The organism is Succiniclasticum ruminis DSM 9236 (assembly GCF_900112895.1).
Lineage (GTDB): Bacteria > Bacillota > Negativicutes > Acidaminococcales > Acidaminococcaceae > Succiniclasticum > Succiniclasticum ruminis.
Window position 1 is genome coordinate 115,344 of the sequence record NZ_FONL01000001.1, and the last position, 105,805, is coordinate 221,148.

Below are 105,805 nucleotides of genomic sequence, written 5' to 3' on the forward strand. Positions count from 1 at the left end.
CCGCCAGCGTGTCCAGCGCCTGGATCGCGTTCCGCAGGCGGCCCTCACTGAAGTTTCTGCCTTCCCTCTGCCACATGCTGATCAGGAACGGCGCTTTGCCAGATTCGGCAACGAGCTGGGCAGCAGTACGGCCCAGCCGTTCCCCTTCTTTTACCATCAGGATACTGCGAAGATGGGTCAGCAGTTTGGCAACCAGCAACGGAAGATATGTATTTTTCTTCTGTTCCTCTGCCAGCAGCTGCAGGGCCAGCACCGTATTTTTGGCCGTGATAGCATTATTCAGGGCAAATACGCCGATTTCCGGCAACGAGGAAAACAGCATATCCACGTCAGCCGCGGTCCAGTTTTTCCGGTCTCCTGCATACACGGCAATCTTTTCCACTTCCGCCGCCAGCAGCTGTAAAGGAGGATTGTCCACGGTTGCCAGGTATTCCTGGATGCGCTGCACCGCGCCCCTGTCCAGGCGTCCGCCCCGCTGTTCCGCCTGCCGCGCCAGCCATGCCGGCAGATACCGGGAATCCACCGGGGAACAGTCCACGAATACCGTTTCCTTTTGTAAGAACTTTGTAAACTTCTGCCGTCCGTCCATCTTTTCCGCCTGCAGAATCACGGTACAGAAGTCCGGAACATCCCCCAGCATTGACTGGAACTGTTCCTGCTTTGAGAGATTCGTTTCCTTTGCCTTTTCTTTTGCTTTTCCCTTCCCGCCGGATTTTGCTTTTTTCCCTTCCGCTTCCGCTTTGGGGGTCAACAGCTCTTTATCCGTAACGAGGATGACCGTCCTGCCGCTGAAAAACGGATATGTGTTGATCAGGGTGTCCAGCTTTTTCATGTCCGTTTTTTCTTCAAAAACCGTGATATCCCTGCTGTCCGGCGGCGTGTCCGTAAAGATGGCGTCCAGCAGGGTGCGGCGGACCAGATCCCGGTAATAGGGTTCTTCCCCCACGATGCAGACCACGGTGGGGATGGTGCCGTTTTCAATTTGTTTGATAAATACATCCGGGGCAAGGCCGGAGGATTTTGGTTTCATGGTATGTTTCTCCGATAATAACACAAAGAAAATTATATTTTATTATATCATGAACATTGTTGAATTAAAATTGGTTTTCATGGTAGCGGTAGCTGTACCAGTGTAAATTATTTTTGCCAAAAACTACCTTGATCGCGCCCAGTTCATCCGTCCGCAGGGGAATGATATTACAGGCAGCCAGACGTTCCAGTGTGTCCTGAGCCGGATGGCCGTAGCGGTTATGTTTTCCACAGGAGATTATAGCGAAATGTGGCTTAATATGATCAAGAAAATGCGGGGAAGAAGAGGTTTCCGACCCGTGATGGCTGACTTTCATCACATCCGCAGTACGCAATAGCCGCATGGCGTTTTCTTCTGTTTCCATATCCGCGTCACCCGTAAAAATCAGGGAATGTCCGCGGCAAAACAGTTGCAGGACTAACGAAGAAGCATTGGTTTCTGTCGCAGCGGCAGAAGATGTTCCGGAAGACGCTGAGGCAACTACTATTCTGCAGTCTCCCACATTCCACTGTTCGCCTTTTTGCAGTCTGTAGACGTTTGCCTTGTGTTCCACAACTTTCAGCAGCGCCTGCACATCCGCAGACTTTTCCGCCCCGGCTCCCAAAAATACATTCTTTACCGGCAGCCTGGCTGCCACACCGGCCGCGCCCCCGGCATGATCATGGTCGCCGTGGCTCAGGTACAGGGCATCGATTTGTTTTACGCCGAGGTAACGGAGATAAGGCAGCAGCACCATGCGGGAAATATCCGCTTCACCCTGCAGACCGCCTGTATCGATTAAAATGTTCTTTCCTGCCGGTGTCCGGACCAGCGCTGCGTCGCCCTGCCCCACATCTATAAAGTGAACCGTCAAATCCTGAGGCAAAAGATAACGCGCAGCATTTATCAGAAGGAAGCTGCAAAACAATACTCCAAGCCAGCGTTTTCTCTGCCGGGAAGACAGGCGGCTGAAAGGACCCAGATCAAAAAAGGAAGCCATGAACCCCAGATAACAGAAATACTGCACCTTGTACCACCCGGCAACATCCACTGCCGCAAAGGGCAATCCTGCCAGCAGCTTTCCCGCTGCAACCGCGCCCTGCAGCAGGCGTTCCGCAACAGAAAAGGGAAAACTTACGACAACAGCAAAGATACCGCTGCCCGGCTGAATGTCGCCAGCGAAAGGAAAAAGAAGACCGCAAAGCATGCCCCCGACAGATGTCAAAAATAAAAAGCAGAGTCCTGACAGAAATAACAGCACGGCCAGTTCCAGCGCCGGAAGCAGAAGCAGATTGCTGACTAACCCGATCAGGGAGACCCGGTGAAAATAAAACACGGAAAACGGAAAAGAAAAAACCTGGGCCGTCAGCGTCACGCCCAACACTGTCCGCAACCAGTCCGGAAGATTCTGAGGAATATATGCGGTCACTTTCGATCCTGCCAGCATCAATCCCGCAGTGGTCACGAAGGAAAGCTGAAAGCTGATGTCAAACAGCCAGAAAGGATTTGCCAGCAGCAGAACCCAGCCTGTCAGTAATAATAACCGGAGGCTGTCCGCCTTCAGTTTCCGGCTGCGGCCCCAGAGCAACACACAGGCCATGACCACGGCGCGCAGTACCGCAGGCTGCAGACCGCAGAGCAACGCATACAGCGCTAAGAACAACTGAATAAAAATGATCCCCTTTTTCCCGGCCGGACGCACCAACGCCTGTAGTATCATCGCTAGTACCGCCACATGGGTGCCGGATACAGCCAGCAGATGCGCTATGCCGTTGTCCCGGAACACATCCGCCTCTTCCGGCCCCACGCCCTGATACCCGCCCAATACCATCCCCGGCAGAATCGCGCCCGCGCTGATATGCAGCTGCACAAGAGCATTTTCCCTCACCTTCTGCGCAAGAGCTGTGAAGCGGAACCGCAGCGGGAGCGGTTCTCCCAGTTCATGTAATTGGGCAGGCGAAACCGTGAGATTACCGTGAATCCCTTTAATTTTATTAAAAAGATATCCGTCATACGTTCCCGGGTTGCGCAAAAAGACCGGTTCCTTCAAAACTCCCGTCAACCCGATTCTTCCGGACCGCAGCTTCCGCATGGTAAGGTCAGCATTTTTGGGATCCGTTTTCACAAAAATCCTCACCTTGCCATGCAGCGGATACTCTGCCGCCAACAATGCGCCGATTCCCTGCTCCGTTTTGCGTATGCTGTCCGGTTCTACAGCACCCTGCAGGATAATCTGCTTTCCAAAAAGTTTCTGCCATCTCTTTTGCGTTTCCAGTTTTGCGGTTCCTGTCATAAATCCCCCCGCCAGCACAAGAAAGCAGCAAAGTCCGCAAAACAGATACTCTTTATTGTATTTTTTGCAAAGACAGACTATTTCAAAGAGCAAAAACAATCCTGAGCAGCACCAGAACGTTTTTTGCATTTCATAAAAAGAAAAAATATCTCCCAGACAAAACAGAAGAAATGCCAGGAGCAGCCAGTATGTGAACAAATGCCATCTCCTTTCTTAACATCTATATGTCCTTTCTACGCTAATTGCTTTACAGCACCAGATAGGGTTTCATCTTTTCGAATTTTGCCGGGCCGATTCCGGGAACCTTCATCAATTCTTCTACCCGTTGAAACCCCTGCCGTTTGCGGAAAGAAATGATACGCCGGGCCGTTGCTGCTCCCACTCCGGGGAGCTGCGTAAGTTCCGTTTCGGATGCGGAGTTCAGACTGACCAGCATTTCCCCGGAAATATTCCTGTCCGGACCATGATTCTTCTGTAAATCAGTCACATTTTTTGCATCGCCCGTCAGATTTGAATCGTTCACCATAGCCTTATCTTCCATCTTCTTTTTCATTCTTGCCTTTGACAGCCGTGGCACTTTGATGTGCCCGCCGTCCTTGCACAACTGGGCCAGGTTGACCCTGTCCATGTCCGCTTCTTCCGTCACACCGCCTGCCAGCTCGATGACCTGCTGCGCCCGACTGCCCTTTGTCACTTCATAAAGACCCGGCTTTGCCACGGCCCCGCTGACACACACTGTGATCTTTATTTCCTGCATCTGTTCCACTACCGGTTGCTCCGTCAGCTTCTTCACCTGCCGGTCTGCTTCTTCATTACTATTACCGCTCCACCAGGACGCAGCACTGCACAAGGCCACACTGGCACAGAGAAGTCCAAGTTTTTGCAAAGTTCGTTTTTCCATGTTTTCACGTCCTTTCCCCAAAACAAAAAAGACGAATGGAATCTCTGCAACATACCGTTTCGGGTATGCCGATACAGAAATTCCATTCGCCTTATTCTATTCGCAACAAGAATATTCACAAACAATACGCGCCTCTTTTTCCCTTTACCCATCCTGTTCATGAAGAGAAAGCGCCGGCTCCCCGCGCCCGTTTGCGCAGGAATCCGTTAACCCTTTCCAATCATCAGCAAGATCGGTAAAGAACAAAAGTGCGCAGGCCTGCAGAACGGCTACAGGCCTGCTTATTCTCAGAAATTCAATTTTTAAAAACTCAGTTTTTTATTTTACCACAATATTTACCAGTCTGCCGGGAACCGCGATTACCTTGCGCACGGTCCCTTCACCGATCAGGGATTTGATCCGCTCATCGGCCAGGGCGACTTTTTCCAGTTCCTCTTTGGATGCTTCGGACGGGACCACCAGACGGCCACGCACTTTGCCGTTGATCTGCAGAACGATTTCCACATTGTCAACTTTCAGCGCCGATTCATCGTAAGCCGGCCAGGACTGGTCGTGTACGCTGGTGTTTTCATCGATTACGCCATGCCACAGTTCTTCCGTAACATGGGGAACAAAGGGAGCCAGCAACAGCAACAGGTCCTTCACGGTTTCGTAAACCAGGCCTGCATTGCATTCCTGCTTGCCGTCCTTATAGGCGTACATGGCATTCACCAGTTCCATGAGTGAGCTGATAGCCGTGTTGAAGTTGAAACGCTGCTCCACGTCTTCCGTAACTTTCTTAATGGAAGCATTTAATGCACGGCGCAGTTCCTTATCCGCTTCATCCAGACCTGCAGCGTCATAAGAGGTAACTTTCTGCGCCACAACATCTTTGTAATGCCAGATGATACGCCATACGCGGTTAATAAAACGGAAGCTGCCTTCCACGCCGGAATCGCTCCAGTCCAGCTCACGTTCCGGGGGAGCGGCGAACAGGATGAAGAGGCGGGCCGTGTCGGCGCCGTATTTTTCCAGAATCTCTTCCGGGGATACCACGTTGCCCAGCGATTTGCTCATCTTGGCCCCGTCTTTGATTACCATGCCCTGGGTCAGCAGGTTGGTAAAGGGTTCGTCGTAGTCCACCATGCCGGCATCCCGCAGCACTTTCAGGAAGAAACGGGAGTACAGCAGATGGAGGATAGCGTGTTCGATCCCGCCGATGTACTGGTCAACCGGGCCCCAATAGGCATTGGCTTCCTTGGCAAAGGGAGCCTTGTCATTCTTCGGGTCGGTGTAACGCAGGAAGTACCAGGAAGAACACAGGAAGGTGTCCATGGTGTCCGTCTCACGGGTAGCGTCCGCGCCGCATTTCGGGCACTTGCAATGCAGGAAGCTCTCGCTGGTAGCCAGCGGGGACTTGGCGCCTGCATCAAATTTCACGTCTTCCGGCAGCAGTACCGGCAGGTCTTCTTCCGGTACCAGCACTTCGCCGCAGTTGGGGCAGTAAATGATGGGAATGGGAGCGCCCCAGTAACGCTGACGGGAAATCAGCCAGTCGCGGAGGCGGTAGTTAACGCGGCGTTTGCCTGCGCCGATGCGTTCGATCTCATCGCTGACGGCGGACATGGCTTCCGTGTTGGTCATGCCGTCGAACTTGCCGCTGTTCACCATGATGCCGTCTTCTTCGTAGGCATCCGTCATATCTTCCAGCTTCAGTTCTTTGTCTTTGGGCTGGATAACCAGAATCTTGGGAATATTATATTTGGCAGCAAACTGCCAGTCACGGGAATCGTGGGTGGGCACGCCCATAACCGCACCGGTACCGTAATCAAACAGCACGTAGTTGGTAATCCAGATCTGTACCTTGTGCCCTGTCAGGGGATGCACGCAGTCAAAGCCCGTGTACATGCCCAGCTTTTCGCTGGTGCTGGAGGTACGCTCGATATCGCTGGTGTTGCGTACTTTATCGCAGAACTCACGCAGCTCCGCCTCACGGGGATTGCCCTGCAGCATTTTTTCCACAATCGGATGCTCCGGCGGAACGACCACAAAGGTTACGCCCTGGATGGTGTCCGGACGGGTGGTGTAAACCGGCAGCTTTTCGTTCAGTGCCGGCACGTCAAAACTGAATTCCAGGCCTTCGCTGCGGCCAATCCAGTTTTCCTGCATTACCTTAACGCGTTCCGGCCAGCCGGGAATCTTTTCCAGATCCTTCAGCAGCTCGTCCGCGTAATCGGTAATCTTGAAGAACCACTGGCTCAGCTGTTTCTTGTGTACTTCATGTTTGCAGCGCCAGCATTTTCCGTCTTCTACCTGCTCGTTGGCCAGCACCGTGTTGCAGTGGTCGCACCAGTTTACGGAAGAATTCTTCTTCACCGCCAGGCCGCGTTTGTAGAACAATTCGAAGAACCATTCCGTCCATTTGTAATAATCCGGCTTACAGGTAATGGCTTCCCGGTTCCAGTCGTAGGAAAGACCCAGCTGTTTTAACTGGCGGGTCATGTTTTCAATATTTTCCAGCGTCCATTTCTTGGGAGGGATCCCATGCTCGATGGCTGCATTTTCCGCCGGCATGCCAAAGGAGTCAAAGCCCATGGGGTGCAATACATTAAAGCCCCGCATGGTACGGAAACGGGCAACCACGTCGCCAATGGAATAGTTGCGCACGTGGCCCATATGCAGATTGCCGGAGGGATACGGGAACATCTCCAACACATAGGATTTGGGTTTGGCCGTATCAATCTCGCGTTTAAAGGTGTCGTGCTCTTCCCAGTACTGCTGCCATTTCTTTTCTATGGCATGGGGAGCATATTTTTCTTCCATCATATTTATAACCTCCCGGGTTTAAGTAACTAATTAAAAATTTTTTCATCCGTCCCATGGCTTTGTTCCATCATATCCTGATGAATATTCCTGAACATCGCTGTAACTATTAAATTATACAACTCTACACAGTATTCGTCAATTTTAATAATATTGAAAGAAAAAAATCCGTCCGGTTCACAGCGGAAATTCCGAAATCTGTCAACACTCCGGTAACGATTTCATGTATAATAGTAATCAGATAAACACCTAAACGCTGCCGTGTTGGCGAACGAATGCTATAATACTAACTGCCTGATCTAACTGCTGCGGGAAAAGGAGGGACTCTCTTATGAAACACCTTTTTGCTGTCATCGCCTGTTCATTGTTGCTTATCCTTTCCATGGCTGTGGAAGCCGGTCCCCGAGAGGACGCTGCGGCAGCGGAACTGGCAAAACTGGGATTTCCCGGCGTTTATGTCACAAAGACCAGCTACGGCAATTACAATCACCGTTTTGTAGCCTTTACCACAAAAGGCTGTATTACCGCGGATCTCCGCAATGGACGGGCGGCTCTTCTGGAAAACGCGGACGAAGTCGTGCCGAAGCTGCTTGATCAGCAAAAAAATCCCGGTGACTGCCTGAGCATCCTGCACTTTGCCGTTCCCAATGATACCCGTGATAAGGACGTAAACGCGGGCTGGTGGGAAGGGACCACCCATCATTTCCATGTGTACGCCCTGTATTCCATAGCAAAAGCAGGATATATTGTAGATGAAGGTCTTTTCACCGCTTCCGGTGCGAATGCGACCCACTATCATGACTATCTCTATGAAAAGAAAAACTGCGAACTGGTAATTAATACGCTGGACGAACTGAATTTCCTCATCCGGAACGGTGACTTTTCCCCTGCTGATGTGAAGCCCGAAGCGGATTTCACTTCCGAACAGGCGATGGAGCGGGTCCGCACCTTCTATTACAACCTGAATCATAAGTATTATGACGAAGCCTACAACATGTTTTCCGAAGCATGGAAAAGCCAGGTCGGCTTTAACGGATGGCAGTCCGGCTTCGCGACCACGGTCAGCCAGGAAGTCAGGGTGCTGAACTGCGACAGATCCGGCGGGGTCTGCCGTGTTTATTTCCAGCTGCATGCCGTGGACAATATTGACGGAAAGCTGGTCCACAGCCTGTTTGAGGGCCACTGGGATGTATTCCGTGTAAACGGACGGGCCGTGCTGGGCAATCCCCTGGTCCGGAAGATAAACTAAAAAATAATATACACAGGCATTCAAGGAAAAACGCCCACCCTGTTTACAGGATGGGCGTTCCGTTTTTAATTATAAATTGCAACAATCCCCTGCATCCTTTAACCACATCGTCATAGGTCTCATCAAAATTCCCCGTGTACCAGGGGTCCGCCACTTCCCGGTTTTCCCCGGCAAAACGTAACAGCCTTGTTATTTTTTTATCCGGGTCACCGCCAAACAGCCGCAGCATATCACGGATGTTTTCCGCATCCATGGCAACCAGGTAATCATAGGCGGCATAATCTTCTTTTGTTAACAGCGTGGCCCTGCGTTTTGCAAAAGGGATTCCCATCTGCCGCAGTTTGGCTTTCGTGCCGTAATGGGTATCATTTCCCAATTCATCCCGCCGTGCTGCTTTGGAATCAATCACAAACATTTTTTCCAGACCGGCCCTGCGCACCATATCTTTCATGACAAACTCCGCCATGGGCGAACGGCAGATGTTACCATGGCAGACAAACAAGATATTAATCATCGGGTACAGTTTCCTTTCCGCAAAAAAGTTAAAATGCTGAAAAATTTATTTCATTCTCCGCAAATCAAATTAATTTTAACAGACTTCGCAGATAATTGTATCGCAAACCCGTTAAAACATCCAGTGCTAATTCGCATAAAAAACTGTAAACACTTTTCACTTTTTTTGTAACATTTTAAAAAAAATCAAAAAAACACTACAGATTTTGGTACCCCTTGCGGAGATAGTAAGTAGAGGGGTAATTTTTTTGCAAATTGTGGTTTCGTTTTTTTCGTCTCACGGGATTATAAAAGTGAACCAGAATACTTTTAGGAGGACCATATACCAATGAACCAAACCCAGATCAAGCACCTGATGAACCTGCCCTGCACCAATCCGGGCAACGCGGAACGGCTCCACGCCCTGATTGGCGGCGATTGGAAATTTGTTCCGCAGATCAACCGGTGGATGCACTGGAACGGACAGCGCTGGCAGGAAGAAACCGGCGCGGCGCTCCGCAACGCATCGGTGAACGCCTGCCGGCAGCTGGCTTCCGCCATTCGCAGCCTGCCCCAGACATTGGACCCGACAGAACAAAAGCACCGCGCTTACGTTTTGGACTGGCTGCGAAAATCGGAATCCCTGCACAGTTTTAAAGATACCGTAAACTACTGGCAGGGCAGCAACGCAACGGACTTTGCAGCGTTTGACGCGAATCCGTTTCTGCTGAATGTTCAGAACGGCACGATGAACCTGGCCACCGGTACGTTGCAGCCGTTTGACAAAAACGATCTGCTGACAAAAATCTGCGCCGCAAGTTATGAGGAAAATGCTGTCACAAACGAATCTTTTTCTGATTTCAGCGAAGAGAAACCAGTTGCAATAGAAGAAACAAAAGATACTATTTCTCCGGAAAAAAACAGCTGTTTTGAAAACAGGACACAGGAAACAACCCAAAACGATTCCTCTCAAAACCTCTGGCTGCAGACCGTCAGCACCATCCTGCCCGATCCGGCGGTCCGCCGCTGGATGCAGAAGTTTATGGGCTACTGCCTCACCGGCAGCACGGAAGAAGAAAAGTTCGTCATTGCCTGCGGACCCGGCGGCAGCGGCAAGGGCACGTTCTTTGAAACCATTGCGGCTGCCATCAGCGATTACAAGTCCACCCTGTCCATCGACACGCTGCTGGCTAACGCCTGCGTGACAGACGGGCAGCGCCCTACCCCGGAATTCGCCAAACTGCCCGGCAAGCGGTATGTACTATCCAGCGAAAGCAATGCCAACCGCCGTCTGGACGAAGCAAAGGTAAAACTCCTCACCGGCGGCGATACGCTGACGGCCCGGCATCTTAACGCAGAGCCGTTTGAGTTCCGCCCTGCTTTCAAACTGATCCTACAGACCAACCATCTGCCTGCCATTGCCGACGCCATGGACAAAGGTATCCGCCGCCGTCTGGTGATCGTTCCTTTTACAGCGCAAATTAAAAACCGGGACACCAGGTTAAAACAGAAACTGCTGCAGCCGGAAAACCTGAACGCCTGCCTTGCCTGGTGCGTGGAAGGCGCAAAACTCTGGTTCGCAGAAGGACTGGACAACGATGTGCCGGACGAAGTGGCCAAAGCCGCTGCTTCCTATTATGAAGAAAGCGATTTGCTGCAGCAGTGGCTGGACGAACGGACGGAACCCAGCCTGGGTTTTCTGAAATTCAGCCGGGCGCTGGAAGATTTCAACAACTGGTTGTCCAAAAACGGCAGCCACGGCTGGCAGCGCAAAAGTTTTACCGAAGCCATGCATCTGCACGGGAAAATGAAAATACGCCGGGCAACCGGTTTTGGTTATGACAATTTATGTTTGCGCTGAAACAGGCTGCCGTTTTGAAATTTGCCTGCGCGTTTTATGTGTTCAATATGTTGCAGGCATCAGGGAAATGTTCAGGAGCCAAATGTACTTTTTGCATCATTCGTGTACTTTTTCAATGGGCAATGCACTTTTTCTGAAAAAAGTACATCGATGCTATTCCAGTATTCATGCGGTTTGCAGATATGCAATGTATTTAATGTACTTTTTCCCTTACTCTATTCCATATAACACATCTTTTACAGAAATGATGTATAAAAAAAGTACACTAAGTACATCCGGATTGTAAAAGCCGGCAGTGATGCTGGATTTGATACATGTACTTTTCATGTACTTCGTGTATTTAATGCTCTATTTTAATAACATCCCTGCAAAAACGAACACAAAAAATACATATTTCCGTCAAGCTTTCGCCCTTTTTTTCTATTACTATAAACACAACGAACCAGGATTGAATCAATCCGGCAAATTATTTAAAACAACGCAAACGATTTAAAGGAGGCGAAACAAGATGAAATTCAACTTTAAAAAAATAGTAACAGCCGCATGTATGGCCGCTTTTCTTGCCACTTCGTTTTTACCGGGAATCAGTGAAGCCTCCAATGGCCGCATGAGCCTCGCGCAGGCACAGCAGGAGGTGAAACGCCCGCTGTACCGTCATTACAAACCGGTTCAGAAACACGGTCACAAGCACTTTAAAAAACAGTTGCACCATCGGCATGACCTGCACAGACCTGCCATGCATACCAGAGGCCCCATTTCCCATACGTGGACTCCCGTCAGGCATGTTCCGGCCCACCATATGAAATCCCACAAACAGGCTTTTAAATCACATGGCCCGGTGCGGCACATGCCGCCAAAACATCACGATTATCGGGGCGCAAGACGATAAGAACTGCAAACACCCCTGCCTGCCGCTTCTGATGTAACGGCAGACAGGGGTGTTTTATTGTCCTTTGCGTAAAAAATCTTTGTCAAACAAAAAGCGCCCACATTATGCAGGCGCTATGAAAAATAATCAATGGTTTCTTAAATGCTTATTTATTGAACAAATGCAGCAGCGAACCTTGTTAATGTTTGTTATTTTCCCAGCTTCGCCTCAAGCGCCGCCAGCCTGGCTTCCAATGTTTCAATCTTTGCCGCCTGCTGCGCATTTTCTTCCGTAAGGCTCACGATCTTCCTGGCCATGGCCGCCTTGCTGGTGGAAACGCCTTTGTCCAGCGCGAAGCTCACGCCAACATTCAACAGGTTTTCTCCGTTGCCCATACTGCCGCCCATGCTGAACAGCACCTGGTCGTTGGGACGGTAGAACAGGCCTAACGCCATGGCGTTGGCACTCCGGTAATTACCGAAGCCTGCCGCCGCGCTGAACTTGCCGTCCGTGTCCATCGGATGCAGGGCTGCCAGAGCTGCCGCGCCGGCGCCCACTTTTTCCACCTTGCTGTCCACATTGCTAATGCGGTGGCTGAGTTCATCAATGCCAGCTCCTGCGCCGCCTGCCAGAGCCGCTATTTCCGCATCCAGCGCGCCCAGGTTTTCACCGACGCTGTTCGACGCCTTCACATAATTGCCGTCTGCCGTTGTGCCGATGGCATCTTCATTCTTCTTTACCTGAGTATCCAATGCAGTCAGGTTATCTGCCGTGCTGTCAGCCGCTTTAATATAATTGCCGTCAGCACTTACCCGGGTCTCCGTAAATACCGTACCGCCTGTTACGATGCCGGTATCACCGGAAGCAATCGTGCCATTGGTAACCACGTTTACCGCATAAGTTTTTGCATTTCCGTCAGTGCCGTCTGTTACAGTAGTATTTGTGCCGTCTACTACTTTTACGGCCTCTTTGGCCAGGTCACGGACTACGGTTTTCCCGGAATCGGTAATATTATCCAACGATTTATTTGCCTTTCCGTCAATCGCAGCAGACTGTAACTGTAACGCTTCATACACCGTGCCGCCGGTCACTACGCCTGTGTTGCCGGATTCCACTTTTCCGTCTTTCTTCAAAGTCAGTGTTCCGGAAGAATCAAAAGCAAAATCTTTGGTGTCTGCTTTTACGCTGATTTCATTATCTGCTATGGAAACACCTTTTCCGGCCGTATATACTGCCCCTTCCGCCACCTTTTTCAGCTGCGCCACGTTCACGGCATCGGTATCCTTGGAGCCTGCCGCCACACCGGTAATCTGGCGGGTAATACTCTTGGTATCATCACTGCTGTCAATATAGCCTACTGCAATATCATTCGCAGTAGATATCCAGGCACTCCCTGTATCACTGTCTGTTTTCCGGTAAGCATCCGTCGCGCCCGCTGTACGGAAAGCCACTGATCCGCTGCCCAAGGCCACCGCATCCGCTACGGTAACTTTAGCTCCCTTGCCGACGGCAGCAGAATTATCCGCTCCTGTGTCAACGACGCCGCCTAAAGCTGCCAGGGAGTTTTCCGCCATCGCCTGGGACGAATCACCAAACGCCGTGGAATAATCACCGCCGGCTACCGACTTGTGGCTCCAGGCCGTGGAAGCCACACCACTGGCTTCTGTTTTAATACCAAAGGCCGTAGAAGCTAACCCGCTGGCAGTGCCGCCTTTGACATAATTAGAGCCATCGTGGTAACCGCCCCAAGCAGTAGCGCCTGATCCGCTGGCTTCTGTCTCTCTTCCAAAGGCCGTGGCATACTCACCCTTGGCAGCCGTACCACTTCCGAAGGCCGTTGAAGCTAACCCGCCGGCTATCGAGCCATTTCCAAATGCCGTTGACCATACTCCGCCGGCTTCTGTAAAAGCACCGAACGCTGTAGAAGCACTTTCGGTGGCCTTTGTACCATTGCCCCAGGCCGTGGAATAATTATTGCTGGCCGTTGTTCCACTGCCAAACGCCGTGGCATACTCACCCTCGGCAACCGTACCGCTTCCGAAGGCCGTAGCGCCTTCGCCTTTGGCCGTTGTTCCCTCACCGAACGCCGTGGCACCTTTGCCGCTGGCCGTAATTTTACTACCTCCGCCAGATGCATAGCCAAACGCGGTAGCGCCTTCGGCTTCTGCAGAAATGCTTCCGCCTTCTTCAGCATAGCCAGACGCTGTAGCACCTCTCCCGCTCGCAGAAATGCTTCCGCCTTCATTAGTGCGACCAAAGGCTGTTGCGCCCCACTCTTCTGCTTTAATGGCACCGTCGCTGGCAGCGCCAAAAGCTGTCGCACCCATTTCCGTTGCTAATATCTGACCTTTTTCTCCGTAAGCACGTCCAAAGGCTGTAGCGCCTTCCTTATCGTTCGCCCCTCCTCCGGTTCCGGCTGATATCTTTCCGCCCATCGTAGCGCTGCCAAAGGCTGTAGCGCCTCCCCCTTCTGCCGAAATGGCTCCGCCTAACGTAGCATATCCGTAAGCCGTAGTGCCAATCTCGGCTGCTTTAATGCTGGGCGCATCATAACCACTTTTTTTTGTCCCGACATAACCGAACGCCGTGGAATAATCGCCGACGGCTTCTGTTCTCATACCAAACGCCGTGGACCCTTCACCGTTTGCTGTTGTCGAAGCTCCAAACGCCGTGGAATAATCGCCGAAGGCGTTTGCCTCACTTCCGAACGCCGTGGAAGCTAAACCGCGTGCTTCTGTCCCAATTCCGAACGCTGTGGAATCATCGCCAGTAGCCCATGCTTGGAAACCGAATGCCGTGGCATTATTACGTTCTGCTTTGGTATTTGAGCCCCAGGCAGAAACATTGATTACTGCTGTCCCAAAAACATTACCGCTTCCTGAAACTTTGGCAGTACCTTCATTGTCAGCGCCCCACGCCACAGGCAGGCTGTATGCCCCTGTCAGATACGTACTCAGCAGCAGACCGCACAACACCCGTGCTGCCAGTTGTTTTTTGTTGGTTGTCCGGAAATTTGTCATGGCTGTACCTCCTGTTATTTGAAAAAAACATGCTATATTTATGCTAATCTATTATATTGATTATGAATATAATACTTCAGTTTAATTATATTTTATCTTCGTGAATATCACAATTTTTTTAACATTTTTCAGGAATTGTATAGTTTTCTTTTGGAATTATGTTTCGTATGTGACAATTCGTTAAGCAGAGCCTTTTCCTTATAGCGCTATGATTCAAAGAAAAAATTTGCAGGAAAAGTTTTCCAAAACCCACACAAATCATTGAATCATTTATGGGCATGCGTTATAATAATAGAGTAAACTTCCCATAAGTTTACATTACCCTTATGATAATTTTAAAATCGTATTAAAATTTTAAAAATCAAGGAGGAGAAGTTTTATGAAAAAAACGTATGTTGCTGGTTCCCTGATGCTGGTTATGGCTCTCATGATGGCCGGTTGCGGCGGCGGGGACAAAAAGGCTGACGCCCCGAAGAAAGACGCTCCGAAAGCGGCAGCTGCCACCGATACCGTAATGCTGTATTCGTCCATGCAGGAAGACCAGCTGAACGCGGTTAAAAAAGCCTTTGAGAAGAAATATCCCAACATTAAGATGGATTATTACTTCGCAGGCACCGGCAAAGTTAAAACCAAAATCTTCACCGAAGCAAAAGGCGGCCAGGTTGCTGCTGACGTAATCTGGGTTGGCGACCCTGCCGACTATATCGGATTCAAAGCCGACGGGAAGATCCTCCAGAAATATGAATCTCCGGAAGCCAAGAACATCGATAAGGCCTTTATCGATCCGGAAGGTTTCTACACCGGCGCCCGTATGATGAACATGGGCATCGCCTACAACACCACCAAAGTTAAGAAGGAAGAAGCCCCCAAGACCTGGAACGATTTACTGGATCCGAAATGGAAAGGCCAGATCGTTATGACCGACCCGGGCACTGCCGGCACCACCAAATACGCGGTTGGCGCATTGATGGCCAACAAGGATTACGGCCCTGCTTTCTTTGAAAAACTGAAAGCTAACGGCACGGAACTGCAGTCAGGCACCACCGCTTCCCACAACCAGATCGCGGCCGGCGCTTACAAAGTCGGCATGTGCCTGGACTATGTTACCAACAACCTGAAAGCCAAAGGCTCCACTATCGACTTCGTATATCTGGATAAAGATATCGTTTCCATTTTCAGCCCCGTGGCTCTGGTTAAAGGCGCCAAGAATGAAAAGAACGGCAAACTGCTGATTGACTTCATCCTCTCCAAGGAAGGCCAGGAAGTTCTGGTTGCCAACAACCTGCTGTCCGTCCGCAAAGACGTAAAACAGAAGGGCGAAAGCGCCGAAACCATTGCCAAACGCGCTATGAAGGTTGACCTGCAGGCACTGGCAACCGGTTCCAAAGATATGCTGAAACAGTTTGACGGCATCTTCAAGAAAAAATAATCCGTAACGTTAATTGCAAAAGGCAGCAATTTAGTTGACGCCTTTCCGATTCTAAGGAAGCACTGATCTAACAAGTGTCTCCTGAAACCTCATGGTGAAGACAGGGGATAACCTGCCTTCACCATTTTTCTATTTCACCATCAGGAGGAAGACCTATGGCTGATGTCCGTTTTGAAAACATCACGTTCCACTACGGGGATAAATGCATCCTGAAAAATTTTTCCCTCACCGTGGAAGAAAGCCAGATTATGTGCCTGGTAGGTCCTTCCGGCTGCGGCAAGACCACCCTGGTGCGCTGCCTGTTAGGTTTTATCAAACCCGAGACAGGCGCCATCTATGTGGGTGACCGCTGTGTATTCAGCGCCAAAGACCGGATCGACGTCCCCCCCGAACGCCGCCACATCGGCGTGGTATTCCAGGATTACGCAGTCTGGCCCCATCTGACCGTTTTGGAAAATATTCTGTATCCTATGAAGAAGATGCGGATGAACCGGGACGAAATGGCCCGCCGGGCCAAACATGCCCTGGAACAGGTCCGCATGGTAGGATATGAAAATCATCTGCCCAGCCAGCTTTCCGGCGGGCAGCAGCAGCGCGTGGCCATCGCCCGTGCGCTGGTAAGCAGCGACGAAGTTATCGTCATGGACGAACCCATCACCAACCTGGACGCCAAACTCCGGGAAGAAATGCTACAGGAGATCCGGGTGATCCAGCACGATATCGGCACCACCATCCTGTACATCACCCACGACCAGGAAGCGGCGCTGCAGCTCTGCGACAGAATGGCAATCATGGATTACGAAGGCAATCTGTGCCAGCTGGGCGCCGACGAGGATATCATCCTGCGTCCCGCCAACCGTTTTGTCTTTGAGTTTATCGGCGTATCCAATTTCCTTTCCCTGGTGCAGCAGAACGGCCGCGCCTATATCGACGTAGGCGAAAAATATCCGCTGGATGACTGCCCCATGGACATTTTCGCCAGCGGGCAGAAAATGGAAATGGGCGTACGTTCCAACGATATCGCCTTCGACAATACGTCCCCCATCCGCGCGAAAGTCCGCAGTTCCGTCTTTCTGGGCAGCGAATACAACTACTTTATCCAGTTAGGCAACCGGGACCTGCGGGTACAGCAAAACGCCCTGGACGTAATCCAGCACGGCGAAGTGAAGGAAGGACAGGAAGTCGGCCTGCGTTTTCTGCAGCCCCGTTATTATCCGGCTAAAGAGCAGAAAGGAGGCAACGCATGAATATCGGCAAATCACGCAAAACGTCAGACTTAGCTGCTCTGGACGGCGCAACCTTCGGACTGGATAAGGCCATGACCCTGGTCAGCTTTGTCCTGCTGTTCGTCATCGTATTCATCCCCATCTTCATGATCGTGTACAATGCGTTCTTCTTTGAAGGACGGTTCGACATTGAAATGTTCCAGACCGTCGTGTTCAGCAAAGATAATGTGGAGGCCATGACCAACACCGTCATCATCGGCGTTGCTGTGACCGTCTTCGGCACCATCGTGGGCCTGTTCTACGCCTGGCTGCTGGGCCGCAGCGACATCCCCTGCAAAGGCCTCATGCGGGCCCTGTTCATGATCCCTTACATGTTCCCGCCTTTCTTCGGGGCCATGGCATGGGACATGCTGCTGTCCGGACGCGGCGGCTATGTGAACACCTGGCTGATGAACACCTTCGGCTTTGAAACCGCCCCGCTGAACATCAACTCCCTGTGGGGCATCATCTTCGTGGAAGTTTCCTACTACTTCCCCTTCGTGTTCATGCAGGTGGTTTCCGCCCTGGAACGCATGGACCCCACGCTGGAAGAATCCGCCCGTATCGCTGGCGCCTCGCAGGGTACGGTTATCCGTAAGATCACGATCCCGCTGGTAACCCCGGCCATTTCCGCCGGCGCCCTGCTGATCCTGATCTCCTCCCTGGCACACTTCGGTGTTCCGGCTATCTTAGGCTTCTCCAAACAGATCTACACACTGCCCACCGTAATTTACGCCTGCATCGACCGGGCGGGCGGCAGTTTTGAAGGCATCCGTCAGGGCGCGGCCCTCTCCATCCTGCTGGTATTTGTCGTAGCCATGGCGCTGATTTTACAGAAGATTGTCCTCAGCTCCGGTTCCTACGACATCATCAAGGGCAAGAGCATGCGTCCTACCCTGATCAAACTGCGCGGCGCAAAATATCCGTTGCTGTTCTTATCGGTCATCACCCTGATCGTCATCGTTCTGGTTCCTCTGGTCATGATTTTCCTGGAAGGCCTGGTCAAAGCCTATGGCCTGCCGCTTATCCCGGAAAACTTTACGCTGGAAAACTTTCAGAATCTGGCAACCAGCAAGGCGACCATGGATTCCATCCGCAATTCCCTGTTCCTGTCCATCTCCGCCGGTGTCATCTGTATGTTCCTGGGCGTTATGGTGGCGTATGTTGTTATTAAGATCAAACCCAAAGGGAAAGAAATTTTGGAAATGCTCTCCGTGCTTCCTTATTCCATTCCCGGCACCGTGCTGGCTATCGGTGTAATCCTGGCTTGGTCCGGCGCGCTATGGGGCATCAGCCTCTACAACACGATCTGGATCATCCTGGTAGCCTACATGGCCCGTTACCTGTCCTTCTCCATGAAGAGCGCCTCCGCCTCGCTGCAGCAGGTGCATCCTTCCCTGGAAGAAGCGGCAAGGGCCTGCGGCGCGTCCCATACGGAATCCCTGAAAGACGTAACGCTGCCGTTGATCCGTCCCGCCATGGTGGCAGGCTTCTTCCTGATTTTCCTGCCCTCCATGCGCGAGCTGACCACGTCCATCCTGTTGTACGGTCCTTACACCCGTACCCTGGGCGTGCAGATCTTCGCACTGCGTGACTCCGGTCAGATTCCCCAGGCATCCGCGCTGGCTGCCATCGCGATCCTCATCATTATCGTCTGCAACTTTATCGTAACCCAGATTACCAAAGACAGAAAGGGTGTGTAAAACATGGCGGAAGATCAGATTATCTTAAAACATGTAACCAAACGTTTTACCACCAAGACCCTGGGCACGGTAACGGCGGTAAACGATTTCAATCTCAACATCCACGAGGGCGAATGCTTCTCGTTCTTAGGCCCCTCCGGCTGCGGCAAGACTACGACCCTGCGTATGATCGCAGGCTTCGAAGACCTGTCGGAAGGTGAGATCCACCTCTGCGGCCAGCCGGTTTCCATCAAAGAAAAAAACCTCTACGTTCCTCCGGAAAAGCGGGGACTGGGCATGGTGTTCCAGGCTTTCGCAGTCTGGCCCCACATGAATATTTTTGATAACGTGGCTTTCCCCCTGCAGATCAAAAAGGTTCCTCACGACGAGATCCGCAAACGGGTAAAGGAAGCGCTGCATCACACCAGTCTGGACAACATGGAAGACGTGTATCCTTCCGACCTGTCCGGCGGACAGCAGCAGCGTATCGCCTTAGCCCGTGCCATCGTCACCAACCCCAAGGTCATGCTGCTGGACGAACCGCTGTCCAACCTGGATCCCAAACTGCGTGAAAGCATGCGTTTCGAAATCAAGGCCCTGCAGCGCAAGTTCGGTTTCACCGTTATCTTCGTAACCCATGACCAGAGCGAAGCCATGGCCATCTCCGACCGGATGATGGTCTGCGACATGGGCAACATCATGCAGATCGACACCCCGTCCAATCTGTACAACAAACCGGTGAACCGTTTCGTGCACAACTTCCTGGGCCAGTCCACCTTCCTGCACGTAGTGCTGAATCACGGCCAGGTCTATGCCCGGGGCGATATGCAGAACCCGCTGCCGCTGGCCATTCCGGAACATGCCGAGAGGGAAATGGTGGTAGCCACCCGGCCCAACGCCATCGACCTGAACCGGGACCACGGCTTCAAGACCCACATTTACAGCCGCGTGTTCCTGACCGATACCACCGAGTATCTGGTACCGATGGGCGACCAGCTTCTGAAGATCCAGACGCCGCACCGCATTGCCTTCGGCAAAGGCGAAGAATGTTATGTGGACTTTACTCACGTCATGTGGTATCCGGAAGAAGATGAAAGCGCCGAAGCGGAACGGGCTAAACGGCAGTTAGTGTAAAACGGAAGTTAGTATAACATCAAAATAAAAACAGGCGACGTTCAGTCGCCTGTTTTTATTTTACCCAACTATCAGTTTTTATAACCGTGGGAAGCGTCATATTCTTTGTTGGCTTCCAGTGCTGCTTCCTGGGTCGCTTTGTCTTTAGCTACCGCTTCTTTCCAGCTTTCATCAGCCGGAGCGGCAACTTTCTCAACCGCAGGGGCGGCCGCGGGTTCAGCCGGCGCGCCGTTTGTATAACCGTGGGCCTTGTCGAAATCTTTGTTTTCCTTTACCGCCTCAGCCTGGGTTGCTTTGTCCTTTTCCCATGCGGCGTTCTTGTCAGCAGCTACCTTTTCCGCCTTCTTTTCCGCAATTTCTTCTTTGATCACTGCGGCCGCTTCATTCTTGTAGCCGTGCGCTGCGTCATAGTCCTTGTTTTCCTGTAATGCCGCGGCCTGGGTCGCTTTATCCTGCTCCGGAGTCGTCGTTACCGTTTGCGCGAAAGCCGTGGAAGCAAACAGACAGGCCAGAACGCCTGCAACCATCATGGATTTTTTAACTACATGTTTCATAAAACACACCCCTTTCAGATTTTTAACCCTGAGAACACTACATGAACTCTTTATTAAATTATATCACAAGTTAGCATAAACGTAACGATTATTTTATGTAATACCAGTTATCGACACAAAATTTAGTTTTCATAACATCGCCCTCTATATCTATGCTTGTAAAAAGAAACTTCATATAATATAATAAAATTGATAAATTATAAGTTGGATATTAAAATAAAATGAACTGAAATGTAACTGCAAGGAATGTAGTTGCAGCTTTTAACAGGGCTGGTGATTAAATTAATGAAAATGAATAAGATAGCACAGTATTTAAATTTTAGAAAATGGCCGAAAGCCAAACAACATGAGTTTCTGTTTAATCTTGTCCTTGGCATCGGGTTTATGGTTGTCTTTATTTTGCTCCAAAATACAGCAGCGCGCCAGGCAGTGATTAATTCCTGGTTCGATAAGTACATTGCCTGGAGATTTGAAATAGACAGCAATAAATTTATATTACAAAATGTATTGCCCGGTTTAAAAAAGAGTGATGCAAAAAAAGTTTCAGATAATATTGTGTTTTTGCGTTTTGACAGGCAGGCATTTAAGACATTGGGACGCCCTGTTATTACACCGCGGGATAAAGTGGCTGACCTGGTTAATATTGCCTATAAGGGCGGTGCCAAAGTTATCTATCTGGATATGCTGTTTTCTGAACGTGATTACTCTCCAGCCCCGGCGAAGCCGTTGGCGGGCGATGTTACAGCAAAAGACGGATTAAGCAGGGACAGGACATTAGAGGATTTACTCAATGAGATAAAGAACGATGCCGGGTCGCAGACAAAGGTTTTACTTCCGTTTGAAACATATGAAATAGACGGAAAGCTGAAGGATATCATATTTTCATCAAAAGGGGAGTCAATCATTGATAATCATAAAATATTTGCAGTTACCCCGAAGTTTACAAGAGGCAGTGATTCCCGCGCCCGTTTCTGGATGCCCTATGAGGGATTAAAAGACCAGGATAATAAAGGAAAAATAGCCGATGTGCTCTGGTCAGTTCCAATGACTGCATTAAGCCTGTTTTACGGAGACGGACAGCAGCTTGTAAAACTGAGAGAAGATATTTTGAAAAGAGACAGGTTTAACATTGATGATGAAGAATTCATCCTCGAATTGCCGGATCGCAGCGGGGCCTTTACGTTTTACAGGGAGAACTATAAAAATAATGCTTCCGTCAGGGATTCGGAACATCTGCAATATAACAGGATACAATACACCCTTATGCAGGATCCGATTGATAAAAGGACTATAAGCAGTGATCATATCGGCAGCTGGATGAGAGACAGTTCCCATATAGATAATGAATATATTAAGTTTAAAGATAAGATTGTAATTATCGGAAGAGACGATCCGGACTGTAAAGATTTCCACAGTACTCCGGTTGGCATAATGGCGGGAATGTATGTTCATGCAAACAGTATTGCGACAGCCATGGGAGAAACGCAGCCGCATCTTACAACAACCGGCAGGCAAGTAATGGTTGATATATTACTAATTCTGCTGACCGCCTATGGGTATGCGCTTTTACCTTCATATTTAGTTAAATATTTCCTTACACTTCTGACATTGATTTTCGTTCCCTGTTCCTTTTTGTATTTTTGTCAGACAAATGAATTTGTTTATATCAGCTGGGCTTTTGCCAGCATAGGGGCATTGCGTTTATGGTTGTCTGTATTTTTTACCAAAATACAGCAGCGCGCCGGTCGGTGATTAATCAAACGCTTTACAGATGCTGTAAAAATACGTTGTTATATTAAAAAAGTTTTTGTATTTCATAAATATATTAAAAACGGAGGTGTACGAAATTATGAAGAAACTTAACTTAAGAGCACTCTTTTGCATCCTTACGGTGATTGCATGTATGACATGTTCCGTTGCTTTTGCGGAAGATGAGGTTGCCGAATTTGTAAACTATGATGATATTGCGAATGAAGTTAAGATCATACATCCTGAAGGTTTGCAGCCAAAAGGTTCAAAAAGGCTGTTGTATAATGGCGATATAATTATGGGAGATACGCAGAAATTTTCAATAACATGTAAAGAATATGCGAGGGTGGTAAATTTAGATTCTAATGCTTGTATCATTATATATGAGCCGCCTACGGGGGCATCGCAAATAAGTAATGTGGTACTGAATTCGCTGGGACCATTTTGTTCCGCTCCGAAAAATGTGGAAGGTTTTGTTTATGGCGGAACCCGTGGACCGGCATCTCCTGCCGGTGACGGCAGCCTGAAAAAAGCAGCACAAAGCCTTACGCCCCGGCCGGGCTGGAACGTTACGCTCTTAAAGAACCAGGAAGTGAATTTTGCATGGAAAAATGCAAATCATGAAACATTTGCCATTATTGACGGAAACGGAAATAAAATTTATGAAAAGAATATCAAAAATCTCAATGGCCTGAGCATTGTTCCGGCCGATATTAAACTGGAAGCAAATGTTCCGTATTCATGGGGTTATGATGGGGAATATACCGAATTTAAATTTACGGTTCTTGATTCACAGACAGAAACAGAAGTGATGGCGAAACTTGCGGAGCTTGACAAAATGAAGTTAACAGAGGAAGAACGCATTTCAAGGAAGGCTCTTCTTGTACAATTGATCAGCGACAGCTTCCCGGATAAAGTCAATTTGTACTGGCTGAGTTCACAGTGGCTTGGAGCGTTTGAGAATCTGGGAGCTAATGAGAAGCAGGCACAGTATTTGCTGCAACGGTGCAAAAGACACCTGGATCAGGAAATGAATCAAAATCAATAAATGATTTTGCGCAAAAATTGCAGGCTGGAACCACTGTGTTAGAAAGGGGCGTTTGAAATTGCGTTTTCAATACGGATTACTCGCGTTTTGTCTGGCTATTAACATATTGAATGTACCAACGTCTGCTTATGCTGAAACAAAAGATGCGACGTCAGTAATTCAGCAGGAAAATAAAAAGCCTGTATCAGAAGCAAACATTGTACAATCTGACGATATACAGCCTGACGAAATGGTTGCAATTGAGAAAGCCCTTGAAGCAAAATCAAAGTTCTATAAAGATGTCAGTCCCTTTTTTGATTTACAGCCTTTGCCCCGTTATTTACGTGACGGTAAAAAACAAATGCAAAAGTATGATGTAAATACTGACAAGGGTATTAAGGATTATGTAAATCACAGGCACGCGGAATATGAGAAGAAAGTTAAAAATCCTGTTCAGGCAAAAGCCATAAAGCTGAAGGCTGAGGACAGACTGGACAGTGCTGTTAATTTCAGCCGGACAGCGTTTTTAAAGCTTGTGACTGATTTAGAAAAAATATACAGTAATAAAAATCATTCATTAATTCTGGCTGTAGAATCGTTACCTGGTGTTTTTAATATGGGTGTGCCTGAACATACCTTTATACAAGATATTTTAGAACGTATAGAAAGAACAAAATACGGCGATGGCTTCCGGGACTATGGGTTAAGGCACGCTTCCGAGGATTTAACACAAATCATGCGCGCGGCTTTTGCGGAAAACGAGAAAAATTATTATTTAGATAGTTTTAAAGAACTGGAAATAATGACGGCGGGCGTAAAACCTGAAACGTATGAGGATGAACTCCAACAAATGTTAAAAATTATGTTTCGGGCTTTGGAACAGGAAAGTAATATAAACCTAAAAGCATTTCGGATTAAAAACCAGATAAACCTTCTGCAAAAGTTTTATCCTGACAGACGTATGGATATATTGAAACGGGAGATCATGCTGGCAGACTGTTACAGTATCCTGGGTGAGAACGCCCGGACAATCTCTGAAAGTAAAAGATTATTACCTTTAGTTCAGGACACTTTTGGAAAAACAAGTGACGAAGCACTGTCCCTGATGGATATTCTGGGAAGAGAATATGAAGTCGCGGGAAAATATCGTGACAGTGAAAGAATCTTTAAGGAAATGACAGAGATCCGGTCAGCAAAATACGGTAAGGATTCCCCACAGGCACTCTCCGGTTTTAATGCGCTTGCCCGTATATATAGTAAATTGGGAAACTATAATGAAGCGGGGGCATTATTAGGGAAAATTAATCCTGTCGCAAAACAGGTATTGCCGAAAGAAGATCCGGTCAGAAGTGACATTGGTCTTTCTCAATATATATTTACTAAATTAATATTGAAGGATGACAATGATAAATTTAATCTCAGTTCTCTGATAGTAAACGGCAATGGAACAGCAGCTGCGTTACGCAGGTTGAATACAGACCGCGCATTTGAACGATGGTTTAAAATGAATAACCTTTTAGGACTGGCCCTGAAATATGATTTGAAATCAGTTGCCGTGTGTATGGAAAAGTTCGGCGATACCCATCATGTAACGCTGCGTACGTTGTGCGATCTCTGTAACACATATTTAAAACTTAATTGTTTGGAAGATTCGCTGGAATTAGCTGCTATTGTATTGCAAAAAAGCCGTGGGCGTTACGGTGAGATGCACCCATGTACTGTGAACGCGTTACATACGCTGGCTGATGCGTACAGGGAATCGGGCAAAGCCAAAGAAGCAAAGGAACTGGACGAACAGGCCCTGACTGTTTGCGGAACCGTGTTTGGCAATAATTCACTTGAAGAACTGGATGCCCGGGCAAGGTTAGCGCAGGACTATTGCCGGGAAAAGAAATTTGATCCGGCCATAAGTATATATGAAGAAGTAGTCCGTTCTTATAAAAGCCATGGAACGGACAATGCAAAGCTATGGGACCTGATGATAAATCTGGCGGAAGCATATGAATTAAACGGTGACTATGCAAAAGCAATCAGTTTATGTGATGAGGTCAGCAGGTATAGCCCAAATCATTTTAAAATGGGGCAACTCAATCAGGACCATATAAAAGCGGTGCATATTTTGGCCAATTCATACAGGAATTCGGGCCAGACAGAATTTGCTGCAGATAAATATATAGAAATGCTGCAGGCACTTGAGAAAGTCCGTCAAATTGATATTAAGAGAGATGAAAAACTTTCGCAATGGTTTGTTACTATGGTTCCCGTTTACAGAGAACTGGCCTCTTTATATCTCGCAGATGAAAGTAAAGGAACTGAAATATTAAAACTGATGGATCTTTGCAAGGCAAGGATTTTGACAGAGCGGTATCATGAACAGATGATGCTGCACGCAGACGGAATCAGTGATGAAGAGCAAAAAGAGGTGGATGACCTTTTAAAAACAATACGGATTCATGACAGAGATATGGAAACGGCCAAACAAGATGGAGATAGTGATTTCTACTTAAGTTTAACCGTTTCAAAAATGAGGCAGCTTGATAAGTATTGGCGCTGCATAGCCAGTTTAAATGAGAAACACCCTGAAGTCATACGTTTTGGCGGTTTCAGTTTAACAAATAATTCGGATATCCTGCAAAAACTTCAGGCCATTCCCCAAGATGCCTGTTTCATTGACTTTACCGTGTTGCGGGAGGATAATCAGGATAATCTGCTTCTGGCCTGCATTGCCAGTCGTGGCGGAACTGTTAAAGCAGTTCCGATACCGGTTGATAAAAGCTTTTTTGATAACTGTCACATTTATCACGATATACTTTCTTATCCTTCTCTTGAAGGTATGCAGGGGGAAGATAAATATCTGTGGAAAAGGCAGGACGGAAGTTACAGAATTGTAACGGATAACGAATATAAAGAACCGGGCGCAAGCCGCGTCAGAACTGCGGAAGAGTTTGAAAATGCGCGGCGGGAGTTAGCTGCCAGGATAAGCAAAAGCCTGATCGCGCCGGTTAAAGACGTGATACCGGCGTCTGCATCCAGATGGATCATCTCTCCCGACGGGGCGTTGAACAACGTACCGTTTGAGACGCTTGTATACAATGGAAAAGCAATTATTGATTCGAAAGATGTCAGTTACGTCCCGTCTTTATCCGTGATGAAGATGATGAAGGACCTTGCAGCAGGACGGTCTCAAACATTAGACCGTAAAGAACTGTTTGCGATGGGCTGCCCTGATTACGGCGGCTTTGCATCTGCCAAAAAGCGCAGCAGTATGCAGGATCTGGATAAGTCTGTGCAGGCGGTTCATCAGAAAGGAAATTCCGGCATAGTACCGCCGGATATCCTGTCAGGATTGAAATGGAATGACCTTCCCGGAACCGGGAAAGAACTAAACGGAGTCTCCACGTTGTTTGCAAAAGACAGGCAAATTACTTTTAAAGGAAAAAATGCTTCCGAAAGTAATTTAAAATCCTTAGATAAAAATGGAGAACTCGGAAAATATAAGTATCTTTTGTTTGCGACGCACGGGCTGTTCGTACCGGAGTTCCCGGAATTCAGCTCTATTGTATTAAGCCAGGATGCGGCGCAGAAGAATAAAGGATTCGGGAACGACGGTTACGTTACTGTCGGCGAATGGATGGGGTACAAACTCAACAGTGATTTAGTCTATCTGTCGGCGTGTGAATCCGGGCGTGGGAAATACCAGGTTGGTGAAGGCATCGTAGGCATACCGTATGCGCTGACTTTGGCAGGCAACCAGAATACGGTGATGAGCCTGTGGAAGGTGGAAGACGATTCCACGGCGGAATTTTCAAAGGCGTTTTTTGAAAAACTGAGCCGGGGCGTACCGCAGGTGAAAGCGTTAAACGATACGAAACGGGAATTTTTGCGACACAAAAGGTTCAGCAGCCCGTCAGTGTGGTCGGCGTTCCTGTTGTATGGGATTTAGAGAATTTGGTTTTCAGTACTATAAAAGCTTTAACAAAAAATCTGCTTAAAGCCATATAAAATTTAAGAGTGTAAGATAAAAAAACCAGCGGCCTTCATAACCGCCGGTTTTTAATTCAAAAAAATGCACATGTTACCTGACAAACTTAAAAATTCAGAATTTGTATGCTTTTAATGCTCCTGCTTAATTATAATCTTGTCAATGAGTAGCAGGGATCCGTCTTTACCGCTTGCGTTGATGGCATAATACCGGGTCTTTCCTTCGGAATCGGTATAGGAAAAACCGTTATTGGGAACCGAGCCGTACAAACACAATTTTACTAACAGCGGCCGTTCCGGATTCAGTACTTCTTTTGTGTACAGGGTTTGCGCCAAAAAGACCGGTTTATCTTCGAATTTTTCAAGTTTCAGCGATAGAATTTTAAAATCCTTTAACGGACATTTCGCAAAATACACAACGCCGGTCCGCGTCTCCCCTAACTGGCTGGTGACAAATTCATCATGAGCCCCCAGCTGTTGCACATTCTTTTCCCACTGTGCTTCGATGTCCTCCTGGGCATACACGCTGCCCATTAAAAAACTTAATGAAATGATCATTGCCGTAAGCAAAATTTTAATCGTTTTCATATTATAATTACCCCCTTATTGTTTTCCTCTTCTTATTCAACATATGAGGAATGTGGCAGTTTACTTCGTATTGACGACCGGAAAAGGCCTGCTATTTTCCTGCGAACTGTTCTCGTACATTTTTGGCCAACAATGTCTCATAGTGCTGATCTTTCAACGGCACATAACTGATTATATTCGCCGGGAACTCGTTTGATTCAATAACTGCTCCGTTCCTGTCTTTTGTCAGGCACGCTTTGACGGCAAAGGATTTATCTTTGTAGTTGATGTAAATCAATTCGAAGTCATAGTGGTCGCCGGCATGGTTCTGGCAACCGTCATGAAAATGATAGCACATCCATACCTCAGCAAAGTCACCATCATAATTCTTTGAATAATATTTTGCCGTTTCCCGGTCATAATACACTTTCGCCATTTTGTCCGAGCCAATTTGTTTCCACCAGTCCGGACCGGAATCCACATTAGCAAAAGCCACTGTTGAAAACATTGTCAGAACCAACGTCAACAGGATGAATAGCTTTTTCATTTTCTCATTCCCTTTCCATACTCAAAATCCGTCATACGTAAAGATGCACACTGCTTATCCTTTCGCACCTTCCACCTCGAGCACTTCCGGCGCTCCGTCTTCGCCGACACGGCAGCGCAGCCGTTTGCCCGGAACCAGGTTGCTGTCCATCGTAGCCGTCGTATAAAAATCATCGGGATCACTCATCACATACCAGCTGCGTTTGGCCGTATCCTTCAGAGGGGAAGCAAGCCGCGTCATCGGATACACACCCACAAACCGGGGTGACGTCCCGTTCAGGTCATACACATACAGTTTGTAACACGATGCGCTGTATTTGCTGGCAGGTTCTTCGTAATCCACATACAGATATTTCCGGCCATCGGAGCAATTGACAAGGGTCGGACGGATATCGGTATTCCTTAATTCTAATTCGTTTCTGTACTCTTCGCCCCGGAATTCAATTTGTATGCCATCATTATCGCGGCCCACGGTCAGTTTTTCGCCGGGTTTACCGGACACACGGACGGCAGTGTACAAGCGGATATCCATGCAGTATCTTTCCAGGGCGCGCCAGGCAAATGCGTCTGTTCCTTTATTCCTTTTGAAGAGCTCCGGCGATTCTAAATAGAACAGCGTTGTCACAAACATTTCCTCTGCATACGTGCCGCCCAGTCGGTACGGATTGAACCAAAACGTAACGCCGTATGGTTCCAGTGTCCAGACCAGCGAATCCTCTTTTATCATCCGGTCCACGGACTCATCCGCAGCCGCCCCTCCGTTTTCCATAAAGCTTGCGTCGGGATAGTCTTCCTTCAGCCGCTTTTTTATCGCTTCGGCCAGAGTATATTTATTTACAAATACGTCGGAAAGCTGTAACTCCTTCCCTGTACGGGCGTCATAATTTCTTGCCGCGAGTTCACTGCCGGCATGCGTTCCCCCTGCATATATACCTTTGTCCTCCAAAAAACTTACCGCAGCAGAATCAGACCGGCGTACCAGAATATCGCCGGTAAACCAGTATGGCCCGTAATAAGGCGAACCATCTTTGATCCGCTGGCTCCAGTCTGCTTTGGAATCAGTAAACATCAGCTTTCGCGTTCTCCCAAAGTCATCGCTTTTCATCCTGCTGAAACCAGATAACGCCTTTGCAACTTTTTGTTCAGGAGCTTTTGCGTTTCCGTAAAAACCGATATCTGTCCAGTGGGAACGAAGCATTTCAAACGGCCCGTCCCAGTCTGAATAAAAATGCACACTTGTAACCAGCGGCAGCGAATGCAGCGACGCTTCCTGGTTTGCCACATCTTTTGCCTGGGCAAAAACAGGCCGGGACAAATCCATTTCTGCGATGCCGGTATCAAGAGTCGGTGCAAACGTAACCGCGCATGCTGCTGCCAGTACAGCAGCCAACAGTTTTTCTTTTTTCATGCGATATTCACCTCCTTGAGATTTAAAAGCATACTTTCAACGGAACCATATTTTTTCATTTTTTAACAGCTTATCCTTTAGAGCCGTCGATATTGTATATCATAATATCATCCCCATTTTTGTCAAAACGGTATACAGCGTTTAAATCTTTCGGCAACACGAAAGTGCGGAGCAACGTACCGTTCCGGAACACTTTAACAGCAAAACCGTAATTGCCGATAATGTATTGATACCGGGGCATCATGCTGCCCGTAACCGCTTCCGGAACAATTTGCAATGTATTGTCAGTAAAATCTGTATCCGTTTCGTTTATAGGCAGCGCTCCGACCAATGCACAGGCGGCAAATTCGTCAGCCCCGGGCATGCTGTCTTTTTTCAACACATATTTTCCCCGGACATCCGGTAACCGTAATCCGTTATGCCCGAAATAGTCCAGCACCAGCCCGTCTTTCTCGGAAGTGACGCCGGCATGCATCAGATTAACCTGAACATTATCCAGCAAGCCCCGGATTCCGTTTCCACCGTATATGCCATTGGTTTCAGCCCCGGCGACAAAACGGGCACCCAAGCCTATTTCAACCGGCATCACATCGCTCTTGCTACGCTTTTTACCCGAAGGATAGTCTGTGAATGCCTTACTGGCAATCCATCCGCCCATCCTGACTGCGGGAGCCTGAGATAATGCTTCCCTGTCCTTTTCGTCATCTGTCCCCTCGTAATCGCAGGCATGCAACGTAATCACCGGCCATTGGTTCGGCAGAATGGTTACGTCGATATAGGCATTGGTTATGCCGTTGGCATTTTTCCGTTCATACCGTCCGGCAACAGGTGGCCACACCTCGCCTTTCTCACTCTGATACCAGTCCGCCACAGACCGTTGCCCGGCCCTGGCTGTTTTGGGAGCGGCATTCACCGCGTCCGTAGCAGAAGAGAGGGTCAAAGCAAAACACACTGCCATCACTACAAATCTAAAACTTTTTCTCATTATCGGATCCTCACCTTCTTCCAAAAAACACCGCCGCTCACTGGACATGCCCTCCATATTTGTTAGGTAATTTGAAACCAAATTACCCCGGAAAACAAAATAACCGTTTTGCGCAACATACATCATGTTACGTTAAACGGTCATTCTGTTTTATATAAAACTGTAAAAGGCAAAATACTACCCTGCTCTGGTCAGCTCTGAAAATCGTATCCCGACCTGACATTTCCTGTCAACCCCTTATTTCACTGAATGCGTGAACTGTTTGTATCTTTTATAGCACGATTATACAATTATTACTTACATGTATCTTTTGCTAAGTTTATGATGTTTAATAAATTATGTAATAGCTGTTTATTTAATTATAATCTAAAACCGTGGGAATAGTAAATTTGTATTTGATTAAGATACATAAAGACGACGCCTGCCGTTATGATTTTCCGGCAGGCGTAATAGAAGCAATGCCCGTTCTATTGACAAGCCGGTGTATTCTCATTTTTAGATTAATTATTCAGCTTCCCGTATTTCCGGGATTCCACCATAGTTTTAACCGGGGTTTCTGGTCCAAGCCGTGACGATATTTTTCATCGACCAGCGATAACGTCCCTTGTATCCGGCGGGGATATGTGCATTACGTATGTTGATTGTGTATGAAACACGCCTGCGTGCCGGAACCCTGAGGCTGTTTACGTAGTGCTGGTTGCCGTAAGTCTTCCACAGTGTCTTGCCAGTGTCGGAAGCAATAAGGAATAAATCAAACTCACACCGGGTGACATAACCCTTTTCGTCCCCGGTATTTTCAAAATAGCCGACAAATTCCAACCTGCCCGGGTACAGATAAACACGTTCGCCATGCCATTGGATGCTGATCTTTGCTGACGCTGCCAGCGGAAAAATTACAGTACAGAGCGCAGTAATAACAAAGAGCAAACAGAATCTAGACGCTGTTTTCATAAACTCACCTCTTCCTCGTTTCGTTAGTTCTCTATAATTTAGTATGAAAGGGAATCTACATTTTGTCAATGAGCATTTTCGAACTTCTGCAGTCATGACGGTGAGTGGCTAGTTTTCAATAAAATTTAGCCAATGTCCATTATTCAGTCCTCACGTAAGTACCATCAAACTACTTTAAATCCTTATTTGTCTCTTCTTCTTCTTCTTCAAGAGCTTTCATATAGCCGGCAGTAACTATACCTGATGGCAAAGCTATAACTGCAATACCTATGATAGAAGATGCCATGGTAACAATCCTGCCGAACATTGTGGTTGGAACAATATCGCCATACCCCACCGTAGTAAGAGAAACTGTCGCCCAGTACAATGCTTCAAAGAAATCTTTAAAACCCGGTTCAATATGAAAAATAATCAGGGAAGAAATTATGATATATGTAATAGCAAAAGCCAATACTGCTTTTAAGGGTCGGATACTATTCTTGATAACCGCTCTCAATACCCTGAAGCTGTGGGAATACTCCAAGATTTTCAACGACCGGAGCACCCTGGCAAGTCTGGTCAACCGAAGCAGCATCAATGTCATGAATTCCGGATTATGATAAGTAATGCTTACCAATATGCCCGGCAATATAGACAGTAAATCAATAATGGGCATCGGTTGATATATATACTGCAAAAACGGGAGTTTTAAACCCGGATATTCATAATCAGCAACAAACCACCGCAAAATATAATCAATAATAAAAATAGTAACAGCTATGTGCTCAACATATATGACCCAGTGTGGTTCTGCTTCAGGTTTGTATGTCAAAGGTAACAGGCTAAGAATGATGACTACCATCATAAAATAGTCATATAACGTTGTTTCACTATTACCTTCTGTAGGAGACTTGATAATTTGATATAACTTTTCCCTCATAACAGTAGCCTCCAATGCATACAAGCTTTGATAATATCCTTATTTAATATTTTACCACATAATTGAGCCAAGTGGTATAGTTTGTCGGCTTATATCCAAAAAAGTACACTTTCAGGGACAAAATTTCCCCTTTGCCAATAATTAAGCAAGGGGGAAATTTTTATTACAAACAGCGCTTGAAATTTTAGAGATTGATAATGCTTTTCCCCGATATTTGCTGTAAAATTACTGTATTTTTTAATCAATACTTTTCTTAGAAAAAAATAACCACGCAAGCCTAAACCTGCGTGGTTACTGATTTTTAATTGGTGGCCCCGGAGGGATTCGAACCCCCGACCTTTTGGTTCGTAGCCAAACGCTCTATCCAGCTGAGCTACGGAGTCACAGTAAGCTGTTTTTCAACAGCAAAGCTATTATAACTAAAATGACCGGGATTGTCAACAGTTTTTAAAAGAAATTTCAGGATTTTTTTAGCGTATCCTTACCGGCGTAAAATCCTGCGTGTCGCAGGAAACCAGCTTATACCTGCAGCCGTCCCGTTCCCCTTCAAATATCGCGGCCGCGCCTTCCGCTCCGTGGATGTGCCCGAACACACAGGTCTTCACTCCGTATTCGTCAATAATCTGCTTGAAAACGGAATCTTCTTCTGCCGAATAAAACGGGGGATAATGCAGTGCCAGGATAATGTCTTCGAATCCTTCCTTTTTTGCGGCATCCAGCGAGGCTTTGATACGTAATTCTTCGTGACGCAGAATACTGTCATCCGTTTCCGGATCGTACCCTTCACAGGCGGGCGTCAGCCAGCCCCGGGAGCCGCAGATGGCAAGTTTTGCGCCTTCCGTTTCTACAGGGTAAAAATTGTTCTGCAAAAAGAAGAACGCGCCCCCTGTGGCCTGTTTCATCTTGGCAAGGCCGGTCCACCAGTAATCGTGGTTACCACGCAGCATAACCTTGTTACCGGAAAATTCCGCAATATAACGCAGGTCATCCTGCACTGCGTCCGGCAGTTTCATTGCCCAGGAAATATCCCCGCAGAGAACGACGATGTCTTCAGGCGTGACAGTATGTTTCCAGTTTTCTGTAATGCGCTGCCGGTGATCCTGCCAGTGTTCCCCGAACACAGTCATGGGTTTGGCTTCAGGTACTCCGGAAAAATGCAGGTCCCCGATGGCATAAATGTGCACGTCTTTCTCCTCCGTCAACTGATTCAGCAGCGGTCAAAAAAATCTTACTGTTGAAGCTTTTACGTTTATATCGACTTCATTGTATCACAAAACTCCGTGAAACAAAAACTCTTTGCAAAGAACCGGTATTACCTGCGCCTCTGCCTTCATCACCCCGGTACATACTTTCTTCACATTTTTGCCCGACTTTCGTTACAAATTCTGTTTGCGTTTTCCTTATAATAAAACCGGTCCGGCAGAGATGCTTGTCCGGTCCCTCTCGATAAAACATGGCCGTATGCGCACAGGCGCACGGAAAACGGCGGTAACCTGCAGCATCTTTGCATTCAGTTTTCAATCCACAGCCGCTTTTCCGCAAGTTGTATAGAGTCAGGAGGAACAACAATGGACGCACAGACCAGATTGGAAATTCAGAATTTGACGGAACAGCAGCAGCAATATGTAATACAGACGCTGCCCGCAAAAGAAAAATCCCTTTCGTCTGCTTATATTTTCTGGGTACTGTTCGGGGCGCACTATTTTTATTTACACAAGCCGTTTAAAAACATCTTTTTGTGGCTGCTGTGTTGTATTTACATCGGCGTCATCTGGTGGGTTTTTGATCTTTTCCGCATGAAAAGCCTGGTTGCAGACTGCAACCGGGAAATCGCCAAACAGGTGATCCACGATGCGATACTGCTGTACCCGAAACCCCAGAAAGTACACGGCGAAACCATCGACGCGGAATTTGAAGAAAGCAAAAAAGAAGAAAAGGCGTAAAAAGCGCAGCAGAACTACCCTGTAACTGCAAACCGGCATCAGCCTGTCGAACTGATGCCGGTTTTCTTTTGCGAATTTGATGTTACATTTCAGCGCTGTCGAATAGCAGCGTGACCGGTCCGTCGTTTACGGAATACACCTGCATGTCAGCGGCGAATTCTCCGTGTTCCACGGCAAAACCTCTGGCACGGCAGGTCTCCATGAATCTCTCATACAGGGGAACCGCCAGTTCCGGTTTGGCCGCATGGGAAAATCCGGGGCGGCGTTTCTTCAAATCGGCATAAAGGGTGAACTGGGAAATCACTAAAAGGGAACCGCCCACCTGATCCAGGCTCAGGTTCATCTTTCCGTTCTCATCTTCAAAAACCCGGCAGTTACAGATTTTTTCCGCCATTTTATCCGCTATGGATTCCGTGTCTTCCGGCCCGATCCCCAGCAGGATCAGAAAACCCTGTCCGATTTTCCCTGTTGTCTTTCCTTCAATCACTACGGATGCTTCTTTTACTCTGGTTACAACGGCACGCATAAATACACTCCTGAATAGTATGTTTAGTTTAGAAAAAAGAGCTTTTGTCCTGCTTGTCAGACAAAAGCTCTGTCCTTATTACCATGCGCTGAGAATACTGCCCTTGAAGTGGTCAAGAATAAATTTCTTGTTTTCTTCCGAACGGTACACTTTCTCAATCTGTTTGATCCGCGGATCGTTGAAATTCTTTTCCGTTGTAACGAAAATATTTACATAGGGATTATCCGCGCCTTCCACAATGATAGCATCCTTCAGGGGATTCAGGCCGGCCGGCAGCGCGTAGTTTACGTTGATGCAGGCGATGGTCACGTCCTTGATGCTTCTGGGAATGCCCGCGGCGTCCAGTTCCTGGAATTTAAAGTTGTGTTTGTTCTCGATCACATCGGTTAATGCGGTAACGGAATTTTTCTTGTCTTTTACTTTGATCAGTCCCGCATTGTCCAGCATCAGCAGCGCGCGGCCGCCGTTGGACGGATCGTTGGGAATCGCAACCGTTGCGCCGTCGGGAATGGGTTCACCCTTTTTCACTTTGGTAGAATATACGGCCATCGGGAAAATTACGGTCTTAAAGCATTCTTTTAATTTGAAGCTGGGTTCCTTTTTCAGGGTCGCCGCCAGATACGGCGCGTGCTGCATGCTGTTGGCAAACAGTTCGCCCTGGTTCAGGGCTACGTTGGGCGTTACGAAATCGTTGAATTCCACAACTTCGATCTTCAGGCCCTGCTTATCCGCCAGTTTCTTTACGTTGTCCATGATTTCCGCGTGCGGACCTGCGGTTACACCGATTTTAATCGGTTTATCCGCCGCCGGCGCTTTCTTTTCTTCTTTCTTGTCTCCGCCGCCGCAGCCCGTCAGGCTGAAAGCCAGAAGAGCGGTTGCCAGGATCAGTGAAACTTTTTTCAAAAACATGTTAATTCCCCTCCAATATCCATTTTTCTCATATCATATTTAAAAAGTATGATATAGAACTATTATTTCAAATTATAACCAACTTTACCTTTCTGTCAACAAAATTTGTTAATCAGCAAACTTTTTTCGACGGAAAATCAAAATTAAATGGCAGATTGTATAGTAAGTTACACTAACAATCTGCCATCACCGTTCCATTAATTGTCATTTAACCCTGCCGAAAGGCTGCTTCAGCCGGAATGCTTCCGGGATATGGTCGTCCCGGCTCCAATCCGTAATAACCGCATTGCCTTCGCTGTCCGCCTCCACAATATTCAGGGCAGCGTTGCCGATGGGGTGCTGCCAGATATCGTCCAGCGGGATGCCCGCAATGGTCAGCAGGATGCTGCTGATACACATCATGTGGGAAACGATCAGCACGGTCTGTCCTTCGTGCTTTTTGACAATCTCCCAAAAGGTTCTCCAGGCGCGCTTCCGGGTTTCCTCAAAAGGCTCCCCGCCTTTGAGACGGATTTGCGTAGGAGCCGTACGCCAGATATCATACCAGCCCGGATACTTTTCATCAATTTCCGATACCAGCAGACCTTCCCACTCGCCCACGCCCATTTCCTGCAGCCCGTCTGTGGGATAAACGGGGATATTCCTTTCGCCCCGGATGATTTCCGCTGTTTCCACAGCACGCTGTAAAGGACTGGTATAAATGACATCCAGCTCCATGCCCTGCAGCCCGTTTTTGGCAAAACCGGCCTGCTGCCGTCCCGTATCATTCAGGGGAATGTCTGAAAGCCCCTGGAAACGGTGCAGCACGTTCCACTCCGTTTCCCCGTGGCGTATTAAAATCACTGTCGTTTTCATTATTATTTATTTTACTGCTTCCCCAAAGGCCCGGCCGTACTGACGACATTCTTCCATATGGGCTTCATCCGGCACCCACTGGCAGCGAATCCCGTCATTGACAATCGCAAAGCCTGCGCCCTGCAGCAGTTCCGTCATCTGTTTCACCGCTTCGCCGCTCCAGCCGTAGCTGCCGAACGCAGCAGCTTTTTTATTCTTAAACTTCAGGCCCCGGATCAGTTCCAGCATGCCGCCGATGGAATAAGCGAACCCGTAATTGATGGTAGGCGAACCCACCAGGATCGCTTTGGACTTAAACACTTCCGTGGCAATATCGCTTTTGTCTTCTTTGGCCGCGTTCATCAGCTTGATGACCACGTCCGGGTCAGCCTGCCGGATGCCTTCCGCGATGCACTCTGCCATACGGCGGGTGGATTCCCACATGGTATCATACACAAAGGTGATCTGGTTTTCCTGATAATTGGCCGCCCATTTCTGATAGGTCTCCACAATCTGCATGGGGTTATCCCGCCAGATGATGCCATGACTGGGGCAGATCATGTCAACCGGCACGTTCATGGCCAGGATTTCCTTAATCTTTCGGGTCACCATGGGACTGTAGGGATTCAAAATGTTTACGTAATATTTCATGGCTTCGCTGTACATTTCATGAACGTCCACTTTGTCATTGTACAGTTCTTCGCTGGCAAAATGTTGGCCGAAGCCGTCGTTGCTGAAGAGAATATTTTCCCCGGTCATGTAGGTAAACATGGTGTCCGGCCAGTGCAGCATGGGCGCTTCGATGAAAACAAGCTTGGAGTCACCCAGGTCCAGGGTGTCGCCGGTCTTTACATTCACAAAGTTCCAGTCCTGATGATAGTGTCCGCGGATAATGCCCTCGCCCTTTTTGGTGCAGTAAATAGGCACGTCCGGAATTTCCCGCATCAGGGCAGGCAAAGCGCCGCTGTGATCGATCTCATTGTGGTTCATGATTACATAATCGATCTTCTTCAGGTCAATCGTTTCTTTTAAATTAGTTACATATTCCTCATCGTACGGTTTCCAGCAGGTATCAATCAGCGCGGTCTTTTTGTCCTGCACCAGATAGGAATTGTAGGAAGAACCTTTGTAGGTGGAGAGCTCATGTCCGTGAAAATACACCAGCTCCCAGTCGATCTTCCCTACCCAGGTCACTTTATCGGTAATCTTTTTAGCCATGCAAAGTCTCCTTTCAGATTTATCCGCCGGCAGCCGGCAAAATCAGCCAGCTTGTTGTTTATTTTACGCAACAGGAAACAGTGTTTTCCTGTCAATTATCTGTGGCTGCGGAAATAGTTCAACGCTACATCCGGGAACAGCGCGTAAGACAGTACGTCTTCTACGCTGAGGCCGGGATAACCCGCCTCATCCAGACGGTCCCGCATGGTCTTAAGCTGGGGCTTAATGTCATCGGCAGGACGGTGGTCAATGACCGGCTCGTCTCCGATAGCCAGTTTTTGCACTTCCGGATTGATGGGGCCTGCAGTTTTGCCGTAACGGCCGCGGATCAGTTCTTTTACTTCACGGGGAATCATTTTGTAACGGCCCATAGCTACGTTCATAACCGCCATGGAACCGACAATCTGGCTGGTGGGCGTAACCAGGGGCGGATAACCTAAGTCTTTCCGTACCTGAGGCATTTCCTTCAGCACTTCGTCCAGCTTGTCGCCGATGCCCATGCCTGCCATCTGGCTGCGCAGGTTGGAAAGCATGCCGCCGGGAATCTGATACAGCAGCACTTTGGGATTTACGTTAAAGTTCGGGTTCACATGGAACTCGTTGACAATTTTGCTCTTGACGCCGGTGAAATATTCTGCCAGATCATTTAACGTTTCGAGGTTTAGTCCGGTATCCCGGGGGCTTTCCGCCAACGTAGCCACCATGGCTTCCGTGCATGGCTGGCTCGTGGTTCCCGAGAACGGGGCCAGCGCCGTATCCAGAATGTCCACGCCGGCTTCTGCCGCTTTCAGCGCGGTCATGTGGCCCAGACCCGTGGTGCAGTGATTGTGAAGTTCTATCGGCACAGCGATTTCCTTTTTCAGGGCTTTGATCAGATGTTCCGCGCCATAGGGACTCAGCAGACCCGCCATGTCTTTAATGCAGATGGAATCGGCTCCCATCTGTACCATTTCCTTAGCCAGACGCACAAAGTCCTCCGGCTTGTGATACGGGCTGGTAGTATAGACCAGCGCGCCCTGCATATGTGCCCCGGCCTTTTTGCCTGCCTGGAAAGAGGTTTCCAGGTTTCTCGTATCGTTGAGCGCGTCAAATACGCGGATGATGGAAACGCCGTTTTCCACGCTCTTTTTAATAAATTCAGACACTACATCGTCCGCATAATGGTTATAGCCTAACAGGTTTTGGCCCCGCAGCAGCATCTGGATGGGTGTGTTCGGCATCCGGTGCCGCAGGATCCGCAGGCGGCCCCAGGGATCTTCATCCAAAAAACGCAGGCAGGCGTCAAAAGTCGCTCCGCCCCAGGCTTCAATGGCATGGTAGCCAACATTATCCAGTTTTTCCAGCACCGGGATCATATCCTGCACCCTCATCCGGGTCGCAACCAAAGACTGCGGGCCATCCCGCAATACTGTTTCTGTAATCTTCAGGGGTTTTACTTCTGTCATCTTAACACTCCTTTACTGAACTCCATGGAAAATCATATTTTGAATTGTATAAAAAACACTTTCCATTGCAAAATATTATCAAGATATTATATCATAAAAACTTCCTTATGTATACAAAATACACTGGGAATGATTCCTGATAAAAAAGGCTGCGGGGTTGCCGCAGCCTTTTATAAAAGAATTGAAATTGTTGAATTTTATGCTTTCTGTTTTTCCGCCCGGTTGATGGCGCACAGGATACCCAGCAGGGACGCCACAACAATACCGCTGTGGATGCCTACGCCGAAAATGTGGTTTCCGTCCGGCTTCTGGAGTTCAATATAACAGATAGCCTTGGCATTGGAACCGACGCTGATTGCGTGTTCGTCGTAGTTAATAAATTTATAACCCGTCACGCCGACTTTCGAAAGGGCGTTGAAGAACGCATCGATAGGACCGTTGCCTCTGCCAATCACATCGGTCTTCTGTCCGTCCACGGCAATGACGCCGGTAAAAACAGTAGGATTCTCCTGCGCGTCCTCCGACTGTTTGGCTTGATGGAAGTGCCGTTCAACCAGTTCATATTTTCCTTTCAGGTCCACAAACTCTTTGTTGAACAGTGAAACGATCTGTACTTCGTTCAGTTCATCGCCGTAAGCGTCCGCCGCTGCTTTGACAATATCGCCGAATTCGGGCTGCATGGACTTTGGCATACGGTAACCTTTCGCCTGTTCCAGTACATAGGCTGCGCCGCCTTTGCCGGACTGGCTGTTGATCCGGATGATAGGATCATACTGGCGGTTGATGTCTTCCGGATTGATAGGCAGGTACGGAACTTCCCAGTATTCCGTGCCGGTGTTCTTCATATAGTCAAAGCCTTTTTTGATGGCGTCCTGATGGGAACCGGAAAAGGCGGTGAAAGCCAGCTGTCCCACATAAGGCTGCCGGGGGGGGATTTCCATTTTTGTACATTCCTCATATACTTTTCCTACCGATAAAATATCATGGAAGTCCAGTTTCGGATCCACACCCTGGGTGTACATGTTAAGCGCTACCGTTACGATATCCAGATTGCCTGTACGTTCCCCGTTGCCAAACAGGCAGCCTTCGATGCGTTCCGCACCGGCCAGAAGTCCCAGTTCCGCGCAGGCTACGCCGGTACCCCGGTCATTATGGGGATGCAGGCTGATGATGGCCGCTTCCCGGTTGGGCAGATGCTTGATAAAATACTCGATCTGGTCGGCATAGGTATTGGGGGTACACATTTCCACCGTGGCCGGCAGGTTGATGATAACCGGGTTTTCTTTCGTAGCGCCCAGCGCTTCCATGACTTCGTGACAGATGCGTACGGCAAAGTCCTGCTCTGTTCCCGTATAGCTTTCCGGAGAGTATTCGTAACGGATGTTCATGCCGCTGCGGGCTATTTCCTCTTCCGTCAGCTGACGGATCAGTTTGGCACCCTGCACTGCGATATCCACGATACCGTCCATATCTTTCTGGAAAACAATTTTGCGCTGCAGCGTAGAGGTGGAATTATAAAAATGAATGATAACATTCTTTGCGCCCTTGACCGATTCAAAGGTTTTCTTGATCAATTCCGGCCTTGCCTGTACCAGCACCTGCAGCGTCACGTCATCCGGTACCAGATCCTGTTCGATCAGGGTACGGATAATTTCATATTCGGTTTCCGAAGCGGAAGGAAAACCGATTTCAATTTCCTTGAAGCCGATATCAATCAGCGTACGGAACATACGCAGCTTTTCATGCAGCTGCATAGGCGTTACCAGCGCCTGGTTGCCGTCCCGCAGGTCTACGCTGCACCATACGGGCGCCTTATCAATGATATGATCCGGCCAGTCACGGTGTTCCAGCGGAATCTGTGCAAACGGGATATACTTCTTGGCAGGTGCTTTCATTTTCCAGTCCTCTCTTCTTCTCTAAAATAAAAAACCTCACTCCCATATATCTGCAAGGGGCGAGGAAATAAAACCACGCTGTACCACCCTTTTTCAACCGGCTGCCGCCGATCCTCTCAGCCTCCAACAAGGCCTTTGCCAATAACGCGGCATTGCGTCCTGCCCTACAGCTATTTCAGGCAGACAGCTCTGAGACCAGTCATCCATACAGGCGCTGTCACCGGTTCGCACCTTCCACCGGTTCTCTGGCACATACATCCTGTATCTTTTTCTCTTCACAGCTTTTAGGTGAAACAGTATTAACTTGTTATTTGAAAGACATTATATCAATTTGTAAAAAATAAGTCAATTTCTGTGGTGAAAATTCCTGAAAAAACAGTTTGCCGGTTATTTTTCTTCCTTCGTTTCCCCGCCGTTTCCGGTTACATGGGTAACGATTATTTTTTTCAGCCTGTGCTGGTCGACTTTTGAAACCTCAACTTTTAAATCCCGGTAGGTAAACGTGTCTCCCTTTTTGGGGACTTCCCCCAGGGACTCCACGACCCAGCCGCTGATGGACTGGTTTTCCAGATTGTAAAGGTCAAAATCCAGCTGGATGTATTCGAACAGGTCGCGCAGGCTGGCATTCCGGGAATTGCTGTCGCAGGAGACCAGGTACCGGTTGTCGCCCAGTTTATGGAACACGGACACGGCCTCATCGTGCTCGTCCCAGATTTCCCCGACCAGTTCTTCCAGTATATCTTCAATTGTAATTACACCGGCCACGCTTCCGTAACTGTCGATTACCGCCGCCATCTGCAGTTTATTATGCTGGAGATTTTTCAGCAGCAGGGAAATCTTTGTAGAACGGTGGACATAGGCAATATTTTTTAAAATCGTTTTGATATTAAATTTTGGGTCTTTTAAATAGGAATTGTAAAAATCCTTGGCGTGGAGCAGACCTATAATGTTGTCTTCTTCTTCATCGTAAACAGGAAGACGGGTAAAATGATTGGTCGTGAACAGGCGGTAAATTTCCGCATTGCTGTTGGTCACGCTGCAGGCTACCATATCGACCCGGGGGGTAAATATTTCCTTGACACGGATGTCGTTAAACTCAATGGCGGACTTAATCAGATCGCTTTCATCCTCACTGATGGTCCCTTCATTTTCCACTTCGTCAACCATAACTTTCAGTTCAGCTTCTGTAATCGTAGGCCTGGCCGTCTTTTTCCCGGCTATATTCTGGCTAAGGCAATCTTTCAGCTTTTTAAAAATATAATTAAGGGGGGTAAACAGCCTGGTATTCCACCACAGCAGCTTATGCACAGCCAGCAGAAACGGCTCGGAATACTCTTTCGCCAGGCTTTTGGGGGAAATTTCACCTACTACAAGTATAACAACCGTTGTAATTGCCGTAGCTATGGACACACTGCCCTCATCCCCGATCAGTTTAATACACAAAAGGGTAGCAATCGAGGCCGTACCTATATTCACAATATTGTTTCCTACCAGAATTGTGGAAAGGACTTCGTCAAAATGGTCCAGCAACTGCAATATACCGGCGGCGTCTTTGTTCCCATTTCGGGCCAGATGCTTTATGCGGATTTTATTCACGGTACTGAGCGCCGTTTCCGATGCGGAATAAAACGCGGAGCCGCAAAGAAAAATGACAAGGATCACCAGATACCGGTACAGTTCGTTTTCAACAATCATAAAACACTATCCTTCCTCATTTGTGATTGCTTTTAACGTTACCTATGTTTTTATTTAAGGAGATGCTGTCGGAACAGCTTATGCAACCCGACAACAATAATGATAGACAACGCGCAAAGAATTACAACGGCCCATTCCTCTCCGCTCAGAGGCGCCGTACGCAGCACGCTTCCGCCAAACAGTGTCAGAAGATATTGGATGAGAACGATGCCGCCCATGACCTGGATAAATCCTTTATTGTCCAGAATATGGTCAAACAGGTCCAGTCCTTCCACCCTGACGTTAAACCCGTTGGCTACCGCCATGAAAATGTAGGCACAGAAAAAGCCCGTGTAGGTGTAAATATGGTCCGGCGCGTCACGGAAGAGGGAATCCACCCACGCGCTTTTATAAAACGCAACCGCAACCAGCGTCATCCATAAGCCGCCCAGCACAATCGTTGACATCATGCCTTTGGAAACGATGGGGCCGCCCCGTTCCTTAGGCTTTTCCTGCATATATTTTTCCAGTGCCGGCTCGCCGCCGAATGCTAAAGCAGCCAGCGTATCCATCACCAGGTTGATCCATAAAATCTGGATAATGGTCAGCGGTTTTTCCACGCCGATAAAAGGCGCGATGAAGTTGATCAGCACCGCGGAAAAATTAATGGAGAGCTGGAACGTAATAAATTTACAGATGGAATTATAAATGGTACGCCCGTACAAAATCGCCTGTTTGATAGACAGGAAATTGTCATCCAGAATGACAATATCGCCGGCTTCTTTGGCCACTTCCGTGCCGCTGCCCATGGCAAACCCCACATCTGCCCGTTTCAGGGCCGGGGAATCGTTGACCCCGTCGCCGGTCATGCCTGTTACCAGGTTCATTTCCTGGGCAACACTGACAAGACGCAGTTTGTCCAGAGGCAGTGCCCGGGATACCACCCTGAGGAAAGGAAGATTGAGTTTTACCTCTTCATCGGACATAGCCGCCAGTTCCTGACTGGTCCACACCTGCTCTTCAGGCCGCTGCAGCAGTCCGGCATCTCTGGCAATAGCCACAGCCGTTTCTTTCCGGTCTCCGGTGATCATGACAATCTGCACACCGGCTTCGTGCACTTTTTGAATGGCTTCCACCGCTTCCGGACGCACCTCGTCCCGGATCGCCAGGATTCCCGTCAACGCCATTCCCTTTTGCGGCAGTTCCGGTCCGTAAACGGATTTTGGGAAGGTACATAAGGCCAGCATGCGGATGGCCCGGCCTGCCAGTTCCACCATCTTCTCATCCAGAGCCTGTTTCATGGCCTCTGTAAAAGGAAGGCAGTGCCCTTTTTCGTCCCAGTAATAATCGCAGTACTGCAACAGTTTTTCCGGCGCGCCTTTGGCCAGGGTATATTCACTGGCGCCCTGCACTCCCGCAAAGGAATATTTGGTGGCGCTGTTGAAAGGAACAAATGTATTCCGTAACGGCATCTGCAGCTTGCGGTAGCCGCCAATATACCGGGTCAGAGCCCGTTCCGTAATATTACCGCCCACAATGGCGCCTTCCGCAACGGCGGCCGAGGTATTGAGGACCACGTTTTCATAGGCCATTTCCCGGATCGGAACAGGGAGCTGGTCAAAGGATTCGTATTCCTTAAGGTCTCCGGTGATAAAGTCCACAACCTCCAGCTGCCCTTTGGTAATGGTACCGGTTTTATCCGTAAACAGCAGGTTCAAACTGCCTGCCGTTTCAATCCCGTTCAGCTTGCGGACCAGCACATGGTCGTTCAGCATCTTCCGCATATTCAGGGAAGAAACGATGGCGATCATCAGGGGCAGCCCTTCCGGCACCGCCATTACAATGATGATGACAGCCAGGATCAGGGCCTGCACTACATCGCTGAGGACCTGGGCCGTATTGGCAATATACAGTGACCAGCCGCCTGCCAGAAACATCTTGTGCAGCAACACCGCAATAAAAATCAGCAGGCCTCCTGCATAGCCGAAGTAACTGATCTTATCCGCCAGATGCTTCAGCTTCAGTTTCAGCGGGCTGTCCCGTTCCACTTCCTTCAATTCCTGTACCAGCTGCCCGTAAACGGATGCGTCGCCGACCTTCTCCGCCCGCATCAGGCCCTGCCCTTCCACTACGACAGAACCGCGGTACAGGCAGTACGGATTCAGGAAATCCGTCTCGGCCCCCCAGGAAAAATCAGGGGAAGCCGGCTTTTTCTTCGCTTCTTCGCTTTCTCCGTTCAAAGCAGCCTGATCCAGTTTCAGGGAACCTTCCAGCAACAAACCGTCCACCGGGATCTTGTCCCCGCTTTCCAGCTGCACCGCGTCCCCGACTACAATATCATCAATGCGCAGTTCCACCGGTTTCCCGTCGCGCCATACCTTGCAGGTGATGCGGCTGGCCTCTTCCTGCAGTTTCTGAAAGGCATTCTCGTTGCTGTATTCAGACAGTGTGGACACAAATGTCGCCAGTATAATCGCGACAAAAATACCCACCGTCTCAATCCAGTCCGCGTAACCCATATACACAAAAACCACATTGATGAGCAAAGCCACAATGAGAATACGGATGATGGGATCCTGGAAATTATCCAGCAGTTTATCAAAAAATGTTTGTTGCGGCGGTTTGCTTAACGCGTTGTTGCCGTATTTTTGTAATGACTGTGCAGCTTCTTCGCTGGTCAGGCCAATTTTGGTCATGAAGTCTCCTAATTAGTAAATGCGAATTGTTTCTGTGAATAAAAATAATGCGGCAAGGATAAGACATCGCAAAACCGTCCGAAGTTTTGCTCATGTCTTGTCCTTTTCCGCATCATTATTAATGTACAGGATGAATCGGGCTTTCGTCTTTTCCTTCTTCTTCCACATTAACGCCTACCGGGCCGCCTACTACGGCAGGCAGACGCAGCAGTTCGCTTTCCAGATGGGGCTGGATCACGTTCAGCAGCATGACAACGATTACTTCCGGATCAAAGGTTTCATCATTAGCAACCAGGCTGCAGTCCAGTTCCAGATTACCGTCCGGGGTCACGATGTATTTGAAAGCGCCAAAACGGTTGTTCAGCTGGTTCACATATTCCAGCACTTTTGCCTGGTTCTCTGTATTCACTACTTTATGGCCGATCAGTACCTTGATCATGCCGTAAATGGAATCATTCAGCACTACCTGTACAAACTGCTGCTGTCCCGCGGTCTGCAGTCCGCTGAAATACACTACTGTACGGAACTGGTCATCGTATACTTCCTTATGGAAACCGCTGACTTCACGTTCCTGCATAAACTTATCAAACTTTTCCGCTTTCACCCGGGGCGGATTTGTGTTACCCATCTGATCCTGTAAACTTTCCAATGCCATGTTAAACACCTCTCAACATATTAAATATTTTTAATAAAAAACTATTTCCGGCTGCCACAACGGTCATCCGGTTTAAAGGAACCGCTGATCAGGCAGCGTCCCCTTACAAAGCATAACTAATACCATATATAGTAATTTTAATTATATCATAAAGAAGCCTGTTCCTGCCAGTACAGGGAATGAGTTTCCTTATCCAGATACAATACTTTCTGATGATATTTGTTCAGCGTGCTGCGGTGCCCTACGCTCACCAGCGTGGTCTGTTGCGCCTCTTCCATCAGCAGCGTGTAGACCTTCGCTTCCGTTTCCTCATCCAGGGCGGAAGAAGCCTCATCCAGGAACAGCCACACCGGTTTGTAAATCAGCGCCCGGACAAACGCCAGCCGCTGCTGCTCGCCTACGGAAAGCACGTGGCTCCAGTCCGCTTCCATGTACAGCTTATCGTACAGGTAGCCGATGCAGCAGTCTTCCATCAGCTGTTTCAGTTCTTCATCGGTGCGGGTTTCCGTTCCGGGATACAGCAGGGACTCCTTCAATGTACCCAGAGGAAGATACGGCCGCTGGGGAATGAACATCAGTTTGTTCTCCGCAGGGATTTCCAGCGTGCCTTTTACATAAGGCCAGATTCCTGCAAGCGCACGCAGCAACGTACTCTTGCCGCTGCCGGACACACCCTTGATCAGCACATTGGTCCCTGGTTCCAGCGTGAAAGAAACGTTTTGCAAAACAGCCGCCTCATCCGGCAGGGTCACATCCATGTCCGTGGCTGTAATCGCATCCGTCGCGCCGGGCCTGCGTTGCAGGTCCTGCTGCGCGTTTTCCTGCTTCACCTGCTTCATGTGGAGGCCGAAGCCGGTGAGACGTTCTACCACAGCCTGCCATTCCGCAATGGAGGAATACATATCCACAAAATACGAAAGGCTTTCCTGCACACGGCCAAAGGCGCTGGAGATCTGCATCAGGCCGCCCAGAGTGATTTCTTTGGCCAGGTACCGGGGCATGGCCACTACCAGCGGAAAGATGATGGCGATCTGGGAATACCAGCTGTTCAGCCAGGTCAGCTGCTTCTGTTTCTTGATGATGTTCCAGAAATTATTCAGCAACAACGTGAAGCGTTTTTTAAAGACGCTGCCTTCATGGCCTTCGCCGCTGTAAAAGGCTACGCTTTCCGCGTTCTCGCGCATGCGCATCATAGCAAAACGGAAGTCCGCTTCATATTTCTGCTGCACGAAATTAAGCCCTACCAGTTTGTTGCCCACTTTATAAGTCAGCCAGGTACCAATCATGGAATACAGCAGGGCCGTCCAGACCAGATATCCCGGAATGTGGATATCCATTCCGGCAAGTTTGAACTGCAGGGGACCCGACAGATTATACAGGATAACCACAAAAGATGCAAATGTGGTAAATGCTTTCAGGATGCCGATGCCGAAGCGCAGTGTATATTCCACGAACATCCGGACGTCTTCACTGATACGCTGGTCAGGGTTATCGGTTGCCGTCCCGAACATCTGCAGGCGGTAATAGGTCTTGTGGTTCAGCCATTCATCAATGTATTCATTGGTGAGCCAGCGGCGCCAGTTGATGATCAGTACCTGCTGCAGATAAAAGGCGTACACGGCCAGGATGATATAGATAAAAGCCAGCCAACTGAAGTGGAACAGTTCCGAAAAGATTTTTTCCTTTTCGTAATTCTGCAGCGCGCTGTAAAAAATATTATACCACTGGTTGAGCTGCACCAGCATGAACACCACGCCCAGTGTCAATGCGATAATGGCCAGCAGCAGCAGATAGGCTTTTTTCTTTTCCTCACTCTGCCAGTATGACTTGGTCAGCGCCCAGACATTTTTTACAAAGCGGACGCTTTCATCCATCTTTTTCATCAAAAAACACCTTCACCACGTTACATTATGTAAATTACATCCCTATTTTATAAGAAAGAAAAACGTCTGGCAAGTATTTCACACCTGCCAGACAAAATAAATTTCAGGTTTTTTTACAACTTTTCATAAATCATGCTTCCGTCGTTTCTTCTTTATGTTTTCCTCTGCTGAAGAACCGTTCCACCACCACGAACAGCACCGGAATCAGGAAGATGCCTACGAAAGTGTTGAAGGTCATTCCGCCTACTACTGCGTTACCCATGGATACACGGGAACCGGCACCGGGGCCGGTAGCGATAGCCAGGGGCAGACAGCCCAGAATAAATGCGAATGAGGTCATCAGAATGGGACGCAGACGGAGATGGGCCGCATTGATGGCCGCCGTCACCACATCCTGCCCGCCTTCCAGATTCATCTTGGCATATTCCACGATCAGGATGGCGTTCTTGGCTGCCAGACCAATCAGCATGATCATGGCAACCTGCATGTAAATATCATTCTGCTGGCCACGCAGGAACTGGGAACCCAGGCAGCCCATGACCGCCGGGGGAACCGACAGCAGTACGGCGATGGGGATAGTCCAGCTTTCGTACAGGGCACACAGTACCAGGAATACGAATACGAGGGAAATCGCGTACAGTCCGTAAGCCTGGTTGCCCGCTTCCCGTTCGTCGCGGCTCTGATCGGTCCATTCAAAGGTGTAGGTGGTAGGAAGCACTTCGTGGGCCACTTCTTCCAGCGCAGCCATAGCCTGGCCGGTGGAATAGCCGTCAGCCGGGGTACCGGCAATTTTGAACGCGCTGGCGCCGTTAAACCGGGTAATGGAGGGAACCGTCATCTCAGATTCTACGGTAACAAGGGAATCCAGCGGAACCATTTCGCCGTTGTTGCTGCGTACAAAGAAGAACCGCATATTCTTCACATCATCGCGGTACTGGGGCTGGGCCTGCATGACCACTTTCCAGGTACGGCCGAAGTTATTGAAGTCATTCACTTCCATACCGCCCAGGAATGTCTGCAGCGTCGTAAAGACGCTGGCAACAGGAACATTCAGGGATTCTGCCTTTTCACGGTTTACATTGAATTTGTAACCGGGGGTATCCGTATTGAATGTTGTGTATGCTACGCCGATTTCCGGACGCTGGTTGGCTTTCATAACAAACTGACGCGCATATTCATTCATCTGATTAATAGAGTCGCCGCCCAGATTCATAATGTACATACTCAGAGAACCTGTGCTGGAAAGTCCCGGCAGCGCCGGCTCGTTAAAGGCCATGATATTCATTTCCGGCGTTTCGGCAGCCATGGCATAGGTCCGTCCTATCAGCTCAAAGGTGCTGGTGGAGCGTTTGTCATATTCTTCCATCATGACCGGGATGATACCGGCGCTGGATTTCGGCGCCATGCTCAGAATATCAAATCCGTTTACAGGCATAACATATTTTACGCCAGGTAATTTAGCCAGTTTCCGTGAAAAGTCTTCCATCTGTTTCATGCCGCGGTTAGAAGACGCGCCTTCCGGCAGGTTATAGGAAATAATATACATACCCTGGTCTTCGTCCGGCACGTAACCGGTGGGCGTAATTTTGAAGAGGAGTCCGGTCAGGATACAGATCACCAGCAGGCCGCACATCATCGCTTTGGAATAGCGAATGCACTTGCCCACCTGATTTGTATATTTTGCCAACGTGTTGGCATACCATACATTAAAACGATAGATGATCTTGCCGATAAACCCCTTATTTGCGTCTTCACTGGCTGCGCTTGCGTGTGGTTTCAGCAGCTTGGCACAGAGCGCCGGCGTCAGCGACAGGGCAACGACAGCCGACAGCATCATGGATACGGAAATTGTAAGAGCAAACTGTTTGTAGAGCTGACCGGTGGAGCCGCTCATGAAAGAAATCGGCACAAAAACCGCGGCCAGCACGCAGGCAATCGCTACTACAGGGCCAGACACTTCTTTCATGGCCCGATACGTAGCTTCTTTCGGACTCAGACCGGTTTCCTGAATGTGATGCTCTACTGCTTCAACCACGACGATGGCGTCATCGACAACCAGGCCGATGGCGAGGATCATAGCAAACATAGACAGGGTATTGATGGAAAAGCCCAGCAATACAAAGGCGCCAAAGGTACCTATCAGGGAAACCGGGACCGCCAGCATGGGAACCAGAGTCGCCCGGAAATTTCCCAGGAAAATATAAACTACAACCAATACCAGGACCAGCGCTTCAAAGAAAGTGTGTGCTACTTTTTCAAGAGACTCTTTAACGAACTGCGTCTTATCCTGGGCGATTACCAGCTTCATATCCGGCGGGAACCGGGTTTCCGCATCTGCCAGCACTTTCCGGATTTCCGCTACGGTTTCAATGGCATTGGCATCCGTTGTAAGAGAAATCGGATAAATGACGGATTCACCGCCTTCGCCTTGATCCAAAAACAGGGAGGAAGGCGTATCCATACGCTCCCCTTCATAAATTTTGGCAATGTCTTTCAGTTTCATAATCTGCCCGTTCGCAGCCCGGACAATAATGTTGCCAAATTCTTCCGGCGTTTTCAGACGCCCCTGGGCGCTGGCAGAATATTTGAATTCCTGATCTTCCGCCGTAGGTTTAGCACCGATAGAACCAACCGGCGCCTGGATGTTCTGGCTCTGGATCGCGGCCGCAATATCGGCTGCAGTCAGCCCCAGCTGGGCCATCATGTCCGGTTTCACTTCCACGCGCATGGAATATTCCGGGCCGTATTCGCCGACGGACGAAACACCTTTGACACGCTTGACCGGGTCAACCACGTTAGACGCGCCATAAGCTTTCAGGAACATACCGTCGTAGGTCTTATTAGGAGACGTCAACGCAAAATACATAATGGTCTGGGACGACATTTTAGCCGTTGTGATACCGTACTGGGCTACCTCGGTAGGCATAGAAGCCTTGGCCTGGTCCACGCGGTTCTGCACTTCAACAGACGCGATGTCGCCGTTCTTTTCCAGGTTGAAGTTTACGTCCAGCACATAACGGCCGGTATTGGTAGAAGTAGAACGCATGTCGCGCATGTTCTCTACGCCGTTGACCTTCTGTTCGATAGCCTGGGCGATGGATTCTTCTACCGTGGATGCGTTAGCGCCCACATAGTTGGTTTCCACTTCAATCTGGGGTTTTGTGATATTGGGATACTGTGCAATAGGCAGGCTGAACCCCGCGATAACGCCGGCAAAGACGATAACCAGGGAAAGGGCTATTGCAAATATCGGTCGGTCGATAAAAAACTTAGCCACTTGGATTCCCTCCTACTGTTTGCTTTCATTGCTCAGGTCGGCTTCCGTCATAGCGGCAGGTTTTACTTCGGACCCTTTATTTACTTTCTGCACGCCTTCCACCACCAGCGTCTCGTCGCCGTTCAGGCCGGCTTCCACCAGCCACAGCTTACCCACGCGGGCACCCAGCGTAACTTCTTTCATATCCACCTTATTGTCACTGCCTACGGTAAATACAAACTTTTTGTACAGCATTTCCTTTACTGCGCGCTGCGGAATCAGCATTGCGTTTTTAACTGTACCCGCATTGGCCTGAAGACGGGCGAACATGCCCGGCATCAGCCGGTTGTCGTCATTGCTGAACCGCGCCTTTAAGGTCAGGGCACCGGTACCGCTGCCGATTTCCCGGTCAACCTGGTCTACAACACCGGCTCCGGTATAAATGCTGCCATCGGATAAAACCAGTTTCAGGTCTTCCAGGGCTTTGGCGCCGGAATCGGAATGGGCTTTGGAAAGCTGCAGGTATTCGTTTTCCGACATACTGAACTTAATCCGCACCGGATTGGTATTGCTCATGGTAGCGAGCACGGTCTGCCCGGCCGCCACAAAGTTGCCTACGGACAAATCGCTGGTACTGATCCTTCCGGAGAAAGGTGCCCTTACTTCTGTATCGCCCATACTGATCTGCGCGTTTTCCAGAATGGCTTCATGAGCCGCAACCTGGGCCTGGGCGGAATCCCGCTGGGCCATCACCAGATCATACTGCTGTTTGGACACAGCATTCTGCTCATATAATTTTTTATAGCGTTCCGCATCCGCTGCCAGACGGTTATATTCTGTTCTTGCCGCGGCAAGGCCTGCCTGGGCATTCAAAAGGTTTGCCTTATACGTGCGCTGATCGATAGTGAACAATACCTGACCTGCTTCCACCCGGTCGCCGCCGTTAAAATACTTTCCGGTAATCTTGCCGGAAACATTCGCCGTCAGCTTCGCTTCCTGCTGGGCTTCCACAAAACCGGTAAACTCATGGACGTTAGGCGTGTCCCTCTTTATGACCTGCATAGTTTTTACAGCTACCGCAGCCGGCGCTTTCTGCTGCGCCTTCTTGTTACCGCACCCGGCAAAAACCAGCAGCCCGGAAACCGCCAACGCAACAGCTAAACTTTTTCCCCATTTCCCACGGAAATTTCGTAACATAAATCTGATCCCCCCTGAACCGACATGCCTTTCATTTTCTGAAAGAGCACCTTGCTTATCAACGATTGTATTATTAATGAAGCTTTCATTCTGAATGTATTGAACGGGCGCGTTCCCGTTTTTTCAGCGTCGAAATATTCTAACAAAAAATAATTAAAAAATCAAATTAAATTTGTTAAAAAACAGTACCTGTTTTATCCTCATTCATCCAAAATCTTTTTGTTTTTTACAAAAGGAATCATGTCGTCCTTTTCCACCACGGCCAGATGAATGGCCTCTTCATCCTGGAATCCCTCTTCCAGCAAACGGTCCTGCAATACAAAGTGTTTTCCGGTAAAATGCCAGAAAGCCGGTTTCGCTTCGGAAAAACAGTTATCGGGTTTTCCCACCAGGTTAATGACTTTTATAAAATCAGGATTTTTGGTGTTAAACATCTCATCTAACTTAAGATGTTCTCCGTTCTGCATATTAAAATTATAGAGTTCCCGGATCACTTCCCCTTTTTTATTCCTGCGCCCCAGTTCCAGGCTTAACAGATTCGACCCGGCGTATTTCACCTGAAACGCCCTTTCGTCTTCTTCCGGCGCCTTGGCAAACCATGCTTGCAGTTTATCATTGATTTTATTCTGCAGCTCCGGTTTTTCCTCAACCGCCACAACCGGACGACTGATTACTCGGTCCCCGATAAACGCCCTGCGGGGATAAAGCCTCCAGTTTCCTGCCCCATCAGCCCGGTTCGCGCTATCAGCATCAGGCTTAAGCAAGTCGTCCAAGGTATCCGTCAGATTTATTTCCTCCGGTATCCATTTTGCTTCTTTTTGTGCCCATCGTACCGCAAGGCGCCCCAACAGTTCCTGTCCATCGGCAGACAGTACATTTTGCTCCGTAAACAAACGTCCGTCCAGCATTGCAAGGGACGCAACCTCCGTCACCTGCGGACGCAGGTACGGCTTGGCAATACTGCCGTCTTCATTATAAAGCCGCAAGACATTTTTCGCGTTGCCGGAAAAAGATACTTTCTTTTCTGCACCGTCCGCTTCCGGCAAACTGCTTTCCACGCTAAACCGGTTATCCGGTTTGTATTCGGCTTTTGCCGCTACGCCAAGGCTATCCGCGCCGGAGAACACTTCACACACCTGCTTATAGTCGGAAAAGTCGAGGATCCGGCAGTTCACTGCCGCGTTCTTTCCCCCCTTCGCCGCCATCAGCAGGATCTGGTCGTGGGGTTTATCTGAAATTTTGGTTTTACTGTTCTTCTGATCTGTTCCTTCACCTGTTGCTTCTTTTAATGACTCAAGAAGATTGTCAAACCGTTTCTCCGCTTCCTCTTTTCTGTCTTTTTGTTTTGCTTTTTTATTATCCTGTTTAGCTTTGGCGTTTACCGGCATTTTTTCCAGCAGGCAATAGTAACCGCCGTCCAGATTTGCCTTCCAGGCGGTCAGCATTTTTCCTTCCCCATTCTTCACCATGATCCACAAATCGGAATAATAATTGCTGCCGGGCATTTTCTTTTCACCGGTCAGCTCCACAATCTCTTTCTGGCCGCTGCCGTCAACATCTGCTTCCACTTTAGCCAGAAGAGCTGCCTGAGCGGAAGAAAAGGGCGCCGATATCAACAGAAAAGCGCCGATTCCCGTTACTACACGTTTAAACATCGTTATCCTCCATCCTGCTGACTCCGTCAGGAGCCTGACCATTATGCAACTGACCGTTCCCGGTGTCGAATATTATATAATCGCAAATTTACAAATTCGGAAATCAAATAACATTATCTATAACCCTTTATAGTCCGGTGGAACCGCAGTCAGCCACTGGCGTACCTTTTCCTTTTCACGGAACAGACTGGCATCAAACCACATGTAATAGAAGCGTGTTGCGGAAATAATGTTATACCCGTCCTGGGCGTGGTCTGTGGTATCATATGGATCCGCTAAGATCAGTACATCATTCATCTCGTTCTTGTCGCCCAGCGTATCAAGGCCGATGATTACCCGCCAGTGACCGCCCCAGTCAACATTTTCCACCATAATGGGGATACCCCGCTTCAAGTTGTCATCCACAAACACCAAAAACTTTTCGTAGGTTTCCGGAGATCCGTCTTTTAACGCATTCTTAACCTTCCAGCCTTTTTGTTCAAAATAACGGCTCATGCCCCGGGTGTTGGTGCCGGGGTCTTTTACACCGGCCGGATGCGTCCCCATGATTTTCGCCATTTCCATTTCCGAATCAGGCGTCTTGCCCAGAAAATGCTGCACCACCGTCAGCGCCGCAGCAGGACCGCAGGTGTAGTAAGTATGCTGCTGATGCGTTTTATATTTTTCCAGAAGCAGCAGGCTGCCGCCGGACTTCATATTATATACATCAACCTTTTTAAAATATGGTGAATCCTTCACGTCTGACTGGCCCTGCACAGAAGCCGGACCGCCTCCGTCCTTTTGCAGCAGCAGAACCATTTTGGTTGTAATTTCATCCAATACACCGGATTGTTCTGCATTTCCGGTGTGTTTTGTACCGGTATAAAAGTTAAATACTGCAACCGCAATCAATGCGGCAGCCAGTAAAACGGCACTTTTCTTCACGGTATCACCTTTCTTTTCGCTTCTTTTAATGAAACGTTTTAACAGGTTTGTCCTTATTCCGCTTTGGTAATCTTCTCCAGCTTTTTTGCCAAAGCCTGCAGCAACGCGCCTCTTTCGTTGGGAATGCTGCCGCTTTGTACACGGGCCAGCAGATATTTCATAGCATCGCCTACGGTAAGCGGCGGTAAAACCTTTATTTCACTACCCCGGACATGTAAATCTGAAGTGTGTACGGGCATCCGTTCACGGGCAATTCGTACGGCTTCTTCTCCCAACCGGCGGCCTTCCTCCATCACCGGTTCCTGCAGCACGCCGGCCCAGGTAGCTCCCATGTCCGCTAAAAAAACATCTGTGAGCTGGGAAAAAGCTTCCGCCATTTCCTTTTCTGTACGGAATTCACCGCCTGTGGCTTCGCTGCGGATCCAGCGCAGCAATGTATTGTTTTTATGGATCATCATGGGCGCAAAGCGCATGTGCTTCGCCACCAGCCAGCTTACCCGGCGCACAAAAGGACGGGGATAACGCAGACGGACAAGTATTGCTTCCGCCATTTTTGCGCTTTCTTTTTCGTGGCCGTGATCATTCGGATATCCGTCCGGCGTGGCTCCCCGGACCCCTGGCAGGCCTTTCGCCACATCGTGCAGCAACAGGCCCCAGCGCAACGTTAATTCCCGGGGACCGTTGTCCACTGCCGCCAGGATATGCTCCCAGACGTTATAACAATGAAACCGGATATTCTGGGGTAAAGCCGGCAAGTGCGCCAGTTCCGGCAGCACATCCACAAACGTTTCGTTGCCCTTGTCCCTCACCCTGCACTGCGCGTTTGCCAGACCGCTGGAAAGGAACAGTGCCAGACCTTTTCCGGCTGCTTTCCCTAACAGCATTTTATCCAGTTCTGTTTTGACGCGTTCCAGGGAAAGGTTGCGGCACCGGCTTACATCAAAGACATACCGCTTCTTCAGGTAGTACTTTGTACCGGGCTGCCCGAAGGGCAGGCCGGCTGCCGCCCCATCGTCTTGCAACAAACGGTCCCGGGATGAGCCGTCTGAACCGGGTATCGCATTGCCATGGGTCAGCTGGGCATCCGGACCCATGGTTTTCAGGTTTTCCGGAACGGTCTTCCCCGCTTTTACCATAGCAATCCGCAGATTTTGCTCCACGGTCAGGCTTGCAGAATAATCGCCAAGCACATCTTCTGCCGTATCATTTCCTTCCACGTAAGTAAAATCCAGCTGCGCCACGAAACGGCAGGCCCGGTACATACGTAACGCGTCCTCCGCGAAACGCTTCCGGGGATTGCCTACCGTACGAAGCACCTTTGCCTGCAAGTCCTCTTGCCCGCCATAATAGTCATACAGTTTCCCCCTGCTGTCCATGGCCATGGCGTTCACTGTAAAATCCCGGCGCGATAAATCTTCTTTTAATGTGTCGCAAAACCACACTTCCGCCGGCCGGTGGGCATCCTGCCCATAGGCATAGCGCTCATTGCGGAAGGTGGCGATTTCCAGCGAACGGCCTTCGGTTACAGCCACCACCACGCCGAAATTTTCACCCAGCTTTTCCACCAGCAAGTAATCGGCATTACGAAGAACCGCCGCAATCTGTTCCGGGCGTCCGTCAGTCGCAATATCGTAGTCCCCGGGTTCCAGCCCCAGCAGCAGGTCGCGCACCGCGCCCCCCACCACATAGGCTTCATACCCGGCCGCATTCAGTATATTCAATGTTTTCGTCACATAATCGGGAAACTGTATTTGCATGTTACATTCTTGTCCTTAAACTCGTTATCTATTAATTATAACATACATTTTGCGTAAAAAACAAAAAACCGTCAGTATGTACTGACGGTTTTGATTGAAATTAATGCGTAAAAAGACTACAGTCTTACGCTTCCAGCAGCGCTTTGGCTACCAGCTCGCCCATCTCCTGGGTGTTGACCTTCGTCATGCCCTCGCCAAACAGGTCTGCCGTGCGGTACCCCGCTTCGTATACCTTGTCAACGGCTGCTTCCACCGCGTCTGCAGCTGCCTGCTGGTCCAGGGAATAACGGAACAGCATAGCTGCGGAAAGGATGGTGCCCGTAGGATTGGCAATGCCCTGCCCCGCGATATCCGGCGCGCTGCCGTGGATGGGCTCATAGAGACCGGTGCCGTCGCCCAGGCTGGCGCTGGGTAAAAGGCCGATGGAACCGCCCAGCACGGACGCTTCGTCCGACAGGATGTCGCCGAAAATATTATTGGTCAGCACCACGTCAAACTGGCCGGGATTCAGTACCAGCTGCATAGCGCAGTTATCTACATACAGATGGTTCAGTTCGATTTCCGGATATTCCTTTGCCTGCATTTCCGTAACGATGCGGCGCCACATGCGGGATTCCGCCAGCACGTTGGCCTTGTCCACGGAGGTTACCTTGCCCCGGCGTACTTTAGCCGCTTCAAAGGCTTTCCGGGCAATCCGTTCCACTTCCGGGCGGGTGTAGAGGTCAACATCTGACGCAGTCTCCACGCCGTCGACCATAGCCGCTTCATTATGGGTACCGAAGTAAATGCCGCCGGTGAGTTCACGGACAATCAGCAGGTCCGTATTTTCTACCCGTTCCGGTTTTAACGGAGACAAATGCGCCGTAAACTTGCTTACCTTCATGGGACGCAGGTTGCAGTACAGGCCTAAATCTTTACGGATGCGCAGCAGGCCTTTTTCCGGACGGATGGACGGATCCACGTTATCCCATTTGGGTCCGCCTACCGCGCCTAACAGCACCGCATCCGCCGCTTTGGCGGATTTTTGCGTCACTTCCGGATAGGGGTCATTATACGCATCAATGGCGCAGCCACCCAGCAGCTGATGGTCGTATTCCAATGCAAAGCCGAACTTTTTGGCCGCCGCGTCCATAACTTTTACAGTAGCAGTTACAATTTCCGGACCGATGCCGTCGCCCGGCAATAACGTGATTTTCATAACCGACAGTCTCCTTGTCTTTGTACTTTTATGTATTCAGCCAGACAGCGTAAGGCAAAGTCGGGATGACTTCGCCTTTGCTTTTATTATGCCTGCGTTTTTGCGTAATTAACCAGGCCGCCGCAGTCTGCGATTTTCTGGCAGAAGTCCGGCAGCGGTTTTGTTTTGATGACCAGGTTTTTATTCACAATTCTGATTTCGCCGGTCTTCAGGTCCACTTCCACATCGTCGCCCTTTTCAATCTTTTCCACCTCTGCGCCAATCTCCAGAACCGGCAGGCCGATGTTGATGGCATTGCGGTAGAAGATACGGGCAAAGCTGTCCGCGATGATGCACTTGATGCCTTTTACTTTGATTACCACGGGGGCGTGCTCACGGGATGAGCCGCAGCCGAAATTCTTACCTGCCACCATGATCTCATCTTTTTTCACATTGGGGGCAAAAGTTGTGTCAATATCTTCCATGGCGTGTTCCGCCAGTTCGTTGAAGTCAGAAATATTCAGGTAACGGGCCGGGATAATAACATCCGTATCCACATGATCCCCATAACGCCAGATCTTGCTCATCCTAATACCTCCTCTGCCGAAGCGATGTAACCTTTTACCGCGCTGGCTGCCGCCGTGTAGGGACTGGCCAGATACACTTCACTGTCCACATGACCCATACGCCCGCGGAAATTCCGGTTTGTGGTGGAAACACAGCGTTCGCCTGCCGCCAGGATTCCCATATAGCCTCCCAGGCAGGGGCCGCAGGTCGGTGTGGAAACCGCCGCGCCTGCATTGATGAAAATATCCACGTAGCCTAAGCGGATGGCTTCCTGGTAAATTTCCTGGGTCGCCGGGATGATGATGCAGCGGACGTTCTCGTTCACTTTATGATCTTTCAGCACTTCCGCAGCCTGGGCGATGTCTTCCAGCCGCCCATTGGTACAAGAGCCTACAACCACCTGATCGATCTTGATATGGTGGGATTCACTGACGGGATGGGTATTTTCCGGCAGGTGCGGATACGAAGTTACGGGTACCAGTTTGGACAGGTCAATCTGTACGACCCGGTCATATACTGCGTCCGGATCTGCTTCCACCGCCATCCAGGGGCGGGTCACCCTGCCTTTCAGGAAGGCTTCCGTCTTGGCGTCCACCGGGAAGATGCCGTTCTTGCCACCTGCCTCAATGGCCATGTTGCAGATGGTGAAACGGTCGGACATATCCAGTTCCGCTACGCCGGGGCCGGTAAATTCCAGACTCTGGTAACGGGCGCCGTCCACGCCGATCATGCCGATGAGGGTCAGGATCAGGTCTTTGCCTTTTACATATTTGGGCATTTTGCCGGTAAGTTCCACCTTAATGGCAGCAGGAACCTTGAACCAGGTTGTGCCGCTGGCCATGGCGCAGCCGATATCCGTCTGGCCCATGCCGGTAGACAGAGCATTTAATGCGCCGTAGGTGCAGGTGTGGGAATCCGCGCCGATGACAATCTCGCCGGGAGCCACCAGACCCTTGTCCGGCAGCAGCGCATGTTCGATGCCCATGCGCCCCACTTCAAAGTAATTAGTAATGTTATGCTTTCTGGCGAAATCACGCATCTGTTTGCACAGAGTAGCGGATTTGATATCCTTGCAGGGAGAAAAATGATCCGGCACCAGCGCGATTTTATCTTTATCAAACACCGGGCGCCCAATCTTTTCAAATTCATTGATCGCCGGCGGACCGGTAATATCATTTGCCAGGATCAGATCCACCTGGGAAACCAGCAGGTCCCCGGCCTCCACAAAATCCCGCCCTACATGCATGGCGAGAATTTTCTGTGTCATTGTCATGCCCATAAGAAACCCCTCCTCAAAAATTATAATTAAAAATTGAAAAGCCCCTGCCTGTTTCCAGACAGGGGCGAATTGTATCGCGGTACCACCCTGATTTATCACTCATTGGATTCCGGTCTTTTCAACCGGGCGGTTAACGCACGCTGACGTTGCCCGCTACTTTTTTCACAGGCAAAGCTCCCGGACGAGATGGTCTTTATCCGGGAAAAGCTCGCACCAGCCGCTTTTTCTCTGAACGCCTTCCAAAAACCAGTTTCCGTTCATTGCATTTAACACATTATTCATGTTAATGTACTATTTCATTATCCTAAAAATGTAATAATAAGTCAAGGTTTTTTTAGCAACGCCGGTTAAATCAGCACATATTTCGCGATAAAGATAACAGCCAGTATATACAGCAGCGGGCTGACACGGCTGGTATGACCGGTCAGCGTATTCACGATTACGTACGAAACGATGCCAAAGGAAATGCCCTCCGAGATGCTGTATGCAAAGGGCATGGCGATGATACACATGTAAGCAGGGATTGCTTCCGGCAGATTGCCAAAATCAATCTGGGCAATAGAGGAAACCATCAGGAACCCTACCATGACCAGAGCCGGAGCTGTCGCAAACGCGGGGATCGCCATAAAGAAAGGAGCCAGGAACAGCGACAGGAAGAACAGCACAGCCGTGGTAACAGCTGTCAGTCCGGTACGCCCGCCTTCGCTGACACCGGAAGCGGATTCCACAAACGTCGTAACGGTACTGGTGCCCATCAGCGCGCCGGCCACTGTGCCCAGAGAGTCAGCCATTAAAGCGCCTTTAATGTTGGGCAGCGTGCCGTCTTTGCGCAGCATGTTCGCTTTGGAAGCAACGCCCATCAGGGTGCCGAGGGTATCAAAAAAGTCCACAAACAGGAAGGACATGACGATAACCAGGAAATCAACGGAAGCAACCTTACTGAAATCCAGTTTCAGGAAAATGGGGGACGGATCCGCCGGCAGGAAAGAAGCCAGGCCTGCTGAAAAATCCGGCAGTACACTGAAAGCCCCCACTTTGGGATCCGGCACGTACAGACCGGTTACTTCACAGAGTATGCCCAGGATCCAGGTTGCCAGGATACCCCAGAGAATACCGCCTTTCACGTCCCGCGCCAGCATGATACCGGTGATGACGATACCGATCAACGCCAGCACTACAGTAATACCTACCGTATGGAAGGTTCCTCCCAGCACAGACTGTTTAAAGTTAAACAGGGCAATTTTGGTTGCTGGGTTGCCCACGATGATCTGCGCGTTGAACAGGCCGATCAGGGCGATGAACAGACCGATGCCTACGGATACAGCCCGTTTCAGGCTGAGGGGAATGACATCAAATACCGCCTGCCGTATATTTGTCAGGGACAGGACAATAAAGATGATGCCTTCCACACAGACGGCAGCCAGCGCCATCTCCCAGGAATAACCCATCTGTTTGACCACTGTAAAGGCAAAAAAGGCATTCAGACCCATGCCTGCAGATAACGCAAAGGGATAGTTGGCAAATGCAGCCATCAAAAGCGTTGCAAAACAGGAGGCCAGCGCCGTAACTGTCAGCAGCGCCCCCTTGTCCATACCAGTCACGCTCAGAATCGACGGGTTAACAGCCAGAATATAGGCCATGGTCATAAATGTAGTGATACCGGCCATGATCTCTGTTTTTACCGTGGTACCGTTTTCCCGCAGGTGAAATAATTTTTCCAGTGTTCCGTCCTGCATGATGACCTCCTATTCCTTTAAGAGCAATTCCACAAAAACAGAACGGCTGATGACCCCCAGAAGATGTCCTTCTTCTGCCACAAAAACGCGCTTCACCTTATCGTCAAGCATAACCCGGCCGACGCTTTCAATGGTATCCTCAGGGCTTACGCAGATAGCGGGAGCCGTCATGGCGTCCTTCGCGGTTTTTGCGTTCCAGCGGGTCAACGCCTGGCGGTATTCCAGAACTTTATCGCTTGGCGCAAGGGCCGCATGGTACAGTAAGGTCATGATCCCGGGTTCATGGGGCCTGACGATCTTATTGATCAAATCGTTTTCACTTACCACACCCACGATTTCATTATACTTGGTAACCACGGGAATGGCAGAAATTTTATTGTCAATCATGAGACGGGCAACTTCCTTTACCGGCGTCTCCGGCAGTACGGAAATGATTTCGGTCGTCATTACCTCTTTGGCCAAAACGTTCCCGTTTGTATTCACCGCATTTGCATCCATAAAAAAGCCTCCTTCATACATATTCAGGATACAGAAAAAAAAACTAACTAATAGGTAATTAAATTACAATATATTATACCATTTTATAAAAATCCTGTGAACTGAATTTTAAGATTATAAAGACAGCGAACAAAATGAATTCTGCGCAAATTGGCTAAATATACCAATCACCGCAGGAAATCTTTTATTGAAATGAATTTATCCGGTTTCCGTTTCTGTATGAGAGAAGTACTGGCGAATTACAATTCAGCGCCTCGTAATAATTTCTGGCATCCAGCACAATAAAACTGGCCGGTTTCCCGGGTTCGAGACCATATCGGTCAGACACGTGCAGCGTTCTTGCGGCATTCGTTGTAATGAACCGGTAACTTTCCATGATATCCTGATATCCCATCATCTGGCACACATGCAGTCCCATGAACACCACATCCCGCAGATTACCGTTCCCCATCGGATACCATGGATCGCAGATATCATCGTGTCCGAAGGAAACGTTGATGCCTTCCGACAGCAGTTCTTTTACGCGGGTTACACCCCGGCGTTTCGGATACGAGTCTGCTCTTCCCTGCAAATGCGTATTCACCAGCGGGTTCGCCACAAAGTTGATACGGCTCATTTTCAGCAGCCGCATCAGCCGCAGCACATAGGCATTGTTATAGGAATGCATGGCTGTGGTATGGCTGGCAGTAACGCGGTCATACAATTCCAGTTCCAATGCACGGGCAGCCAGCGTCTCCAATCCGCGCGAGGCTTCGTCGTCAATTTCATCGCAGTGCACATCCACCAGAAGATCATGCTCCGCAGCCAGCTGCAAAGCAAAATTCAGGGATTCCACGCTGTATTCCCGGGTAAATTCAAAGTGCGGAATGGCGCCTACCGCATCCGCTCCCATGTACACCGCCTCCTGCATGAGCCGCCTGCCGTCAGGATAACTGAGGATGCCTTCCTGGGGAAAGGCCACTATTTGGATCTCCACAAAGTCTTTCAGTTCTTCCCTGAGCTCCAGCATGGTTTCCAAAGCCAGCAGCGAAGGGTCGGTCACATCAACATGGGTACGGATATACTGGACGCCATGAGCTGCGTACATGCGGACTGCCCGGATGACCCGGTCCCGTATATCGGCTTTATTCAGCCTGCTCTTCCGTTTAGCCCAGCATTCAATACCTTCAAACAATGTCCCGGACTCGTTCCAGACCGGATCACCCGCAGTCAGGCAGGTATCCAGATGGACATGGGATTCAATGAACGGGGGGAGAACCAGCCTGCCCTCCAGGTCCGTCACGGTTTCGCCCTGTTCAGGCAACAGCTTCGTTCCGATTTCCAAAAACATGCCTTTTCTGATCCGGATATCCTGTAACGTTGTTTTGTTTTCAATACACGCATTTGTGAATAACATGGTACTCTCCTGTTTCATCAGATCACCTCACCGGTCCGTTGCTTTATCATAGACCATGTAGCAGATACAGCCGACGAGCATGGCATTGATACTGGCAATGCCGGCATGGATAAAATTTCCGGCCAGCGCACCGGCAATGACGCCTGCCACTGCGCCCCAGTGAACGCCCGGAACCGCTTCCGCCCCAGCTTTGTAATGCTGTGGATGCGCGAAATAATCAAAGATGATGATAGCGCCTATCGGCGGCAGGGTTGCGTTTAAAAAGCTGAGCCAGCTCACAAAGTTATTGTACAGATAGACAGAAGCCACTGTGCCGATCACGCCGCTTACGATTACCAGAGGGCGTTTGCGGATCCCGGTAATATTGGAAAGGCTGAGGCCGCCACTGTACAGGGCATTGTCATTCGTTGTCCAGATGTTGGCTCCCAGCACCACAAGGGCGGGCAGCAGAAGCCCCTGCGCCATCATCACATAAAAAATATCGTCTTTCCCGGTAAAGGCTCCTCCGACCGCACCGAACGCAAACATCAGCGAGTTTCCGATCAGGAACGCAACAACCGTTGTGAACACGGCAGTTTTTCTATTCGGAGCAAAGCGGGTAAAATTGGGTGTTGTCGTTCCGCCGCTGACAAAAGAACCAACCACCATCCCGATGGCGTTAAAGACAGTAATACTGCCGACACTTCTGGCAAAAACCGCCGCAAGCCCGCCGCCGTCATGGGTAGCCGTGACCATTGAGTAAGTACCCAGAATCAGAATCAGCGGAACAGACACATAACTGACTATTTCCATGCCCCGGATGCCAAAGTACGCGGATGCAGTCATGCAGAAACCGCCGGCAGTAATCAGCAGTAACGGGTTTACACGGAGCACTTCTGCAGCGGGAAACGCAAACATGGCAACCCCCACGCCGAACCAGCCAATCTGCGTAAGACTGATCAGCAGGGACGGAAGGCGGGAACCGGCCACACCAAAGGAACGCCTGGCCAGCAAGTCAAATGAAAGTCCTGTTCCGCAGCCGATATATCCTAAAACGCCGGTATATATTGCAAGAATGATGCCACCGGCTACGACGGAAAAGATAAATTCAGAAAGATCCAGCCCGTTACCCATGGTGGCGCCTACTGACATGCTGGCAGAAAAAAAGGTGAAGCCCAGCATAATGAAAAACATGGACCAGAATGTCTTTCTGGCATACAGCGGAACGGATTCAAAACTGTAATCTTTGTCTGTATGCGGCCGCTTATTGGATGACATGGCAAACCTCCCCTCATGCTCTCCTGTTTGTCTCATCATTGGTCAATCTTGATGCTTTTATTCTTTGCCAATCTGCATCCATTATAACAAAACAGCTGTAAAAAAATCTACGAGCATAAGAAATTTCTTAATTTAGGTTTAATTATTTGACCGACTCTGTTTATTAGAACTGCCTGTTAAGCCCATGTTTCCAAAAAAAGAAGCGCAGATTCCTCTGCGCTTCTCCTTAAACTCACTAAAATTCTAATCAGATTTTCAGCAACCGCACCTTGCTGATGCCGTCCAGACCCTGCAGCAGCCGGATGGTTTCCTTGCCCACTTCGCTGTCTACGGTAAGGAACATCATCGCCACGCCATTCTGCTGGTTGCGGCTTACCTGCATGGTAGCGATATTAACCTTGGACGCGCCCAACAGTGTGCCGATCTGACCGATCATACCGGGCTTATCTTCGTTGTTAACCGCCAGCATGAAAGCAGCAGGCTCTATGTCAAACTGATAACCGTTGATATCTTTGATGCGTACTTCCCCTTCCGGATTTACATTGCCGGCTGCCGTAAACATGCCTTTCTTTGTATGCACCTTTACTGTCAGCAGGTTCACCGGGCTGTTTTCCTTGCTTTCAATCACTTCCACACCGCGGCCTTCCGCCGTCAGTTCTGCATTGACATAGTTGACCCGTTCTTTCAGGACAGGCTCAAACAGTCCTTTCAGGACAGCACGGGTCACCATATCGGTTTCGATTTCCGCTAATGCGCCTCTGTAGATCACTTCCACCTTTTCTACGGCATCATGCTCCAGCTGGTAGTACAGCTTGCCCAGGTCTTCGCCCAGGGCCATGATTTTTTTCACCTCGTCCAGTTCGCTTGCCTGCAGCGCCGGCAGGTTGACTGCGTTGGGCACCATTTCGCCCCGCAACGCGGCGATAACTTCTTCCGCAATGGCAATGCCTACGTTATCCTGCGCTTCCTGAGTGTCAGCGCCCAGATGGGGCGTCAGCACGCACTGGGGCAGATCAATCAGCGGGGAGATCGGTTTCGGCTCGTCTACCAGAACGTCGATGCCGGCGCTGGCTACAATGCCTTCCCGGATTGCGCGGGCCAGATCCTGTTCATTGTACAGACCGCCCCGGGCGCAGTTTACAACGCGAACGCCCTTTTTGCATTTCTGCCATTCTTTATAGGTAATCATGTTCATCGTTTCCTCGGTTTTCGGGGTATGGATGGAGATTACGTCGGACTCCTTCAGCAGTTCATCCAGGGTCTCGCATTTTTTAACATTGTATTTTCTGAAACGGGCGTCCGCAATATACGGGTCGTAAGCAATTACCTTCATGCCGAAAGCCTGCATACGGGTGGTCAGCAGACCGCCGATACGGCCCAGACCGATAATTCCCAGCGTCTTCCCCAGCAGTTCCATGCCCTTCAGACCGTCCCGGTTCCAGACGCGGCTTTCGATCATCTTATGGGCCTTCACTGTATTGCGGCAGGAAGCCAGCAGCAGCCCTACCGTGTGCTCACAGGCGGAAACGATGTTGGATTCCGGTGTATTGACTACGATAATACCGCGTTTCGTAGCACCTTCCATCTGAATATTATCCACACCGTTGCCGGCACGGCCCACAACCTTCAGGTTGGTTGCGTGTTCATAAAACTCTTCATTAATCTTCGTAACGCTGCGTACAACGATTGCGTCATACTCGGGAATGCGTTTCAACAGTTCTTCCCGGGACAGATTCATCTCCACATCAACCTGCAGGTCTTTCTGCGCTTTCAACAGTGCAACGCCTTTGTCCGAAATTTTCTCCGTTACAATAATTTTTTTCATTTTTTTCCTCCTTTTCGTTTGCGGCACATTGCAATCACGTTGCGCCACCGGTAAGGAACTGCAGAGAAACAGTTTGGCAGTTCCGAAGGACCGAAGCAAAAGCAATAAAAAACTCCCGTCCCTTCGTAAGGACGGGAGTTCGTATTTCATCGTATGAGCTCGCGTGGTGCCACCTTAGTTCACTGCAACCGTACATTAAAGCCGGATCACCTGCTCCTGCGCAACTGTTTTCCTGCTTTTACTGTAACCTGTTACAGCCTCATTCCCGGGATATCGGCCGGAACCGGACAGGTTGCAACCCCTGCCTTCTCCAGAGCGGAATTCAATCTTCGACAGGGCGGTTCTCACTGACCACCGCCTCTCTGCACAGTCTGGGATTTACTTTTCTCTTTCATAAAATTGCATTTTGCTTTTATAAGTGAGATTATAGGCGTTTCGTTACAAAAAGTCAAATAGAAGTTTTGTAAAATTTGATACAGGTTTCCGCTAATACTTCAATACTTTGTCCGGTTTTGGCCGAAAGGCCTTGTCATAATCAAGGCCATGTCCGCCGTCATGCTCCGCCAGGAGCTTTCCATACAATTCGCGCCAGTCTGAGAGAGCGCTTTCTGCGTTATCGCGAAGAACCTGCGTGAAAACCTCCTTCGGCCAACCGGAAGAACTCTTGACCAGTTCCATGGAACGCTGCTCCCCTTTACGGGCGGCGTTCAGCACTTTGGGGATCACTGCGCTGTAATAGCCCTTTGTCAGGGCCGTCACCTGCTGGGCGATCCACCAGGCCTTCCCGGGATCATAGTGGGAGCGGTCGTTTCTGGCATAAGCCTCCGGCAAGGGAGCTACAGCAAGAGGGATATACGTGCTTTCCGCCGGGGCGCTCATGGAGAGCCAGAAAACCGGGGCTGGCAGCCTGTCGTTCGCCTGGGCGATCCATGTATAAGCAATGTTCGAGCTGGTGATAGATCGTTCCCATTTCGTTTTGCCATACCGGTACGGCGAGGCAAAAGGCCCGGCATTCTTTCCGGTTCTGCGGTCAAAAGCAGTGCCTTCGTAGGCGTCCCGGTGAAGATCCATTATCTCCGTCAGTGTCATGGGATGGTCAGGGCGGAGGGAAAAAGGATAGGCTTCCGTATCCCAGTTCTTTACTTTCGCCGGAAGCTTCGCCGATGGCGCCGCAAGGGAGAGAGCGCGCCAGACACGCCGCAGGGCAAAATACGGATGGAAATCCTCGACGGCCTTCATGGAACGCACCCAGTCGAGACGGCCCTTTTTGTCATAGGCAGCCCAGCCGGCCTCTTTCAACATGCCGGGCAGCCGGGGATTGAATATCTGGTCCGGGTCACCCGGTCTGACGGCGCGGATACGGAACTGGTTCGCGGCTACAAAAAACTCCCCGTCCGGCACACGCTGGGCAATCCAAAAGCCGCCCTTACCCGTTGGCGCCGGCTGCATTTCCAGAACCCAGCCTTCCTCGCGATCCGCCACCAGAAGCGTCTCACCCGTCCCCCAGAGACCGTATTGATCAATCAGACTGCCCATCAGCCGGACTGCTTCCCGGGCCGTACGGCAGCGTTCCAGGGCCACGCGCCCCAGTTCCGAGGCATAAAAAATACCGCGGCCCTCCTTTGGTTCCAGATATTCTAGACGGGCAGAATTATTCGTGCATTCGCCGAGCATCAGACCGTGCTCGTTCATTACACCATAGTCACTGTCGATATAGGCATAAGTATGGGCAGTCTCCGGTATTTCTCCCAGCGGCTTCGTCCGCGCCTTCCCCGGATAGTCGTAATCCGCCGCACGCTCCGGCGCAACGAGTCTAGGATTCGAGAAGCAGGCGTACTCCGGCAGGTCGTCCCAGGCAATGGCGGAGGGGTACACTTTCCGCATCGCGCCGGCCGGGTGATCTTTTGCCGGCACAAAAACGATACTGGGATCGCTGGAGTAGGAATCGTTGGAATGCGTCACATACGTACTGCCGTCTGCAGAAGCCCCTCTGGTCACAATCGTCGTAGTGCAGGCTTCCGTGCAGGAGGCAGTAAGGCAGACAACACCCAACGCTACGGATATAAAGACAGATCTGGTTTTCAAGCAGAAAACTCCTTTCATGTAAAACACATATTTTATTTCAGTATAACAAAACAGCCGCGGAAAAAACTACGGCTGTTCAAATTAATATGGATTTTTGCTATTCCGGCTTAAAGCGCGTTTTTAGACAAATATTCTTTTATTTCTTCTATCAGTTTGTCGCCATCGAAGTTTTTGAAGATTTTGATCATGCATCCGCTTATCATCGGGTTCATCTCTAGACCGAACTCTACAGCGCGGACATCGGTTTTGAACCCGTAACACCGTTTGCCTGCAGCGTAAGCGATACCCAGTTCAACGCTGGCCCCTTCATCGGGAACCCGGCCGTCTATATTCATAAAGACAATATCCGCTTTTCTTACTTCCCCGGCATCCAACGGAAAAATCATTTTTACGAGTTCTTCTTCTGTCTTTCCCTCTAACTTTGCGGCTTCAATACCGTCGCGCTGTGGTAAAAAGACCTGATAGCCGTACTCTTCCAGCACCTGCGTAACCTTCAGATTAAAGCCCTTTTCGGCAGCGTTAAACATCGGACCTGCAAAATACACCTTTTTCCCGTGTCCGATATTTTTGACTATCTTTGCTTTAAAAGCCTGTTCGTCAGCAGCAAAGTTTTCATCACCGTTGTTGTTTGCATATGCGGCAACCGAAAACAGCATCATCGCGCACAATACAGCAACGCTTATCATTTCTGACAATTTTTTCATAAAGTGACGGCCTCCTTTGCTTCCTTATCCAAAAGATCTGTCAGATAATGTATGGTCTTCAGGGCAGCGCCACGGTTCTCCCTGATAATCTGGATAGATGCTTCCCCCATTCTTTTACGCAGGTTGTCGTCCCCGGCAATTTCCAGAAAAGCTTCTGTAAGGCCGTCTGTATCTGCCACCATGCGGCAGGCGCCCGCTTTGCTTAACAGGGAGTACGAGTCTTTAAAATCTTCCATGCTGGGGCCAACCAGAATCGGTTTGGCATGGGCTGCCGGCTCCAGCACATTATGACCCCCGTAACGCACCAGGCTGCCGCCGACGAATACGATGTCCCCTATGGCATATATGCGGCCCAGTTCACCGATGGTATCAAGCAGAAGGACCGGAAATTCAGGCCGCCGCCCTTCCATCTCCTTTAATTTGGAACGGAAGCCCATCTCGTAGCCAAATTTGGCATTCACCTTTTTAATCTCTTCAATCCGGTTCAGCTTACGGGGCGCAATGATCAGGCGGGCATGGGGATATTTCTTACGCAGGGCGGTAAAGGAAGTCAGCACAGCTTCCTCTTCCGTGCGGTGGGTGGAGCCTGCCACAATAATCGGCCAGGCATCTTCCCCCAGCCCCAGTTCTGTTTTATAGGTTGTCAGATCTTCCGGAGAAACCTCCGCATAGGTCTGATCAAATTTCGTATTGCCGGTAACAATGATTTTTGCCGGATCCGCACCCAGCTGGGTAATATATTTGGCGTCAATGCTGGACTGCATACAGAAAAGATTTATGGTATTCAGCATATCACGAAGAAGGCTGGACAGATACCGGTAACTTTTTGCGGATTTTTCCGAGATACGACCATTCATCATCATTGCAGGGATATTCCGTTCCCGGATGGCCCGCAGAAAATTAGGCCATAATTCCGTTTCTACCATTATGAAGATGCCCGGACGGATACGGCTTACCATGGATGACGCCACAAACGGCAGATCCAGAGGAAAATTGATGATGGCATCTGCTTCCGGCATAATCTGCCTGGCCATATCATAACCGCCCACAGTAACCGCGGAAACCAGTACTTTCCGTTCCGGCATCAGGTTTTTGATTTCTTTTACCAGGGGACTGATAGCCACCATTTCCCCTACCGAAGCACCGTGAAGCCAGATGCAATTGGTATCTGCCACAGGAGCAATTTCTTCCCTGCGGACCAGTCCCATGTTTTGCCGGAAACGGTGTCCGAAACCTTTTTCCACAACCAGCCGGTACAGGAAGTAGGGAAGTGCCACGAAGATAAACACAAGTATGATTAAAATATTGTAAATAACATACATAAGGTTTAATCAGCTCTCTTTCTTGTTGTTGCAGTATTGTTTTAGCAGCTGTCACTTATTTAATATTTTATCATTGTGAATTTTACTTTGCAACATGACAAACTAAAAAAGGGCGAAACGCATGCATCGGTGTGACACATGATTTTCTCCCTTGTAATAAATAATTAACTGCATTTCAAAATGCGCTACTTTCCGGCCAGGTACTCCAGCGCCAGCAAATAGCCCTGCAATCCTAATCCGCAGATCTGTCCGGTACAGCCGGCTGTAGTAACACAGTGATGCCGGAATTCTTCCCGCTGGTGGATGTTGCTGATGTGCACTTCCACCGCAGGGATGTTCACAGATTTCAGCGCGTCCAAAATTGCCACGCTGTAATGGGTATAGGCGCCGGGATTCATGACTATGCCGTCCGCGTTATTATGACAGGCCTGGATCCAGTCTACCAGTTGTCCCTCGGAATTGCTCTGCTTAATATCTACCGCGACTTGCAATTCTTCTGCTTTTTTACGGATCATTTCACACAGGTCATCATAGGTTGCCGTTCCGTACACACCGGGTTCCCGGACACCTAACATATTAATGTTAGGCCCGTTCAACACTAAAATCTTTTTCATATCAGCACATCCTTTTCGTTATTTCATAATTATAAGTTATTGCGTTGCTGCAAAACCCTCGCTGCATCCACTAATCGTAACAACACGTCCTGCATGCTGCCTTTGTTCTGCACCGTCACGTCTGCAACGGCGCGGTACAAGGCTTCCCGCTGCGCATATAAATCATAGATTCGCCGACGCCCCGCTGCCAGCAGGGGTCTGGTTTTTGTATCCACGTCGCCGATGATATCTTCCGGAGAACGATCCAAAAATATGATCAGGCCGTTTTCTTTTAAGCTGATTATGTTTTCCTGCCGCAACACTACGCCGCCCCCCATGGCCAGCACCTTATCCTGCAACGCGGACAGCCGCTTCGTTGTCCTGGTTTCCTGTTTGCGAAAGAAGTCTTCACTCACTGCAAAAAGTTCCGGAATCGTTTTACCAGAATCCTTTTCAATTTCCGGATCGGCGTCAATAAAATCCCTGCCCAGCCTTTCCGCCAGACAACGCCCCAGCGTACTCTTCCCGCAGCCGGGCATACCAATCAGCACAATGTTTTTCATTACTCCCACCACTTATTTACAGACAAAGATAATCAGTATTGCGAGTGCTGCAGCCCATACCTTTTGCAACTATAACAATTTTGCAATCTTATCCGTAACGTCTGCAATCAGCCCTTCGTCCAGTTTACGCCCCAGCCAGATCTCCTCTGCCGCTACTGCCTGGGCCACCAGCATGAACAGGCCGTTTACTGCAGTTTTTCCCTGCTGCCGGGCCAGCTTCATGAATTTTGTTTCTGCCGGATTATAGATAATATCAACTGCCGCGGCAAAGTGGTCCATTACTGTCCCGTCCACAGGTGAGGCATCGGTTTTCGGAAACATTCCTACCGGGGTGCAGTTAATCAGCAAATCGCCGCCCAATACCTTCAAATCTTCATAGGTTTTCACTGTATAATGGGCCCGGATATCTTCCGGGGCGTTTTCGATTACCCGGGAAATCACCGTGATGCTATGGGCCTGCATATCTTTGACACATTGCAGAATCGCCCGGCTGGCTCCGCCGGTTCCCAGCACGCACACATCCCGGCCTTTGGGAACAAGGCCATTATGTTCCAGAAGTCGGGCAAATCCAAAATAATCCGTATTAAAGCCTGAAGCCCCGCCGTCCTTAAACAAAACCGTATTTACTGCGCCAATCGCTCTGGCCTCGGCTGCAATATGATCGAGGCTGTCCATTACCGCCACCTTGTGGGGTATGGTCACGTTCAGTCCCCTGTAAGTTTTCCGCAGTTCCGCCACTTTGTCTGCCAGTTTTTCCACCGGCACTTCAATCAGTTCGTACGTTGCTTCCATGCCCAACTGACGGAACACTTCCTGATGAATCTGCGGCGACAGGCTGTGTCCCAGTCTGGCGCCTAATAATCCGAATTTCATTTACGCTTACTCCCCATCGGCCACATAGTTGCCCAGAATTTTGCAGTAGGCGCTGTATTCCGCCACGTCCTGCAATCCCTGCCGCACGTTCGGATCCTCCAGATTACCCGTCAGGTCAATATGGAAGAAGTATTCCCAGGAACGCCCTTCCATGGGACGGGATTCCAGGTTCAGCATATTCAGGCCGCCTTTATAGAAATGCTGCAGCACTTTGTACAGGGATCCGGGTTCGTGCTGCGTAGCGATGACCACGGTAATCTTGTCCGCGTCCGGCCGGTGTTCCGGCTGGTCGGCGATGATGATGAACCGGGTATGGTTGGCTGAATTGTAATTGATATTCTCCGCCAGAATTTCCAATCCGTATAACTTGGCCGCCTGGCGGGATGCCACCGCGCCTTTTGCCGGATCGCCGCTTTCGCTGACCATCTGGGCGCTGCGTGCCGTATTAAAGAACGGAATCAGTTCAATGCCAGGATGCTTTTTAAAAAATTCCCTGCTCTGTTCCAGTCCCTGGGGATGGGAATAAACCTGTTTCAGATTTTCTATTCTGGCACCGGGGAGACCCAGCAGGTTCTGATCCACTTTGATAATCTTTTCCCCGACAATATGACAGTCATACTTCCGCACCAGATCATACACTTCCGTGATGCCTCCGGTGGAAGAGTTTTCAATAGGCAGTACGCCATATTTAATCTCGTGATTCTTAACCGCAACCACTACATCCTCAAAATGGACAAAATTCATTTCCACTTTGGCAATGTCCGCGAAGTAGTCTTCCAGGGCCTGGTGGCTGAAAGAACCTTTCACTCCCTGATATCCGACACGGATCGGGTCGGCGTTTTGCTCTTTCTTTTTTATGTTGGCCGCCAGAATATCAATCTGCAGATTACGGCTGGTTTCCATGATTTTTTCCATAATCTGTTTCATATGCGGGGCATAGACGGGATTCTTCAGCATTCCCACCACTTTGGCAATGACCTGTTCTTCCCTCTCCCTGTCCAGCACCTGCATATTGCGGGCATCTTTATAAGCGGCAACCTGCTGCACCACATCCATCCGTTTTTCCAGTGTATCTGTCAGGATTGCGTCCAGCCGGTCAATCTCCTGCCGCAGTTTCATTAAATCCGGTTCTGCCACGTTCGTCATCCTTTCACTCCAATAACATGTCCAGCAACACCCACGCAGTAACGGCTTCGATTACCGGAACAGCCCTGGGAACGATGCAGGGGTCGTGCCGCCCTTTAATTTCCAAAATCGTGTCTTCTCCTTCCGTCACATTCACGGTCTGCTGGGGCTGGCCGATGGACGGCGTGGGCTTGACAGCCACACGGAACAGGACTGGCATTCCGTTGGTGATGCCGCCGGTTATGCCCCCGTTATTGTTACGGGTAGTTTGCACCCTGCCATTTGCGACAGTCATAGGATCATTGGCCTCGCTGCCTTTCAGCGCGGCCATGGCAAAACCTGCGCCGAATTCTATGCCTTTTACCGCCGGAACGGAAAACAGCGCATGACTCAGACTGCTTTCCAGTGAATCAAAAAACGGGTCTCCGATGCCCGGGGGCATGCCCACAGCCATCACTTCCACGATACCGCCCACGCTGTCCATCTGTTTCCGGGCAGCCATGATCTCTGCTTCCATTAAAGAAGCCTTGCCGTCCTCCAGTACGGGCAGCGTAACTTTACGCAATGCCTGCAAACGTTCTGCCGTTTCACCCAGCGGATTAAACAAAGCATCTGTAATCGTTCCGATGCGGGCAACATGGGCGCCCACAACGATCCCCTTTTGCGCAAGCACGGTTTTAGCTACGGCGCCGGTAAACACCAGCGGCGCTGTGAGACGGCCGGAAAAATGCCCGCCGCCCCGGTAATCGTTAAAACCCCTGTAGCGGACCTTTCCGGCGTAATCCGCATGCCCGGGACGCATCACATCTTTCAGGAGGCTGTAATCTTTGGAATGCTGGTCACTGTTAGGTATCAGCACACACAGGGGCGTCCCCGTCGCCTTGCCTTCAAACACGCCGCTTTCGATGATAAAAGCATCCGTTTCCCGGCGCTGGGTACTCATCCGGTTCTTTCCCGGAGCGCGCCGCGCCATTTCTTCTTTTATGAAATCTTCGTTAACCGGTGTTCCCGGCGGCAGACCGTCCAGCACAAGGCCAATTCCTTTGCCGTGGGATTCACCGAAGATCGTCATGCGCAAGTTGCGTCCAAAGGTTGCCCCCATTTGCTTCTCCTCAATTTAAAAGTAAGATTTTATCAGTTAATTATATTCTTTATTATCGCATGCTTCCCTGCGGGTTTCAATTGATTTTTTCCGTTTTTCCGCCCACGGCTGCATAATCGTTCCAGAATTCCGGGTAAGATTTGCTGACGCTTTCTCCACCTGTCAGGGTAACCGGCTCGTTACATGCCAGTGTGGCAACGGCCATGCTCATGGCAATCCGGTGGTCATTCCAGGCATCCACAACAGCCCCGCCTTGCAGTCCTTCCGGTTTGCCTTTGATCAGGAGCCCCTCCGGTTCTTCCGTGATGTCTGCCCCCAGTTTCACCAGTTCGGAGTACATGGCTGCCAGACGGTCGCATTCCTTGATTCGCAACCTCCCCGCATTGATGATGTGAGTTGTTCCCTCCGCCACGGCCGCCGCTACCGACAGAACCGGTACCAGGTCCGGGCAGTCCGCGGCATCTATTTCGCAGCCATGCAGTTCTGACGGAGCAACGGTAAAGATACCGTCCTGTACTGTAATATCTGCGCCCATGTTGCGCAATATTTCCAGGATTGCCTTGTCTCCCTGAAGGGAATCTTCACGTAACCCGCTGCAGCGTAAGCCTTCCCGGCTGCCGATCGCACCCGCAACCAGCCAGAACGCCGCCTGGGACCAGTCCCCTTCTACCAGCACACGTTCAGCCGGGGCACAATAACTCTGCCCGCCGGGAAAATCATAATGCAACAGGTCTTTGCGTTTTATGTCAATGCCAAATGTTCGCAGGCTGCTCAGTGTCAGTTCAATGTAACTGGCAGATTCCAGCGGCGGCAAAATCTCCAGCGTAGAATCTCCGTCCAGCAACGGCAGCGCGAATAACAGTCCGGATACAAACTGGGAACTCACGTCTCCCGGCAGCACATACGCTCCCGGCTTCAGCCTGCCGGCCACTGTTAACGGCAGATGACCGTTTTCGGCAGTACGGTAACGCAGCTCCTGTTTGTCAAAGATATCGTAATAGGGTTGTAATGGCCGCGAAACAAGTTTTCCGTGCCCCTCGAAGGTAAAGGGCACATTGCACAGGGCGCCTAACGGAATAAAAAAGCGCAGCGTGGAACCGGATTCCCCGCAATCTGTCACAACCGGTTCTGACGGAAAGGTATGGTCCCATCTGTATTGAAAGGCTGTGCGTCCTTTATGCAGGGAAGCCACTTCTGTAACTGTGACACCCATCCCCGTGAGGCAGCGGTTGGTCGCTTCGATGTCTTTGGAAACAGCTATATTATCTACGATACAATCGTTGCCGGAAAGACCTGCGCAGATACACATACGGTGCCCCATGCTTTTGGAAGACGGTACCAGCACGGTGCCGTGAAGAAGCCGGGGGGTAATTTTATAAAATGTCATGACAAATCCTTTTCTAACAAATATTAACTCGCATGGTTTCGGTTAAAGAAACATAAAACTATGGGAGATACTGCGTAAGTTCGCTGAATTCCACTCTCTGCAGGAAACTTTCCCCGATTTTTTTCAGAAGAATCAGCGTCAGCCGCGAACCGCGCTTCTTTTTATCCAGGGCAATGGCCTGCAGGAAATCTTCCTGCTGCATATCCACAGCAGCCGGAAGCCGGAATCTCTGCAGAAGTGCAGCAATCCGGTCAGCAGTACCGGATTCTGTCAGTCCTAGTTTTTCCGACCGGCGTGTCAGAAGTACCATACCGATTCCCACACCTTCCCCGTGGCTGTATTTGTCAAAACGGAACGTCTTTTCCACCGCATGCCCCAGGGTATGCCCGAAGTTAAGCAACATCCGTTCTCCTGTATCAAACTCGTCATGTTCTACAATACGGGCTTTGATGTTGCAGCATGTTTCTATGATTTCATCTGCATGGGCCAGCAGTTCCGCGTCGTTTTGTATCTTTTCCAGCCTCATAAACAATTCTTTGTCTATGATGCAGCCATATTTGATCACTTCTGCCAGTCCGTCGTGAAGGTAACGCGCCGGCAGCGTTTTCAACAGGTCCGGATCAATAAAAACCGCTTTGGGCTGGTAAAAAGCGCCTACCAGGTTTTTTCCGCTGGGCAAATCAATGGCAACCTTCCCGCCAACACTGCTGTCCACCGTTGCCAGCAGGGATGTGGGAATCTGAACAAAGGCGATTCCCCGCAAAAAGGTAGCCGCTGCCAGTCCTCCCATGTCTCCTGTCACGCCGCCTCCCAAAGCCACCACCGCGTCGCTGCGGGTCAGGCCGGCCTCCGCCAGCCCGTCGTACAGGTAACCCAGCGTTTGCAGATTCTTGCTCTCTTCCCCTGCCGGAAAGGTCAGCACCGTAACTGCTACAGCTTCTTTTTCCAATGAAGCCTGTAAGAGCGACGCATACAGCGGTCCTACATGGCTGTCTGTAATGATAGCGATTTTCTCCGCTTTGGGGAGAAGCGTTTTAATTTTGCCGCCAACATGGGACAGAAGGCCTCTTTCAATTTCAATATCATAACTTTTGGATCCTAAATCCACATGAACAATACGCATGATAATTCCTCAATACAACATCCTTCTCCTGGGTCCTGCTTCCCGCATGATTTCCTTTAGCGCTTCCCTGTCATTTTCCACAATGGCTTTTTTCCAACGTTCCAGCTGGCTTTGGTAGTTTTCGATCTCCGCAATCACGTTTTCCCGGTTAGACAGGAACAGGTCGCTCCACAGATCCGGATTGATATCCGCTACCCGGGTGGCGTCCCGGAAGCCTCCCGCAATGAAGTACTGGGTGTTTTTATTATAGGACGCGCTGTTTACCAGCGCTACCGCTGTGATATGGGGCAGGTCGCTGGTGTATGCAATAATTTTGTCATGATCTTCCATGGAAACCTTTACCGAACGGGCGCAGCCAAGCGCCTTCGCAAATTCTTCCAGCCAGCTCACTGCTTCCGGTGTATTCTTCTCCGTTGGCACGATAATATAATTGGAATTATTAAAGATGGCAGCATCTGACATGCCCAGGCCGCTACCCTGCCGCCCTGCCATGGGATGGCCGGATATAAACTCGCACCCCTCCGGCAACAGTTCCTGGATTTCCCGGGGCATCGTCCCCTTGACGCCGGTTGCGTCCGTCATCAGCATACCTTCCGAAAAGTTCTGCACGTTCTGCCGTACAAAACTCATAACAGCTTCCGGATAAACACTGCAAATGATAACATCCGCTTCTTTCAGATTTCTGCCGTCCTCTGCCACCACTTCGTCAATCATATTGGCATTCAGGCAGGCCCGGGCAATGCCGTGGCTGATATCCATGCCAAGAATCTTCCTGACTCTTAAATTGCGCAGCGCTTTTGCATAGGAACCGCCGATGAGACCCAGACCCACGATGGCAAAGGTTAAGTCCTGCAACGGTTTTTCCTGATACTGTTTAATCATACTTGCTATTTCTCCTGCAACAACATCTAAAAACCAATCATAGTTTCATTTTTCTTTGCAACAAAAGTTATCGACGCTTCCTGCCTCTTATAAATCCCGCCCGATAATGCGGGCAATGCCTTTCAGTTCGCCCATCAGCTCTGCAAATCGTTCCGGCTTCAGGGACTGGGCCCCGTCGCACAGCGCTTTTTCCGGATCGTTATGGACTTCGATTATCAGCCCGTCCGCTCCCACGGCAACTGCCGCCTTGGCAAGGGCAGGTACCATCCACCACAGGCCTGCCGCATGGCTGGGATCTACGATGACCGGCAGGTGGCTCAGTTTCTTAGCCGCACAGACAGCACTCAGATCCAGCGTGTTGCGGGTATAAGTTTCATAGGTGCGGATACCCCGCTCGCACAGAATGACATTGGTATTGCCTTCCGCCATAATGTACTCCGCGCTCATAATCCATTCCTGAACCGTAGCAGCTAAACCGCGTTTCAGTAGAATCGGCTTCTTCGTCTTGCCCAGTTCTTTCAGCAGGGAATAATTCTGCATATTGCGAGCGCCTACCTGGATCAGGTCTACATCTTCCACGAATTTATCCAGCACATCGGCGCTCATGATTTCCGTAACGATAGGCAAACCGGTCTCTGCTTTTGCTTCTTTCAGTAACTCCAGACCGGGCATTCCCATGCCCTGGAAAGAATACGGGGAAGTGCGCGGTTTGAAGGCGCCGCCACGCATCAGGTGTGCCCCTGCCATTTTCACGGACTTTGCCACACCGATGATCTGTTCCCGGGTTTCCACGCTGCAGGGACCGGCGATGACCTGCATCTGCCTTCCCCCGATTTTCACGCCGGCCACGTCAATGACGCTGTCATCCGGATGGAAGGCCCGGTTCGCCCGTTTGAAAGGCTCCTGGACCCGCAGGACTTTCTCAATCCAGTCATTGACCATAATATCATGCGGATTGAGGGTGCTGGTATCGCCTACCACGCCTAAAATGGCCGCCTGGTTACCGGTGCTCAGGTCAATCTTAAAGCCTTTCGCTTCCAGCCCAGCGATAATCTTATTTCTCTCTTCAATGGGGGCGTTGGGTTTCATTACGATAATCATGGTAAACGCACTCTCCTTTTTCCTGTACTAAAAAAGCGGGCTCGTAAAAGAGCCCGCCTGCATTTGGTTGGCAGCCTTCGAAGTCCCTTCGCCGGCCTTTTCTGTTTACGATTCTATGCTTTCTTCTGTTTTTCCCACGCAAAATAGCCATAGCCGTAATAATAGCTATAGCTGAAGGAAAAAACATAATTTGCGGCAAACACAGAATTCGTTTTCATACTTGCACCTGCATCAATAAATGTAATCATTGATTATGTTTAACCAATTACGTTTACATACAGTCAGTGTAAACCTATTTGATATTTCCGTCAAGAAGCACTTGTGTAACGCATTTAACAGTTTTGCGAACCTTTTCTCTAACCTGATAATTCTATTCCTGCAACTTATCTCCTGGCAATCCGCTTACATAATAAGTGTACATGACATAATTTGCCAGCGCGTCTTCATATTCGTGCTGGGGATACGGTTCATCGATTTTATCCACAAACTGCATTTCCCGGCTGAAATAATAAGCTTTGTCACCAAAAAAACCCAGAGCGCAGTCCGGCTCCGGATACTGCTGCAACAGATTCCGGCCGATAAACCGTTCCGGCGGCTGAATGCCCTGAAGGCACAAAAGGGTCGGCGCAATGTCTATTTGGGAACTGTAGGCGCTGTTATCCAGGTTTTCCAACGGGGCCAGGTTTTTGGAAACAAAAATCAGAGGGATTGGCGCGATGCTCTGCCGGTCTTTTTCTTTTTTGACAAGTTCCGTATACTCCCCGCCGGAATGGGGGTTGTGGTCGCTCGTAATAATATATAAAGTACGGTCATCCATCAGGCCTGCGTCTTCCGCTGCTTTGAAAAATGCTTTCAGCGTATAGTCCACCCAATACATCCCGTGAATGCTGACCGTCTGGTTATCACGGAAAGATTCCGGCGTATCGGCCCACTTCGTAGCATAATAAGGATAAGGCTGATGCATATCCAGAGTCTTGGTCACGTAAAAAAACTTTTGCCCTTTCAGTTTTTTCAGCTGTTCCAATGTCCGCCGGTACATCTCATCATTATGGAAGCCCCAGCCGGAAGCACCGGAATAACCGGCTTTCTCCAAATCTTCCCTGGCTTCGTAATGCGCCATGCCAAATTGCTCAGTATATTGCCTGAACTCATTATTGTAATAGCGGCTGGATGCGCTCTGGAAGTACCCGTCAAAACCTTTTGCCTGCATGCTGCGGAAAATAGAAGGTTTATCACTGCCTTCTACGTCCCCGTCAAACAACAACTGGGAGCGGAAGGTAGCGTTCAGTCCTTCCGTAGTGGGTATGGCAGAAGAATAGTAATTGTCAATACGCGGATATCGCTTTAAAAGAACATCCAGGTACGGCGTGGCCTCTGCCGGTATTTCTTTATTATAGAAATGGATATAGTCACGGTGTACGGATTCCAGTATCAGCATCACGATACGGTCATAGGCAGGCGCCGGCAAGGGACGGGACGGTTTCTTCCGCATGACCCCCAGTTTATACATCCATTCCTTGTCTTTTTCCGTCAGTTCTTTTTTCTTGTGCTGGGTATCCCTTATTACTTTTTCTTTATTAAAAGCCGCCTTGCTGATTACATTCATGGCAATCGGCGTGACCAGCAGATCCCTGTATTCCTGCCGGCTTTTTTCAACCTGCTCTTCGCTCCACAAACCGGATACATGCAACGCGTACAGACCCAGCTGGCTTCCGGTAAAATACAGCAGATTGAAGAGAAGGGTACATCCCAAAACCGCCAACAGCGCCCAGGCAACATTAGGTTTATGTCTTCTGGGTTTCGTTACCCGGAACAGCAGGAAAATGGCCGCAACACAACAGGCGATTTCCATAATCTGTCTTTTCGAAAAAGAAGACATGACCCCCTGGATCGCGTAGATGTTAAAGTTACGGAAAAACACCGCCTGTACATGCATGGAAGTCTGCCAGAAGTAAACCACGTCCATCAGCATTGCTGCCGCGCACAACAAATACACGGCAAAATAGAAAACTTTGTTTTTCTTTGAAGGGTTATGGTGATACCATACGGCAGCCAGAATTACAGGAACGATATTGTTTATCAGTCCGGCCAGGATTCCCAGCGTTGTTAAAAAATAAGGATCCAGCGCCAGTTTTTGCTGCATATACCAGGCAAAGCCCAGATAGGAAACGCCCAATACTACAGCAGGGAAATAACGCTGCAGCCGGTCCGGGATCCGTTTCCGGCGCAAAAAAAGCAGGTACCCCACGACCAGTAACACCAGATCACGCAATAAAGCGTTGACCAGTGTCTGCAAATAATCACCTTCGGGAAACGGAATGATACCTGCAAAAAGCTGCCGGGCATGCTCTTCTTCCCAAAAGTAAATGGCGCCTGCAATTATGACGAACAGCAGCAGAACGCCAATACGTTTCCCCCTATGTTTCCAATCCATACGGATACCTGCCTGATATGATTTATACGCTCTATAAAAAACTGTCAGCTGAAATGTTTACACGATTATTCGTCAGGGGATGAACCGCAATGGCTCATCCATGATTTCAAGTTTCAACGGTGTAGACGCGACCACGTCCCCGTCCAGTTCTACCGGAAAGTCTTCCGGCAGATTGACGGATTCTATTTCCACTTTTTTCGCCCTGCGGCAGAGAACCTCTTTATCCAGATTCAGTCCTTCCAGCGCAATCAGCGACGCATATTTCAGGATATCGGCCCGCTTATTGCCCGGAAAAACCGCTGCGTACAGCCATGGTAACGTAAGGGCAGCGTCGGTAAAAAGATTATACCGTCCGGCATAATAGCGGCTTTTGCCTATAATCACGGAAGAACCGGTATGCCATTCCGTTTCATCATCAAAGCGCACCCGGAACGCATACCGCCAGTTGCTGAAGACCAGTTCCCGCCGGACCAGCTGGGTACTTTGCAAAACATAGGCAAATTTGTTCAGAAGACGTTTCTGCATAGCTCCCACATTGTCTACCACAAGGGAGTCAAAGCCTACGCTTGCCACTGTCAGGAACAGGTTCCCGTTGGCCCGGCCAGTATATAAAGGATATACCAAACCTTTCAAAGCACGACGCACCCAGCGTTCCGGTTCATTACGCAGGGACATCTCCTTGGCAATCAGGTTTACCGTTCCCGCAGGAAACACACTGATGTACGGGCGGTAATCCAGTTGCAGCATATCTTCCACAAAGGCACGGATGGTCCCATCGCCCCCGGCAATGATCACCCAGTCACATTTTTCCTCTGCCGCTTTCTTTGCCAGTTCCGGCATCTGCTCAAAAAACTGAACATCCAGCAGTTCTACTTCCGCGTCCAGTTCCTGCTTAAGCAGCTTATAAACTTCATTGATGCGGGACAACATACTGGCAAACAACTGCCGGCCGGAATACCGGTTATAAAGGATAAAGACTTTTTTAAATTGTCTTACGTCAATCTGATCCTCCGGTTGCACCGGCAGCCCTCCCCACTCTTTACGCTAAATTATTCAGTCCGCTTTGTAAAAAGCAGATAACCTGTTCTTCAGGTTCCTGTCTCCCCGCTGTACAATTATTCCAGCCATTTTTCGCAGGCATCCAGCACCTGCTTCACTGTCAGTTCCTTCATGCAACGCATATTGTATTTTGCATCACGGCAATGGTGTTTCATCCCTGCCGCGCAGCCCGGGCAGGGCGGCTGGGCCGTAACAACAGTGGCCAGCCTGGTATAAGGCCCATACAGTTCCGGATGACTGGGCCCGTACATAGCTACAACGGGAACACGTTGGCTGATCGCAACATGCATAGGCCCGCTGTCATTGGTAATAATCAGGCAGCAACGGCGCATGGCAGCGGCCAGCTGCCCAATCGAAAGCTGTCCCGTAGCCAGCACCGGCTTTGTCTTCATGTGTCCGACCGCTTCCTGCACCATGTCTTCATCCATGGTACCGCCAAAGAACACTGTTTTATATCCCCTGGCAGACAGCGTATCTGCCACTTCCGCAAACCGTTCCGGCGCCCAGCGTTTTGTTTCCACCGCGCTGCCAATATTAAATCCCACCAGTTTGTCAGTAGGGATTACGCTCTTTTCTTTCCAGAATGATTCTGCAAAGGCTCTGTTTTCATTTCCCGGAAAGATTTCCAATCCCCGGTGACTTAACTCTTTTACGCCAAGCTGTGTCAGAACGTCCAGATACATGTCTGCCGCATGCTTTTTCCGGTCCAGCGGCGTCAGTATATCAAACCAGGGTCTGAGAAGACTTTGGGTACAGCCTGTACGAGTTCCCACTTTGGTCATGGCGCAGATAAAAGAACAACGTATCGTCGGATGCAGATTGATCAGGATGTCGAAATTCATCTTTCCCAGATTATGCGCACAGCTCAGTAACGCCAGAATACTGTTATCCCTGCCATGTTTATCAATGGTGATTACTTCATCCAGACAGGGATTATGCAACACCACGTCCTTCAGCTTTTCATCCACCAGCATTGTGATATGTGAATCCGGCGCTGCCTGCCGCAGAGCCCGTATGAAAGGCGTGGTCAGGGTCAGATCGCCCAGGTGCATCAGAAATGTCACCAAAATCTTTTTATGGTTTAATTCCATGCCATTCACTTCACTTTCTTCCTGTATTCGTCAAACACCATTTCCGGTGTGATTGCTTTCATGCAGATCCAGTTATCGCAATGCTTTTTCAGGCAGCCGGCACAGGATACCGGCGCTTTGATAATTGTCGCTTCCGCGCTTCCGTAGGGGCCCGTGCGGTCAGGACGGGTTGGTCCGTACAGCGCGACCAACGGTTTTTTCATGGCCGCCGCAATAAACAACGGGCCGGTATCAACGCTGATATAGGCTGTACAATGCTGAAGCAGCGCACCCAGTTCCCGCAGCCCTGTCTTTCCTGTCAAATCTGTAACACCGGGAGATAATCCGGCAATCTGTGAACCTAAGGGTATATCTTCCGGGCCTCCTGCCAGTACTACCTGTTTCCCGTCACGAAGTATCATGCCTGCCAGTTTCGCAAAATGTTCCGGCGGCCACTTCTTGGTGTCCCAGCGGGCTCCGGGCACCAATACAACATAAGGATCTTTCAGGGCCTCAGTCTTTTCCTGCACAGCCTGCCATTCCTTCTGCAAGTCCGGCATGGGAAACTTAATTTCGTCTACTGTACAACCCAGATACCGGGCCACGTCTAAATATCGCTCAATCACATGGTCTCTGGCATGCTCTCCTGTAACAGCCCTGCTGATAAACCCGCTGCCTTCCCGCATTTCACAGTAGCCGATCCGGTTGTCACAACCGCTGATGGCTGCCAGCACAGCGCTTTTAAACAAGCCCTGCATATCGATGACCAGGTCAAACTGCTTACTGTGCAACAGGGAACGCATCTCCCGGAAACAGGACCACTTGTCCCAAAGGCCCATCTTGTTAAATTTTACTTTGTCAAAATACAGCACCTCGTCCACCATGGGCGGATCCGGCACAAAGGCGCCGAATTGCGGATGCACCAGCCAGGTCAGCCTTGCCCCGGGAAAACGTTCCCGCAATACCGCAACAAAGGGCAACGTATGCAATACGTCGCCCAGTGAACTCATTTTTATGATGAGGATATTATGATATTCCATGTTGTTCACAGTCATGCACAATGCTCTTTACAAATTCCAACAGACTGCCGCCTGTATACAGATATCCTTTCACTCCTGCAGCTTCCGCTGACTCTAAGTCACGGGAGCTGTCTCCAATCAGAAACGCATTCCCCGGCAGCACATTAAAATCGTTCAGCGCCTGCAATATCATACCCGGCTTCGGCTTGCGACAGTCACATTCAACATCATACTGCTTAACGGCAGCCCCCGGCAAATGGGGACAGTAATAAAAAGCCGCGATTTCACCGCCGGACTTCTTCATTTCCGCTTGCATCCATGCATGCAGTTTCCTGACAGTATCTTCAGTAAAGTAACCCCGCGCCACGCCGCTCTGATTGGTCACCACTGCCACCAGAATCCCCCGGCTTTTCATCCAGGCGATTGCTTCTCGGCTGCCGGGAATCCATTCCACGTCTTCTGCTTTATAAAGATATGCTTTATCAACGTTCAGGACACCGTCCCGGTCTAACAGACATAACTTTTTCACAGCCATATACTTATAAACTGTCCTGCCTTGTGTAATATCCGCCGGTCTTATCCAGCACCTGACAGTACTCTTCCACAGCTTCTTCAATACCGGTAAAGCCGCCGTCATATCCCACCGACAGCAATGCCGTTTCATCTGCCTGAGTGTAACTCTGGTATTTCCCTTTCAGCACTTCAGGGAAGGGGACATATTCCAGTTTATCCACAGGCGCGCCAAAATGCTTCAGTACGGCTTTGGCAACCGTATTAAAGGGATGCGCGTGTCCGGTCCCGCAATTGTAGATGCCCTTAAGTTCCGGATGGTCCCAGAAGAAGAAGTTCACTTTCACCACATCTTTTACATATACGAAATCACGGGTCTGTTCCCCGGGTCCGTAACCGTCGTACCCTTCAAACAGCTTTACCCTGCCTTCCTTCCTGAACTGGTTATACATCTGAAACGCCATGGAAGCCATCTTTCCCTTATGGTTTTCCTGAGGACCGTACACATTAAAATAGCGTAATCCCACCACCTGGCTTTCCAGTCCGTCCAGATAACGGCGGATATAATTGTCCATGAACAGCTTGGAAAAAGCATACACGTTCAGCGCTTCCTCACACTCCGGTTTTTCTGTGAAACCGTGCTTACCGCTGCCGTAGGTAGAAGCAGAGGAAGCATACATGAACTGGATCTTCCGGTCTGCAGCAAAATGGAACAGATTCTTCGTATATTCAAAATTGTTTTCCATCATGTACTTGCCGTTGTACTCCATGGTATCAGAGCAGGCGCCCTCATGGAAGATAACGTCAATTTTTTCATGGTCGAATGCTCCGTCAAGGACAGCCTCGCCGAAATCAATTTTATCCATGTAATCCATAACTTTCAGGCCCTGAATATTTTTAAACTTTACCATATTGGTCAGGTTATCCACCACGAGGATATCGTCCCTGCCCCGTTCATTCAGGCCTTTTACAATATTGCTGCCGATAAACCCGGCTCCTCCGGTCACAATAATCATAATTTTATCCGCCTTTCCGGGAACAACTCTGTCAGGATTTCTGAACTTCAAAACAGCGGTTTAAAGCTTCCCTTCCCGAACCAGACCGGCAATCTGATTTACCAGTCCCGTAGTGGAATATCCTTCCTCAAATTCAACAATCTCCACTTTTCCTGCATATTCACGTCCTGCCACCTGATCCGGACGATAGTCTCCACCCTTAACCAGGATATCGGGGCGAACCATTTTAATTAACCTGGCAGGTGTATCCTCATGAAAGATTACCACCGCGTCTACACAGGCAAGAGAAGCTAAAACACGCGCCCGGTCCAGTTCATTGACCAGCGGCCGGGGCTCACCCTTCAGACGGCGTACGGAATCATCAGAATTCAGACCCACAATCAGATGCTTGCCCAGCTTGGCCGCTTTTTCCAGATAAGATACATGGCCTACGTGTAAAATGTCAAAGCATCCATTGGTAAAGACAATTTTCTCTCCGCCTTTATGCCAGATTTGTGCAAGATCCGCAACTTCTTTCCAGGAAAGAGGCCGGAACCCGTATCCCAGTTTCCGTTCTTCATTCAGCAGATTCTGCAGCAGTTCGTCCCGGTGCACAGGATATGTGCCTACTTTGCCTACCACAATTCCGGCCGCGCGGTTCGCCATATATACAGCCTCCGGCAGTGCAAGACCCCCGGCAACAGCAGCAATCAGGACCGCCGCTGCTGTATCCCCGGCGCCGGAAACATCAAACACTTCCAGCGCGGAAGCAGGGCAGTGAATGACCGTCCGTTTCTCTCCTACCAGCGTCATGCCTTTTTCACTGCGGGTCACTACCACATTCCGGATGCGGTAGCGCTCCCTCGCCATCTGGGCAATTTGCAGGACAGGACCGTCCTCATTGGGAACTGTCTGGCCTGCCGCTTCGCACATTTCCTTCAGATTCGGCGTAATAAAAGTGCAACCTTCATATTTTTCCCAATGAGGTCCTTTGGGATCTACCAGCACCGGTATGCCGTGCGCGTCCGCCATACGGATTACCCACTGGCAGAATGAATCGGAGCAGACACCTTTGGCATAATCCGATATGGCAATGCCGTCCAGCCCTTTTTCTATCAAATCCAGCAGCCACTGTTTGATCCGGTCCGCCTCATCCGGATACAGATCGCCCACCTCTTCAAAGTCAAGACGCAGCATCTGCTGCCGGGATCCCAATATGCGCATCTTTGTGACGGTGGAACGGTGACGGGATTTCACCAGGCCGCTGAAATCTATTTTCTCTTTTGTAAACAGATCTTCCAAAATTTTACGGTTATCATCATCTCCTGTGACACCGCCCACATAAACACGGCAACCCAGGTTTGCCAGATTTGCTGCTACATTAGCCGCCCCGCCAAGCACCGAGTTAATCCTCTTCACACGGTTCACCGGCACCGGAGCCTCCGGGGATATCCGCTTTACTTCACCGTAAAAAAAACGGTCTACCATCACATCGCCGATGACTGCAATGCGCTGATCCTGTATTTTTTCCGCAACAAAAGTTGTACATTTCATGTCATTCATGATCCACCAGCTCACATAAAATATGTCCTAACAGGATATGCATCTCCTGCGCGCGGGCCGTCTCCCTGGCCGGAACCGCCAGACAGATATCCGCGACATCCGTCATTTTACCGCCGCCTTCTGCCGTCATACCGATACAGATAATACCCTTTGTCTTCGCTTCTTCCATGGCCAGCAAAACATTTTTGCTGTTTCCGGAAGTGGAAATGCCGATCAGCACATCCCCCCGTTCGCCTAAAGCCTGCACCTGACGGGCAAAGACAGTCTCATACCCATAGTCGTTGGCTACCGACGTAAGTATAGAAGTATCAACAGTCAAAGCGATTGCAGGAAGCCCCTTTCTCTCTTTTTGGAAACGGCCTACAAATTCTGCAGCCAGGTGCTGGCTGTCTGCTGCGCTGCCACCGTTGCCGCAGAACAAAACTTTATGTCCCCCTGACAGCGCTTTTGTAACGCATTCAGCACACATTTTCAGTTTTTGGGGCAAATCCGAAGCCTGTATCTTTTGCAATACTTCCAAATGATCCGCTAAACGCTGTTCAATAATCCGGTTCACAGACCCTCCATCTTCTCACGCTTCATAATTTGAAAAACAAATAACATTTTTGCATTACCAGTTCAGAAGCTCAAATTTAACCGTCCATTCATTCTTTCTGCTGTAATGCTTTCTCTGATACGAAACAGAAAGCACTTCGCAACAGAAACGATGATTCCACGAAACGGTAGTCGAATAATTTCCCTGGGTTGCCAGACTGCTGTCCTGCGTACCCCTGTCCATATTCCGGTGGTTAACGACCGTAAATGAATTATGCTTATCCGGTTTCCAGGAAACCCCTATACTCCAGTCTTTTGCATAATTTGGCTGCCCCTTGCTGAAAACTCTGCTGGTTTTGTGTTCATGATGATAGGTTGTCCAGATGTTCCATTTATCTGAGAAACGATACCCTACTGTTCCATGAAGAATATTCGTACTCAAATTGTTGCCGTATCGTCTGTTTACTCTGTTTACCCTTTTACTAAAGTTGCCATAACTCTCCCTGCCCCACCTGCGTCCTACCATCAGGTCCATGTACAGTTTCTTTCCGCCCAGCGGATAAAAACGGTCGTGGCGCAGATAAACCGCCTTATCCGTGTGCCAGCTTTCCCAGTCGCGGTGTGTATACTTCCATAATCCGTGCGTAATATATCCGTCAACTGACAAAGGCAATCCTTTCGCAATACGGTGCGGCTTCAGGTACAGCCCCCAGTCTATCTTTTTCCGGAGCCATATCCCCTCGTCTATCAGATCATTATCCGAATCATATATATAACCGCTGTTCACACGCACATAAAAATCCTTTTCATCATGACGGATGCCGTAAAACGGTTTGTATTTGGATTTCGAATAGTAAATCTGTTCCATATAAAAGGTTGTCGGATTTTTCAACAATGGATTGCCGATCGGCCGGCTGTACTCCAGGGAAGCATACCAGCCTCTTTCATCGTCCCAGCCTACGTGCGGGCTGATCTGACTCGCTTTCTTCTGGAGATCATTAATCCATACATCACGGGAATAAATATGTTTTCCCTTGACAAACACCTGCACTTTTCGTGCAATAATACGGTCGTTCGGAATGATGGTAATCGTTTTTGCCTTGACAGAAAGGCAAGGGGGATGTTTTACCGCCGGACACCGGGTAGTCATCCCGCCCTGATCTATAATCATCATCCCATTTTCGATTATTCCGTGAGGCGCCTCGTAATAATCAAATTTCCTGCTGCTGCCAGCTGACCTGGAAGCGCCTTTTATATGGAGAAGTTCTCCTGTTTCCTTATTGTAATTGTAATGAGCCCAACGGGAATATACTGTATTCGTCGGTTCCTGTACTGTCCCGCCTTCCAACAGCCATATATCCCCTGTTTTTTCATTGCCGACAGCTTTGGAAGAATACATCTTCGTAGCGCCCTGTTCAAGGGTAACGTTTCCCTCAATAATGAAGTCTCCGCTTTCACTGGAATACCGGGCGTCATTTCCTTTAATGATCAGAGGTAACTTTTGGGCACCCTTTTTATCTCCGTTCTTTTTGCCTTTTTTATAAGACGAAATCGGCTTACTTTCATTTCCGGCTAAAGATGCCATAGCTCCCGTCCTCTTAACTTTGCTGCCGGAAGCGGATAAACCGGGTTCCCCGGTGTTTTTTAACCCCGGGGACTCTAACTCCGTATTACGATTTTGCTGCAAATCATTCTTTACATTTCCCGGTTCAGAAAAAGATTTAATCTGCCTGCGCGCCTGATACTCATATCCCGGATACTCTTTATCCAGGGCGGGTTCAAAATTATCGTCTGTTTCTGATAATACTTCTTCAGCCTGCCGGTCTGCTTTTTCCAGCACAGCTTTCTTGGCAGCGTCAACCACGTCCGGTTCCGGTTCTTTTCTATTTTTTGCTTCATTTACCGTGGCAACATCCGGCTCATGGACAGCAGGTACTTCGCTCCCGGCAGCCTTTTGACCGGAAACATCTATTTTTGAAACAACCCTTTCTGTCAACTGTCCGGCAATCCGTGCAAAATCCTCACTGTCATCAGCAGATTCTGCTTTTGGTTGATCATTCACGATCGGACCATACGACTGTTCCAGCGGCGATTTATATTTATCGTAAGAATCATTTCCGTCAGACATCAGTTCATTGTCTGCATAGCCAGAAACTGAGAACATCATACTGGCAAGTAACACCGATGCCATTATCTGTTTTTTCATGGAATCCTCCACATGTCAATAAATATCCATTAGACATTATAACATAAAATTGCAAAAAAAAATACCAGCGTAACTTTTACGCTGGTATTTCACATCATATTTCTAAAAACAGGCAAAGTACAGGCAGTCAAAGAACCCTTTCCTGAACTATGCAGTTAAGAACAGACGGTTCATTCGCGCATCAGCCTTCAGATCCTGCGGCAGACGCCTCCTGATATACGATGCCGCTGATCTTCTGATCTTCCACAACCTGCACATAGGTAAGAGAACCCGCTTCAATTGTTTTGGATTTACCGGTAACAAAAGCGCCGCCAACAGCGCCAATCGGTCCTAATACAACCATGCCGCCAATGGAGGCTCCGGCGGCGCCAATAGCAGTTTTCGCTTCCTGCTGCGCCAACTTGCCAATATAAATGGGAACATGGCTTCCGTCAACTGCGAATACATGGCTGAATTTTACATCAATGCGGGCATCCCGGCCAAAGCTGCGGGGCTGTACTACCTTTGCAACTTCACCTACACCCTCAGCGCCCTTGGACAGTACCAGCACATCATTCACGTACAGATTATCCGCGACGCGGAATTTGACCGGGTCGCCAGGCTGGGCAGTCTTGCTGCTTAAGGGAGAGGTAAACTCAATTTTAACCAGGGAATCTTTCGGCAATACCACCGCTTCTACCGGAACCTTGCCGCCGGCATACGTAGTTTCCACCAGACGGTCCAGGCGCTGGTTCAGGGAACCGCCCTGAATCTGTCCGAACAGGGTATTTTCCAGCTCTTCAATCCGGGTTTTTGCCGGCCCGGCAGTCACCCTGGCATTCAGACGGCTGTCGGCGCCGTTCAGTTTCTGCAAAAAGCTTCCGTTTCCGCCGTTTGTACCGCAGATATATTCATAGGTGCTCTGGATGCGGTCCAGAATATTACGGCCGGAATCCGGTGCGCCGTAAATATCGTCTTCCAGGCTTTCCATACGTTCCATCATGGAACTGCTCTGATGGGTCCCGTACAGTGCGGTCTCAATGGCGTCCAGCTGTTCTGACGCAACCGGCGCAGGACCCTCCGCAAAGGCAAAAGAGGTCAGTCCCAGGCATAAAGCCAGACCGACGATCAAAGAAACTAATTTTTTCATTTGTCATCCCTCCGATAAAAATATGCTATAAACAACTATAGATAGAGTTATTATAGCTTTATTATAGCATATCTTGTAGAAAGTCAACAAAAAAAATCGTATTTTTTAACATTTTTTACAGAAAAGACAAAAAACCGCCTCATTTTAGACGGAGTCTGGCAAAATAAGGCGGTTTTTGTCTGCTGCAAAGGCGTAAAAACAACAAGGCCGATTAACTTCCGCTGTTGTCCAGAATCATAAAGGCTTCCACATGCAGTGATACGTCTGCCTCTATGGTAATATGGCAGGACAGTTCCCGGTTCCAGTCCTTTAACAGATGCTGCTGCAGGTACTCCGCTTCCAGCGGGTGTGTTACCACCAGTATCTCTTTCGCGCTCCCCTGTTTCTTCAACAGGCCACGGATCCGGCGTTTGATCTCCAGGGCAATGGCTTCTTTAGACTGCACCCGCCCGCTCCCACTGCACACCGGGCAATCGGAAAACAGCACCGCTTCCAGGTTCTGCCTTGATTTTTTCCGGGTGATTTCCACCAGATTCAATACCGTAATATCCTGTATCCGGGGCCGCATCTTGTCCCCGGCGAAAGATTCTTCCAATACGGCCAGTACCTCCTGACGGTTCTCTTCGCTGTGCATATCAATAAAATCAACTACAATGATACCGCCGATATCCCGCAGGCGCAGCTGGTGCGCAATCTCCCGGGCAGCCTGCCGGTTGATTTCCATAATGGTTTCTTCCAGATTGTTCTTTCCGCTGTAACTGCCACTGTTCACATCTATGACAGTCATGGCCTCGGTATGATCTATGACCAGGTAGCCGCCGCTGGAAAGCTCAACCCTCCGGTCCGCCAGAGAGGCCAGCGCATCTCCCAGGCCAAAACCGGAAAACACATCTTCACCGCTGTCCCACAGCTTAAGTTCTGTATCTTCTGCATCTTTCATCCCTGCCAGCAAGGCCTGTATCCGCTGGAAGGCTTCCGGATTATCCACCACGATTTCTTTTACATCCCTCGTAAAATAATCCCGAACCATGCGCACTGACAAATCCAGTTCCCTGTGCAGGAAAGCCGGAGCTTTTACCCGCTTTGCCCTGGCTTCCACAACATTCCATTCCGCAAGCAGATTGCTGATATCCGCTTCCAAAACTTCTGCCGTAACGCCTTCTGCCTCCGTACGCAGTACAATCCCCATGCCTGAAGGTCTTAATTTCTCCGCGAGCCTCCGCAGTCTGGTTCTTTCTTCTTCACCCGTTATCTTCCGGGAGATTCCGATATTATCTGAGAACGGGAATAACACGGCATAGTGCCCCGGAAACGTGATTTCCCGGCTGGCCGTCGGGCCCTTTGTTCCCCTGGGGTCCTTGGTAATCTGAATCATAACGGAAGCGCCCTCTGTCAGGTCCTGGGAATCGCCCAGATACAAAAATGCGTTCTGATCCAGCCCGATATCGATAAACGCGGCCTGTATTCCCCGCACAATATTGCTGACCCGGCCCAGAAAAATACTGCCTACCAAGTGGGCAGACATGGCCCGTTCAACCATAAACTCCTGCAATATTCCATTATTCACCAGTCCCATCCGGACTTCCTCCGGGGTACTGCTGATGATGATCTGCTGCGGCATTGGTCTCCCCTCCTTGTCTGTCTTTTCGTCTGATATAGCACGGAACCGTAACTTCCATTACACCGGCAACACAAATTTTCCGTCTGTGCCTTCCGGTTAATATTATCCCTGCTCAAATAACGTGTCCAACATGGGCCATTTATTTCCCATCTCATCCACCCGGTACAGATCCATCCGTTCAATATCCGCCTTTTCCACAGGCAGCTGCAAACCATACTGTTCATTCAGTGTATTGAGCAGATCCACTGCTTTCATGCTGCCGTCATGGGTGATGCGGCAATGGAAATGCAACTCTGTTTCCTTTTCCCGCTGTACCGCCGACAACTCGGATATATAAAACTTCACATCAATTCGCTTGACTTTTTCTTTGGCTTTGGGAGCCTGTTTTTCAAAAAACACGGTTTCAGCCCGGTTAAATGCCTCAACCGCCGGTGCAATATTGCCTGTCCAGGGAAGCGTCACCCTGTACTCCGCGCCCCCAGCCACACTCATGAGAGCAGGTGCACTGTTATCCACCGCGTCCACTGCCAACACCCGGATGCCCCGGGGCAGCGCTTTCTGCAACGCTTCTGCCGCTTCCAGCGGATGAACCGGTTCCGTCAGTTCCAGTTCCACAAATTCCGCATAGCTGACTACCCCCACGCCTAACGCAGACGCCAGAGAGTATTTCATATGAGGATTAAAACCCTGCGAATAGGCTGCCGGTAATTTGGCCCGCCGTATAGCCCGGCCAATGGTGCGTACGTACTCCAGGTGGGAAATGAAACGGATCTCTTTCTCCTTGGTAATTTGGAATCGCAGCTTCATTCCGCGTCACCTCCCTCTTTCGGCAGACCGGGCCGTTGGGTTGCGGTACTGTAGCTTTGATTATCCCCGCTGGCCATCTTTTCCGCCAGAGGCGCAAAGCCTTTTTCCTTTGATGCGTCGTAGGCCCTGCCGCTCCAGTCCATGACCGGGACGCCCAGCCGCTGACACACACCGCAGCCGTTGCAGCGGCCCTGCCGGCAGTCGGCTGTCAGCAATCCCTGCTTTGCTTTTTTATATTCACTGGCCAGGAATGCCCGGTTCACCGCAGGCTGCAGATGCTCCCAGGGGAATACTTCGTTCTCGCCCCGCGCCCGGTGATTATAAAAATCCGGATCCAGCCCGCAATCCTGCAGCGCCTGCTGCCAGCGTTCAAAATCAAACACATCCGCCCAGCCGTCAAAGCGCTGTCCGCGCTGCCAGGCCAGGTACAAAGCCTTGCCCAGACGGCGGTCACCGCGGGCAAAGATGCCTTCCATAATACTGGTCTTGCCGTCATGATACTGGAAGGTTAGATTTTTGATCCGTGTCGCCTCAATCAGGAGACCCTGTTTCCGGCGAATCTCCTCTAAGGTATCCTGGGGTGCCCACTGAAACGCCGTATACGGTTTCGGCACAAAAGAGGACGCGCTGATGGTTACCTGGCATCCCCCTTTGCCTGTAATCTCTTTAAATTTCCACTGTACTTTCTTCGCCAGCTGGGCAATGGCCAGCACATCTTCATCCGTCTCGCCGGGCAGGCCGATCATAAAATACAGTTTTACTTTTTTCCAACCATTGGCAAAAGCCGCGCTCACCGCGTGCAGCAGATCCTCTTCCGTAACGCCTTTGTTGATCACGTCACGCATACGCTGGCTGCCTGCCTCCGGCGCAAACGTCAGGCCGCTCTTCCGCACTGCCTGCACTTTTTTTGCCACGTCTACACTGAAGGCGTCAATACGCAGACTGGGCAAAGACACGCTGACCTTCCTGTCCTTAAAATCTGCAATCATGTTGTCCAAAAACGGTCCCAGACAGGAATAATCTGCCGTGCTTAACGATACCAGAGAGATTTCCTCGTAGCCCGTATTATCCACCTGTTTATGGGCAAGCTCCCGCAACACTTCCGGGCGGCGCTCCCGCACGGGACGGTATACCATCCCCGCATGGCAGAAACGGCAGCCACGGCTGCAGCCACGGAACATTTCCAACATGATCCGGTCATGAACTATTTCCCCAAACGGAACTACCGGTGCAGTAGGAAAATCTACTTCATTTAAATCTGCCACGACCCGTTTGGTCACAGTGACCGGCGCGTTCGGTGTATTGGGATTCACTGCCTGTATAGTATGATCTTCATTGTAAGTTACATCATAAAACGAAGGAACATAGACGCCGGGAATCCGAACTACCCGATGCAAGAATTCCTGCCTGCCTCCCGGTTTTCCTTCCCGTTTCCAGTTTCGGTAACAGGTCAGTACTTCCGGCAGCGCTTCTTCCCCTTCGCCCAAAATGGCAAAATCAATCACATCTGCCAGGGGTTCCGGATTGAAGACGCAAGGTCCTCCAACTACTACAAAAGGTTCCTCTTCTCCACGCTCCTCCGCAAGGACGGAAACACCGCCCAGGTCCAGCATGTTCAGGATATTGGTGTAACTCAGTTCATACTGAAGCGTAAAGCCAACCAGGTCGCATTCACAAAGAGCCTTTTTGGTTTCCAGCGTGGTAAGCACAATCCTGCGTTCCCGCATCAACTGCTCCATGTCGATCCAGGGAGCGTAAGCCCGTTCCGCCGCAATGCCCTCCATTTTATTGACCAGATGATATAAAATTTTAAAGCCCAGATAACTCATGCCCACTTCATACACATCCGGGAACGCCAGAGCAATCCGTACATCAGCTTCTTCCTTAAAAATACTGCCAAACTCCCCGCCGGTATACCGGGCCGGCTTCTTTACCGCCGCCAGCATGTCAATGGACAGTTCCTTGTTCATGTGAGAGCCTCCAAATCATCCACTAAAACTGCAACCGTGTGTGCCGTACATTAATATTCAATAATACCCCCGCCAACAGCATATTGGTTGTCAGGGAGCTGACCCCGTAGCTGAGAAACGGAAGCGGTACGCCCGTCACCGGCATGATGCCGATGGTCATACCCACGTTTACCAGCACGTGGAACAGATACATGCCCGTAATGCCTGTGGCCAGCAAGGTGCCAAAACGGTCCTCCGCGTTCAGCGCAATCGTCATGCCCCGCCAGATTAATATCATATACAACAGTAAAATAATGATGGACCCGATAAAACCAAACTCTTCCCCGGCTACCGCAAAGATAAAATCCGTATGGTTCTCCGGCAAAAAGTCCAGCTGGCTCTGGGTTCCCTGCATCCAGCCTTTGCCCCACAGCATGCCGCTGCCGATGGCAATCTTAGACTGGATTACATGGTATCCTGCCCCGAAAGGATCCAGTTCCGGATCCAGAAAAACACGGATGCGATTTCTCTGGTATTCATGTAAAAACTGCCATAACACCGGGGCCGCACAGGCAAACACCCCGGCCAGGACAGCAATCCATCTGATTTTAAAGCCGCACACCCAGAACATAGAGAAGGCGATAGCCGCAAAGACCAGGGCCGTTCCCAGATCCGGCTGCCGCAGCACCAGTACAAAGGGGACCAGCATAAACAGACAGGCCGGCAAATAATCCCTCCACTGTTCCAAATATTCACTTCGCTCATCCAGAAACGCGGCCAGGCAAACGATCATAAACGCTTTGGAAAATTCGCTGGGCTGAAAGGTCACCGGACCGATCTGGATCCAGCGCTGCGCCCCCAGGCTGGCATGGCCGAAAAACATGACTCCCAGCAGCAACAATACCATAAAGCCGTATAAAGGCAGGGCAATCCGCTTTAACGAATGGTAGTCAAGGGAAATAATCCCGATGGCCAGAAGGACGTCCACCAATAGAAATATCCCCTGCCGCTGTACAAAGCGGTTGTGCCCCGCCACCAGCGCATCCCCGTGGGTAGCGCTGGCAATCAGTACCATGCCGGTAACGCTTAGCAGCAGAATGGTCCATATTAAAATCCAGTCCAGATTGCGTAAATACCGGCGCAATGTATTATTTCCTCTCTGCTTTCAACTTTCCTGTAAGATAATCTTCCAGCACTTCATATACGACAGGCCCGGAAGCCGTAGCCCCGTAGGTTCCCTGTTCCACGATACAGGCAATGACCAGGTCCGGTTTCTCCGCCGGGGCATAGGCGATAAACCAGCCGTGGTCCTGTCCGTGAGGATTCTCCGCAGTCCCCGTTTTGCCTGCCACAGGAACCGGCAACCCGGCAAACCAGGCACCGGTACCTCCCGGCTGGGTCACACCCTTCAATCCTTTCTGAATCAGCTGAACGGTCCGGGGTTCCATTTCCAGCCTGCGGCTTTGAGGCCGCTTCGGTGTTTCATATACGCTGCCGTCTGCATTGACTATCTTCTCCACCAGATAGGGCGGATGAATCACGCCGTCTGCTGCCACCGCAGCCAGCATCTGGCAAATCTGGATAGGCGTTACCAGGGTCAGGCCCTGCCCAATGGCCGCATTAAAAGTATCACCTAACGTCCAGTCTTCGTTAAACACTTTTTTCTTAGCCGCCGGTCCGGCGATCAGCCCGGATGACTCACCGGCCAGTTCAATACCGGTAGGCCTGCCAAATCCATATTGCGCTGCATAGGCGTTCAGGTTTTCAATGCCGGCCCTGCGCCCCATTTCATAAAAATATACATTATCAGACATGGCGAAGGCCGTCTGGAAATTAATCCAGCCCAGGGCTTCCCCGCCGGCATTGCCCATGTCTGCCAGCCAATGTTTTCCTGAGTCAAAAATCAACTCTTCCGGCGTCACTTTATGTTTGTCCAGCGCTGCCGAACCTGTCACCACCTTAAAGGTGGAACCGGCCGGATATTCGCCGTTAATGACTTTATTCGTCAGCGGGTGGAACACATTTTCATTAATCAGTTTCCAGTGGGCTGTAGATATGCCGCCCACAAACCAGTTGGGATCATATCCCGGACGGGAGACCAGCGCGCGCACCGCGCCGGTATTTGGATCCATGGCCACTGCAGCCGCCCCGTAGGCATTGGGCGCGATTCCGCTGCTGCGCAAGGCGGCCATCTGTTTATCCAGTACCCGTTCCAGATCCTGCTGCAACGCAAAATCCAGCGTCAGCACCAGGCCTTTCCCGGAAACAGGAGCCTGTCCTGCCAGTTCGCGCACTACCCGGCCCCTTACATCTACTTCCTCCGTCCTGCGCCCGGTCTGTCCCCGCAGCACCGCATCATAGACAAACTCCAGGCCTTCCTTCCCCACAATACTGCCGGGGGAAAGACCTTTATATTTACCCTGCTTTATCTGCTCTTCCGAAACTTCACCAACATAGCCCAAAACATGAGCCGCCGACGTACCGTACAGATAATGCCGCATAGGCTGTAAGTTCAGCGAAATACCCGGCAGATCCTTCAGATGCTCCTCCAATGATGTGATTTCCTGAGGCGTCAGTTCGCTCTTCACCGTGATCTGCTCATAAGTGCCCGCCGCCCGGTCTGCCTTTTTCCGGATCATCTCCGGCTGCATTGCCAACAGGCGGGCCAGCAGATCCACTTCCGCATCCGAAAAGGAATTCCCTGCCTGCAGGCTGAGTACGTACCCCGGCGAGCTGTCTGCCAGTACCTTGCCGTGCACATCCATAATCCGGCCCCGGGGCGCCATAATCACCGCACTGCGCATACGGTTGCCGTCAGCCTGCTTCCCATAATACAGTCCTTTATAAAGTTGCAGCCAGGCCAGCCTGCCGCTTAAGACCACAAAAACAGCCAGCGCCACCGCAAGCATCTTTTTTAACCGATCCCCACTGGTATGGTTCAGCAACGCAATAACCCTTTCAAAATCACACCGGTTCCGCCCCGTTACTTCCCGCGCCGGAATCCCGGTCAGTTACCTGTATATTCTTTATTATTTTAAGGAAACGCTGATTAATATGTCACGTCGTCCTCGGTCGTCCACCGGTACAAGGCCAGCAGGATTCGTGTGACAGGCAGTACCAGCAGCATATTTCCCAGGCAATACAGCAGCGAATCCTGCAGATACAGGAAAAGCGCCGCTTTCCCAAAGCCTGAAAGCCAGAATACCGGCACAGCATATAAGGAGCGAAGCAGCAGACTGATAAAACCGATGATCAGAACATGGTAACCATAGTTGTTCTTGAAGATCATTTCCTTGATGCTTCCGGTACCATACCCCACCAGTCCGCGCGTCAGCATATAAAAGCCAAACACCGCGGGAGAAGAAATATCCTGCAGCAGGCCAAAGGCAAGACCGCAGACAAGACCGGCCTGGGCACCCCAAAACAATCCCACACTATAAATAAAAAGCAAGGGCAAGTCGAAAAACAGATTGCCCCCAAAACATCCCAAAGAAGTCGTCTGCAACACCAGAACAACAAACGCTGCGGCAATCCATGACCACATCTTCATGGTTTGGCCTCCCCGGCTTCTTCCGCTATTTCTTTTTCGATACGACGTTTTACATCTTCCTGTAAAATAACAAACACCCTGTCCGGACGGCTGAGGTCGGCTGCCGGCTCGATTTGCACCAGCTTCTGCAGACCTGTAACATCGGCTTCTACACCTCTCACCGTACCAACAAACAAGCCTGCCGGATATTTACCGCCAATGCCGCTGGTCACCAGCATATCGCCGGTTTGCACGTCATCATCGCGGCCAAAATATTCCCCCTGTAGCAGGGAGCGGTTCGGTCCCTGACCTGTCAGTACGCCTACGGCGCGGGATTCTTTTCGCAACACCCTGATCCCGACGCGGGACCGGTTTGCGGAAATCAGCATAAAACGGCTGTAGTGACGGTAAACCTGATCCACCACGCCGGCCATTCCTTCACTGGTAGTGACCACCATGCCGGCGAGCACCCCGTCAGCGTTGCCTTTATCTAAAAAGAAATATTCATGCAGGTCGCCCAGGCTCATGCCAATCACACGGGCCGGCAGCAGCGTCAGTTCATCCCTCTGCCTCCTGTAACCTGCCATCGCCAGCAATTCTGTGTTTTCAGCCTCCAGCTGTTTCAAACGGTATTCCGTACTGCGAAGATTATCCAGTTCCTTTTTCAACCGGCTGTTCTCTTCCTGTAATGTAGCATTCAGACGCCGGTTTTCACGGAACGAAACCACCGCGTCATTGATCTGGCGAACCGCCGCATTAACAGGCAGCAACACGGTATTCACAACCGCATTCACTAACGGGAAGCGCCACCGCTGATGTACAGCCAGTACCATGCAGGCGCACATCCCCAGCACGGCCAGCACCGTCACAAACTGCTGCTTTTTCATAATAAACCATCCGGGGCCCTATCACTTACAGCTTGCTGCTGGAAGCCATAAAGCCTTTCTTATAAGTGTCAATATTTTCCACGCAGATACCGGTTCCCAACACCACGCAGGCCAACGCTTCGTCACTGACGTATACCGGCATGCCGGTCTCCTTGCTGATCAGTTTGTCAAGATTCCGCAGCAAAGAAGAACCGCCTGTCATGATTATGCCATGGTCGATGATATCCGAAGCCAGTTCCGGCGGCGTCCTTTCCAGCGTATTGCGCACTGCGTCCACGATGCTCGCTACCGGTTCCGCAATACCCGTGCAGACCTGGTTAGCATTGATTGTCAGATTCTTGGGCAGACCGCTGACCAGGTCGCGGCCACGGATCTCCATGGTATCCGGATTGTCAACAAACATAGCCGTGCCTAACGTGATCTTAATCTGTTCCGCCGTACGCTCGCCGATCAACAGGCTGAAAGTCTTGCGGATATAGCGGGAAATCGCATCATCAATGGCGTCCCCGCCGGTACGGATAGATCGGGACACCACGATGCCGCCCAGAGAAATGACCGCCACCTCGCAGGTGCCGCCGCCAATATCGACAACCATGCTTCCGGTAGCCTCCTGCACCGGAAGACCGGCTCCTATAGCAGCTGCCATGGGTTCCTCAATCAGATAGGCTTCCCGGGCTCCCGCCTGAATTGCCGCATCCACAACAGCGCGTTTTTCCACTTCCGTCACGCCGCTGGGAACACCGACAACGATACGGGGCCGTACCAGGGAATGATATCCGATGGCTTTATGGATAAAATATTTCAGCATGGACTGGGTAATGTCAAAATCCGCGATGACCCCGTCCTTCATGGGACGGATGGCAATGATGTTGCCCGGCGTGCGTCCGATCATCTGCTTGGCCTCCGCGCCGATTTCCAGCACTTCGTTAGTTTCGCTGTCCACGGCCACTACCGAAGGCTCACGGATAATGATCCCTCTTCCTTTGCAATGCACCAGCGTATTAGCGGTGCCGAGATCGATTCCCAAATCGTGGGAAAATCTGCCGAATATGCTAAACATACTGCTTTCACCCCATATAATCTTTCAAAAGCCGTACAGTCCCCGCCTTTGCGGAAAACTGCCCGGAAACCATTGTAATTTCAATATTTCAACAGGCCAGACTACAGATCGCCATGTTCCTTGAAGCTGTAATACCGCCCGTCACCGATGACCAGATGATCCAGCAGCGGGATTCCCAAAACGCTTCCCGCTTCTTCCAGCGCACGGGTCAGCTTGCGATCCTCCGTGCTGGGATACGGATCCCCCGACGGGTGGTTATGGGCCACCAGGATGCAGGCCGCGTGCGCTGTCACAGCAGGCGCGAACACCTCCCTGGGATGCACCACGGCGCTGGTCAGGGACCCCTCCGCAATCTGTTCGGTTTTTATAATCCGGTTCTTTGTATTTAACAGCAGGACGATAAACTTTTCATGAGTCTCATTTCGCAGTCTGCCCATCAGATATTGCGCTCCGTCGCCCGGCGAGGCGATATGTTCGGAGTCAATGGCTGATGCGCAGGCTATCCGCCTTCCCAGTTCCATCGCAGCTAAAATACGGGCAGCTCTGGCATTGCCAAGGCCTTTGATGTGCCTGAATTCCTGCACCCTGTGCCAGCGGGCCACCTGCCGGTATAACCCTTCGTTCCGGGTCATCTCTTCGGCAATACGCAGGGCGGAATGCTCTTTCGTGCCGCTGCCGATCAGGATCGCCAGCAATTCCGCATTGGACAGGGCTTCAGCCCCTTTATTGCACAGCCGTTCCCGTGGCCGGTCCTCTTCGCTCATCTCTTTAATTTTAAAATCTGACAAACTATCATCTCCTTTACTTCTTTAAGAATTAGTTTTTAAAGCACCTGTACAGGAAACGCTCGCACAGCGTTCACCTAACGCTCCGTTTGTTCAAACGTTTCCCGCACAGATAATTCTTACCTGCCACTATACAAAAATGACTTGGGCTTTTCAGCCAGTTCTTCGACTTCCTCTTCTGTGTTGATCAGGTACTCTGCCGGTTCAATTTCTGCCACGGTCAGCTGTTCTTTTGCGCTAATGGCATCCCGGCGGAATATCTTAATGTAATTGTAAGCAATATACATCCAGACCACTATGCTGCCGCCCACAAAGGGCCAGAACCAGAAATCCATCTTAAAATAGCCGGCCAAAGCATAACCGAAGATACCGCCGGCCGCCAGGCATAAAATGGGCAGCATGATCTGGAACCATTTTGCCTTGCGTGCATCGACCTTGCGGTATTCTATAATCACATTATCTCCCGGATGGGCGCTGATGGGATTCCAGCAGTCGATGTAAGCCCGCAGCCCCCGCTCGGTAGTTTCTTTAAAATTGACACGGACCTTGGCGCGTTCGCCATGGGTCTCCGTTACCGTTCCTTTAATCACTTGCAAACTCCTTCTCCAACTGTTACAAAAAACGTTCTGCTATGAAGAACATCCTCTGTCTGCAAACAGAACTTCCTGTTCATAAAGTCTTACGCGTAGGGATAAAAACAAATGTACCCAATCGCAAGGGCAAAGATCAGTCCATACATGGCGAGGGCCACCAGCAGCCCCTGCCAAGTCCGGGGATACCCGAAGTTCATGTACTCACCAAAAATACCACGACGGTTCAACAGCGTGTAATTGGTACGGCGCTTAAACCACAATGCTTTCCGTTCACTCCCAACAAGCCGCGCAGTAATAAAGATAATGAAAAAAGACAGAAAAAAGACGGTAAACAGACGGCCGGTCACAGCAGCCGGCGGTACAGTAGAAATATCTATCATACGACCACTCCTAAAACTCCAGGTACTTGTCCGGCATCAGACGCACCAGTTCTTTTAAAAACTCATCACTGCAACAGAAGATGACTGCTGCCAGCCCCTTGCCTTCCTTAAATGCCAGGATGCGGGTAGGATTGACGTCCGCCATATTATAGCGGTGAATATAATGTTTAATGCGGGTACGGCGGAAAAAATCGTGCCGGTAATGCTGGGCAAAGCTTTCCGTTTTGCTCAGGTCAACTTTGTAACTGCCCTGCTTCCATAATCCGATGGTCACGATTTCCAGCTCGTTCTGGCGCAGAATCACTTCGTACCGGTAATATACCTTCCAGATCCAAAGCCCCAGCCAGAGAAAATTAAGCCCCATTCCCACGGGGCTGACTATGCCGGTACTGTTAAAGCGGAATCCCTCATAGGCCCAGCTGCAGCAGATTGCCAGCAGCGCCATGTAGGCCAGTCCCATCTTGCCGCTGCCCCGGGTAGTAGTTTCCCGGCAAATTTCCTTATTCTTCAAAAAACTCCCTCCAATACGCTTGAACGTTTCAGCGAGACACACTGATCGACAGCAAAAGCGGGTACACCAGGCTGCCCGTTTACGCTGACAGCAAACACGAACCCACTTTAAAATTTTGCCATATCATTATAACAGAAAAAGGAATAAAAAGATAGAGGAAGAAGTGCAATTCGTCTTTATTTTTCAGCTATTTTTCAAATTGTGTTTCAGTCTGCAAAAAGTTTGGAAAAATTCTTTTCGCAAAAAGAAAAGAGGCTGCGACAAACGTCGCAGCCTCTTAAATGGTAAACCGTGATCAACTCACAAGCGTGCCTCAATCAACAAAATCTGTAAGTCTCAATCAGCACAATGCATCCGGATCAATTAGAAGGTTACAGCCAGCTGGCTCCACAGGGTCTTAGCTTTCATATTGCTGTCTTCTTTGCCCTTAATGTCAAAGTACTCTACCGTAGCAATCATGTTCTTGCCAACGGTTACATCGCCTGCTACGCTCCAGCCTTTAAAGCCCTGATTTACAAAATCCATCGCGTTGCCGTCCATGGTATGGGCAATAAAGGTGCCTGCACCCTGATCATAATATTTAGCGGTCAGACCCCAGGTACCGGGTTTTGCAGCCTCAGCTCCGCCATAGGTTGCGGTAATAACAAATCCGTCATCATCGGCCTTTTTGCCATTGTATACCGGATCTACATCGGATTTCAGGTAAATAGCGCCCAAGGTAGCCTTGCCGAAGTTATAACCGGCCTGTACGCTCCATACACCATTGTCATCAAAACCTGCTACATCAGCTCCGTTAATATCTTTCGCATCTTCGAATTTATCATACGCGACGTTCAGCGAGAATTTGCCTGCATCATAGCCAAGGTTTGCGCCCCAGAACTTATTGTACCAAGCGCCAGGCCCACCATTATATTTCAAAATATAGTTAGCAGGTTTTTCGCCATCATCAATCGGATCTGCCGGTTTGCCATAGTATGCGCCAAATTTTACTTTGTTGCCATAGGCAATCTTGACACCGTCCATACGGGTATCGTACAGGTTGGCATCGCCCAGCTGGAAGTCGTGACGGCCGGCTCTTACCTGCAGTCCGCCCAGGCGGCCATCCACATAAGCGCGCTGGAAATCAGTGCGTTCGTCACCAATATTATTGGTTAAATCCTGATAATTCTGCAACATTCCAACATAAGTCCAGTTGTCATTTACCTGGCCGTTGAACCAGATACGGGAACGCAGGCCGGTTCTGTGACCGTTTTCGCTATAACCTTCTCTTTTGTCATGCGCATAATGATAACGGAACTGACCGGTGATCTTTACATTGTCAGCTTTCTTTTCCAGAGCTGCTACGCGAACGCCCAGCGCATCCAGTTCATCAGCAAATTCAGCAGCCAGTTTGTCTACGTTGGCGCCTTT

The 105,805-nt window shown here is 49.8% G+C and carries 83 protein-coding genes, 1 tRNA gene and 2 other annotated features (1 of these 86 running past the window's edge); of the genes, 11 read left to right on the plus strand and 73 right to left on the minus strand.

Translation table 11 applies throughout. The annotated features are described in order from the left end of the window. From holA to leuS, 4 genes are all read right to left on the minus strand, one after another. On the minus strand, positions 1 to 1,030 hold the 5' portion of the coding sequence (gene holA / locus BM159_RS00620; RefSeq protein WP_093912331.1) for a DNA polymerase III subunit delta. Its footprint begins 68 nt before the window's first position; 1,030 of the gene's 1,098 nt are visible here — the first part of the coding sequence; it begins with the start codon at positions 1,028 to 1,030; the stop codon falls past the left edge of the window. Positions 1,031 to 1,094: 64 nt separating this feature from the next. Further along, positions 1,095 to 3,431, minus strand: coding sequence for a DNA internalization-related competence protein ComEC/Rec2 (locus tag BM159_RS00625; RefSeq protein WP_342745739.1), 2,337 nt, complete (start codon positions 3,429 to 3,431; stop codon positions 1,095 to 1,097). A gap of 118 nt (positions 3,432 to 3,549) precedes the next feature. Then, complete coding sequence (locus BM159_RS00630) at positions 3,550 to 4,203, minus strand: ComEA family DNA-binding protein (protein ID WP_093912333.1); 654 nt, start codon at positions 4,201 to 4,203, stop codon at positions 3,550 to 3,552. 318 nt (positions 4,204 to 4,521) lie between these two features. Next, entirely contained in the window at positions 4,522 to 7,008 is a 2,487-nt protein-coding gene (gene leuS, locus BM159_RS00635) for a leucine--tRNA ligase (protein WP_093912334.1), read from the minus strand. Between the two features lie 328 nt (positions 7,009 to 7,336). Between leuS and BM159_RS00640 the strand changes: the two genes are divergently transcribed. Further along, positions 7,337 to 8,254: a hypothetical protein gene (locus BM159_RS00640; RefSeq protein WP_093912335.1), complete on the plus strand. Its 918-nt coding sequence runs from the start codon at positions 7,337 to 7,339 to the stop codon at positions 8,252 to 8,254. 43 nt (positions 8,255 to 8,297) lie between these two features. On the opposite strand, the gene BM159_RS00645 is transcribed toward BM159_RS00640, so the two are convergent. Then, on the minus strand, positions 8,298 to 8,768 hold the full coding sequence (locus tag BM159_RS00645; RefSeq protein ID WP_093912336.1) for a low molecular weight protein-tyrosine-phosphatase: 471 nt from the start codon (positions 8,766 to 8,768) through the stop codon (positions 8,298 to 8,300). A 327-nt stretch (positions 8,769 to 9,095) separates the two neighbouring features. Here BM159_RS00645 and BM159_RS00650 point away from each other — a divergent pair, with 327 nt between their 5' ends. Both BM159_RS00650 and BM159_RS11785 read left to right on the plus strand, forming a co-directional pair. Next, entirely contained in the window at positions 9,096 to 10,607 is a 1,512-nt protein-coding gene (locus BM159_RS00650) for a DNA primase family protein (RefSeq protein ID WP_093912337.1), read from the plus strand. Positions 10,608 to 11,115: 508 nt separating this feature from the next. After that, positions 11,116 to 11,496: a hypothetical protein gene (locus tag BM159_RS11785; protein ID WP_143089366.1), complete on the plus strand. Its 381-nt coding sequence runs from the start codon at positions 11,116 to 11,118 to the stop codon at positions 11,494 to 11,496. Positions 11,497 to 11,684: 188 nt separating this feature from the next. On the opposite strand, the gene BM159_RS00660 is transcribed toward BM159_RS11785, so the two are convergent. Beyond that, complete coding sequence (locus tag BM159_RS00660) at positions 11,685 to 14,495, minus strand: YadA-like family protein (protein WP_093912339.1); 2,811 nt, start codon at positions 14,493 to 14,495, stop codon at positions 11,685 to 11,687. A gap of 379 nt (positions 14,496 to 14,874) precedes the next feature. On the opposite strand from BM159_RS00660, the gene BM159_RS00665 reads away from it, so the two are divergent. The 4 genes from BM159_RS00665 (at position 14,875) to BM159_RS00680 (ending at position 20,005) form a co-directional block, all read left to right on the plus strand. Then, a complete protein-coding gene (locus BM159_RS00665; protein ID WP_093912340.1) occupies positions 14,875 to 15,924 on the plus strand; it encodes an ABC transporter substrate-binding protein in 1,050 nt (349 codons plus the stop codon). A gap of 155 nt (positions 15,925 to 16,079) precedes the next feature. Further along, a complete protein-coding gene (locus tag BM159_RS00670; RefSeq protein WP_093912341.1) occupies positions 16,080 to 17,171 on the plus strand; it encodes an ABC transporter ATP-binding protein in 1,092 nt (363 codons plus the stop codon). Then, positions 17,168 to 18,892 (plus strand): ABC transporter permease, encoded by a 1,725-nt coding sequence (locus tag BM159_RS00675; protein ID WP_093912342.1) that lies wholly within the window; start codon positions 17,168 to 17,170, stop codon positions 18,890 to 18,892. Before BM159_RS00670 ends, BM159_RS00675 begins: the two co-directional genes overlap by 4 nt. Before the next feature lie 3 nt (positions 18,893 to 18,895). Continuing rightward, positions 18,896 to 20,005 (plus strand): ABC transporter ATP-binding protein, encoded by a 1,110-nt coding sequence (locus BM159_RS00680; protein ID WP_093912343.1) that lies wholly within the window; start codon positions 18,896 to 18,898, stop codon positions 20,003 to 20,005. Positions 20,006 to 20,076: 71 nt separating this feature from the next. Here BM159_RS00680 and BM159_RS00685 read toward each other — a convergent pair whose 3' ends face one another. Next, positions 20,077 to 20,559 carry a hypothetical protein gene (locus BM159_RS00685; protein ID WP_093912344.1) on the minus strand — a complete coding sequence of 161 codons (483 nt, stop codon included), beginning with the start codon at positions 20,557 to 20,559 and terminating at the stop codon, positions 20,077 to 20,079. Positions 20,560 to 20,850: 291 nt separating this feature from the next. On the opposite strand from BM159_RS00685, the gene BM159_RS00690 reads away from it, so the two are divergent. The 3 genes from BM159_RS00690 to BM159_RS00700 all read left to right on the plus strand — a co-directional run bounded on the left by BM159_RS00690 (position 20,851) and on the right by BM159_RS00700 (position 27,278). Continuing rightward, on the plus strand, positions 20,851 to 22,311 hold the full coding sequence (locus BM159_RS00690) for a CHASE2 domain-containing protein (protein WP_177205834.1): 1,461 nt from the start codon (positions 20,851 to 20,853) through the stop codon (positions 22,309 to 22,311). A gap of 97 nt (positions 22,312 to 22,408) precedes the next feature. Further along, positions 22,409 to 23,356 (plus strand): hypothetical protein, encoded by a 948-nt coding sequence (locus BM159_RS00695; protein ID WP_093912346.1) that lies wholly within the window; start codon positions 22,409 to 22,411, stop codon positions 23,354 to 23,356. Between the two features lie 52 nt (positions 23,357 to 23,408). Next, positions 23,409 to 27,278 (plus strand): CHAT domain-containing protein, encoded by a 3,870-nt coding sequence (locus BM159_RS00700; protein ID WP_093912347.1) that lies wholly within the window; start codon positions 23,409 to 23,411, stop codon positions 27,276 to 27,278. Between the two features lie 170 nt (positions 27,279 to 27,448). Here the strand turns inward: BM159_RS00700 and BM159_RS00705 are convergent, their stop codons facing one another. The 8 genes from BM159_RS00705 to BM159_RS00740 all read right to left on the minus strand — a co-directional run bounded on the left by BM159_RS00705 (position 27,449) and on the right by BM159_RS00740 (position 33,894). Then, the gene (locus BM159_RS00705; protein ID WP_093912348.1) at positions 27,449 to 27,904 is read right to left on the minus strand and encodes a hypothetical protein; all 456 of its coding nucleotides are present in this window, start codon (positions 27,902 to 27,904) and stop codon (positions 27,449 to 27,451) included. 91 nt (positions 27,905 to 27,995) lie between these two features. Then, positions 27,996 to 28,430, minus strand: coding sequence for a hypothetical protein (locus BM159_RS00710; RefSeq protein ID WP_093912349.1), 435 nt, complete (start codon positions 28,428 to 28,430; stop codon positions 27,996 to 27,998). A gap of 54 nt (positions 28,431 to 28,484) precedes the next feature. Next, positions 28,485 to 29,837 carry a hypothetical protein gene (locus BM159_RS00715; protein WP_093912350.1) on the minus strand — a complete coding sequence of 451 codons (1,353 nt, stop codon included), beginning with the start codon at positions 29,835 to 29,837 and terminating at the stop codon, positions 28,485 to 28,487. 70 nt (positions 29,838 to 29,907) lie between these two features. Further along, complete coding sequence (locus BM159_RS00720; RefSeq protein WP_143089369.1) at positions 29,908 to 30,822, minus strand: hypothetical protein; 915 nt, start codon at positions 30,820 to 30,822, stop codon at positions 29,908 to 29,910. Between the two features lie 543 nt (positions 30,823 to 31,365). Further along, positions 31,366 to 31,773, minus strand: coding sequence for a hypothetical protein (locus BM159_RS00725; protein WP_093912352.1), 408 nt, complete (start codon positions 31,771 to 31,773; stop codon positions 31,366 to 31,368). A 169-nt stretch (positions 31,774 to 31,942) separates the two neighbouring features. Beyond that, positions 31,943 to 32,692, minus strand: coding sequence for a potassium channel family protein (locus tag BM159_RS00730; protein WP_093912353.1), 750 nt, complete (start codon positions 32,690 to 32,692; stop codon positions 31,943 to 31,945). 306 nt (positions 32,693 to 32,998) lie between these two features. Beyond that, positions 32,999 to 33,075, minus strand: a tRNA-Arg gene (locus tag BM159_RS00735). An 87-nt stretch (positions 33,076 to 33,162) separates the two neighbouring features. Next, the gene (locus BM159_RS00740; RefSeq protein WP_245763593.1) at positions 33,163 to 33,894 is read right to left on the minus strand and encodes a metallophosphoesterase; all 732 of its coding nucleotides are present in this window, start codon (positions 33,892 to 33,894) and stop codon (positions 33,163 to 33,165) included. A 366-nt stretch (positions 33,895 to 34,260) separates the two neighbouring features. On the opposite strand from BM159_RS00740, the gene BM159_RS00745 reads away from it, so the two are divergent. Then, complete coding sequence (locus tag BM159_RS00745) at positions 34,261 to 34,635, plus strand: NINE protein (RefSeq protein ID WP_093912355.1); 375 nt, start codon at positions 34,261 to 34,263, stop codon at positions 34,633 to 34,635. Between the two features lie 82 nt (positions 34,636 to 34,717). Here BM159_RS00745 and dtd read toward each other — a convergent pair whose 3' ends face one another. From dtd to BM159_RS01035, 58 genes are all read right to left on the minus strand, one after another. After that, complete coding sequence (gene dtd, locus BM159_RS00750) at positions 34,718 to 35,161, minus strand: D-aminoacyl-tRNA deacylase (RefSeq protein ID WP_093912356.1); 444 nt, start codon at positions 35,159 to 35,161, stop codon at positions 34,718 to 34,720. A gap of 78 nt (positions 35,162 to 35,239) precedes the next feature. Beyond that, positions 35,240 to 36,070, minus strand: a complete 831-nt coding sequence (locus BM159_RS00755; RefSeq protein ID WP_093912357.1) for a MetQ/NlpA family ABC transporter substrate-binding protein — start codon at positions 36,068 to 36,070, stop codon at positions 35,240 to 35,242. 204 nt (positions 36,071 to 36,274) lie between these two features. After that, positions 36,275 to 36,925, minus strand: coding sequence for a histidine phosphatase family protein (locus BM159_RS00760; RefSeq protein ID WP_093912358.1), 651 nt, complete (start codon positions 36,923 to 36,925; stop codon positions 36,275 to 36,277). Positions 36,926 to 36,931: 6 nt separating this feature from the next. Continuing rightward, positions 36,932 to 38,122, minus strand: a complete 1,191-nt coding sequence (locus BM159_RS00765) for an anaerobic nitric oxide reductase flavorubredoxin (protein ID WP_093912359.1) — start codon at positions 38,120 to 38,122, stop codon at positions 36,932 to 36,934. Positions 38,123 to 38,217: 95 nt separating this feature from the next. Next, positions 38,218 to 39,567 carry a pyruvate carboxylase subunit B gene (locus BM159_RS00770; protein WP_093912360.1) on the minus strand — a complete coding sequence of 450 codons (1,350 nt, stop codon included), beginning with the start codon at positions 39,565 to 39,567 and terminating at the stop codon, positions 38,218 to 38,220. Positions 39,568 to 39,764: 197 nt separating this feature from the next. After that, positions 39,765 to 41,462 (minus strand): 2-isopropylmalate synthase, encoded by a 1,698-nt coding sequence (leuA, locus tag BM159_RS00775; protein ID WP_093912361.1) that lies wholly within the window; start codon positions 41,460 to 41,462, stop codon positions 39,765 to 39,767. A 52-nt stretch (positions 41,463 to 41,514) separates the two neighbouring features. Next, positions 41,515 to 41,750, minus strand: a binding site (T-box leader). 99 nt (positions 41,751 to 41,849) lie between these two features. Continuing rightward, complete coding sequence (locus BM159_RS00780) at positions 41,850 to 43,157, minus strand: HlyC/CorC family transporter (protein ID WP_093912362.1); 1,308 nt, start codon at positions 43,155 to 43,157, stop codon at positions 41,850 to 41,852. A gap of 50 nt (positions 43,158 to 43,207) precedes the next feature. Beyond that, positions 43,208 to 45,832, minus strand: coding sequence for a calcium-translocating P-type ATPase, PMCA-type (locus tag BM159_RS00785; protein WP_093912363.1), 2,625 nt, complete (start codon positions 45,830 to 45,832; stop codon positions 43,208 to 43,210). 118 nt (positions 45,833 to 45,950) lie between these two features. Next, a complete protein-coding gene (locus BM159_RS00790; protein ID WP_093912364.1) occupies positions 45,951 to 46,487 on the minus strand; it encodes a hypothetical protein in 537 nt (178 codons plus the stop codon). 146 nt (positions 46,488 to 46,633) lie between these two features. Further along, positions 46,634 to 48,370, minus strand: coding sequence for an ABC transporter ATP-binding protein/permease (locus BM159_RS00795; RefSeq protein WP_093912365.1), 1,737 nt, complete (start codon positions 48,368 to 48,370; stop codon positions 46,634 to 46,636). Positions 48,371 to 48,500: 130 nt separating this feature from the next. Beyond that, positions 48,501 to 51,647: an efflux RND transporter permease subunit gene (locus BM159_RS00800; RefSeq protein ID WP_093912366.1), complete on the minus strand. Its 3,147-nt coding sequence runs from the start codon at positions 51,645 to 51,647 to the stop codon at positions 48,501 to 48,503. Positions 51,648 to 51,659: 12 nt separating this feature from the next. Then, positions 51,660 to 52,823, minus strand: a complete 1,164-nt coding sequence (locus tag BM159_RS00805) for an efflux RND transporter periplasmic adaptor subunit (protein ID WP_093912367.1) — start codon at positions 52,821 to 52,823, stop codon at positions 51,660 to 51,662. Between the two features lie 200 nt (positions 52,824 to 53,023). After that, positions 53,024 to 54,478: a hypothetical protein gene (locus BM159_RS00810; RefSeq protein ID WP_093912368.1), complete on the minus strand. Its 1,455-nt coding sequence runs from the start codon at positions 54,476 to 54,478 to the stop codon at positions 53,024 to 53,026. A 117-nt stretch (positions 54,479 to 54,595) separates the two neighbouring features. After that, positions 54,596 to 55,402, minus strand: coding sequence for a C39 family peptidase (locus BM159_RS00815; protein ID WP_245763594.1), 807 nt, complete (start codon positions 55,400 to 55,402; stop codon positions 54,596 to 54,598). Between the two features lie 53 nt (positions 55,403 to 55,455). After that, a complete protein-coding gene (locus tag BM159_RS00820; RefSeq protein ID WP_093912369.1) occupies positions 55,456 to 57,159 on the minus strand; it encodes a CCA tRNA nucleotidyltransferase in 1,704 nt (567 codons plus the stop codon). Positions 57,160 to 57,283: 124 nt separating this feature from the next. Beyond that, a complete protein-coding gene (leuB, locus tag BM159_RS00825; RefSeq protein WP_093912370.1) occupies positions 57,284 to 58,357 on the minus strand; it encodes a 3-isopropylmalate dehydrogenase in 1,074 nt (357 codons plus the stop codon). An 86-nt stretch (positions 58,358 to 58,443) separates the two neighbouring features. Further along, positions 58,444 to 58,923: a 3-isopropylmalate dehydratase small subunit gene (locus BM159_RS00830; protein WP_093912371.1), complete on the minus strand. Its 480-nt coding sequence runs from the start codon at positions 58,921 to 58,923 to the stop codon at positions 58,444 to 58,446. After that, the gene (leuC, locus tag BM159_RS00835) at positions 58,920 to 60,182 is read right to left on the minus strand and encodes a 3-isopropylmalate dehydratase large subunit (RefSeq protein ID WP_093912372.1); all 1,263 of its coding nucleotides are present in this window, start codon (positions 60,180 to 60,182) and stop codon (positions 58,920 to 58,922) included. The genes BM159_RS00830 and leuC overlap by 4 nt, the downstream gene beginning before the upstream one ends. 57 nt (positions 60,183 to 60,239) lie before the next feature. Continuing rightward, positions 60,240 to 60,452: a binding site (T-box leader), on the minus strand. 77 nt (positions 60,453 to 60,529) lie between these two features. Continuing rightward, on the minus strand, positions 60,530 to 61,918 hold the full coding sequence (locus tag BM159_RS00840) for an NCS2 family permease (RefSeq protein WP_093912373.1): 1,389 nt from the start codon (positions 61,916 to 61,918) through the stop codon (positions 60,530 to 60,532). A gap of 9 nt (positions 61,919 to 61,927) precedes the next feature. Beyond that, complete coding sequence (locus tag BM159_RS00845) at positions 61,928 to 62,416, minus strand: CBS domain-containing protein (RefSeq protein ID WP_177205835.1); 489 nt, start codon at positions 62,414 to 62,416, stop codon at positions 61,928 to 61,930. Positions 62,417 to 62,600: 184 nt separating this feature from the next. After that, positions 62,601 to 63,812, minus strand: a complete 1,212-nt coding sequence (gene codA, locus BM159_RS00850) for a cytosine deaminase (RefSeq protein ID WP_093912375.1) — start codon at positions 63,810 to 63,812, stop codon at positions 62,601 to 62,603. A gap of 27 nt (positions 63,813 to 63,839) precedes the next feature. Continuing rightward, positions 63,840 to 65,069, minus strand: a complete 1,230-nt coding sequence (codB, locus tag BM159_RS00855; protein WP_093912376.1) for a cytosine permease — start codon at positions 65,067 to 65,069, stop codon at positions 63,840 to 63,842. A gap of 247 nt (positions 65,070 to 65,316) precedes the next feature. Further along, positions 65,317 to 66,894 carry a phosphoglycerate dehydrogenase gene (serA, locus tag BM159_RS00860; protein ID WP_093912377.1) on the minus strand — a complete coding sequence of 526 codons (1,578 nt, stop codon included), beginning with the start codon at positions 66,892 to 66,894 and terminating at the stop codon, positions 65,317 to 65,319. A gap of 486 nt (positions 66,895 to 67,380) precedes the next feature. Further along, complete coding sequence (locus BM159_RS00865; protein WP_177205836.1) at positions 67,381 to 68,979, minus strand: C69 family dipeptidase; 1,599 nt, start codon at positions 68,977 to 68,979, stop codon at positions 67,381 to 67,383. 107 nt (positions 68,980 to 69,086) lie between these two features. Beyond that, positions 69,087 to 69,683 (minus strand): nucleoside 2-deoxyribosyltransferase, encoded by a 597-nt coding sequence (locus BM159_RS00870; protein ID WP_093912379.1) that lies wholly within the window; start codon positions 69,681 to 69,683, stop codon positions 69,087 to 69,089. Further along, entirely contained in the window at positions 69,680 to 71,005 is a 1,326-nt protein-coding gene (locus tag BM159_RS00875; protein WP_093912380.1) for a 3-deoxy-D-manno-octulosonic acid transferase, read from the minus strand. The genes BM159_RS00870 and BM159_RS00875 overlap by 4 nt, the downstream gene beginning before the upstream one ends. Positions 71,006 to 71,190: 185 nt before the next feature. Next, complete coding sequence (gene aroQ / locus BM159_RS00880) at positions 71,191 to 71,619, minus strand: type II 3-dehydroquinate dehydratase (RefSeq protein WP_093912381.1); 429 nt, start codon at positions 71,617 to 71,619, stop codon at positions 71,191 to 71,193. Between the two features lie 29 nt (positions 71,620 to 71,648). Beyond that, a complete protein-coding gene (locus BM159_RS00885; protein WP_093912382.1) occupies positions 71,649 to 72,161 on the minus strand; it encodes a shikimate kinase in 513 nt (170 codons plus the stop codon). Positions 72,162 to 72,230: 69 nt separating this feature from the next. Then, entirely contained in the window at positions 72,231 to 73,034 is an 804-nt protein-coding gene (gene aroE / locus BM159_RS00890) for a shikimate dehydrogenase (RefSeq protein WP_093912383.1), read from the minus strand. Between the two features lie 6 nt (positions 73,035 to 73,040). Next, entirely contained in the window at positions 73,041 to 74,180 is a 1,140-nt protein-coding gene (locus BM159_RS00895) for a bifunctional chorismate mutase/prephenate dehydratase (protein ID WP_093912384.1), read from the minus strand. A 4-nt stretch (positions 74,181 to 74,184) separates the two neighbouring features. Further along, on the minus strand, positions 74,185 to 75,261 hold the full coding sequence (gene aroC / locus BM159_RS00900) for a chorismate synthase (RefSeq protein ID WP_093912385.1): 1,077 nt from the start codon (positions 75,259 to 75,261) through the stop codon (positions 74,185 to 74,187). Positions 75,262 to 75,337: 76 nt separating this feature from the next. Beyond that, on the minus strand, positions 75,338 to 76,648 hold the full coding sequence (aroA, locus tag BM159_RS00905; protein ID WP_093912386.1) for a 3-phosphoshikimate 1-carboxyvinyltransferase: 1,311 nt from the start codon (positions 76,646 to 76,648) through the stop codon (positions 75,338 to 75,340). Positions 76,649 to 76,706: 58 nt separating this feature from the next. Beyond that, on the minus strand, positions 76,707 to 77,771 hold the full coding sequence (aroB, locus tag BM159_RS00910; RefSeq protein WP_093912387.1) for a 3-dehydroquinate synthase: 1,065 nt from the start codon (positions 77,769 to 77,771) through the stop codon (positions 76,707 to 76,709). Positions 77,772 to 77,780: 9 nt separating this feature from the next. Further along, the gene (locus BM159_RS00915; protein WP_093912388.1) at positions 77,781 to 78,653 is read right to left on the minus strand and encodes a prephenate dehydrogenase; all 873 of its coding nucleotides are present in this window, start codon (positions 78,651 to 78,653) and stop codon (positions 77,781 to 77,783) included. 87 nt (positions 78,654 to 78,740) lie between these two features. Further along, positions 78,741 to 79,754 (minus strand): 3-deoxy-7-phosphoheptulonate synthase, encoded by a 1,014-nt coding sequence (gene aroF, locus BM159_RS00920; RefSeq protein WP_093912389.1) that lies wholly within the window; start codon positions 79,752 to 79,754, stop codon positions 78,741 to 78,743. Between the two features lie 370 nt (positions 79,755 to 80,124). After that, on the minus strand, positions 80,125 to 82,188 hold the full coding sequence (locus BM159_RS00925) for an LTA synthase family protein (protein ID WP_093912390.1): 2,064 nt from the start codon (positions 82,186 to 82,188) through the stop codon (positions 80,125 to 80,127). A gap of 72 nt (positions 82,189 to 82,260) precedes the next feature. After that, entirely contained in the window at positions 82,261 to 83,208 is a 948-nt protein-coding gene (locus BM159_RS00930; RefSeq protein WP_093912391.1) for a diacylglycerol/lipid kinase family protein, read from the minus strand. 95 nt (positions 83,209 to 83,303) lie between these two features. Next, positions 83,304 to 84,338: a glycosyltransferase family 9 protein gene (locus BM159_RS00935; protein WP_093912579.1), complete on the minus strand. Its 1,035-nt coding sequence runs from the start codon at positions 84,336 to 84,338 to the stop codon at positions 83,304 to 83,306. A gap of 5 nt (positions 84,339 to 84,343) precedes the next feature. Next, a complete protein-coding gene (gene waaC, locus BM159_RS00940) occupies positions 84,344 to 85,372 on the minus strand; it encodes a lipopolysaccharide heptosyltransferase I (protein ID WP_245763595.1) in 1,029 nt (342 codons plus the stop codon). Continuing rightward, positions 85,344 to 85,865, minus strand: a complete 522-nt coding sequence (locus BM159_RS00945; RefSeq protein ID WP_177205837.1) for a D-glycero-alpha-D-manno-heptose-1,7-bisphosphate 7-phosphatase — start codon at positions 85,863 to 85,865, stop codon at positions 85,344 to 85,346. Before BM159_RS00945 ends, waaC begins: the two co-directional genes overlap by 29 nt. 10 nt (positions 85,866 to 85,875) lie before the next feature. After that, positions 85,876 to 86,862: an ADP-glyceromanno-heptose 6-epimerase gene (gene rfaD / locus BM159_RS00950; RefSeq protein ID WP_093912393.1), complete on the minus strand. Its 987-nt coding sequence runs from the start codon at positions 86,860 to 86,862 to the stop codon at positions 85,876 to 85,878. A 60-nt stretch (positions 86,863 to 86,922) separates the two neighbouring features. After that, positions 86,923 to 88,404 carry a D-glycero-beta-D-manno-heptose-7-phosphate kinase gene (rfaE1, locus tag BM159_RS00955; RefSeq protein ID WP_093912394.1) on the minus strand — a complete coding sequence of 494 codons (1,482 nt, stop codon included), beginning with the start codon at positions 88,402 to 88,404 and terminating at the stop codon, positions 86,923 to 86,925. Next, on the minus strand, positions 88,397 to 88,960 hold the full coding sequence (gene gmhA / locus BM159_RS00960; RefSeq protein ID WP_093912395.1) for a D-sedoheptulose 7-phosphate isomerase: 564 nt from the start codon (positions 88,958 to 88,960) through the stop codon (positions 88,397 to 88,399). The genes rfaE1 and gmhA overlap by 8 nt, the downstream gene beginning before the upstream one ends. Before the next feature lie 54 nt (positions 88,961 to 89,014). Continuing rightward, a complete protein-coding gene (locus BM159_RS00965; protein ID WP_093912396.1) occupies positions 89,015 to 91,144 on the minus strand; it encodes a hypothetical protein in 2,130 nt (709 codons plus the stop codon). A gap of 181 nt (positions 91,145 to 91,325) precedes the next feature. Next, positions 91,326 to 92,273 carry a hypothetical protein gene (locus BM159_RS00970; RefSeq protein ID WP_093912397.1) on the minus strand — a complete coding sequence of 316 codons (948 nt, stop codon included), beginning with the start codon at positions 92,271 to 92,273 and terminating at the stop codon, positions 91,326 to 91,328. A 211-nt stretch (positions 92,274 to 92,484) separates the two neighbouring features. Further along, the gene (locus BM159_RS00975) at positions 92,485 to 93,894 is read right to left on the minus strand and encodes an Rne/Rng family ribonuclease (protein WP_093912398.1); all 1,410 of its coding nucleotides are present in this window, start codon (positions 93,892 to 93,894) and stop codon (positions 92,485 to 92,487) included. Positions 93,895 to 93,996: 102 nt separating this feature from the next. Then, the gene (locus BM159_RS00980; protein WP_093912399.1) at positions 93,997 to 94,701 is read right to left on the minus strand and encodes a TIGR03936 family radical SAM-associated protein; all 705 of its coding nucleotides are present in this window, start codon (positions 94,699 to 94,701) and stop codon (positions 93,997 to 93,999) included. Next, positions 94,698 to 96,671, minus strand: coding sequence for a TIGR03960 family B12-binding radical SAM protein (locus BM159_RS00985; RefSeq protein WP_093912400.1), 1,974 nt, complete (start codon positions 96,669 to 96,671; stop codon positions 94,698 to 94,700). Before BM159_RS00985 ends, BM159_RS00980 begins: the two co-directional genes overlap by 4 nt. A gap of 22 nt (positions 96,672 to 96,693) precedes the next feature. Further along, the gene (gene rodA / locus BM159_RS00990; protein ID WP_245763597.1) at positions 96,694 to 97,794 is read right to left on the minus strand and encodes a rod shape-determining protein RodA; all 1,101 of its coding nucleotides are present in this window, start codon (positions 97,792 to 97,794) and stop codon (positions 96,694 to 96,696) included. Positions 97,795 to 97,798: 4 nt separating this feature from the next. Beyond that, the gene (gene mrdA, locus BM159_RS00995; RefSeq protein WP_093912582.1) at positions 97,799 to 99,559 is read right to left on the minus strand and encodes a penicillin-binding protein 2; all 1,761 of its coding nucleotides are present in this window, start codon (positions 99,557 to 99,559) and stop codon (positions 97,799 to 97,801) included. 140 nt (positions 99,560 to 99,699) lie between these two features. Continuing rightward, entirely contained in the window at positions 99,700 to 100,200 is a 501-nt protein-coding gene (mreD, locus tag BM159_RS01000) for a rod shape-determining protein MreD (RefSeq protein WP_093912401.1), read from the minus strand. After that, on the minus strand, positions 100,197 to 101,066 hold the full coding sequence (mreC, locus tag BM159_RS01005; protein ID WP_093912402.1) for a rod shape-determining protein MreC: 870 nt from the start codon (positions 101,064 to 101,066) through the stop codon (positions 100,197 to 100,199). The genes mreD and mreC overlap by 4 nt, the downstream gene beginning before the upstream one ends. Positions 101,067 to 101,091: 25 nt before the next feature. Further along, positions 101,092 to 102,126 carry a rod shape-determining protein gene (locus BM159_RS01010; protein WP_093912403.1) on the minus strand — a complete coding sequence of 345 codons (1,035 nt, stop codon included), beginning with the start codon at positions 102,124 to 102,126 and terminating at the stop codon, positions 101,092 to 101,094. Between the two features lie 101 nt (positions 102,127 to 102,227). Further along, positions 102,228 to 102,914 (minus strand): RadC family protein, encoded by a 687-nt coding sequence (radC, locus tag BM159_RS01015; protein WP_245763598.1) that lies wholly within the window; start codon positions 102,912 to 102,914, stop codon positions 102,228 to 102,230. Between the two features lie 116 nt (positions 102,915 to 103,030). After that, a complete protein-coding gene (locus BM159_RS01020; protein ID WP_093912404.1) occupies positions 103,031 to 103,501 on the minus strand; it encodes a SoxR reducing system RseC family protein in 471 nt (156 codons plus the stop codon). Between the two features lie 89 nt (positions 103,502 to 103,590). After that, a complete protein-coding gene (locus tag BM159_RS01025) occupies positions 103,591 to 103,884 on the minus strand; it encodes a hypothetical protein (RefSeq protein ID WP_093912405.1) in 294 nt (97 codons plus the stop codon). A 10-nt stretch (positions 103,885 to 103,894) separates the two neighbouring features. Next, a complete protein-coding gene (locus BM159_RS01030; RefSeq protein WP_093912406.1) occupies positions 103,895 to 104,395 on the minus strand; it encodes a hypothetical protein in 501 nt (166 codons plus the stop codon). Between the two features lie 363 nt (positions 104,396 to 104,758). After that, on the minus strand, positions 104,759 to 105,805 hold a 1,047-nt coding region (locus BM159_RS01035; protein ID WP_245763599.1), incomplete at its 5' end, for a porin family protein.

Excerpts from the sequence above, each read along its gene's own strand:
- BM159_RS00805 (WP_093912367.1), bottom strand. The coding sequence starts at position 52,823 with ATGTTACGAAATTTCCGTGGGAAATGGGGAAAAAGTTTAGCTGTTGCG.
- BM159_RS00790 (WP_093912364.1), bottom strand. The coding sequence starts at position 46,487 with ATGGCATTGGAAAGTTTACAGGATCAGATGGGTAACACAAATCCGCCC.
- BM159_RS00685 (WP_093912344.1), bottom strand. The coding sequence starts at position 20,559 with ATGAAACATGTAGTTAAAAAATCCATGATGGTTGCAGGCGTTCTGGCC.
- serA (WP_093912377.1), bottom strand. The coding sequence starts at position 66,894 with ATGAAAAAAATTATTGTAACGGAGAAAATTTCGGACAAAGGCGTTGCA.
- BM159_RS00795 (WP_093912365.1), bottom strand. The coding sequence starts at position 48,370 with ATGAAAAAGATGGATGAAAGCGTCCGCTTTGTAAAAAATGTCTGGGCG.
- BM159_RS00870 (WP_093912379.1), bottom strand. The coding sequence starts at position 69,683 with ATGAAAAAATTGTCAGAAATGATAAGCGTTGCTGTATTGTGCGCGATG.
- BM159_RS00780 (WP_093912362.1), bottom strand. The coding sequence starts at position 43,157 with ATGATTGTTGAAAACGAACTGTACCGGTATCTGGTGATCCTTGTCATT.
- BM159_RS00970 (WP_093912397.1), bottom strand. The coding sequence starts at position 92,273 with ATGAAAAAATTAGTTTCTTTGATCGTCGGTCTGGCTTTATGCCTGGGA.
- BM159_RS00660 (WP_093912339.1), bottom strand. The coding sequence starts at position 14,495 with ATGACAAATTTCCGGACAACCAACAAAAAACAACTGGCAGCACGGGTG.
- BM159_RS00705 (WP_093912348.1), bottom strand. The coding sequence starts at position 27,904 with ATGAAAACGATTAAAATTTTGCTTACGGCAATGATCATTTCATTAAGT.
- mreC (WP_093912402.1), bottom strand. The coding sequence starts at position 101,066 with ATGAAAAAGCAGCAGTTTGTGACGGTGCTGGCCGTGCTGGGGATGTGC.
- BM159_RS00665 (WP_093912340.1), top strand. The coding sequence starts at position 14,875 with ATGAAAAAAACGTATGTTGCTGGTTCCCTGATGCTGGTTATGGCTCTC.
- BM159_RS00650 (WP_093912337.1), top strand. The coding sequence starts at position 9,096 with ATGAACCAAACCCAGATCAAGCACCTGATGAACCTGCCCTGCACCAAT.
- rfaE1 (WP_093912394.1), bottom strand. The coding sequence starts at position 88,404 with ATGAATGACATGAAATGTACAACTTTTGTTGCGGAAAAAATACAGGAT.
- leuA (WP_093912361.1), bottom strand. The coding sequence starts at position 41,462 with ATGAAAGCACCTGCCAAGAAGTATATCCCGTTTGCACAGATTCCGCTG.
- codB (WP_093912376.1), bottom strand. The coding sequence starts at position 65,069 with ATGTCATCCAATAAGCGGCCGCATACAGACAAAGATTACAGTTTTGAA.
- aroA (WP_093912386.1), bottom strand. The coding sequence starts at position 76,648 with ATGACATTTTATAAAATTACCCCCCGGCTTCTTCACGGCACCGTGCTG.
- BM159_RS00675 (WP_093912342.1), top strand. The coding sequence starts at position 17,168 with ATGAATATCGGCAAATCACGCAAAACGTCAGACTTAGCTGCTCTGGAC.
- BM159_RS00845 (WP_177205835.1), bottom strand. The coding sequence starts at position 62,416 with ATGGATGCAAATGCGGTGAATACAAACGGGAACGTTTTGGCCAAAGAG.
- BM159_RS00820 (WP_093912369.1), bottom strand. The coding sequence starts at position 57,159 with ATGCAAATACAGTTTCCCGATTATGTGACGAAAACATTGAATATACTG.
- leuC (WP_093912372.1), bottom strand. The coding sequence starts at position 60,182 with ATGGGCATGACAATGACACAGAAAATTCTCGCCATGCATGTAGGGCGG.
- BM159_RS00915 (WP_093912388.1), bottom strand. The coding sequence starts at position 78,653 with ATGATTAAACAGTATCAGGAAAAACCGTTGCAGGACTTAACCTTTGCC.
- BM159_RS00785 (WP_093912363.1), bottom strand. The coding sequence starts at position 45,832 with ATGACCAAAATTGGCCTGACCAGCGAAGAAGCTGCACAGTCATTACAA.
- BM159_RS00840 (WP_093912373.1), bottom strand. The coding sequence starts at position 61,918 with ATGCAGGACGGAACACTGGAAAAATTATTTCACCTGCGGGAAAACGGT.
- leuS (WP_093912334.1), bottom strand. The coding sequence starts at position 7,008 with ATGATGGAAGAAAAATATGCTCCCCATGCCATAGAAAAGAAATGGCAG.
- BM159_RS00875 (WP_093912380.1), bottom strand. The coding sequence starts at position 71,005 with ATGTATGTTATTTACAATATTTTAATCATACTTGTGTTTATCTTCGTG.
- BM159_RS00720 (WP_143089369.1), bottom strand. The coding sequence starts at position 30,822 with ATGAGAAAAAGTTTTAGATTTGTAGTGATGGCAGTGTGTTTTGCTTTG.
- BM159_RS00630 (WP_093912333.1), bottom strand. The coding sequence starts at position 4,203 with ATGGAAAAACGAACTTTGCAAAAACTTGGACTTCTCTGTGCCAGTGTG.
- BM159_RS00765 (WP_093912359.1), bottom strand. The coding sequence starts at position 38,122 with ATGGCTAAAAAGATTACCGATAAAGTGACCTGGGTAGGGAAGATCGAC.
- BM159_RS00715 (WP_093912350.1), bottom strand. The coding sequence starts at position 29,837 with ATGAAAAAAGAAAAACTGTTGGCTGCTGTACTGGCAGCAGCATGCGCG.
- BM159_RS00965 (WP_093912396.1), bottom strand. The coding sequence starts at position 91,144 with ATGAAAAAACAGATAATGGCATCGGTGTTACTTGCCAGTATGATGTTC.
- BM159_RS00690 (WP_177205834.1), top strand. The coding sequence starts at position 20,851 with ATGAATAAGATAGCACAGTATTTAAATTTTAGAAAATGGCCGAAAGCC.
- BM159_RS00745 (WP_093912355.1), top strand. The coding sequence starts at position 34,261 with ATGGACGCACAGACCAGATTGGAAATTCAGAATTTGACGGAACAGCAG.
- BM159_RS00640 (WP_093912335.1), top strand. The coding sequence starts at position 7,337 with ATGAAACACCTTTTTGCTGTCATCGCCTGTTCATTGTTGCTTATCCTT.
- BM159_RS00975 (WP_093912398.1), bottom strand. The coding sequence starts at position 93,894 with ATGCCGCAGCAGATCATCATCAGCAGTACCCCGGAGGAAGTCCGGATG.
- BM159_RS00760 (WP_093912358.1), bottom strand. The coding sequence starts at position 36,925 with ATGAAAACGACAGTGATTTTAATACGCCACGGGGAAACGGAGTGGAAC.
- BM159_RS01025 (WP_093912405.1), bottom strand. The coding sequence starts at position 103,884 with ATGATAGATATTTCTACTGTACCGCCGGCTGCTGTGACCGGCCGTCTG.
- BM159_RS00985 (WP_093912400.1), bottom strand. The coding sequence starts at position 96,671 with ATGAACAAGGAACTGTCCATTGACATGCTGGCGGCGGTAAAGAAGCCG.
- mrdA (WP_093912582.1), bottom strand. The coding sequence starts at position 99,559 with ATGCTTGCGGTGGCGCTGGCTGTTTTTGTGGTCTTAAGCGGCAGGCTG.
- leuB (WP_093912370.1), bottom strand. The coding sequence starts at position 58,357 with ATGAAAATCACGTTATTGCCGGGCGACGGCATCGGTCCGGAAATTGTA.
- BM159_RS00645 (WP_093912336.1), bottom strand. The coding sequence starts at position 8,768 with ATGATTAATATCTTGTTTGTCTGCCATGGTAACATCTGCCGTTCGCCC.
- BM159_RS00885 (WP_093912382.1), bottom strand. The coding sequence starts at position 72,161 with ATGAAAAACATTGTGCTGATTGGTATGCCCGGCTGCGGGAAGAGTACG.
- aroQ (WP_093912381.1), bottom strand. The coding sequence starts at position 71,619 with ATGAAAAAGATTTTAGTGTTGAACGGGCCTAACATTAATATGTTAGGT.
- BM159_RS11785 (WP_143089366.1), top strand. The coding sequence starts at position 11,116 with ATGAAATTCAACTTTAAAAAAATAGTAACAGCCGCATGTATGGCCGCT.
- BM159_RS00710 (WP_093912349.1), bottom strand. The coding sequence starts at position 28,430 with ATGAAAAAGCTATTCATCCTGTTGACGTTGGTTCTGACAATGTTTTCA.
- rfaD (WP_093912393.1), bottom strand. The coding sequence starts at position 86,862 with ATGATTATTGTGACCGGAGGAGCCGGGTTTATCGGCAGCAATATTGTA.
- BM159_RS00925 (WP_093912390.1), bottom strand. The coding sequence starts at position 82,188 with ATGGATTGGAAACATAGGGGGAAACGTATTGGCGTTCTGCTGCTGTTC.
- BM159_RS00810 (WP_093912368.1), bottom strand. The coding sequence starts at position 54,478 with ATGTTTAAACGTGTAGTAACGGGAATCGGCGCTTTTCTGTTGATATCG.
- dtd (WP_093912356.1), bottom strand. The coding sequence starts at position 35,161 with ATGCGTGCCGTTGTAACCAGAGTAAAAGAAGCATCCGTAGTGATTGAA.
- BM159_RS00725 (WP_093912352.1), bottom strand. The coding sequence starts at position 31,773 with ATGAAAACAGCGTCTAGATTCTGTTTGCTCTTTGTTATTACTGCGCTC.
- BM159_RS00625 (WP_342745739.1), bottom strand. The coding sequence starts at position 3,431 with ATGCAAAAAACGTTCTGGTGCTGCTCAGGATTGTTTTTGCTCTTTGAA.
- BM159_RS00755 (WP_093912357.1), bottom strand. The coding sequence starts at position 36,070 with ATGTTTTTGAAAAAAGTTTCACTGATCCTGGCAACCGCTCTTCTGGCT.
- aroE (WP_093912383.1), bottom strand. The coding sequence starts at position 73,034 with ATGAAATTCGGATTATTAGGCGCCAGACTGGGACACAGCCTGTCGCCG.
- BM159_RS00670 (WP_093912341.1), top strand. The coding sequence starts at position 16,080 with ATGGCTGATGTCCGTTTTGAAAACATCACGTTCCACTACGGGGATAAA.
- codA (WP_093912375.1), bottom strand. The coding sequence starts at position 63,812 with ATGTTATTCACAAATGCGTGTATTGAAAACAAAACAACGTTACAGGAT.
- aroC (WP_093912385.1), bottom strand. The coding sequence starts at position 75,261 with ATGGGGGCAACCTTTGGACGCAACTTGCGCATGACGATCTTCGGTGAA.
- BM159_RS00830 (WP_093912371.1), bottom strand. The coding sequence starts at position 58,923 with ATGAGCAAGATCTGGCGTTATGGGGATCATGTGGATACGGATGTTATT.
- BM159_RS00935 (WP_093912579.1), bottom strand. The coding sequence starts at position 84,338 with ATGGAATTAAACCATAAAAAGATTTTGGTGACATTTCTGATGCACCTG.
- BM159_RS00695 (WP_093912346.1), top strand. The coding sequence starts at position 22,409 with ATGAAGAAACTTAACTTAAGAGCACTCTTTTGCATCCTTACGGTGATT.
- BM159_RS01010 (WP_093912403.1), bottom strand. The coding sequence starts at position 102,126 with ATGTTTAGCATATTCGGCAGATTTTCCCACGATTTGGGAATCGATCTC.
- mreD (WP_093912401.1), bottom strand. The coding sequence starts at position 100,200 with ATGAAGATGTGGTCATGGATTGCCGCAGCGTTTGTTGTTCTGGTGTTG.
- aroB (WP_093912387.1), bottom strand. The coding sequence starts at position 77,771 with ATGCGTATTGTTCATGTGGATTTAGGATCCAAAAGTTATGATATTGAA.
- aroF (WP_093912389.1), bottom strand. The coding sequence starts at position 79,754 with ATGATTATCGTAATGAAACCCAACGCCCCCATTGAAGAGAGAAATAAG.
- waaC (WP_245763595.1), bottom strand. The coding sequence starts at position 85,372 with ATGACTGTGAACAACATGGAATATCATAATATCCTCATCATAAAAATG.
- BM159_RS00980 (WP_093912399.1), bottom strand. The coding sequence starts at position 94,701 with ATGAAGCTGCGATTCCAAATTACCAAGGAGAAAGAGATCCGTTTCATT.
- BM159_RS00770 (WP_093912360.1), bottom strand. The coding sequence starts at position 39,567 with ATGACAGAAGTAAAACCCCTGAAGATTACAGAAACAGTATTGCGGGAT.
- BM159_RS00895 (WP_093912384.1), bottom strand. The coding sequence starts at position 74,180 with ATGACGAACGTGGCAGAACCGGATTTAATGAAACTGCGGCAGGAGATT.
- BM159_RS00730 (WP_093912353.1), bottom strand. The coding sequence starts at position 32,692 with ATGAGGGAAAAGTTATATCAAATTATCAAGTCTCCTACAGAAGGTAAT.
- BM159_RS00680 (WP_093912343.1), top strand. The coding sequence starts at position 18,896 with ATGGCGGAAGATCAGATTATCTTAAAACATGTAACCAAACGTTTTACC.